The organism is Nocardioides hungaricus, assembly GCF_054782915.1.
Genome location: NZ_BAAGRO010000016.1, coordinates 338,350 through 451,482, shown reverse-complemented (window position 1 = coordinate 451,482; position 113,133 = coordinate 338,350). Strand labels below are relative to the sequence as shown.

The 113,133-nt window shown below is 73.2% G+C and carries 103 protein-coding genes and 2 pseudogenes (2 of these 105 cut by a window edge); 32 read left to right on the top strand and 73 right to left on the bottom strand.

Annotated features, from left to right (window positions below):
* From ACYVKX_RS07170 to ACYVKX_RS07130, 9 genes are all read right to left on the bottom strand, one after another.
* Window positions 1-936, bottom strand: the 5' portion of a protein-coding gene (locus tag ACYVKX_RS07170) for a TIGR04190 family B12-binding domain/radical SAM domain protein (protein ID WP_460830054.1). It extends 987 nt beyond the left edge of the window; the window shows 936 of its 1,923 coding nt (coding positions 1-936); it begins with the start codon at window positions 934-936; its stop codon lies beyond the left edge, outside the window.
* A 117-nt stretch (window positions 937-1,053) separates the two neighbouring features.
* Window positions 1,054-2,139, bottom strand: coding sequence for a hydrogenase expression/formation protein HypE (hypE, locus tag ACYVKX_RS07165; RefSeq protein ID WP_460830053.1), 1,086 nt, complete (start codon window positions 2,137-2,139; stop codon window positions 1,054-1,056).
* Window positions 2,132-3,241, bottom strand: a complete 1,110-nt coding sequence (hypD, locus tag ACYVKX_RS07160; protein WP_460830052.1) for a hydrogenase formation protein HypD — start codon at window positions 3,239-3,241, stop codon at window positions 2,132-2,134. Before hypD ends, hypE begins: the two co-directional genes overlap by 8 nt.
* On the bottom strand, window positions 3,238-3,549 hold the full coding sequence (locus tag ACYVKX_RS07155) for a HypC/HybG/HupF family hydrogenase formation chaperone (RefSeq protein ID WP_460830051.1): 312 nt from the start codon (window positions 3,547-3,549) through the stop codon (window positions 3,238-3,240). Before ACYVKX_RS07155 ends, hypD begins: the two co-directional genes overlap by 4 nt.
* Window positions 3,540-5,894 carry a carbamoyltransferase HypF gene (gene hypF, locus ACYVKX_RS07150; RefSeq protein ID WP_460830050.1) on the bottom strand — a complete coding sequence of 785 codons (2,355 nt, stop codon included), beginning with the start codon at window positions 5,892-5,894 and terminating at the stop codon, window positions 3,540-3,542. Before hypF ends, ACYVKX_RS07155 begins: the two co-directional genes overlap by 10 nt.
* Window positions 5,891-6,658, bottom strand: a complete 768-nt coding sequence (gene hypB / locus ACYVKX_RS07145) for a hydrogenase nickel incorporation protein HypB (RefSeq protein ID WP_460830049.1) — start codon at window positions 6,656-6,658, stop codon at window positions 5,891-5,893. The genes hypF and hypB overlap by 4 nt, the downstream gene beginning before the upstream one ends.
* Window position 6,659: 1 nt before the next feature.
* Entirely contained in the window at window positions 6,660-6,893 is a 234-nt protein-coding gene (locus ACYVKX_RS07140; protein ID WP_460830048.1) for a hydrogenase maturation nickel metallochaperone HypA/HybF, read from the bottom strand.
* Entirely contained in the window at window positions 6,875-7,135 is a 261-nt protein-coding gene (locus ACYVKX_RS07135; RefSeq protein ID WP_460830047.1) for a HypC/HybG/HupF family hydrogenase formation chaperone, read from the bottom strand. The genes ACYVKX_RS07140 and ACYVKX_RS07135 overlap by 19 nt, the downstream gene beginning before the upstream one ends.
* A gap of 15 nt (window positions 7,136-7,150) precedes the next feature.
* Window positions 7,151-8,461 (bottom strand): nickel-dependent hydrogenase large subunit, encoded by a 1,311-nt coding sequence (locus tag ACYVKX_RS07130; protein ID WP_460830046.1) that lies wholly within the window; start codon window positions 8,459-8,461, stop codon window positions 7,151-7,153.
* Between the two features lie 56 nt (window positions 8,462-8,517).
* Between ACYVKX_RS07130 and ACYVKX_RS07125 the strand changes: the two genes are divergently transcribed.
* On the top strand, window positions 8,518-8,877 hold the full coding sequence (locus ACYVKX_RS07125; RefSeq protein WP_460830045.1) for a hydrogenase maturation nickel metallochaperone HypA/HybF: 360 nt from the start codon (window positions 8,518-8,520) through the stop codon (window positions 8,875-8,877).
* Here the strand turns inward: ACYVKX_RS07125 and ACYVKX_RS07120 are convergent.
* The 5 genes from ACYVKX_RS07120 to ACYVKX_RS07100 form a co-directional block, all read right to left on the bottom strand.
* A complete protein-coding gene (locus ACYVKX_RS07120; protein ID WP_460830044.1) occupies window positions 8,868-9,383 on the bottom strand; it encodes a hydrogenase maturation protease in 516 nt (171 codons plus the stop codon). The two genes, ACYVKX_RS07125 and ACYVKX_RS07120, sit on opposite strands and share 10 nt — an antisense overlap.
* A gap of 13 nt (window positions 9,384-9,396) precedes the next feature.
* A complete protein-coding gene (cybH, locus tag ACYVKX_RS07115; protein WP_460830043.1) occupies window positions 9,397-10,656 on the bottom strand; it encodes a Ni/Fe-hydrogenase, b-type cytochrome subunit in 1,260 nt (419 codons plus the stop codon).
* A complete protein-coding gene (locus ACYVKX_RS07110; RefSeq protein WP_460830042.1) occupies window positions 10,656-12,404 on the bottom strand; it encodes a nickel-dependent hydrogenase large subunit in 1,749 nt (582 codons plus the stop codon). The genes cybH and ACYVKX_RS07110 overlap by 1 nt, the downstream gene beginning before the upstream one ends.
* Window positions 12,404-13,672: a hydrogenase small subunit gene (locus ACYVKX_RS07105; protein ID WP_460830041.1), complete on the bottom strand. Its 1,269-nt coding sequence runs from the start codon at window positions 13,670-13,672 to the stop codon at window positions 12,404-12,406. Before ACYVKX_RS07105 ends, ACYVKX_RS07110 begins: the two co-directional genes overlap by 1 nt.
* A gap of 167 nt (window positions 13,673-13,839) precedes the next feature.
* Window positions 13,840-15,138 (bottom strand): adenylosuccinate synthase, encoded by a 1,299-nt coding sequence (locus tag ACYVKX_RS07100; protein WP_460830040.1) that lies wholly within the window; start codon window positions 15,136-15,138, stop codon window positions 13,840-13,842.
* 127 nt (window positions 15,139-15,265) lie between these two features.
* Here ACYVKX_RS07100 and ACYVKX_RS07095 point away from each other — a divergent pair, with 127 nt between their 5' ends.
* Window positions 15,266-16,147: a diacylglycerol/lipid kinase family protein gene (locus tag ACYVKX_RS07095; RefSeq protein WP_460830039.1), complete on the top strand. Its 882-nt coding sequence runs from the start codon at window positions 15,266-15,268 to the stop codon at window positions 16,145-16,147.
* 39 nt (window positions 16,148-16,186) lie between these two features.
* On the top strand, window positions 16,187-16,426 hold the full coding sequence (locus tag ACYVKX_RS07090; RefSeq protein ID WP_460830038.1) for a hypothetical protein: 240 nt from the start codon (window positions 16,187-16,189) through the stop codon (window positions 16,424-16,426).
* Here ACYVKX_RS07090 and ACYVKX_RS07085 read toward each other — a convergent pair.
* The 4 genes from ACYVKX_RS07085 to ACYVKX_RS07070 all read right to left on the bottom strand — a co-directional run bounded on the left by ACYVKX_RS07085 (window position 16,423) and on the right by ACYVKX_RS07070 (window position 19,147).
* Window positions 16,423-16,752: a HepT-like ribonuclease domain-containing protein gene (locus ACYVKX_RS07085; RefSeq protein WP_460830037.1), complete on the bottom strand. Its 330-nt coding sequence runs from the start codon at window positions 16,750-16,752 to the stop codon at window positions 16,423-16,425. The two genes, ACYVKX_RS07090 and ACYVKX_RS07085, sit on opposite strands and share 4 nt — an antisense overlap.
* Window positions 16,749-17,069 carry a nucleotidyltransferase family protein gene (locus ACYVKX_RS07080; RefSeq protein WP_460830036.1) on the bottom strand — a complete coding sequence of 107 codons (321 nt, stop codon included), beginning with the start codon at window positions 17,067-17,069 and terminating at the stop codon, window positions 16,749-16,751. The genes ACYVKX_RS07085 and ACYVKX_RS07080 overlap by 4 nt, the downstream gene beginning before the upstream one ends.
* Before the next feature lie 107 nt (window positions 17,070-17,176).
* Window positions 17,177-18,688, bottom strand: a complete 1,512-nt coding sequence (gene lysS, locus ACYVKX_RS07075; protein WP_460830035.1) for a lysine--tRNA ligase — start codon at window positions 18,686-18,688, stop codon at window positions 17,177-17,179.
* A 21-nt stretch (window positions 18,689-18,709) separates the two neighbouring features.
* Window positions 18,710-19,147, bottom strand: coding sequence for a DUF3151 domain-containing protein (locus ACYVKX_RS07070; protein ID WP_460830034.1), 438 nt, complete (start codon window positions 19,145-19,147; stop codon window positions 18,710-18,712).
* A gap of 36 nt (window positions 19,148-19,183) precedes the next feature.
* Here ACYVKX_RS07070 and ACYVKX_RS07065 point away from each other — a divergent pair, with 36 nt between their 5' ends.
* Entirely contained in the window at window positions 19,184-20,683 is a 1,500-nt protein-coding gene (locus ACYVKX_RS07065) for a DHA2 family efflux MFS transporter permease subunit (RefSeq protein ID WP_460830033.1), read from the top strand.
* 112 nt (window positions 20,684-20,795) lie between these two features.
* Here ACYVKX_RS07065 and fbaA read toward each other — a convergent pair whose 3' ends face one another.
* On the bottom strand, window positions 20,796-21,827 hold the full coding sequence (gene fbaA / locus ACYVKX_RS07060; protein ID WP_460830032.1) for a class II fructose-bisphosphate aldolase: 1,032 nt from the start codon (window positions 21,825-21,827) through the stop codon (window positions 20,796-20,798).
* A 442-nt stretch (window positions 21,828-22,269) separates the two neighbouring features.
* Here fbaA and ACYVKX_RS07055 point away from each other — a divergent pair, with 442 nt between their 5' ends.
* Together ACYVKX_RS07055 and ACYVKX_RS07050 are read left to right on the top strand one after the other, a co-directional pair.
* The gene (locus ACYVKX_RS07055; protein WP_460830031.1) at window positions 22,270-24,012 is read left to right on the top strand and encodes an ABC transporter ATP-binding protein; all 1,743 of its coding nucleotides are present in this window, start codon (window positions 22,270-22,272) and stop codon (window positions 24,010-24,012) included.
* Complete coding sequence (locus ACYVKX_RS07050; protein ID WP_460830030.1) at window positions 24,009-24,812, top strand: serine/threonine-protein kinase; 804 nt, start codon at window positions 24,009-24,011, stop codon at window positions 24,810-24,812. Before ACYVKX_RS07055 ends, ACYVKX_RS07050 begins: the two co-directional genes overlap by 4 nt.
* Here the strand turns inward: ACYVKX_RS07050 and ACYVKX_RS07045 are convergent.
* Entirely contained in the window at window positions 24,784-25,431 is a 648-nt protein-coding gene (locus ACYVKX_RS07045; RefSeq protein WP_460830125.1) for a TrmH family RNA methyltransferase, read from the bottom strand. The two genes, ACYVKX_RS07050 and ACYVKX_RS07045, sit on opposite strands and share 29 nt — an antisense overlap.
* A gap of 53 nt (window positions 25,432-25,484) precedes the next feature.
* On the opposite strand from ACYVKX_RS07045, the gene ACYVKX_RS07040 reads away from it, so the two are divergent.
* Complete coding sequence (locus tag ACYVKX_RS07040; protein WP_460830029.1) at window positions 25,485-26,294, top strand: DedA family protein; 810 nt, start codon at window positions 25,485-25,487, stop codon at window positions 26,292-26,294.
* Here ACYVKX_RS07040 and ACYVKX_RS07035 read toward each other — a convergent pair.
* A complete protein-coding gene (locus ACYVKX_RS07035; protein ID WP_460830028.1) occupies window positions 26,257-26,916 on the bottom strand; it encodes a DedA family protein in 660 nt (219 codons plus the stop codon). The two genes, ACYVKX_RS07040 and ACYVKX_RS07035, sit on opposite strands and share 38 nt — an antisense overlap.
* A gap of 5 nt (window positions 26,917-26,921) precedes the next feature.
* On the bottom strand, window positions 26,922-27,488 hold the full coding sequence (pyrE, locus tag ACYVKX_RS07030) for an orotate phosphoribosyltransferase (protein ID WP_460830027.1): 567 nt from the start codon (window positions 27,486-27,488) through the stop codon (window positions 26,922-26,924).
* Window positions 27,489-27,521: 33 nt separating this feature from the next.
* Here pyrE and ACYVKX_RS07025 point away from each other — a divergent pair, with 33 nt between their 5' ends.
* From ACYVKX_RS07025 to ACYVKX_RS07015, 3 genes are all read left to right on the top strand, one after another.
* On the top strand, window positions 27,522-28,694 hold the full coding sequence (locus tag ACYVKX_RS07025; RefSeq protein ID WP_460830026.1) for a pyridoxal phosphate-dependent aminotransferase: 1,173 nt from the start codon (window positions 27,522-27,524) through the stop codon (window positions 28,692-28,694).
* 166 nt (window positions 28,695-28,860) lie between these two features.
* Window positions 28,861-29,349, top strand: a complete 489-nt coding sequence (locus ACYVKX_RS07020) for a hypothetical protein (RefSeq protein WP_460830025.1) — start codon at window positions 28,861-28,863, stop codon at window positions 29,347-29,349.
* A complete protein-coding gene (locus tag ACYVKX_RS07015) occupies window positions 29,346-29,561 on the top strand; it encodes a hypothetical protein (RefSeq protein WP_460830024.1) in 216 nt (71 codons plus the stop codon). Before ACYVKX_RS07020 ends, ACYVKX_RS07015 begins: the two co-directional genes overlap by 4 nt.
* On the opposite strand, the gene ACYVKX_RS07010 is transcribed toward ACYVKX_RS07015, so the two are convergent.
* The 9 genes from ACYVKX_RS07010 to ACYVKX_RS06970 all read right to left on the bottom strand — a co-directional run bounded on the left by ACYVKX_RS07010 (window position 29,548) and on the right by ACYVKX_RS06970 (window position 42,792).
* Window positions 29,548-33,429: a lamin tail domain-containing protein gene (locus ACYVKX_RS07010; protein ID WP_460830023.1), complete on the bottom strand. Its 3,882-nt coding sequence runs from the start codon at window positions 33,427-33,429 to the stop codon at window positions 29,548-29,550. The genes ACYVKX_RS07015 and ACYVKX_RS07010 overlap by 14 nt on opposite strands.
* Before the next feature lie 109 nt (window positions 33,430-33,538).
* Window positions 33,539-34,513, bottom strand: coding sequence for a hypothetical protein (locus tag ACYVKX_RS07005; RefSeq protein WP_460830022.1), 975 nt, complete (start codon window positions 34,511-34,513; stop codon window positions 33,539-33,541).
* Window positions 34,514-34,526: 13 nt separating this feature from the next.
* Complete coding sequence (clpB, locus tag ACYVKX_RS07000; protein WP_460830021.1) at window positions 34,527-37,118, bottom strand: ATP-dependent chaperone ClpB; 2,592 nt, start codon at window positions 37,116-37,118, stop codon at window positions 34,527-34,529.
* Between the two features lie 150 nt (window positions 37,119-37,268).
* A complete protein-coding gene (locus tag ACYVKX_RS06995; protein ID WP_460830020.1) occupies window positions 37,269-37,703 on the bottom strand; it encodes a heat shock protein transcriptional repressor HspR in 435 nt (144 codons plus the stop codon).
* On the bottom strand, window positions 37,703-38,878 hold the full coding sequence (dnaJ, locus tag ACYVKX_RS06990) for a molecular chaperone DnaJ (protein WP_460830019.1): 1,176 nt from the start codon (window positions 38,876-38,878) through the stop codon (window positions 37,703-37,705). Before dnaJ ends, ACYVKX_RS06995 begins: the two co-directional genes overlap by 1 nt.
* 21 nt (window positions 38,879-38,899) lie before the next feature.
* Window positions 38,900-39,463, bottom strand: coding sequence for a nucleotide exchange factor GrpE (gene grpE / locus ACYVKX_RS06985; protein WP_460830018.1), 564 nt, complete (start codon window positions 39,461-39,463; stop codon window positions 38,900-38,902).
* Entirely contained in the window at window positions 39,460-41,328 is a 1,869-nt protein-coding gene (gene dnaK / locus ACYVKX_RS06980) for a molecular chaperone DnaK (protein ID WP_460830017.1), read from the bottom strand. The genes grpE and dnaK overlap by 4 nt, the downstream gene beginning before the upstream one ends.
* Before the next feature lie 390 nt (window positions 41,329-41,718).
* The gene (locus ACYVKX_RS06975) at window positions 41,719-42,303 is read right to left on the bottom strand and encodes a hypothetical protein (protein WP_460830016.1); all 585 of its coding nucleotides are present in this window, start codon (window positions 42,301-42,303) and stop codon (window positions 41,719-41,721) included.
* A gap of 42 nt (window positions 42,304-42,345) precedes the next feature.
* Window positions 42,346-42,792 carry a nuclear transport factor 2 family protein gene (locus ACYVKX_RS06970; protein ID WP_460830015.1) on the bottom strand — a complete coding sequence of 149 codons (447 nt, stop codon included), beginning with the start codon at window positions 42,790-42,792 and terminating at the stop codon, window positions 42,346-42,348.
* A gap of 46 nt (window positions 42,793-42,838) precedes the next feature.
* On the opposite strand from ACYVKX_RS06970, the gene ACYVKX_RS06965 reads away from it, so the two are divergent.
* From ACYVKX_RS06965 to ACYVKX_RS06945, 5 genes are all read left to right on the top strand, one after another.
* Window positions 42,839-43,723: a TIGR03619 family F420-dependent LLM class oxidoreductase gene (locus tag ACYVKX_RS06965; RefSeq protein WP_460830014.1), complete on the top strand. Its 885-nt coding sequence runs from the start codon at window positions 42,839-42,841 to the stop codon at window positions 43,721-43,723.
* On the top strand, window positions 43,723-44,868 hold the full coding sequence (locus tag ACYVKX_RS06960; protein WP_460830013.1) for a hypothetical protein: 1,146 nt from the start codon (window positions 43,723-43,725) through the stop codon (window positions 44,866-44,868). Before ACYVKX_RS06965 ends, ACYVKX_RS06960 begins: the two co-directional genes overlap by 1 nt.
* A 13-nt stretch (window positions 44,869-44,881) precedes the next feature.
* Complete coding sequence (locus ACYVKX_RS06955; protein ID WP_460830012.1) at window positions 44,882-45,724, top strand: SDR family oxidoreductase; 843 nt, start codon at window positions 44,882-44,884, stop codon at window positions 45,722-45,724.
* Window positions 45,725-45,854: 130 nt separating this feature from the next.
* A complete protein-coding gene (locus tag ACYVKX_RS06950; RefSeq protein WP_460830011.1) occupies window positions 45,855-47,027 on the top strand; it encodes a sulfotransferase family protein in 1,173 nt (390 codons plus the stop codon).
* 136 nt (window positions 47,028-47,163) lie between these two features.
* Window positions 47,164-47,925, top strand: coding sequence for a tyrosine-protein phosphatase (locus tag ACYVKX_RS06945; protein ID WP_460830010.1), 762 nt, complete (start codon window positions 47,164-47,166; stop codon window positions 47,923-47,925).
* Between the two features lie 4 nt (window positions 47,926-47,929).
* On the opposite strand, the gene ACYVKX_RS06940 is transcribed toward ACYVKX_RS06945, so the two are convergent.
* The gene (locus tag ACYVKX_RS06940; RefSeq protein WP_460830009.1) at window positions 47,930-49,921 is read right to left on the bottom strand and encodes an ATP-binding cassette domain-containing protein; all 1,992 of its coding nucleotides are present in this window, start codon (window positions 49,919-49,921) and stop codon (window positions 47,930-47,932) included.
* A gap of 112 nt (window positions 49,922-50,033) precedes the next feature.
* Between ACYVKX_RS06940 and ACYVKX_RS06935 the strand changes: the two genes are divergently transcribed.
* Complete coding sequence (locus ACYVKX_RS06935) at window positions 50,034-51,494, top strand: ArnT family glycosyltransferase (RefSeq protein WP_460830008.1); 1,461 nt, start codon at window positions 50,034-50,036, stop codon at window positions 51,492-51,494.
* 430 nt (window positions 51,495-51,924) lie between these two features.
* Here the strand turns inward: ACYVKX_RS06935 and ACYVKX_RS06930 are convergent, their stop codons facing one another.
* The 15 genes and pseudogenes from ACYVKX_RS06930 to ACYVKX_RS06860 form a co-directional block, all read right to left on the bottom strand.
* Window positions 51,925-52,944, bottom strand: coding sequence for a YihY/virulence factor BrkB family protein (locus ACYVKX_RS06930; protein ID WP_460830007.1), 1,020 nt, complete (start codon window positions 52,942-52,944; stop codon window positions 51,925-51,927).
* Window positions 52,945-53,084: 140 nt separating this feature from the next.
* The gene (locus ACYVKX_RS06925; RefSeq protein WP_460830006.1) at window positions 53,085-54,260 is read right to left on the bottom strand and encodes an acyl-CoA dehydrogenase family protein; all 1,176 of its coding nucleotides are present in this window, start codon (window positions 54,258-54,260) and stop codon (window positions 53,085-53,087) included.
* Window positions 54,257-56,143, bottom strand: coding sequence for an acetyl/propionyl/methylcrotonyl-CoA carboxylase subunit alpha (locus tag ACYVKX_RS06920; RefSeq protein ID WP_460830005.1), 1,887 nt, complete (start codon window positions 56,141-56,143; stop codon window positions 54,257-54,259). The genes ACYVKX_RS06925 and ACYVKX_RS06920 overlap by 4 nt, the downstream gene beginning before the upstream one ends.
* The gene (locus ACYVKX_RS06915) at window positions 56,140-57,690 is read right to left on the bottom strand and encodes an acyl-CoA carboxylase subunit beta (protein WP_460830121.1); all 1,551 of its coding nucleotides are present in this window, start codon (window positions 57,688-57,690) and stop codon (window positions 56,140-56,142) included. The genes ACYVKX_RS06920 and ACYVKX_RS06915 overlap by 4 nt, the downstream gene beginning before the upstream one ends.
* Window positions 57,691-57,703: 13 nt before the next feature.
* A complete protein-coding gene (locus ACYVKX_RS06910) occupies window positions 57,704-58,159 on the bottom strand; it encodes an SRPBCC family protein (protein WP_460830004.1) in 456 nt (151 codons plus the stop codon).
* Between the two features lie 8 nt (window positions 58,160-58,167).
* The gene (locus ACYVKX_RS06905; RefSeq protein WP_460830003.1) at window positions 58,168-59,325 is read right to left on the bottom strand and encodes an acyl-CoA dehydrogenase family protein; all 1,158 of its coding nucleotides are present in this window, start codon (window positions 59,323-59,325) and stop codon (window positions 58,168-58,170) included.
* The gene (locus ACYVKX_RS06900) at window positions 59,322-61,028 is read right to left on the bottom strand and encodes an acyclic terpene utilization AtuA family protein (RefSeq protein WP_460830002.1); all 1,707 of its coding nucleotides are present in this window, start codon (window positions 61,026-61,028) and stop codon (window positions 59,322-59,324) included. Before ACYVKX_RS06900 ends, ACYVKX_RS06905 begins: the two co-directional genes overlap by 4 nt.
* A complete protein-coding gene (locus ACYVKX_RS06895; protein WP_460830001.1) occupies window positions 61,025-61,819 on the bottom strand; it encodes a TIGR03084 family metal-binding protein in 795 nt (264 codons plus the stop codon). Before ACYVKX_RS06895 ends, ACYVKX_RS06900 begins: the two co-directional genes overlap by 4 nt.
* On the bottom strand, window positions 61,816-62,415 hold the full coding sequence (locus ACYVKX_RS06890; RefSeq protein WP_460830000.1) for a TetR/AcrR family transcriptional regulator: 600 nt from the start codon (window positions 62,413-62,415) through the stop codon (window positions 61,816-61,818). The genes ACYVKX_RS06895 and ACYVKX_RS06890 overlap by 4 nt, the downstream gene beginning before the upstream one ends.
* A 61-nt stretch (window positions 62,416-62,476) precedes the next feature.
* Window positions 62,477-62,743 carry a type II toxin-antitoxin system RelE family toxin gene (locus tag ACYVKX_RS06885; protein WP_460829999.1) on the bottom strand — a complete coding sequence of 89 codons (267 nt, stop codon included), beginning with the start codon at window positions 62,741-62,743 and terminating at the stop codon, window positions 62,477-62,479.
* 55 nt (window positions 62,744-62,798) lie between these two features.
* Window positions 62,799-63,065 carry a type II toxin-antitoxin system Phd/YefM family antitoxin gene (locus ACYVKX_RS06880; RefSeq protein ID WP_460829998.1) on the bottom strand — a complete coding sequence of 89 codons (267 nt, stop codon included), beginning with the start codon at window positions 63,063-63,065 and terminating at the stop codon, window positions 62,799-62,801.
* 142 nt (window positions 63,066-63,207) lie between these two features.
* Complete coding sequence (locus ACYVKX_RS06875) at window positions 63,208-64,149, bottom strand: FtsX-like permease family protein (protein WP_460829997.1); 942 nt, start codon at window positions 64,147-64,149, stop codon at window positions 63,208-63,210.
* Window positions 64,150-64,562: 413 nt separating this feature from the next.
* Window positions 64,563-64,703: pseudogene (locus ACYVKX_RS06870) on the bottom strand (ATP-binding cassette domain-containing protein); the annotation flags it as partial.
* Between the two features lie 98 nt (window positions 64,704-64,801).
* A complete protein-coding gene (locus ACYVKX_RS06865) occupies window positions 64,802-67,051 on the bottom strand; it encodes a 3-hydroxyacyl-CoA dehydrogenase NAD-binding domain-containing protein (RefSeq protein ID WP_460829996.1) in 2,250 nt (749 codons plus the stop codon).
* 15 nt (window positions 67,052-67,066) lie between these two features.
* Window positions 67,067-68,278 carry an acetyl-CoA C-acetyltransferase gene (locus tag ACYVKX_RS06860; protein ID WP_460829995.1) on the bottom strand — a complete coding sequence of 404 codons (1,212 nt, stop codon included), beginning with the start codon at window positions 68,276-68,278 and terminating at the stop codon, window positions 67,067-67,069.
* A 70-nt stretch (window positions 68,279-68,348) separates the two neighbouring features.
* On the opposite strand from ACYVKX_RS06860, the gene ACYVKX_RS06855 reads away from it, so the two are divergent.
* A complete protein-coding gene (locus tag ACYVKX_RS06855; protein ID WP_460829994.1) occupies window positions 68,349-69,023 on the top strand; it encodes a MerR family transcriptional regulator in 675 nt (224 codons plus the stop codon).
* Window positions 69,024-69,052: 29 nt separating this feature from the next.
* A complete protein-coding gene (locus ACYVKX_RS06850) occupies window positions 69,053-69,958 on the top strand; it encodes an NAD(P)H-binding protein (RefSeq protein ID WP_460829993.1) in 906 nt (301 codons plus the stop codon).
* Here ACYVKX_RS06850 and ACYVKX_RS06845 read toward each other — a convergent pair.
* The 8 genes and pseudogenes from ACYVKX_RS06845 to ACYVKX_RS06810 form a co-directional block, all read right to left on the bottom strand.
* Window positions 69,920-70,513 carry a lysostaphin resistance A-like protein gene (locus ACYVKX_RS06845; RefSeq protein ID WP_460829992.1) on the bottom strand — a complete coding sequence of 198 codons (594 nt, stop codon included), beginning with the start codon at window positions 70,511-70,513 and terminating at the stop codon, window positions 69,920-69,922. The two genes, ACYVKX_RS06850 and ACYVKX_RS06845, sit on opposite strands and share 39 nt — an antisense overlap.
* A 70-nt stretch (window positions 70,514-70,583) precedes the next feature.
* Complete coding sequence (locus ACYVKX_RS06840; protein WP_460829991.1) at window positions 70,584-70,778, bottom strand: CsbD family protein; 195 nt, start codon at window positions 70,776-70,778, stop codon at window positions 70,584-70,586.
* Window positions 70,779-71,043: 265 nt separating this feature from the next.
* Window positions 71,044-72,003 (bottom strand): annotated as a pseudogene (locus ACYVKX_RS06835) (DEAD/DEAH box helicase); the annotation flags it as partial.
* A 139-nt stretch (window positions 72,004-72,142) separates the two neighbouring features.
* On the bottom strand, window positions 72,143-73,582 hold the full coding sequence (locus ACYVKX_RS06830) for a flavin-containing monooxygenase (RefSeq protein WP_460829990.1): 1,440 nt from the start codon (window positions 73,580-73,582) through the stop codon (window positions 72,143-72,145).
* 32 nt (window positions 73,583-73,614) lie between these two features.
* Window positions 73,615-74,772 (bottom strand): CaiB/BaiF CoA transferase family protein, encoded by a 1,158-nt coding sequence (locus tag ACYVKX_RS06825; RefSeq protein ID WP_460829989.1) that lies wholly within the window; start codon window positions 74,770-74,772, stop codon window positions 73,615-73,617.
* A gap of 99 nt (window positions 74,773-74,871) precedes the next feature.
* Window positions 74,872-75,600 (bottom strand): amino acid ABC transporter ATP-binding protein, encoded by a 729-nt coding sequence (locus ACYVKX_RS06820; RefSeq protein WP_460829988.1) that lies wholly within the window; start codon window positions 75,598-75,600, stop codon window positions 74,872-74,874.
* Window positions 75,597-76,460, bottom strand: coding sequence for an amino acid ABC transporter permease (locus tag ACYVKX_RS06815; RefSeq protein ID WP_460829987.1), 864 nt, complete (start codon window positions 76,458-76,460; stop codon window positions 75,597-75,599). The genes ACYVKX_RS06820 and ACYVKX_RS06815 overlap by 4 nt, the downstream gene beginning before the upstream one ends.
* Window positions 76,457-77,347, bottom strand: coding sequence for an ABC transporter substrate-binding protein (locus tag ACYVKX_RS06810; RefSeq protein WP_460829986.1), 891 nt, complete (start codon window positions 77,345-77,347; stop codon window positions 76,457-76,459). The genes ACYVKX_RS06815 and ACYVKX_RS06810 overlap by 4 nt, the downstream gene beginning before the upstream one ends.
* Window positions 77,348-77,391: 44 nt before the next feature.
* On the opposite strand from ACYVKX_RS06810, the gene ACYVKX_RS06805 reads away from it, so the two are divergent.
* Window positions 77,392-78,351 (top strand): M28 family metallopeptidase, encoded by a 960-nt coding sequence (locus ACYVKX_RS06805; protein WP_460829985.1) that lies wholly within the window; start codon window positions 77,392-77,394, stop codon window positions 78,349-78,351.
* Here the strand turns inward: ACYVKX_RS06805 and ACYVKX_RS06800 are convergent.
* Window positions 78,326-79,456, bottom strand: a complete 1,131-nt coding sequence (locus ACYVKX_RS06800) for a CapA family protein (RefSeq protein WP_460829984.1) — start codon at window positions 79,454-79,456, stop codon at window positions 78,326-78,328. The two genes, ACYVKX_RS06805 and ACYVKX_RS06800, sit on opposite strands and share 26 nt — an antisense overlap.
* A gap of 46 nt (window positions 79,457-79,502) precedes the next feature.
* On the opposite strand from ACYVKX_RS06800, the gene ACYVKX_RS06795 reads away from it, so the two are divergent.
* A complete protein-coding gene (locus tag ACYVKX_RS06795; protein WP_460829983.1) occupies window positions 79,503-80,645 on the top strand; it encodes a MalY/PatB family protein in 1,143 nt (380 codons plus the stop codon).
* Window positions 80,646-80,655: 10 nt separating this feature from the next.
* Window positions 80,656-81,951, top strand: coding sequence for a UDP-glucose dehydrogenase family protein (locus ACYVKX_RS06790; protein WP_460829982.1), 1,296 nt, complete (start codon window positions 80,656-80,658; stop codon window positions 81,949-81,951).
* A gap of 37 nt (window positions 81,952-81,988) precedes the next feature.
* On the opposite strand, the gene ACYVKX_RS06785 is transcribed toward ACYVKX_RS06790, so the two are convergent.
* From ACYVKX_RS06785 to ACYVKX_RS06760, 6 genes are read right to left on the bottom strand one after another with little or no spacing between them, the layout of a single operon-like run.
* On the bottom strand, window positions 81,989-83,263 hold the full coding sequence (locus tag ACYVKX_RS06785) for a glycosyltransferase family 2 protein (protein WP_460829981.1): 1,275 nt from the start codon (window positions 83,261-83,263) through the stop codon (window positions 81,989-81,991).
* Entirely contained in the window at window positions 83,256-84,152 is an 897-nt protein-coding gene (locus ACYVKX_RS06780; RefSeq protein ID WP_460829980.1) for a glycosyltransferase family protein, read from the bottom strand. Before ACYVKX_RS06780 ends, ACYVKX_RS06785 begins: the two co-directional genes overlap by 8 nt.
* Window positions 84,149-84,934, bottom strand: coding sequence for a hypothetical protein (locus tag ACYVKX_RS06775; protein WP_460829979.1), 786 nt, complete (start codon window positions 84,932-84,934; stop codon window positions 84,149-84,151). Before ACYVKX_RS06775 ends, ACYVKX_RS06780 begins: the two co-directional genes overlap by 4 nt.
* 10 nt (window positions 84,935-84,944) lie before the next feature.
* Window positions 84,945-86,480 (bottom strand): glycosyltransferase family 2 protein, encoded by a 1,536-nt coding sequence (locus tag ACYVKX_RS06770; protein WP_460829978.1) that lies wholly within the window; start codon window positions 86,478-86,480, stop codon window positions 84,945-84,947.
* A complete protein-coding gene (locus ACYVKX_RS06765; protein ID WP_460829977.1) occupies window positions 86,477-88,039 on the bottom strand; it encodes a hypothetical protein in 1,563 nt (520 codons plus the stop codon). Before ACYVKX_RS06765 ends, ACYVKX_RS06770 begins: the two co-directional genes overlap by 4 nt.
* Window positions 88,039-88,962, bottom strand: a complete 924-nt coding sequence (locus ACYVKX_RS06760; protein ID WP_460829976.1) for a class I SAM-dependent methyltransferase — start codon at window positions 88,960-88,962, stop codon at window positions 88,039-88,041. The genes ACYVKX_RS06765 and ACYVKX_RS06760 overlap by 1 nt, the downstream gene beginning before the upstream one ends.
* Before the next feature lie 24 nt (window positions 88,963-88,986).
* On the opposite strand from ACYVKX_RS06760, the gene ACYVKX_RS06755 reads away from it, so the two are divergent.
* Window positions 88,987-89,640 carry a sulfotransferase gene (locus ACYVKX_RS06755; protein WP_460829975.1) on the top strand — a complete coding sequence of 218 codons (654 nt, stop codon included), beginning with the start codon at window positions 88,987-88,989 and terminating at the stop codon, window positions 89,638-89,640.
* A gap of 44 nt (window positions 89,641-89,684) precedes the next feature.
* Here the strand turns inward: ACYVKX_RS06755 and ACYVKX_RS06750 are convergent, their stop codons facing one another.
* Window positions 89,685-91,037 carry a GH1 family beta-glucosidase gene (locus ACYVKX_RS06750; RefSeq protein WP_460829974.1) on the bottom strand — a complete coding sequence of 451 codons (1,353 nt, stop codon included), beginning with the start codon at window positions 91,035-91,037 and terminating at the stop codon, window positions 89,685-89,687.
* 4 nt (window positions 91,038-91,041) lie between these two features.
* Between ACYVKX_RS06750 and ACYVKX_RS06745 the strand changes: the two genes are divergently transcribed.
* Together ACYVKX_RS06745 and ACYVKX_RS06740 are read left to right on the top strand one after the other, a co-directional pair.
* Window positions 91,042-91,731, top strand: a complete 690-nt coding sequence (locus ACYVKX_RS06745; RefSeq protein WP_460829973.1) for a pirin family protein — start codon at window positions 91,042-91,044, stop codon at window positions 91,729-91,731.
* Complete coding sequence (locus ACYVKX_RS06740) at window positions 91,728-92,231, top strand: hypothetical protein (protein ID WP_460829972.1); 504 nt, start codon at window positions 91,728-91,730, stop codon at window positions 92,229-92,231. Before ACYVKX_RS06745 ends, ACYVKX_RS06740 begins: the two co-directional genes overlap by 4 nt.
* Window positions 92,232-92,293: 62 nt before the next feature.
* Here ACYVKX_RS06740 and ACYVKX_RS06735 read toward each other — a convergent pair whose 3' ends face one another.
* Window positions 92,294-93,265: a diacylglycerol/lipid kinase family protein gene (locus ACYVKX_RS06735; protein ID WP_460829971.1), complete on the bottom strand. Its 972-nt coding sequence runs from the start codon at window positions 93,263-93,265 to the stop codon at window positions 92,294-92,296.
* The gene (locus ACYVKX_RS06730; RefSeq protein WP_460829970.1) at window positions 93,262-94,857 is read right to left on the bottom strand and encodes an FAD-binding oxidoreductase; all 1,596 of its coding nucleotides are present in this window, start codon (window positions 94,855-94,857) and stop codon (window positions 93,262-93,264) included. Before ACYVKX_RS06730 ends, ACYVKX_RS06735 begins: the two co-directional genes overlap by 4 nt.
* A gap of 17 nt (window positions 94,858-94,874) precedes the next feature.
* Here ACYVKX_RS06730 and ACYVKX_RS06725 point away from each other — a divergent pair, with 17 nt between their 5' ends.
* The 4 genes from ACYVKX_RS06725 (at window position 94,875) to ACYVKX_RS06710 (ending at window position 99,104) form a co-directional block, all read left to right on the top strand.
* Window positions 94,875-95,477: a TetR/AcrR family transcriptional regulator gene (locus ACYVKX_RS06725; protein WP_460829969.1), complete on the top strand. Its 603-nt coding sequence runs from the start codon at window positions 94,875-94,877 to the stop codon at window positions 95,475-95,477.
* Window positions 95,474-97,045, top strand: coding sequence for a glycerol-3-phosphate dehydrogenase/oxidase (locus ACYVKX_RS06720; protein WP_460829968.1), 1,572 nt, complete (start codon window positions 95,474-95,476; stop codon window positions 97,043-97,045). Before ACYVKX_RS06725 ends, ACYVKX_RS06720 begins: the two co-directional genes overlap by 4 nt.
* Window positions 97,042-98,022, top strand: coding sequence for a sigma-70 family RNA polymerase sigma factor (locus tag ACYVKX_RS06715; RefSeq protein WP_460829967.1), 981 nt, complete (start codon window positions 97,042-97,044; stop codon window positions 98,020-98,022). The genes ACYVKX_RS06720 and ACYVKX_RS06715 overlap by 4 nt, the downstream gene beginning before the upstream one ends.
* Window positions 98,023-98,090: 68 nt before the next feature.
* Window positions 98,091-99,104, top strand: coding sequence for a helix-turn-helix transcriptional regulator (locus ACYVKX_RS06710; protein WP_460829966.1), 1,014 nt, complete (start codon window positions 98,091-98,093; stop codon window positions 99,102-99,104).
* Between the two features lie 116 nt (window positions 99,105-99,220).
* Here the strand turns inward: ACYVKX_RS06710 and ACYVKX_RS06705 are convergent, their stop codons facing one another.
* Both ACYVKX_RS06705 and ACYVKX_RS06700 read right to left on the bottom strand, forming a co-directional pair.
* The gene (locus tag ACYVKX_RS06705; RefSeq protein ID WP_460829965.1) at window positions 99,221-100,489 is read right to left on the bottom strand and encodes an MFS transporter; all 1,269 of its coding nucleotides are present in this window, start codon (window positions 100,487-100,489) and stop codon (window positions 99,221-99,223) included.
* 298 nt (window positions 100,490-100,787) lie between these two features.
* The gene (locus tag ACYVKX_RS06700; protein ID WP_460829964.1) at window positions 100,788-101,750 is read right to left on the bottom strand and encodes a DUF2332 domain-containing protein; all 963 of its coding nucleotides are present in this window, start codon (window positions 101,748-101,750) and stop codon (window positions 100,788-100,790) included.
* Between the two features lie 57 nt (window positions 101,751-101,807).
* On the opposite strand from ACYVKX_RS06700, the gene ACYVKX_RS06695 reads away from it, so the two are divergent.
* On the top strand, window positions 101,808-102,779 hold the full coding sequence (locus ACYVKX_RS06695) for a hypothetical protein (protein ID WP_460829963.1): 972 nt from the start codon (window positions 101,808-101,810) through the stop codon (window positions 102,777-102,779).
* Between the two features lie 6 nt (window positions 102,780-102,785).
* Here ACYVKX_RS06695 and ACYVKX_RS06690 read toward each other — a convergent pair whose 3' ends face one another.
* The gene (locus tag ACYVKX_RS06690) at window positions 102,786-104,243 is read right to left on the bottom strand and encodes an NAD-dependent succinate-semialdehyde dehydrogenase (protein ID WP_460829962.1); all 1,458 of its coding nucleotides are present in this window, start codon (window positions 104,241-104,243) and stop codon (window positions 102,786-102,788) included.
* Window positions 104,244-104,566: 323 nt separating this feature from the next.
* Between ACYVKX_RS06690 and ACYVKX_RS06685 the strand changes: the two genes are divergently transcribed.
* The gene (locus ACYVKX_RS06685) at window positions 104,567-106,672 is read left to right on the top strand and encodes an elongation factor G-like protein EF-G2 (protein WP_460829961.1); all 2,106 of its coding nucleotides are present in this window, start codon (window positions 104,567-104,569) and stop codon (window positions 106,670-106,672) included.
* Window positions 106,673-106,698: 26 nt separating this feature from the next.
* On the opposite strand, the gene ACYVKX_RS06680 is transcribed toward ACYVKX_RS06685, so the two are convergent.
* The 3 genes from ACYVKX_RS06680 to ACYVKX_RS06670 form a co-directional block, all read right to left on the bottom strand.
* Complete coding sequence (locus ACYVKX_RS06680) at window positions 106,699-108,573, bottom strand: penicillin-binding transpeptidase domain-containing protein (protein ID WP_460829960.1); 1,875 nt, start codon at window positions 108,571-108,573, stop codon at window positions 106,699-106,701.
* Between the two features lie 120 nt (window positions 108,574-108,693).
* Complete coding sequence (locus tag ACYVKX_RS06675) at window positions 108,694-110,394, bottom strand: DEAD/DEAH box helicase (protein ID WP_460829959.1); 1,701 nt, start codon at window positions 110,392-110,394, stop codon at window positions 108,694-108,696.
* 58 nt (window positions 110,395-110,452) lie between these two features.
* Window positions 110,453-110,599 carry a hypothetical protein gene (locus ACYVKX_RS06670; protein WP_460829958.1) on the bottom strand — a complete coding sequence of 49 codons (147 nt, stop codon included), beginning with the start codon at window positions 110,597-110,599 and terminating at the stop codon, window positions 110,453-110,455.
* Window positions 110,600-110,764: 165 nt separating this feature from the next.
* Here ACYVKX_RS06670 and ACYVKX_RS06665 point away from each other — a divergent pair, with 165 nt between their 5' ends.
* Both ACYVKX_RS06665 and ACYVKX_RS06660 read left to right on the top strand, forming a co-directional pair.
* Window positions 110,765-110,908: a hypothetical protein gene (locus ACYVKX_RS06665; RefSeq protein WP_460829957.1), complete on the top strand. Its 144-nt coding sequence runs from the start codon at window positions 110,765-110,767 to the stop codon at window positions 110,906-110,908.
* 153 nt (window positions 110,909-111,061) lie between these two features.
* Window positions 111,062-111,652 (top strand): YceI family protein, encoded by a 591-nt coding sequence (locus ACYVKX_RS06660; protein ID WP_460829956.1) that lies wholly within the window; start codon window positions 111,062-111,064, stop codon window positions 111,650-111,652.
* Window positions 111,653-111,702: 50 nt separating this feature from the next.
* On the opposite strand, the gene ACYVKX_RS06655 is transcribed toward ACYVKX_RS06660, so the two are convergent.
* On the bottom strand, window positions 111,703-112,914 hold the full coding sequence (locus ACYVKX_RS06655) for an acyl-CoA dehydrogenase family protein (RefSeq protein ID WP_460829955.1): 1,212 nt from the start codon (window positions 112,912-112,914) through the stop codon (window positions 111,703-111,705).
* Window positions 112,915-113,074: 160 nt separating this feature from the next.
* Window positions 113,075-113,133, bottom strand: partial view of a monocarboxylate uptake permease MctP gene (gene mctP / locus ACYVKX_RS06650; protein ID WP_460829954.1) — the final stretch only. 1,573 nt of this gene lie beyond the right edge of the window; only the last 59 of its 1,632 coding nucleotides appear in the window; its start codon lies beyond the right edge, outside the window — the gene reads right to left on this strand; the stop codon is at window positions 113,075-113,077.

The following is a 113,133-nucleotide window of genomic DNA, read 5'->3' as shown; positions in this document are numbered from 1 at the left end:
CCGGGCCAGCCCGCCCACACGCGGGTCGTGGACCATGAAGATCGGCGCCCGGGAGAACGACGCGATCCGCCGCGCGTCCTCCACCAGCTTCTCCGGCGAGCGCATCGCCGGCGCGCAGCGCTCGACGACCCGGGCGTAGCCCGAGCCGGACCCGCCGCACAGCGTGCACTCCATCGGGCAGCCACGGGAGTTCAGCAGCATGGTCGAGGGGTAGCGCAGCCACTCCAGGTAGGGCAGGAAGTCGGCGAAGCTGCCGTACTTGAACACCGCGTGCAGCAGGTAGTCGTAGGCCGGCACGTCGGTCCAGTCGAGGTCGGCCGGGACGAAGGTCAGCGGGTTGTGCACGACCGTCCCGTCCGGGCGCCGCCAGGAGAGGTTCTCGACCCGCTCCAGGGGCGTGCCGTCGCGCAGCGCCGCGAGCAGCTGGCGGCAGGGCTCCTCGGCCGAGTCGCCGCGGAGCACGAAGTCGACCGCCGGGTGCTCGGCGAGGATCTCGGCGGAGAAGTAGCTGGCCGACAGGCCGCCGAGCACCACCTTCGCGTCCGGGTGCACCTGCTTGACCAGCGCGGCCAGGCCGAGCGCCCCGTGGGCGTGCGGCAGCCAGTGCAGGTCGATCCCGAACACCGGGGCGCGCAGGGCCGCGATCCGGCGTACCGCGTCGAAGCCGGGCTGACGCAGCATCCGGTAGGCGAGGTTGACCAGGCGGACGTTGTAGTTGTTGGCCTCCAGGTACGCCGCGATGCTGGTCAGGCCGACGGGGTACATCTCGAACACGGTGGTCGACGGGATCACGTCGGCCAGCGGGCCGTGCAGGATGACCTCCTCCCGGAAGTCCCACACCGACGGCGCGTGCAGCAGCGCGAGGTCGAGCCCGAACATCCGGCCGAGTCCGCCTCTCGCGGTCCGACCGCCCGCCGTGCCTGCGTCCACGTCCACGTCCGCCTCCTCCAGCTCCGGCTCCAGCTCCCACGCTAGGCACGGCGGGCGCCGCGCGCCGCGGCCAGAGGTAACCGCCGGCAGGGCCGGGAGTCACCAGTTCCGCCCGGGCCGGGGTCAGCAGATCCGCGGCAGCTGCTCCCCGATCGGCAGGTCGACCACCCGCCGGCTGCCGAGCGCGGTGCGGGCGACCACCAGGCCGCGGTGGTCCTCGACGCAGCGGCCGATCACCCGGGCGCCGCGCCCGTGCTCGTGCTCGCGCATCGCGGCCAGCACGGTCTCGGCGTCGGCCGCCGGCACGAACGCCAGCAGCTTGCCCTCGTTGGCGACGTAGAGCGGGTCGAGGCCCAGCAGGCCGCACGCGTCGCGCACCCCGGCGGGGATGGGCAGGTCGGGCTCGGCGAGCTCGATGCCCATGTCGGCGGCCCGGGCGATCTCGTTGAGCGAGGCGGCGACCCCGCCGCGCGTGGGGTCGCGCAGCGTGTGCACCGCGGCGCCCGAGGCGAGCATCGCGGCGACGAGGCCGTGCAGGGGCGCGCTGTCGGTGGCCACCTCGGTGCCGAACTCCAGCCCCTCGCGGCAGCTCATCACCGCGATCCCGTGGACGCCGATGTCGCCGCTGACGATGACCGCGTCGCCCGCGGCGGCCCGCTCGGGGCGGATGTCGACGCCCGGGTCGAGCAGCCCCACCCCGGCGGTGTTGACGTAGACGCCGTCACCGCTGCCCTGGTCGACCACCTTCGTGTCGCCGGTGACCAGGGCGACGCCGGCGGCTCGGGCGGCCTCCCCGACCGCCTGCGCGACCAGGCCGACCTCGGCCAGCGAGGTGCCCTCCTCGAGGATGAACGCGGTCGAGAGCACCAGCGGCCGGGCGCCCATCATCGCGAGGTCGTTCACGGTGCCGTTGACGGCCAGGTCGCCGATCGAGCCGCCGGGGAAGAACATCGGGCGGACGACGTAGGAGTCGGTCGAGAACGCGATCCGCGACCCGCCCAGGTCGACGACCGCGGCGTCGGCGAGGCCGGCCCGTGCGGCGTCCCCGAACGCCGGGAGGAAGAGGTGCTCGATCAGCTCCGCCGACATCGCGCCGCCGCCCCCGTGGCCCATCACCACGACCGGCGAGTCGCGCAGCGGGGCCGGGCACACCCAGGCGTCCAGGTCGATGCTCGCGCCGCTCGCCGGCACCCGGTCGCGCTCAGCCACGAGCCGCTCCCGTCGCCTCGAGCCGGCGGTAGAGGTAGTACGCCGCGCAGGCGCCCTCGGAGGAGACCATGGTCGCCCCCAGCGGCGTACGCGGCGTGCACTCGCGGCCGAACGCGGCGCACTCGTGCGGCTTGAGCTGGCCCTGGAGCACCTCGCCGGCGCGACACAGCGACGACTCGGCGACCCGGATCCCCCCGACGGAGAAGCGCTCCTCGGCGTCGAACTCGGCGTAGCGGGCCGACAGCCGCCAGCCGCTGCCCGGGATCGTGCCGATCCCGCGCCAAGTGCGGTCGGTGACCTCGAAGACGTCCGCGAGCATCGCCATCGCCGGCCGGTTGCCCGCCGCGGCCACGGCCCGCTCGTAGGCGTTCTCCACCTCGTGGCGGCCCTGCTCGAGCTGGACGACGGTACGCCGGATGCCCTCGAGGATGTCGAGCGGCTCGAAGCCGGTGACCACGATCGGCACCCGGTAGCGCTCGGCGAGGGCGGGGTACTCGCCGGTGCCCATCACGCTGCACACGTGGCCGGCCGCGAGGAAGCCCTGGACCCGGCAGGTCGGCGACTCCATGATCGCGGCGATCGCCGGCGGCACCAGCACGTGGGAGACGAGCAGGGAGAAGTTGCCGATGCCCAGGCGGCGGGCCTGGAAGACCGTCATCGCGTTCGCCGGCGCGGTGGTCTCGAAGCCGATCCCGAAGAACACCACCTCGCGGTCCGGGTTCTCCCGGGCGATCCGCAGCGCGTCCATGGGCGAGTAGACGACGCGCACGTCGCCGCCCTCACCCTTGACCCGGAACAGGTCCCGCTCGCTGCCGGGCACGCGCAGCATGTCGCCGAACGAGCAGAAGATCACGCCCGGGCGCGCGGCGATCTCCAGAGCCTTGTCGATGATCTCCAGGGGGGTGACGCAGACCGGGCAGCCGGGGCCGTGGATCATCTCGACCTGGTCGGCGAGCAGCTGGTCGATGCCGTGCCGCACGATCGAGTGGGTCTGGCCGCCGCAGACCTCCATGATCGACCAGCGTCGCGTCGCGACCGCCTTGACCTGGTCGACCAGGCGCAGCGCCAGCGCCGGGTCGGCGAACTCGTCGAGGTACTTCATCGGGGGTCTCCTCCACTCGCGTGCGGATCGGGGTCCTCGAGCTGGCGCGCCGCCAGCTCGAACCCGTCGCCGAACTCCTCCTCCAGCACGCCGAGCCGCTCGAACTCCCGGAGGGTGTCGAGCGCGGACTGCTCGTCGAGCCGCTGGATCGCGAAGCCGACGTGGACGATGACGTACTCCCCCACCTCGGCCTCCGGGACGTAGGCGAGGCAGACCTCCTTGGTCACCCCGCCGAAGTCGACCTGGGCCATCGGCATCTGGTCGGCCTGGTCGATGCGGACGACCCGGCCGGGCACGGCTAGACACATGCGGCTCCTCCTCCGTGTGCTGCGATCATCGCCTGTCCGAGGGCGAGTCCGCCGTCGTTCGCGGGCAGTCGCTCGGCGGCCAGCACCTCGAACCCGGCGGCGTCGAGCAGCCGGCGGGCGGCGCGGAGCAGGACGACGTTCTGGAACACGCCGCCGCCGAGGGCGACCGTCTCGATCCCGGACGCGGCGCGCTCGGCCACGCAGACGTCGCGCACCAGCTCGGCGACCCCCCGGTGGAAGCGGGCGGCGATCTCGACGAGCTCCGCTCCGTCGCGCAGGTCGGCCACCACCGCGCGGATCACCGGCGCCGCGTCGACCGGGCCCGGCCCGGCCTCGAACCGGTAGCCGGCGGAGGCGTCGTGGCCGCGAGCGAGCGCCTCCAGCTCGACGGCGGCCTGCCCCTCGTACTCGACGAGCTGGCAGGCGCCGAGGAGCGAGGACACGGCGTCGAACAGCCGCCCCATGCTGGAGGTCGGCGTGGTGCCCAGCCCGGTGCGGAGCTGATGGCGGAGCACCCCGCGCTCGGCCTCCGGGCAGGCGGCCACGCAGGGCAGGTCGGCCGCCCACTCGACGCCCGCGGCGGCGAGGTGGGCCAGCGCCATCCGGTAGGGGCGCGCGACGCTGGCGTCGCCACCGGGCTGCCCGACCTCCGCGAGATGGGCGATCCGCCGGAAGCCGCCGTAGTCGGCGACCAGGAACTCCCCGCCCCAGCTCGCCGCGTGGCCGTCGGGCCCGGGCGCGCCGTACCCGGTGCCGTCGAAGGCGACGCCGATCACCTGCCGGGCGGCGTCGACGCCGTGCTCGGCCAGCACCGCGGCGACATGCGCGTGGTGGTGCTGGACGGCGACCACCGGGAGGCCGGCGGCCCGGGCGTGCCGGTGCGCCCAGCCGGTCGAGCGGTAGCCCGGATGGGCGTCGACCACCAGGCTCCACGGCCGGACGCCGGTCAGCAGCCGCAGCCGCTCCTGCGCGCGGTCGAAGGCGGCGAGGGTGGCCAGGTCGTCCATGTCGCCGACGTGCTGGCTGAGCCAGGCGTAGCGGCCCTCGGCGACGCAGCAGGTGCTCTTGAGGTCGGCGCCCACCGCGAGCACCGGCTCTACCGAGCGCGGCAGCGCCACCGGCAGCGGCGCCCAGCCGCGCGAGCGCCGGATCGCCGTCTCGACGCCGTCGACCACGCGGACCACCGAGTCGTCGCAGGGCTGCTCGATGCGGCGGTCGTGGCGCAGCCACAGGTCGGCCAGGCCGGAGAGTACGTCGAGGGCGGCGTCGTCGTCGGTCACGATCGGCTCGCCGCCGAGGTTGCCCGAGGTCATCACGAGCAGCCGAGGGCCCGGTTCGTCCCCGGGCAGGCCGAGCAGCAGGGTGTGCACCGGCGTGTAGGGCAGCATCACGCCGAGGTCGGGGCTGCCGGGGGCGACCGACGGCGCCACCGGCGCGTCGCGGCGCCGGTCGAGCAGCACGATCGGGCGCTGCGGGCCGGTGAGCGCCGCGGCGGTGGCGGCGTCGACGTGGCCGAGGGTCCGGGCGGTCGCGAGGTCGGGAACCATCAGCGCGAAGGGCTTGGGCCCGCGCGCCTTGCGGCGGCGCAGCCGCGCGACGGCGGCTTCGTCCGCGGCGTCGCAGACCAGGTGGTAGCCGCCGAGGCCCTTGACCGCGACGATCCGCCCGGCGGCGAGCGCGGCGCGGGCCGCGCGTACGGCGTCCTCCCCTCGCGCTGGTCCGGCCTCCGGCCCGACCAGCTCGAGCACCGGACCGCAGTCGTGGCACCCGATCGGCTGGGCGTGGAACCGGCGGTCGGCCGGGTCGTCGTACTCCCGGCGGCAGGCCGGGCACATCTCGAAGTCGGCCATGGTCGTGCGCGCCCGGTCGTAGGGCAGCCCGGTGACGATCGTGAACCGCGGCCCGCAGTTGGTGCAGGTGACGAACGGGTGCCGGTGGCGGCGGTCGCCGGGGTCGGCCAGCTCGCGCAGGCAGTCGGCGCAGGTGGCGACGTCGGGCGAGGCGAGCGTGCGCGCCCGGCCCGCCGAGGAGGATGCCGCGATGGTGAAGCCGGTCCCGCCCCGCAGCGGCAGGTCCTCGGCCTCGACGGCGGCCACGGCGGCGAGCGGCGGCGCGGCGTCGGACAGCCGCCGGCCCAGCTCCTCGACCGCCGCGGCCGGCCCCTCGACCTCGACGGTCACGCCGTCGCTGCCGTTGGCGACCGTGCCGGTGAGGCCGAGGTCGGTGGCGGCGACGTAGACGAACGGGCGGAACCCGACGCCCTGGACGACGCCGCGCACGACGTACCGACGGCGGATCCGCGCCGCGCCCGGCTCGCGGGCCGGGGCGGCGACCCGGTGGCTCATGTCCGTGCCCCCTGCCGGCGGCGCAGCCAGCCGGTCCACTCCGCGATCCCGGCGCCGGTGGTGGCCGAGACGCTGAGCGCCTCGAGGCCGGGGTTGACCTCGCGGGCGCGGCGTACGCAGTCGTCGACGTCGAAGTCGACGTAGGGCAGCAGGTCGACCTTGTTGATGACGAGGAGGTCGGCCGCGGCGAACATGGCGGGGTACTTGGTGGGCTTGTCGGCGCCCTCGGTCACCGAGATCACCACGATCCGGGCGTCCTCGCCGAGGTCGAAGAGCGCCGGGCAGACCAGGTTGCCGACGTTCTCGACGAAGACCAGGGCGCCGGGCCCGGGGTCGAGCCGGCCGAGCGCGTCGGCCAGCATCGCCGCGTCGAGGTGGCAGCCGGCTCCGGTGTTGACCTGGACGACCGGGACGCCGGTGGCGTGGATCCGCTCGGCGTCGAGGCGGGTCTCCTGGTCCCCCTCCACGACGGCCAGGGGCAGCTCGCCGGCCAGCTCGCGCAGGGTGCGCACGAGCAGGGTGGTCTTGCCCGATCCGGGCGAGCTCATCAGGTTGAGCACGGTGCGGCCCTGCTCGGCCGCGCGGCGGCGGTTGGCCGCCGCGAGCGCGTCGTTCTTGGCGAGCACGTCGATCTCGAGCCGCTCCAGCGTCGGCGCGGGGTGCTCGTGGGTGTGGTCATGGTCGTGGTGATGGTCGTGCTCGGCGCCGAGCACTCCCGAGACGCGCACGCCGGCGCCGTCGGCGCAGCCGCAGGTGGCACACATGTCAGATCACCTCGATCGAGTCGATCAGCAGCTGGCGCCCGGGGCGGGCGTCCAGCACCAGCTCGGCCCCCGCCAGCGGGGTGTCCGCGCAGGCCAGGTCGAAGCAGAACTCCAGGGCGTGCGGCAGCACCCCGGACCGCTCGCCGACGACGAGCCGGATCCGGGTGACCCGCCGGCCGGCGGCGTGCTCGGCGACGGTCTCGACGACGCTGCGCATCACGGCGAGCTCGTGCACGGCCCGCTCCCGTCCGCCTCGGCTCGCCCGAGGACGCCGAGCTCGGCGAACGCCGCCAGCGACTCCCGCGCGGACTCCTCGTCGAGCAGGGTGACCGCGAACCCCGCCTGCACGAGGACCCAGTCGCCGACCCGGGCCTCGGGCAGGTAGGCGAGGTGGCACTCGCGGGTGGCGCCCTGCGCGTCCAGCGTCGCGCGGGCGAGCACCCCGTGACCGGCGACGGCCACGATCCGGCTGGGCACCCCGAGGCACATCGCTCAGCCCTCCCCGCTGCCGGAGCCCGCGCCGTCGGTCCCGGCCCCGCCCAGTCGCCAGCTCGCCAGCGGCCGCCGGTCGGCGTCGACGACGTCGAGCGTGACGGCGAGCGAGCCGGGCGGCAGCGCGGTGCAGGGCAGGCACGGGTCGGCCGCGCGGATGGCGGCCTCGATCGCGGACCCGGTCTCCGGCGGGGGCTGCCGGCGCACGTCGACCGGCCCCAGGATCCGGGTGAGCAGGGCGGACAGCCAGCGCTCGTTCTGCGAGGTGGGCGTGGTGATCCGCGCCTGCGCGAGCAGGCCGTCGGCGCCGGCGACGTAGTGGTGGACCAGCAGCCCGCGGGCACCGTCGACCCACCCGGTCCCGGCGCCCTCCGCGAGGGCGCCGGGCGCGACGGCACTCGCCCCCGCGACCAGCTCGGGGCGGTCGAGGAGGTCGCCGACCGCCTCGACCGCGTGCAGCGCGGCGACGGCGCGGGCGCCCCCGGGGGTCGCGCCGGAGGCGAGCCAGCGCAGCCGGGCGGCCTCCGCGTCCGGCGCCGGCAGCCCGTCGGGGGCGCGCAGCTGCGCCACGGGCCCGACCCGGTAGCCGCCCCGGGCGGGCCGGGTCTCGGCGACCGCGTCCGCCCACTCCGGCGCCGTCCGGTCCGAGACGTCCACGGCACCGGAGGCGGCCCGCGCCCGCAGCCGCTCGCCGCACAGGTCGAGCAGGCCCTCGGCGTCCACGAGCGCGACGTCGTGCCCGTCGTACCCGTCGTCGGTGGCGGGGCCGGGCCGGCGCAGCGCCAGCTCGACCAGCTCGCTCGCGGCGGCGCGCGCGGCGTCGAGCCCGAGCACCAACGCGTCGCGCGTGCCGGCGTCGACCGGTGCGACCACGCCGCCGGGGACGGCGCACCGCGGGAAGTGCCCGGAGCCCCCGGCCGCGGCGAGCACCCGCGTGCCGAAGCCGCGCAGGGCGACCGCCCGGTCGGCGTCGACCTCGACCAGCCGCTCCGCGTGGGCCTGCAGTACGGCGCCGTGGTGCAGCAGCCGCCGGACGGCGTCGGCGGTGGCCGGCATGCCGGACACCCCGAGCAGCGCCTCGAGCGCGCGGATGCCGGCGAGGTGGTGGGCGGCGGGGCAGATGCCGCACACCCGCTCGACCAGGCGGGGCACGTCGGCGACCGGACGGCCACGCAGGAGGGGCTCCACGCGGGGCAGCGCCCCGAGGTCGAAGACGACCTCGGCGAGCCGGCCGGCCGGGTCCAGCCGGGCCTCGACCCGGGTCGCGGCGGGGTCGACGACCTGGCCGAGGCGCAGCGTGCGGGCGCTCACCGGCCGGTTCCCGTCGGTGCCGGCGTCCGGGCAGGCGTCGATGTCAGGATGGCCGGGTGCACGAGCTGTCCCTGCTCACCGGCGTCGTCGACGCCGTCGAGCGAGCGCGCGCCGCGGCCGGGGCCGACCGGGTGCTGACGGTCGCGCTGCAGGTGGGGACGCTCAGCGGCGCGGTGCCGGAGGCGCTGCTCGCGGCGTGGCCGCTGGCCGTCGCCGGCTCCGGCGTCGAGGGGGCCGAGCTGTCCCTGGAGGAGGTGCGCGCCGCCGTGTGGTGCCCGGCGTGCGCCGGCGAGGTGGAGATCGACGAGTTCTACGCGCTGCGCTGCCCCGCGTGCGACACCCCCACCGGGACGCTGGCGCGCGGCCGGGAGCTGACGGTCGCCTATGTCGACCTGGACGTGCCCGGTCATCGGTGACCAGTCTCCACGGGCCGCGGGTCCTCTGCGCGCCAGTCGGCCAGCACCCGCCGGGCCAGCGCCTCGGCCGCGGGCAGGGCGCCCGCCACGACCGGGCTGAGGCCGAGCCCGAAGTCGACCACCTCCGGCACCACCCCCACCACGGTCAGCCGGCGCGGCTCCGAGCCCAGCAGCCGGCAGCCGGCGAGCACGTCGAGCAGGTCGACCTGATGGGGCGAGAGCTTGCCGGTGAGCAGTCGCGGGAGCTGGTCGCCGTCGAGGTGCACGACGGTGCCCGGCGCTACCGGGTCGGGTGCCGTCGAGCCGGCGACCGCGTCGAGCACCAGCAGCGAGTGGGCGTCGCTGACCAGGGGCAGCAGCGACATCCCCGCCGTACCGCCGTCGACGAACTCCACGTCCAGGTCGCCCGGCGCCATCAGCCGCTCCAGGAGCGCGAGGCCGACGCCGTCGTCGCGCATGATCGGGTTGCCGACGCCGAGGACGGTGATCGAGGGGGTCGAGGTCATCGCACCGCCCACCTCACAGGTTCGGGTCGTCGACGGGATGGGAGCCCTTCCGCAGCCAGACCCCGCCGCTGATGATCGAGGACAGGCCGCCGTGCCGCTCGAGGGTGTCGGCGCGGACGGCGAGGTAGATGTGCAGGACCACGAAGATCCAGAACACCAGCATGATCACGTAGTGCAGCTGGCGCACCAGCGGCTCGCCGAGCAGGCCGACCGGCCACTGCAGGAGGCTCCACAGCCAGAAGTCGGTGTGGTAGAGCCCGTACAGGCCGAACCCGGTCACCACCTCGACCAGCGCCAGGACGTAGATGCCGGTGTAGGTGAGCTGCTGCAGCGGGTTGTGCGCGATGTAGGTGGGCGCGTTCTCGGGGTGCACCAGCAGGTACGCCGAGATCGTCCGGCCCATGTTGCGCACGTCCTGCCGGCTCTTGAGCGGCCACAGCGCCGGCCAGCGCACGAACCGGTTCCGCGAGAAGAGCAGCAGGTAGAGCCGCCACAGGCCGAGGGTCACCCAGCCGTAGGCGACCGCGAAGTGCACGAACCGCACCCAGCCCATGAAGAAGCCCGCGCCGCCGCGACTGCCGTCGAAGAACGGGTTGGCGATGTAGTAGCCGGTGACCGTCAGCAGGGTGATCGCCACGACGTTGAGCCAGTGCAGCCAGCGCAGCGTCGCCGGCCAGACGGGCACCCGGACCCACTCGGCCGGACGGCTCGAGACGTCGGCGCGGAACCCCTTGGCGCGCGCGGTCCGCACCGGCACGAACCCGTGCACCTCGAACCTCCCGGCGCCGGCCGCGGACACCGGGGCCGTGGCCACCGCGAGCGGGCGGTAGCCGCGCCGGCCGACGTACGACGCGTTGTTCATCAGCAGCAGCCGCCGGTCCGGGCTCAGCCGGGCGGCGCCGGCCACCGCGCGCAGGTCGCCGCGCATCACGTCGAGCTCCTCGACGTCGGTGCCGTCGGGGAGGCGGAGACCGCGCACCCGGGTCACGCTGTAGCGCCGCTCCGGCGTGGCCGGCTCGAACGAGACCGTCTCCACCGGCGGCATCGGCCGCTCGTCGTAGAACGCCCGGGTCTCCTGGAGCAGCGCGAGGTCGACCGGGTCGGCGGAGTCCGCCGGCGCGGCCGCCGCCGCGAGCGCGACGAGCCGGGCCGAGCTGGTCGGGCCCAGCGAGGCCGGGGTGCCGATCTGGATGCGGCCCAGCCGGATCCGGCCCGGCCCGCGCGAGTGCGGCGGCTCGGCGAGCGCGCCGACGGCGCCCTCCCCCGGCTCCATCAGGGGGTCACCACCCTCTGCAGCTCGGCGCCGGAGGGGTCCAGGACGTGCACGGCGCAGGACATGCAGGGGTCGAAGGAGTGGATGGTGCGCAGCGGCTCCAGTGGCTGGTCGGGCCGCACCAGCGGGTGGGCGCCCTCGGCCAGGGAGTACTCGTAGGGCCCGGGCCGGCCGGCCGCGTCGCGTCCGCCGCCGAGCCAGGTCGTGGGCACCACCGCCTGGTAGCGCGCGACCTTGCCGTCCTCGACGGTGCACCAGTGGGTGAGGTTGCCGCGGGCGACCTCGAGCACGGAGTAGCCGGAGACGGCCTCGTCGGGCCAGCTGTCCGGCTCCCACTTGTCCGGGTTGAACACGTCGGTCCGCCCGCGCGCGATGTTGGCGGTGAACGTCGCGTAGGTGCTGTCGACCATCAGCTCGCTCGCGGTCACCGCCTCGATGGCGCGGCACAGGATCCGGCCGGCGGTGGAGTTGAGCTGGGCGCGCCGGATCCGGAGCCTGCCGAGCGCCTCGTCGACCAGCTCCACGGTGCGCTCGTGCCCCTGGGCGTAGGCGAGCAGGACGCGCGCGACGGGGCCGACCTGCACGGCGCGGCCGTCGTAGCGCGGCGCCTTGGACCAGGTGTACCTGTCCTGGTCGCCGAGCCAGGTCCACGGCAGCTCGGGTCCGGTGTAGTCGACGGTGGTCTCCCCCCGCGCCGGCGGCAGGCCGGCGTCGTCGCCGTCCTGGTAGGTGTACCAGGCCGAGGCGACGTACTCCTCGATCAGCCCCGGGTCGAAGGGGCGCACGGTGTCGTAGTCGCCGTCGAGCAGCACGCCCGCCGCGATCGGGCTCATGGAGGGCCGGGTGCGGGCGGCGGCCGGGTCTCCGGCGTACGTCGCGCCGACCATCCCGGCGGCCAGGAAGTCCGGCTGGCCGGCGCCGATGTCGAACCACTCCCGGTAGGCGCCCATGATCGCGAGGACGTCCGGGTAGTAGCAGTCGCGCACGAAGGTGCGGGTCTCCTCCAGCCAGGCGGCGACCTGGTCGAGCGTGACCTGGTTGATCGTGGCCTGGTTGTCGAGGTTGATCGAGCAGGCCATGCCCCCGACCAGGAAGTTGGGGTGCGGGTTCTTGCCGCCGAAGACGGTGCCGATCCGGATCATCGAGCGCTGGAACTCCAGGGCGTCGAGGTAGTGGGCGACCGCCATCAGGTTGGCCGCCGGCGGGAGCTTGTAGCCGGGGTGGTCCCAGTAGCCGTTGGTGAAGATGCTGAGCTGCCCGCTGGCGAGCACGCCCTCGACGGTCTGCTTGACCTCGCGCATCCGGTCCACCGAGTTGCCCGACCAGCGCGAGCCGACGCCGCTGGCGAAGGCGACCGCGGCGTTCGGGTCCGCGGTCGCGGCCGAGGGGACATTGACCCAGTCCAGCGCCTGCAGGTGGTAGAAGTGGATCACGTGGTCCTGCACCGTCTGGCTGCCCAGCACCAGGTCGCGGATCAGCTCGGCCTGGACCGGCGGGCGGTAGTCGAGGGCGTCCTCGACGGCCACGATCGAGGCCACGGCGTGCACGGCGGTGCAGACGCCGCAGATGCGTTGGGCGAAGGCCCAGGCGTCGCGCGGGTCGCGGCCCTGCAGGATGATCTCGATCCCGCGGAACTGGGTGACCTCGGACCAGGCGTCGGAGATGACGCCGTCCGCGACCTCCATCTCCATGCGCAGATGGCCCTCGATCCGGGTCAACGGGTCGATCACGACACGCTCGGTGGCCATCAGCGCTCGTCCTCCTCGGTGCGGGTGTCGGTGCGGGTGTCGGTGCGGGCGTCGGCGTCCGGCTCGGCGTCCTCGCGCAGGGCCGGCGTCGGCAGCCAGACCCGGTCGGTGTCGCCGAACGCCGCCAGCGGCTCCTCCTGCCGCTCGGCCCGGCGCTGGACCCAGCGCTGTCCGGCGGTGGCCGCGGCGTGCACCGCCACCCCGCCGACCGTGGCCCCGAGCAGGGCCAGGCCGATCTTGTTGGCCGTGGTCTCGACCCCGATGCCCGGGATCTTCACGTCGGGGAGCGCCTGGTAGAACGGCGTGAACCGGTCGAAGAAGTCGCGCTCGGTGCACCCGATGCAGGGGTGGCCGGCGCCGATGGGCCAGCTGGTGCCGAGGTTCCACTGCATGATCGGGCAGGGGCTGAAGGTCGCGGGGCCCTTGCAGCCGACGTCCCACAGGCACCAGCCCTCGCGGGCCGCGTCGTCGTCGAAGGAGCGCACGAACTGGCCGGCGTCGAAGCGCGCGCGGCGGGGACAGGCGTCGTGGATCCGGGTGCCGTAGGCGAACAGCGGGCGACCCTCGCCGTCGGTGTCCGGCAGCGAGTCGTGGGTCAGCAGGTAGGTGATGGCGGCGGTGATCACCTCGCCGATCGGCGGGCAGCCGGCGACGTTGAGCACCGGCTTGTCGGTGATGATCTCCTCCACCCCGACCGCATCGGTCGGATTCGGGTTCGAGGCCTGCACGGATCCCCAGACGGCGCACGCCCCCACGGCCAGGATCGCGGTGGCGTTCTCCGCCGAGTCGCGCAGCACCTTCTCGGCCGACTCGCCGCCGATGACGGTGAAGGCGCCGCCGGCGCCCCGGGGGATCGAGCCGTTCACGACGAGCACGTGCGGCTGCTCGTTGACCGTCTCGAGCGCCTGGTTCGCCGCGTCGCCCGAGGGCGCCATCAGCAGCTCGACGTAGTCGACGGAGAGCAGGCTGAGCACGATGTCCTCGACGGTGGTCCCGCCCGAGCGCAGCGCGCTCTCGAGGCAGCCGGTGCACTCCTGGAGCTGCAGCCAGGCGACCTTCGGCTTGGTGATCGCCAGCAGCCTCTCGGCGATCTGCTCCGCGCTCGGAGCCGCCGACGCCGGGTCGGCGACCACGCCCAGCACCGGGCTGCCGACGGCGAAGATCGCCGCCATCTTGCTGCAGAACCCCAGGAAGTCGCGGCGGCTGACGCCGACGCGGGCCAGGTTGTCGGCCAGGGTGCCGTCCTGCCAGACCGGGGAACCGGGCATCTGCTCACCGCCTTCGCGCGACGGTCCGAAAGCTCCGGGCACCGCGCCCGGTCCGTCACGATCTCAACGTATCGAGCCTGGCGCCGCACGCACCGGGCTCCGGTCCCGGGAGACCGGGCCGAAGGTCCCTTCCCGGACCGGTCGGATCAGGTCGGATCAGGCCGTGGTCAGATCAGGTCGTGTCGGACGACGGTCGCCGCGCGGGAGGGGCCGACACCGACCGCGGAGATGCGGGCGCCGGACATGGCCTCGACCGCCTCGACGTACCGCCGCGCGTTGGCCGGCAGCTCCTCGAACGTGCGGGCATCGGAGATGTCCTCCCACCAGCCGTCGAGGTACTCGTAGATCGGTACGGCGTGGTGGAAGTCGCTCTGGTTGACCGGCATCTCGTCGTGGCGGGTGCCGTCGACGTCGTAGGCGACGCAGACCGGCACCCGCTCCAGGCCGGTGAGCACGTCGAGCTTGGTGAGCACGAAGTCGGTGACGCCGTTGACCCGGGCGGCGTAGCGGGCGATGACGGCGTCGTACCAGCCGCAGCGGCGCGGGCGCCCGGTCGTGGTGCCGTACTCGGCGCCGACCTTGCGCAGGTGCTCTCCGGCATCGTCGTGCAGCTCGGTCGGGAACGGGCCCTCGCCGACGCGGGTGGTGTAGGCCTTGACGATGCCGATGATCCGGTCGAGCCGGGTCGGCGGGATGCCGGAGCCGGTGCAGGCGCCGCCGGAGGTCGCCGACGACGAGGTCACGAACGGGTACGTCCCGTGGTCGACGTCGAGCAGGGTGGCCTGGCCGGCCTCGAGCAGCACGGTCTCGCCGCGGTCGAGCGCCTGGTTGAGCAGCAGGCCGGTGTCGCAGACCATCGGGCGCAGCCGGTCGGCGTAGGCGCGCAGCTCCTCGACGGTCTCGTCGACGGTGGCCGGACGGCGGTTGTAGACCTTGGTGAGCACCTGGCCCTTGAGCTCGAGGACGCCCTCCACCTTCTGGGTCAGGATCTTCTCGTCGAAGATGTCCTGGATCCGGATGCCGACGCGGTTCATCTTGTCGGCGTACGTCGGACCGATGCCGCGTCCGGTGGTCCCGATCCGCCGCGAGCCCAGGAAACGCTCGGTGACCTTGTCGAGGGTGCGGTTGTAGTCCGCGATCACGTGCGCATTCGCGCTGATCCGCAGGCGGCTGACGTCGACGCCGCGCGCGACCAGGCCGTCGAGCTCCTCGACGAGCACCGCGAGGTCGACGACCACGCCGTTGCCGATGACCGGGGTGCAGCCGGGGGTGAGGATGCCGCTGGGCAGCAGGTGCAGCGCGTACTTCTCGCTGGCCCCGTCCGGTCCGTCGATGACGACCGTGTGGCCGGCATTGTTGCCGCCGTTGAACTTCACGACGTAGTCGACGCGCGAGCCGAGGACGTCGGTCGCCTTGCCCTTGCCCTCGTCGCCCCACTGGGCGCCGATGATGGCGATGGCTGGCATGGGCGGGCCTCCTGCAAAAGGGAGAAGCCCCGGCACAACAGCACCGGAGCTCTTGCGGCGTCACGCTACCAAAGGGCGCCCTTCGGGGTGGGTTTCGGGCCGGGCGCGCTCGGATAGTGTCCGCGAGGTGGACCCCCTCCTCGTGATCACGAACGCCGAGGCCGGCACCGCGGACGAGGAGGGCCTGGCGGCCGCGCTCGCCGTGCTCCGGGAGCGGGCGTCGGTCGAGGTCGCGTCGACCTCGCGTCCGGGCGAGCTGGACGGCGTACTGCACCGCGCGGGCTCGCGGCGGATCGTGGTCGCCGGGGGCGACGGCAGCCTGCACGCGGTGATCTCCGCGCTGCACCGCCGCCAGGAGCTCGAGAGCGCCGTGCTCGGGCTGCTGCCGCTCGGCACCGGCAACGACTTCGCCCGCGGTGTCGACATCCCGCTCGACATCGAGGAGGCCGCACGCGTCGTGCGCGACGGCGTACCGACGCCGATGGACCTGGTCGTCGACGAGGTCGGCGAGGTGGTCGTCAACGGCGTGCACGTCGGCGTCGGCGCGGAGGCGAGCCGGCGCGCGGCCGGCCTGAAGAGGCGGGTCGGCAGGCTCGGCTACCCGGTCGGCGCGCTGCTGACCGCAGTCGACCCGCCGACGGTGCGGCTGCGCGTCGAGATCGACGGGGAGGTCGTCTGCGACCTCGACGACCCGGTGCTCCAGGTCGCGGTCGGCAACGGCCCGTCGGTCGGCGGCGGCACCCGCCTCACCCCCGAGGCCGACCCGCGCGACGGCCGGGTCGACGTGCTGATCTCGCGATCGACCGGCCCGATCGCGCGGCTGCTCTACGCCGTGCGGCTCGGGTTCGCGACCCACCACCGCCGCGAGGACGTCACCTACCGCCGCGGCCGCACCGTGTCGGTGTCCGGCGGCCCGTTCTGGTGCAGCGCGGACGGCGAGGTCTACGGGCCCGAGCGGCGCCGCACCTGGCGCGTGGAGCCGGCGGCCTACCGGATGGTGCTGCCCTGACGAGGGCGTCCCGCCGCTGCCAGGCTTTCGGTACACGGGATGCAACGGCTGCTGGCCACCGCGGACTGGGACGTCGACGCGGTCCGCGACGACGTCCGCGACTACGTGGTCGAGCATCTCGCGCTGGTCTCTACTGAGCCCAATCTGGCGCGGAGCTACGAGTCACGCGCTGCCCACGTCGTCACCGTCCGATGTCGGGTTTCCCTCGAGGCACTCCCGCCGTGGCACAAGGACGCGGATGTCTTCAGCGAGTTTGTCGACTATCCCGTGCGTGCCTAACCGTCTGCACGCTCATCGAGTGCCGCCTGAAGCGTGGTCAGATGCTCGTTGATGATGTCGCGGACCAGATCGGGGTTGACTCGGAAGTACTCGTGGATCACCACGTTGCGGAGTCCCACGATCGAGGGCCACGGGACCTCGGAGTGCATCGCCTTCAGTTCGGCAGGCAGTGCTCTCACCGCCTCCCCGATCACAGCGAGGTTGCGAAGCACCGCGTCGTACGCCATCGAGCCGAACTCAGGTGAGTCGAGATGATCGCGGTAGATCAGGCAACGTGCGATCGCGGCCCGGACGTCTTCGACACGCTCGTCGTCGGATCGACTCACACAGCCACCGCATCGGACAATGCGCCGAGCGACACCTCGCGCCGCAGCAGACTCTCCGCCACGACGTCGACCCTGACACCAAGAAGGGCAGACAACTCCTCCGAGAGCCCGGCCACGCGGAGGAGCTCGTTGCCGGCACCAGGAGCGAGATCGACGATCAGGTCGAGGTCACTGTCCAGCCGAGCCTCGCCGCGAGCAACAGACCCGAACAGCCGGGCGTTCGTCGCGCCGTACCTGGCCAGGATCTCCGACACATCACGACTCCGCGCAGCAAGCGCGGCACGGAGTCTCAGCGAGGCCGGAGTCGGCGTGTTCATGGGTCCAGAGTAACGATACGGTCGACCGAACGACGAAGGTCGACTTCCGAACCGGAAGTCGACCTTGTCTACAGACTCACTTTGGTGGAACCAGCTGCGACGGGCTACTATGCCTCCGGCTTGAGGTGCGGGAAGAGGATCGTCTCCCGGATGCCCGCCCCGGTGAACAGCATGATCAGCCGGTCGATGCCCAGGCCCAGGCCGCCCATCGGCGGGGCGCCGTACTCCAGCGCCCGCAGGAAGTCCTCGTCGAGCTGCATCGCCTCGGGGTCGCCGCCGGCGGCCTGCCGCGACTGCTCGGTGAGCACGTCGCGCTGGACGACCGGGTCGACCAGCTCGCTGAACGCGGTGCCGCGCTCGACGCCGCCGACGATCAGGTCCCACGCCTCGATCAGGCGCGGGTCGTCGCGGTGCGGGCGGGCCAGCGGCTGCGCGGACGGCGGGTAGTCGCAGACGAACGTCGGCTGCAGCAGCCGCGGCTCGACCAGCTCGCCGAGCAGCTCGAGCACGAGCTTCTCGGCGTCCCAGGAGTCGTCGTACTCCAGGTCGTGCTCGGCCATGAGCGCGCGGAGGGTGGCCGCGTCGGTGTCCGGCGTGACCTCGCGGCCGACCGCCTCGCTGACGCCGGTGTAGACGGGCAGCCAGCGCCACTCGCCGTCCAGGTCGACGGTGCCGGCCGGCGTCTCCAGCTGCCGGCCTCCGGTGGCGTCGGCCGCCGCGAGGACCATGTCCCTCATCAGGTCGGCCATCGTGTGCTGGTCGCCGTAGGCCTGGTAGACCTCGAGCATCGTGAACTCCGGGCTGTGCGTGGAGTCGGCGCCCTCGTTGCGGAAGATCCGGCCGATCTCGAAGACCCGGTCGACGCCGCCGACGACGGCCTTCTTCAGGTTCAGCTCCAGCGCGATGCGGAGCACCATCTCCTGGTCGAAGGCGTTGATGTGCGTGCGGAACGGCCGCGCCCTCGCGCCGCCGTGGACGAGCTGGAGCACCGGCGTCTCGATCTCCAGGTAGCCCTGGTCCTCGAGCGTCCGGCGTACGGCGCGCACGATGGCGGCGCGGGCGCGGACCATGTCGCGGGCCTCCTGACGCACGATCAGGTCGGCGTACCGCTGGCGGACCCGCGACTCCTCGGAGAGCTCCTTGTGCAGCACCGGCATCGGGCGCAGCGCCTTGCTCGCCATCTCCCAGCGGGTGGCCATGACCGAGAGCTCGCCGCGCTTGGACGCGATCACCCGGCCCTCGACGAAGACGTGGTCGCCCAGGTCGACGGTGTGCTTCCAGTCGGCCAGCGACTCCTCGCCGACCTCGGCCAGGCTGAGCATCACCTGGAGGCGGGTGCCGCTCTGCCCATGTGTCTGGCCATCCTGGAGCGTGGCGAAGCAGAGCTTGCCGGTGTTGCGGACGAACACCACGCGGCCGGCGACCCCGACGACGTCGCCGGTCTCCTCGCCGGCCTCGAGGTGGCCCCACGTCTCGCGGACCTCGGCCAGCGTGTGGGTGCGCGGCACCGTGACCGGGTAGGCCTGGCGGCCCTGCTCCAGCAGCCGCGCCCGCTTCTCCCGGCGGACCAGCATCTGGTCGTTCAGGTCGAGGTCCGGCTGATCGGGCGTGTCGGTCACCGGGCAAGGCTACCGACGGGCTCAGCCCTCGCCGTCGTCGCCCAGCAGCTCGGTCCAACCGGTCGGGCTGGAGTCGCGGAGGAACGCCGAGCACCGCTCCCACTCGGCGTCCTCGCCGATCGCGCGGGCCGCGAGGGCGAGCAGCGCCAGGCAGGTGAGGAAGCCGCGGTTGGGCTCGTGCTCCCACGGCACCGGGCCGTGGCCCTTCCAGCCGCTGCGGCGCAGCAGGTCGAGGCTGCGGTGGTAGCCGACCCGCGCGTAGGCGTAGATCGTGACCGGGTCCTCGTCGGCGTCGGCAGCCAGTGTCGCGAGGGTGGCCCAGGCCAGCGGCGACTCGGGGTGGCGGCGTACGACGTCGAGCGCGTCGGCGTCCGGCACCAGGTCGGCCGCGGCCGGGTCCTCGGGGAGGTGGGTGGGCGGGGGTCCCGCCATCAGGTCCTGACCGGTGAGGGAGCTCATGGCGCAATTGTCCACGCCCGGGTGTTAGGTGGGGACGTGACCCAGCGAGCGTCCGTCCCCGCGACCGACCCGACCGGCGGCAGGGAGCCGTGGCCGGCGCTCTTCGCGCTGTGCATCGGCTTCTTCATGATCCTGGTCGACACGACCATCGTGTCGGTCGCGACGCCGGCGATCATCGAGGACCTCCGGGCCGACGTGAACGACGTGGTCTGGGTGACCAGCGCCTACCTGCTCGCCTACGCCGTGCCGGTGCTCATCACCGGCCGCCTCGGCGACCGGTTCGGGCCCAAGAACGTCTATCTGATCGGCCTCACCGTCTTCACGCTCGCGTCGCTGTGGTGCGGCCTGACCGGCAGCATCGAGGGGCTGATCGCGGCGCGGGTCGTGCAGGGCCTCGGCGCCGCGATGATCACGCCGCAGACGATGGCGATCATCACCCGGATCTTCCCGGCCGACCGCCGCGGCGCGGCGATGTCGCTGTGGGGCGCGACCGCGGGCGTGGCCACGCTGGTCGGCCCGATCCTCGGCGGCGTGCTCGTCGACGGCCTCGGCTGGGAGTGGATCTTCTTCATCAACGTGCCGGTCGGCGTCGTCGGCTTCGCGCTGGCCTGGCGGCTGGTGCCGGCGCTGCCGACGCACTCGCACCGGTTCGACTGGCCGGGCGTCGCGCTCAGCGGGGTCGGCATGTTCCTGCTGGTCTTCGGCATCCAGGAGGGCCACCAGTTCGACTGGAGCACCGGCATCTGGGCGATGATCGTGGCCGGCCTCGCGGTGTCCGCCCTGTTCGTGCTCTGGCAGGCGCGCAACCGCGCCGAGCCGCTGGTGCCGCTCGGCGTCTTCCGCGACCGCAACTTCTCGCTGGCGAACGTCGCGATCTCGGTGATGGGCTTCTCCATCACCGGGCTGTCGATCCCGGTGATGATCTGGGCGCAGGTCGTGCGCGGCCTCAGCCCGACCCGGGCCGCGCTGCTGCTCGTGCCGATGGCGGTCATGACGATCACGCTGGCCAGGCCGGTGGGCCGGCTGACCGACCGGCTGCACCCGCGGCTGCTGACCGCGTCCGGCTTCACCGCGCTGTTCGCCGGGCTGCTCTCGCTGAGCTTCGCGATGACCCCGGACACCTCGATCTGGTGGACCGTGCCGCCGATGGCCGTCTTCGGCGTCGGCAACGCGCTCGTCTGGTCGCCCAACAGCGCCACCGCCACCCGCAACCTGCCGCTCCGGCTGGCCGGCGCCGGGGCGGGCGTCTACAACGCCACCCGCCAGGTCGGCGCCGTGCTCGGCTCCGCCGCGATCGCGGTGCTCATCGACGCCCGCCTCGCCGCCGAGGGGCTGCCGGCGTTCCAGGGCGAGGGCGGTTCCGGGTCCGTGTCACTGCCCCCGGACGTGGCCCGGTCCTTCAGCGACGCCATGTCCACCGCCGTACTCCTGCCGGTGGGGGCGTTCGTCATCGGCTTCGTCGCCGTGCTGTTCTTCGAACGGCCCCGGCATGCTGGGTTCTCGGGTGTCGCTGCTCCTGCGGCGGGGGCGGACTGACGCGGTGGCGGAATCCCCGGCTGACCGGGGAAGCCTGACGTTGTCAGGGGTTGCAACGCCTGACAACGTCAGGGATCCCCGGCTGACCGGGGATCCATCCCGGGGAGCCGGATCAGCCGATCGACCGCCCAGCAGACCGCAGGTTCTCGCAGGCCTCGACGACGCGGGCGGCCATGCCGGCCTCGGCGGCCTTGCCCCAGGCGCGGGGGTCGTAGGCCTTCTTGTTGCCGACCTCGCCGTCGACCTTGAGGACGCCGTCGTAGTTGGTGAACATGTGCGCGGCGACCGGGCGGGTGAAGGCGTACTGGGTGTCGGTGTCGACGTTCATCTTCACCACGCCGTAGTCGACGGCCGCGCCGATCTCCTCGGGCGTGGAGCCGGAGCCGCCGTGGAAGACCAGGTGGAACGGCTTCGCGCCGGCCTCGAGGCCGAACTCGGCGACCACCGCGGCCTGCGCCTCCTGCAGCACCTCCGGGCGGAGCTTGACGTTGCCCGGCTTGTACACGCCGTGCACGTTGCCGAAGGTCAGCGCGGTCATGTAGTAGCCGCGGTCGCCGTAGCCGAGCGCCCGCGCGGTCGCGACGGCGTCCTCGGGGGTGGAGTAGAGCTTCTCGTTGATGGCGTTCTCGACGCCGTCCTCCTCGCCGCCGACCACGCCGACCTCGATCTCGAGGATGACCTTGGCCCTGAGGCAGCGGTCGAGCAGCTCCTCGGCGATGGCCAGGTTCTCGTCGAGGGGTACGGCGGAGCCGTCCCACATGTGCGACTGGAACAGCGGCGCCTCGCCGCGCGCGACCCGCTCCTCCGAGAGCGCCAGCAGCGGCCGGACGAAGCCGTCGAGCCTGTCCTGGGGGCAGTGGTCGGTGTGCAGCGCGATGTTGACCGGGTAGCTCCTGGCGACCTCGGCGGCGTACGCCGCGAAGGCGACCGAGCCGGACACCATGTCCTTGACCGAGGGGCCGGAGAGGTACTCGGCGCCGCCGGTGGACACCTGGACGATGCCGTCCGAGCCGGCGTCCGCGAAGCCCTTGAGCGCCGCATTGAGGGTCTGCGAGGACGACACGTTGATGGCCGGGAACGCGAACTGGCCCGCCTTCGCGGTGTCCAGCATCTCGGCGTACTTCTCGGGGGTCACGATGGGCATGTCAGGACTCCTCGGCTGCGCGGGGCGATAGCGGGGCGATACGGGCGGGCGGCTGACTCCGACCCTAGCGAGTGCCCCCGAGCATGACGACGCGACGGCGCCTCGACCCGGATGAAAGCTTCCTCATCCGCGCTTCATGGACACCTCACGCACGCGGGACAGCCTCGTGGGCACACGGCCCCCCGACAAGGCGGGGGCCACGACAACCGGAGGTAATCATGGCCCGCTCCAAGATCTTCTCGTCCCTCGAGCCCGCCGCGGCCCGGCGTCGCCGGCGCCACTCACGTGGCCACCGCCCCAACCACGGGCGCACCCGGACGCGCACGCGCACGCGCGACTGACCCGCGGCGGGCGGCGGCGAGGGCCACGGCCCTCGCCGCCGCCCGCGCCGTCGCCCACCCCAGCACCCGGCCCCAACACCGGTCCAGCACCGAGGAGCCCGATGTCCCGCCTGATCGCGCTGCTGCGCCCCCCGCCCGACGACTCCGGGCTGGTCGAGGCCGCGCCCCCGATGACGATCGTCGGCGTCCTGCGCCGCTTCGGCCCGCGGCTGCGCGGGCTGCGCCGCTGGCTGGCGTTCGGCCTGCTGCTCCTGGCCGCGGCGCCGCTGATCGAGGTCGCCGAGGTGATGCTCTTCCAGCGGCTGGTCGACGACGTGCTCGTGCCCGCCGACCTCGGCCCGCTGCTCACGATCGCGCTGCTCTACATCGGGCTCAACCTGGCCGGCGCCCTCGTCTCCGGCGCGGACGACTACCTCACCACCTGGATCTCGCAGCGCTTCCTCTTCGACCTGCGCTCCGACGTCTTCGGGCACACGCTCTCGCTGCCGCTGCCCTCGCTGGACCGGCGCCGCCTGGGCGACGTGATGTCGCGGCTCACCTCCGACGTGGCCGCGGTCGAGTCGTTCATGATCGGCAACCTCGCCTCGGGCATCGGCAACCTCGTGCGCCTGATCGTGTACGTCGGCGCACTGGTGTGGCTGGACTGGCTGCTCGCCCTCGCGGCGCTGGCGGTGGTGCCGCTGCTCGGCTGGGTGACCAGCCGGTTCGCCCGGTTCGTCCGCGCGGTGTCGCGCGAGCGGCGCCGCCGATCGGGCTCGCTCAGCGCGGTGGCCGAGGAGAACCTCGCCAACGCCGCGCTGGTGCAGGCCTACGGCCGGGAGGGGGACGCGCTCGCGAAGTACCAGCGTGAGAACCGGGCCATCGTCGGCGCCGAGCTCGCCGGCAGCCGGATCCGCGCGGTGTTCCTGCCCGCCGTCGACCTCGCCGAGCTCGTCGGCGTCCTGGCCGTGGTCGGCCTCGGCACCTGGGCGCTCTCGCAGGACCGGCTCACCGTCGGGGGCCTGCTCGCCTTCCTCGCGCTGCTCGCGCAGTGCTACGGACCCCTGCGCTCGCTGGCCGACCTGGTCCCCGCGCTCTTCTCCGCCTCGGCCGGCGTCGAGCGGATCGTCGACCTGCTCGACCAGGAGCGGCCGACCGACCGTCCCGGCGCCCGGCCGCTGGCGCCGACCGCCGGCGCCGTCGAGCTGCGCGGCGTCTCGGTGCGCTACCCCGACGCCGCCCGCGACGCGCTCACCGACGTCGACCTGCGCGTGGCGCCCGGGGAGTGCGTCGCGCTGCTCGGCCCCAGCGGCGCCGGCAAGACGACCGTCGCGCGCCTGCTCACCCGCCACCTCGACCCCGACCACGGCCGGGTCGCCATCGACGGCGTCGACCTGCGCGACGCGACGCTCGCCTCGGTGCGCGAGGCCGTCACCGTCGTGCTCCAGGAGCAGTTGCTCCTCGACGAGACCGTGCACGACAACATCGCCTTCGCCCGGCCGGACGCCGACCGGGCGGACGTCGTGGCAGCGGCCCGGGCGGCCGACGCCGACGAGTTCGTACGCCGCCTCCCCGACGGCTACGACACCCGGATCGGCCAGCGCGGCCGGTCCCTCTCCGGAGGCCAGCGGCAGCGGCTCGCGATGGCCCGCGCGCTGCTGCGCGACGCCCCGGTGCTGGTGCTCGACGAGCCGACCACGGGCCTGGACCCCGACACCGCCCGCCGGGTGATGTCGGCCCTCGTCGCGGCCGCCGGGCGACGTACCGTCCTGGTGATCACGCACGACCCCGCGGTGCTCGACGTCATCGACCGGGTCGTGCGCCTCGACCACGGTCGGATCGTCGGAGAGCCGGTGCCGGCGTGAGCGCGCCGGCCGTGGTCGCTCCCGGCCGCGAGCTGCTGCCCGGGTACGTCGCCGTGCGGCTGCTCAGCCGCGGCCACCGGCTGGACACCTACGACGCCTGGAGCGAGGAGCGGGGGTGCCGCTGCGTCGTGAAGACGGTCCGCCCCGACCGCCTCGGCGAGGAGCGGATCCGCGCGGCCGCGCTCACCGAGGGCCGGATCCTCCTCGGCATCGCCCACCCCCACCTGGTCCGCTGCTACGAGGTCGTCGAGGACCCGGTGCCCGCGGTCGTGCTCGAGACCCTCACCGGTCAGACGCTGGACGCGCTCGTCGACCGGCGCCCCCTGCACCCCGACGACGCCGCCGAGCTCGGGCTGCAGCTCTCCTCCGCGCTGGCGCATGTGCACTCCCACGGCTGGCTGCACCTCGACGTGAAGCCGGAGAACGTCGTCGTGCAGGCCGGCCGCGCGGTGCTGCTCGACCTGAGCCTGGCCCAGCGGCCCGGGCCGGGCGCGCCGGGCGCGGGGACCGAGGAGTACCTCGCGCCCGAGCAGCACGACGCCCTCGACCTCGGGCCGGCGACCGACGTCTGGGGCCTGGGCCAGACCCTGGTCGAGAGCCTGACCCGTGAGATCGCGCAGCCGGGCTGGCCGGACGGATCGCCGGCACTGCCCCGGGTCGCGCCCGCCTTCCGCCGGCGCCGCCTCGACCCGGCGTACCGCTCGCTGCTGGAGGCGTGCCTGGCCCCCGACCCCGCCCTGCGGCCGACGCTCGCCGAGGTGGGCGACGTGCTCAGCCGCGCCAGGCGTCCTCGCCGCTGAGGTCGGCGTGCTGCCGCACCCAGGCGTGCATCGCGATCGCGGCGGCCGCCGACGCGTTGATCGAGCGGGTCGACCCGAACTGCGCGATCGAGAACGTCGCGTCGCACGCCTCCCTCGCGGCCTCCGACAGGCCGGGGCCCTCCTGCCCGAAGAGGAGGCAGGCCCGGCGCGGCAGCGACGCGGTCTCCAGGTGCAGCGAGCCGGGCAGGTTGTCGACGCCGAGCAGGACGACGTCGCCTCCAGGAAGCGAGTGCAGGTACGCCGCCAGGTCGGCGACGCTCGGATGGTGCCGGACGTGCTGGTAGCGGTCGGTGACCATCGCGCCGCGGCGGTTCCACCGGCGGTTGCCGACGATGTGCACCTCGGCGGCGAGGAACGCGTTCGCGGTCCGCACGATCGTGCCGATGTTGAAGTCGTGCTGCCAGTTCTCGATGGCGACGTGGAAGCAGTGGCGGCGGGCGTCCAGGTCGGCGACGATCGCCTCGACGGTCCAGTACCGGTACCGGTCGACGACGTTGCGTCGGTCGCCCTCGGCGAGCAGCGCGGCGTCGTACTGCTCGCCGTCGGGCCACGGCCCCTCCCACGGCCCGACGCCCACCTCGGGCGGGCCGTGCGGCATCGGGTCGTACGGCGCCCGGTCCTCCTGCCTGTCCACGGGCGAAACGGTAGGCGATGCGTCACGTGCGGTTCACCGCCGGCGGGTACCGTGATCGGGTGATCGCCGGCCTCACCCAGCCCCTCCTGCTCGGCATGGACTGGATGGACCCCAACTGGCTGCTCGACCAGTTCGGCGGCGCCTTCTACTGGGTGAGCCTGCTGATCATCTTCATCGAGTGCGGCCTGCTCTTCCCGTTCCTGCCGGGCGACACCCTGCTCTTCGCCCTCGGGCTGTTCCTGAACTCCGGGCGGATCGACGTGTTCGGCACCGCGCCGGTGGTCGAGCTGCTGATCGCGTTCGTGCTGCTCACGGCCGCGGCGTTCCTCGGCAACGTGGTCGGCTACGAGATCGGCCGCGCGATCGGGCCACGGCTCTACGAGCGCGACGGCCGGCTGTTCAAGAAGAAGTACTTCGACCAGACCCACGCGTTCTTCGACAAGCACGGCAACAAGGCGCTGGTCGTCGGCCGGTTCGTGCCGTTCGTGCGCACCTTCATCACGGTCGTCGCCGGCGTCACCCGGATGGACCGGCGCCGGTACCTCACCTGGAGCCTCGTCGGCGCCGTGCTCTGGGTCGGCAGCATCCTGCTGCTCGGCTTCACCCTGGGCCAGGCGTTCCCGGGCCTCGGCGAGAACATCGACAAGGCGATCCTGGTCATCCTCGCGTTCACCGTGGTGCCGATCGCGTGGGAGCTGTGGCAGCGCCGCCGGCACAAGGCGCAGCGTCGCGCGGCCGAGCGGCAGCGCCACGCGGCGGCCGAGGCGACCGGGCCGGCCGAGCGCGACGTCACCGTGATGACGACGCAGCCCTCCGACGGCGCCTGACCCGGAGGACCAGCCAGCGCCCCACGAAGAGCACCACCGCGGCGATGACGACCCACTGGAACCAGCCGACGACGCCCTCGACCCGGTACCACTGCTCGCCGAGCTGGTAGCCCGCCAGGACGAAGACGGTGTTCCAGATGGCGCTGCCGAGCGTGGTGAGGACGAGGAACTGCCCCAGCGGCATGGCCGCGACGCCGGCCGGCACCGAGATCAGGCTGCGGAAGAGCGGGACCATCCGGCCGAAGAAGACCGCCTTGCGGCCGTGCCGGGCGAACCACTCCTCGGTGCGGACGAAGTCGACGTCCTCGACCAACGGCAGCCGCTGCCAGATCGCGAAGACCCGGTCCCGGCCGAGCAGCCGGCCCAGCGCGTAGAGCACCAGAGCGCCGACGACCGAGCCGACCGTGGTCCACACCAGGGCGGAGGCGAGGGAGAGGTCGCCGCGGCTGGCGGTGAAGCCCGCCAGGGGGAGGATGACCTCGCTCGGCAGCGGCGGGAAGAGGTTCTCCAGGGCGATGAGCAGCCCGGCGCCGACGCCGCCGAGCCGCTCCATGACGTCGACGGACCAGCCGGCGACCCCGGTCAGCTCGCTGGGATCTCCGGCCGTCGCGGCGCTGAACACCGGCCTCAGCCCCGCGCCACGTCGAGCCGGGCCACGTCGAGCCGGGCCACGTCGAGCCGGGCCTTGGTCAGCACCGGCCGCACCTCGAGCCCGACGTCCTCGAGCGGGTTCCCGCCCGCCGGGCTGCGGTCGATCGCGCACACGACGACCTCGACGGTCGCGCCCGCCTCGCGCAGCGCCCGCGTCGCGTCGCGGACCGCCCCGCCGGTGGTGATCACGTCCTCGATCAGCGTCACCCGCCGGCCGGCGACGTCCGGGCCCTCGGCGAGCTTGCAGGTGCCGTACTCCTTGGCCTGCTTGCGCACGAACAGCGCGGGGCGGCCGGTCAGGCTGCTCACCATCGTCGCGATGGGTACGCCGCCCAGCTCGAGCCCGCCGAGCAGGTCGGTGTCCTCGGGGAGGAGCGCCACCATCTCGCGCGCGACGCGCAGCAGCAGGGCCGGGTCGGCCTCGAAGAGGTACTTGTCGAAGTACTCGGTGGCCTGCTGGCCTGAGCGGAGGGTGAACTCCCCGGTCAGTCGGCAGATCGCGTCCACGTCACGGGCAAGGTCGGCTGCGAGCGTCTCGTCCACGCGGTCGAGCGTACCGACGCTACCCTCGGCCCCATGCTGGCCCACCGTCTCGACGGCATCGCGCCGACGATCTTCTCGGAGATGTCCGCGCTCGCCGTGCGGACGCAGTCGGTCAACTTCGGCCAGGGGTTCCCGGACGTGGACGGGCCACCCGCGGTGATCGCCCGCGCGGTCCACGCGCTGGAGACCGGGCTCAACCAGTACGCCCCCGGGCTCGGCGTACCCGCACTCCGCCGGGCGGTCGCCGCCCACCAGCTGCGCCACTACGGCATCGAGCTCGACCCGGACTCCCAGGTGGTCGTGACGACCGGCTGCACTGAGGGCATCGCGGCCGCGCTGCTCGGCCTGGTCGACCCGGGCGACGAAGTGGTGGTGCTCGAGCCCTACTACGACTCCTACGCCGCGATGATCCAGATGGCCGGCGGCGTACGCTGTCCGGTGACCCTGCGGGGGCCGGCCCCCGGAGTCGGGCTCGGCCGTCTCGACGCCACCGAGCTCCGGGCGGCGGTGACACCGCGGACCCGGTTCGTCCTGCTGAACTCGCCGCACAACCCGACCGGCACCGTGCTCACCCGCGCCGAGCTCCAGGCGGTCGCCGACGTCGCGGTCGGGCACGACCTGGTGGTGATCACCGACGAGGTCTACGAGCACCTGGTCTTCGACGACCACGAGCACGTCCCGCTGGCGACCCTGCCGGGGATGTTCGAGCGGACGCTCTCGCTCTCGAGCGCCGGCAAGTCGTACTCGTTCACCGGCTGGAAGGTCGGCTGGGCCACCGGCCCGGCGGCCCTGGTCGGCGCGGTGCTGGCCGCGAAGCAGTGGCTGACGTTCACCTCCGGCTCGCCGCTCCAGCCCGCGGTCGCGCACGCCCTCGACGAGGAGCCGGCCTTCCCGGCGCGGCTGGCCGCCGACCTGCAGGACCGCCGCGACCTGCTCTGCGACGGGCTCGCCGCGATCGGGCTCGACGTGCGGGTGCCCGAGGGCACCTACTTCGCCACCACCGACGTCTCCGCCCTCGGCTGGGCGGACGGCGACGCGTTCTGCCGCGCGCTCCCGGACCGCGCCGGCGTCGTCGCCATCCCGCTGCAGGGCTTCCACGACTCCGACGCCGGCCGGCACCTGGTGCGCTGGGCCTTCTGCAAGGAGCGCGACGTCATCGAGGAGGGGCTGCGCCGGCTGGCGGCTGCGGACCTCAGCGCCTCCTGAGCAGGACCGTGACTCGCAGCCCGAGCGGCGACGTGCCGACGTGGACCGCCTGTCGTCGTCCGCGAGTCGGTGCTCTGACGTCGTCCGTGGGGACATCGGTGGGGGATTCTGCGAAAGTGGGAACCGAGAAGACCCACCGAGTGCGGCGAAGGAGGAGGATGCCGTGGTGTTCCGGGGCGAGGTACTGCCCATCGGGACGCTGCTGGCGCGTGCCCGGGCCGCACCAGTCGGCGAGCCCGCCGTGGGCGTGGGGGTGCGCCACACGGCCGCCTCGAACGCGCAGCTCTGCGCCGACCTGCTCGCCGCAGGTGGGTCGCTGGATGCCTGCTGGCGCTTCGGCATCCTGCAGACACTCGACGACTACACCTCCACCCTGCGCCGCGGCGGGGTGACGCTCGCGGCTGAGGTGTTCACCGAGGACCCGCCCCGGACCGGAGCGGTGCAGATCGACGCCGCCTTCGCCGCCCTGGCCGACCACCTCGCCGAGCGCGACGGCTGGCCGACGCCGGCCTGGACCGCGGACCCCGCCCGCCGCACCAGCGACTGGTACCCGGCCGTTCCCGCGATCTTGCGCGCCGCAGCCGAACGGGAGAGCCCGCGGGCCTTCGTCGAGCGTGGGATCCTCATCACCGCAAGGTCGCTGGCTCGGGCGTGAGTCCCCACGGCGCCGTACTCGACGCGCAGCGGGTCCGCGCGCTGTTCCAGGAGCTCTCCGACCGTTTGCGGGCGCGTGGAGTGGCGGCACAGCTGTTCGTGGTGGGTGGGGCGGCGATGGCGCTCGCCGCGCGCTGGGCGTTCTGCAGGGAGCGCGACGTCATCGGGGAGGGGCTGCGCCGGCTGGCCGCGGCCGACCTCAGCGCCTCCTGATCCGGTAGACGATCCGGTCGGTCGCCACGTTGCCCGCCCGGTCGACGGCGGTCGCGACGACCACCACCTTCCGGCCCCGCCGGATCCCGGCCGTCGACCGGTCGAGCTCGCAGGAGGCCAGTCCGGAGAGGGCGTCGCGGGCCTGGCACCGCACCTTCGGCGCCTTGCCCGGCCGGTAGGTCGCGCCGTCGCGGGGACCGCGCACCCGCACCGTCGGCCCGGTGCCGTCGATGTCGATGCCGGCCACGGTCACCTCGGCGGCGCCGCCGTCGGTCGCGGTGATCGTCCGCGTCACCGCCCCATCGGCGCCCTCGTCGGAGAGCGTCACCGGCGCCGGGCACGGGGCCGTGAGCGGCGCACCGCCCGGCGTGCACGTGAAGGTCACCGTGACCGGGCCGGTCCACCAGCCCGAGGGCGGCCGGGCCGGCGAGAGGGCGGCGGTGATCCGCGGCTGGCTGCGCGTCGCCGTGCCGGTCGACCCGGCGAAGTCCTCGTCGCCGGCGTACGTCGCCGTCAGGCCGGTCGCGCCCGCGGGAAGGTCGCGGCCCAGCGTCGCCACGCCGTTCGCGAGGGTCGCGGTGCCGAGCACGGTGCCGCCGGCCGCGAACGTGACCGTGCCGTTCGGGGCGCCGGCGCCCGGCGCGACCGGCGCAACCGTCGCTTGCTGCCGGCCCGCGCCGATCGCGACCGTCGTGGTCGTCTCCGCCCTCGCGACCGTGATCGTCCGGTCGGTGGAGCCCGGCGCGTACGACCCGTCGCCGGCCTGCTGCGCCCGGACCGTGCACGTGCCCGGGTGGGCGAACGTCACCGTCGACCCGGCGAGGGTGCACACCGTCGGCGTGCTGGTGGAGAGCAGGACCGGCTGCCCCGAGCCGCCACCCTGCGCGGCGATGGTCCACGTCTGCCCCACGACCGGCGTGGCCGGCGGCTCCGGGCTCACCGTGATCGTCTGCGGCACCGGCGCCGCCGGCGGCGCCGGCAGGTCGGTGCAGCTGATCGTGCCCTCGCGGATCGCGTTGCCGCCGGTGTTGCCGTCGTCGGTCCAGAAGGCCGGCTTGACGCCGCCGACGCACCTGCTCTGCGGCGCCACGGCGAAGCCCTCGTTGTTGAGGTTCGCCATGCCGGCCGGGCGCTCGAAGGCCTGGTCGACCGCGAACGCGCCGTCCGCGATCCGCAGGATCGTGGTGCGGCCCTGGCACCCGTCGTCGCAGACCGCCCACAGGCCGACCCGCTCGGGGTCCCAGGAGAGGTCCATGACGGCGGGGAAGCCGCTCGTGAACGACGCGACCCGGGTGAACCCGCCGCCGTCCAGGAGCGCGTACGCGTAGACCATCCCGTTGGCCTCGACCCCGACGAGGAACAGGCCCGACCCGTGGCCCGGATAGGTCGCCGGGTCGTACGGCGCCCGCGTGTTCTCGTCCCGGAAGCCGTTGGCCACCAGGTAGCTGTCGGGCACCCAGGCGATGCCCTCGAGGGCGGAGTTGGCGCCGATCGGCGGCAGGTCGGTGACCAGGTTCCACTCCCGGGTGGCGGTCAGGTCGCCGGAGCCGCCGACGTCGTAGCGGAGCACCGAGGGCCGGCTGGTCCCGCCGGCGGCGCCGCTGCGCTCGGAAGAGACGTAGAGACCACCGGCCGGGCCGGCGTCGGTGAAGGTCAGCCCCTCGGTGTCGGGGGCTCCCTCCTCGGTGCCCGGGTAGCGCAGCGCGTGCCGCTCGGCCACGGCGTAGCCGTCGCCCTCGGCGGTGAGCTCGATCAGCTCGCCGGTGCCGTTCTTGACCGTCCAGAGCCGGTCCTCGGCGTAGGTGATGCCGCTGATGTCGCCGCCGAGGACGCCGGCAGGGTCGACGGTCCGGACCGACTCGCCGCCCGGCCACGGGCCGGTGACCAGGTCGCCGACGCAGGCGTTGCGCGCGCCCCGGGTGGCCTCCCGGGTGGTGGCGAACGCACCGGTGCCGTCCGGGCAGCGGCCCAGCGTGGTGGCGGCGTGGTCGGTCCAGGTGACGCTGTCCACGAGCGTGGCGCCGTCGAAGAGCCGGGCCGAGTCGGGGGCGCCGAGGCCGGTCACGTCGACTGCGAGGTAGCCGCCGGCCGCGATCGTCGTCCCGGACGCGATGGTGACGTCGTTGCCCGTGCCGCTGTCGCGCAGCACCCAGCCGCCCACCGAGACGGCCTCCGGCGAGGGGTTGACCAGCTCGACCCAGTCGCCCGGCGTACCGCCGTTGGACTCGACCTCGTTGATCCGGATCGGGCTCGAGCAGTCGTTGGCCGCGCCCTTGGTCGAGGAGGTGGTCGTGCGCATCGCGCCGGTGCCGTCGGGGCAGCGGCCGTACGTCGTGGTCGCGTGGGTCGTCCACGCGTAGCGGTCGACGACCGTGCTCTCGTCGGCGGCGTAGAGGTTGGCGGCGTCGTCGGGCACGCCGAGGCCGAAGCCGAAGTCGGCCTCCTCGAGCAGGTAGTAGCCGCCGGGAGCGACGACCGTGCCCCGCGGGATCGCGTAGAAGTCGTTGCTCGCCCCGTTGTCCTTGAACCGGAGGCCGGCGATGCTGACCGCGCTCGCGCCGGTGTTCTTCAGCTCCACCCAGTCGCCAGGGGTGCCGCCGTTCGACTCGACCTCGTTGATCACGATCGTCGAGGGGACGTCGAGCGTGCAGTCGTTCGCGGCGCCCTTGGTGGCCGAGAGCGTCGTGGCGAACGGCCCGTAGCCGTCGGGGCAGCGGCCGTAGGTCGTGCCGGCCGCGGACGTCCAGGTGTAGGAGTCGACCAGCGTGGTGCCGTCGGGCGCGAAGAGCCGTGCCGAGTCGCCGCCGCCCAGGCCGAAGCCGAAGTCCGCCTCCTCGAGGGTGCGGTAGCCGCCGGCCGCGATCGTGGTGCCGTCCGGGATGGTGTAGCCCGTCTCGCCGCTGTCCTTGAGCACCAGGCCGCCGAGGTCGACGTCGGTCTCGCCGGTGTTCACCAGCTCGACCCAGTCGCCCGGGACGCCGCCGCTCGACTCGACCTCGTTGATCGCGATGCCCGACAGATCCGGACCGCCGGGGCAGCTGTTGGCCGCGCCCTTGGTCGAGGAGGCGGTCGTGGTGAACGGCCCGGTGCCGTCCGGGCAGCGGCCGTACGTCGTACTCGCGTGCTCGGTCCAGGTGTAGGAGTCGACCAGCGTGGGGCCGTCGAAGAGCCGGGCGGTGTCGCCGGAGCCGAGGCCGGTCACGTCGACGGCGAGGTAGCCGCCGGCCGGGATCGTGGTGCCGCCCGGGACGGTGACGTCGTTGCCGGTGCCGCTGTCGCGCAGCACCAGGCCGCTCGCGTCCACCGCGGCCGCCGACGGGTTCGTCAGCTCCACCCAGTCGGAGGCGCCGCCGTCGGACGACTCGATCTCGTTGATCCTGACCGGGCTCGAGCAGTCGTTGGCCGCGCCCTTGGTCGGGCTGGTGGTCAGCCGGAACGCGCCGGTGCCGTCGGGGCAGCGGCCGTACGTCGTGGCGGCGTGCCCGCCGGTCCACGAGTAGGAGTCGATCAGGGTCGTGCCGTCGGGCAGGTAGACCCGGGCGGAGTCGCTGCTGCCGAGGCCGAACCCGCCGGCGACGTCCACGTCGACCGCCACGAAGCCGCCCGCGGGGACGGTCGTGCCGGACGGGATCGCGAAGGTGCGGGTGTCGTCGTCGTCCTTGATCCGCCAGCCCGACACGTCGACCGGGTCGGCGCCGATGTTGACCAGCTCGACCCAGTCGCCCGGCGTACCGCCGTTGGACTCGACCTCGTTGATCCGGATGTCGGCGGCGGCTGCGGTCGCGGGCGGAGCCACCGCGACCAGGGCGAGGAGTGCGGACGAGACGGAGAGGAGCAGGGCGATCAGGGCACGCCGGTTCTGGGGCACGCGGATGTCTTCCTCGAGGGGCTGCCGAGCCAGCGGGGGACGGGGGCACGCGCAGCCTGCTGGGGTCCGGCGACGCCGCCGTGAACTGCGGAGGATCGACCGCTGAACGTCAGGCCGACGGAGCCCGGAACCAGGCCCGCACCTCGGGCCGGACCAGGAGCACCACGGTCATCACGCTCGTCGCGAGCGCCAGGGCGAGGACGAAGGCACCGACGACGGTCCCGAGGAGGAAGATCGCGGCGGCCGTCGCGGCGCTGACCAGCAGCGTGACCCGCGCCCACTCCTGGCCGCGGAGCACGAAGAGCGCGACGGTCGCGGCGGCGAGGGCCCAGACGACGAAGCCGCCGAGCATCGCGAAGGTGACGCCGATGAGCAGGCCGTCGGAGACGCCCTGCGACTCGAGGTCGGGGTTCTGCCGGCGCACCTCCTCGAGCAGCACGTCGGGCTGCAGGCCGAGGACCACGCCGGACGCGACGACGCCGAGCGCGGTCACGCCGCTGCCGGCCCAGGTGAGGATGCAGGCCCAAGTCACCGCCGGCGGCCGCCGGGCGGGTACGGCGATGGCCGGCTGCTGTATCGGGGCCGGCGTCGTACCCGGGGCCAGCGCCGGCTCCGGCTCGGGTCGGCGGGTCGCCCCGTCGAGCCCCTGGGCTGGCGCGTCCCGGAACCAGTCCCGGGCCGGCCGGAGCCACAGCATCACCGACGAGGCCGCGACCAGCGACGACACGAAGCCGCCGGTGACCATCCCGCTGAGGAACAGCGGCACCGCCAGGATCGTGAGCGCCAGCCGCGCGCTGCGGCTGCGCTTGAGCACGTGGAACCCGAGGATCGCCGCCGCCGCCGCGCAGCCGCCCGCGACCAGGGACAGCGTGCGCACGATCGACAGCACGCCGTCGACGCCGAGGCCGAGGTCGCTGGCGGGCGGCTCGGCGAGGAACCGCTCGACCGACTGCCGGGTCTCGAGGGTGTGCAGTCCGGCGACCCGGTCGAAGACCAGCAGCACCACGAGCGCCGAGCCGACCATGGTCAGCCAGGCGGCCATGGTGACCTGGCGCGGTCGGGCACTCGCGGACGGCTCGCTCACGCGGGCCATTCCATCACGCGGTCCGAAGCGCCAGCCCGTCGCCGTCCTCCGCGCGCTCGACCGTCACCGCCGACCCGTCGGTGACCTCGCCGGCGATGAGCAGCCTGGCCAGCGGGTCGCCGATCGAGGTCTGGATCAGGCGGCGCAGCGGGCGGGCGCCGTACGCCGGGTCGTAGCCGGTCTCGGCGAGCCAGCGCTTCGCGTCGTCGGTCACGGCGATCGTGATCCGGCGGGCGGCCAGCCGCCTCTCGAGCAGCCCGAGCTGCAGGTCGACGATGCGGGCCAGCTCCTCCTGGCTGAGCGCGTCGAAGATCACGATCTCGTCGAGCCGGTTGAGGAACTCCGGCTTGAACGACGACCGCACCACGGCCAGCACCGACTCGCGCTTCTTCTCCGGGTCCAGCGTCGGGTCGACGAGGTAGGTCGAGCCCAGGTTGCTGGTCAGGATCAGCAGCGTGTTGCGGAAGTCGACCGTACGGCCCTGGCCGTCGGTCAGCCGGCCGTCGTCGAGCACCTGCAGCAGGATGTCGAAGACCTCGGGGTGCGCCTTCTCGACCTCGTCGAGCAGGATCACGCTGTACGGGCGGCGACGCACCGCCTCGGTGAGCTGGCCGCCCTCGTCGTACCCGACGTAGCCGGGAGGGGCGCCGACCAGCCGCGACACGGAGTGCTTCTCGGAGTACTCGCTCATGTCGATGCGCACGATCGCCCGCTCGTCGTCGAACAGGAAATCCGCGAGCGCCTTGGCCAGCTCGGTCTTGCCGGTGCCGGTCGGGCCGAGGAAGAGGAACGAGCCGGTCGGGCGGTGCGGGTCGCTGATGCCCGCGCGCGAGCGGCGTACGGCGTCGCTGACGGCGCTCACCGCGGCGCGCTGCCCGATCAGCCGCTCGCCGATGACCTGCTCCATCTCCAGCAGCTTGGCGGTCTCGCCCTGGAGCATCCGGCCGGTGGGGATGCCGGTCCAGGCCTCGACCACCTCGGCGACCTGCTCGGCGCCGACCTCCTCGCCCACCAGCGGCTCGACGGTCGACTTCTCGGCGGCGGTCGCCGCCTCGATCTGCGCCTCGAGCGCCGGGATCCGGCCGTAGAGGATCTCGCTGGCCTGGCCGAGGTCGCCCTCGCGCTGGAGCCGCTCGGCCTCGATGCGCAGCTGGTCGAGCTGACGGCGCAGCTCGCCCTCGCCCTCGAGCGACTGCTTCTCCCGCTCCCAGCGGGCCTCGAGCGCGCGCAGCTCCTCCTCGCGGTCGGCGAGGTCCTGGCGCAGCGCGTCGAGCCGCTCCCGGGACGCCTCGTCACTCTCCTTCTCGAGCGCGAACTCCTCCATCTTCAGCCGCTCGACCTGCCGCCGGAGCTGGTCGATCTCCTCGGGTGAGGACTCGATCTCCATCCGCAGCCGGGACGCCGCCTCGTCGACGAGGTCGATCGCCTTGTCGGGGAGCTGGCGGCCGGTGATGTAGCGGTCGGACAGGGTGGCGGCCGCGACCAGCGCGGCGTCGGTGATCCGGACGCCGTGGTGCGCCTCGTACTTCTCCTGGATGCCGCGCAGGATCTGGATGGTGTCCTCGACCGACGGCTCGCCGACGAAGACCTGCTGGAAGCGGCGCTCCAGCGCCGGGTCCTTCTCGATCCGCTCGCGGTACTCGTCGAGCGTGGTCGCGCCGATAAGGTGCAGCTCGCCGCGGGCCAGCATCGGCTTGAGCATGTTGCCGGCGTCCATGGCGGAGTCGCCGCCGGCGCCCGCGCCGACGACCGTGTGCAGCTCGTCGATGAAGGTGATGACCTGGCCGCCGGCGTCCTTGATCTCCTCGAGCACCGCCTTGAGCCGCTCCTCGAACTCGCCGCGGTACTTCGCGCCGGCCACCATCGCGGCCAGGTCGAGGCTGAGCACCCGCCGCCCCTTGAGGGAGTCGGGTACGTCGCCCGCGACGACGCGCTGGGCGAGCCCCTCGACCACGGCGGTCTTGCCGACCCCGGGCTCGCCGATGAGCACCGGGTTGTTCTTGGTGCGCCGGGAGAGCACCTGCACGACCCGGCGGATCTCGGCGTCGCGGCCGATGACCGGGTCGAGCCGGCCCTCCTCGGCCGACCTGGTCAGGTCGACGCTGTACTTCTCCAGCGCCTCGTAGGTCGACTCGGCCTCCTGGCTGGTGACCCGGCGGTTGCCGCGTACGGCGGTCAGGTTCTCCTCGAGCACCTGCGGCGTGAGGCCGGCCGGACCGAGCACCTTCTGGGTGCTGCCCTCGCGGGCCAGCGTGATGAGCAGGTGCTCGCTCGCGACGTAGTCGTCCTTCATCGACGCGGCGAGGCCGATCGCCTCGCCCAGCACCCAGGCCAGACCCCGGGACGCGCTGGGCTGCTGGACGGTCGCACCGCTCGCGCGCGGCAGCGCGCTCATCGCCTGCTCGGCTTGGGCCAGCAGCGCGGTGGCGTCGACCCCGGCCTTGGCGACCAGGTTGCGCGCCGTACCGTCCTCCTGGCGCAGCAGCGCGACCAGCAGGTGGATCGGCTCGGTGTGGGTGTTGCCCGCGGTGGTCGCGGACAGCTGGGCGGCCTCGATCGCCTCCCGGCTGCGGGTCGTGAACTTCTCGGCGCCGAACTGGCTCATGGCGGCATTCTCCTGCGAACGTGGTGGGTCCGAACACTCTGCTGATTCCAACGCGCCGAAAGTTGAGTCTGTTCCACTCAACTCCGAGCTGCGTGCTGTCGGTGGGAACCACTCGCAGACGACCGGAGCGTCAGGTGCGACGGGCCCCGATCAGCGGCCGCGGCGCCAGACGACGACCGACTGCCCGGGGTCGGGTCCGCGGAGGACCGGGAGCTTGTTGACCACGCCGTCGGAGGTACGCCGGACGGCGAGCGTCTGCCGCAGGGCCTCCCGCGTGGCCTCGAGCTCGGCGACCAGCTCCTCGTTGCGGGCGGCGAGGGCGGCGAGCCGGTTCTCGAGCTCGAGGATGCGGCGCACGCCCTCGATGCCGATGCCCGACGAGGTGAGCTCGGAGATCGAGCGCAGCAGCTCGACGTCGCGCGGGGAGTAGCGGCGCCCGCCACCGCCGGTGCGGCCCGGCGTGATCAGCCCCATCCGCTCGTAGGTGCGCAGCGTCTGCGGGTGCAGGCCGCTGAGCTCGGCGGCCACGCTGATCACGAAGACCGCGGCGTCGGGGCCGGGGGGCTCGAACGGCGGCCGAGGCATCAGGAGCCCTCGAAGAGCTTGGTGCGCAGCGGCTTGCCGGCCATCGCGGCCCGGTAGGCCTCGACCGCGGCCCGCGCGTCGGCCGACAGCGTGGCCGGCACCTGCACGTCGACGGTCGCGAGCAGGTCGCCGCGGGTGCCGTCGGCCTTGGTGGCGCCCTTGCCCCGGACCCGGAAGGTGCGGCCGTTCGGCGTACCGGCCGGGACCTTGAGCGTGACCGGGCCGCCGCCGAGGGTCGGGATCTTGACCTCGGCGCCGAGCGCGGCCTCGTCGAAGGCCACGGGTACGTCGAGCGTCAGGTTGTCGCCCTTGCGGCCGAAGAGCCGGTGCGGGGTGACCTTCACGGTGACGAACAGGTCGCCGGCGGGCCCGCCGTTCTCGCCGGCCCCACCCTTGCCGCGCAGCCGGATCCGCTGTCCGTCCTTCACCCCCGCGGGGATGCGGGCCGAGATCGTGCGGGCGGACGTGCCGCGGCCGCTGCCGTGGCAGGTCGGGCAGGACTCGTCGTAGATCAGCTGGCGGCCGCCGCAGCGCGGGCAGGTCTCGTTGATCGAGAACGCGCCGCCGGCGGAGGCGACCACGAAGCCGGCGCCCTCGCACTCGGGACAGACCCTCGGCTTGGTGCCGGGCTTGCCGCCGGTGCCGCGGCAGTCCGGGCAGGCCGCGTCGGAGGTCAGCCGCAGCGAGATCGTGACGCCCTCGAGCGCGTCGGTGAAGCTGATCGTCGCGGCGGTCTCGGCGTCGGCGCCCCTCTGCGGATGGGCGGCGCGCTGCTGGCGCCGGCCGCCGAAGAGGTCGCCGAACATGTCGCCGAAGCCGCCGCGTTGACCGGCCTGGTCGCGCAGCAGGTCGTCGAGGTTGAACCCGCCGCCCTGCCCACCACCGAAGCCGCCCCGGAACGCGCCGGACCCGTAGAGCTGGCGCATCTCGTCGTACTTCGTGCGCTTGTCGGGGTCGCCCACGACGTCGTAGGCCTCGGCGACCGCCTTGAACTTGTCGTGCTTGGCCCGGCTGTCGGCGGTGTCGCCGGGGTTGGAGTCGGGGTGGTTGGCGCGCGCGAGCTTGCGGTAGGCCTTCTTGATGTCGTCGGCCGACGCGTCCTTCTTGACGCCCAGCTCGGCGTAGAAGTCCTTCTGCGCCCAGTCGGCCCGGAAGCCGTTGTCAGTCGCGCTCACTGCACACCTCCCTTCCCTCGTCTAGCTGCTTGCAGGATCGACCACCAGGACCTGCGCGGCGCGGACGACGCGCTCGCCGATGCGGTAGCCGGCCTTGGCCACCACCTTGCAGGTGGTCACCTCGACCTCGGGGTCCTCGCCGATGTGGCTCAGCGCCTCGTGGATGGTCGGGTCGAACGCGTCGCCCGGCGCGCCGAACTTCGTCAGGCCCACGCCCGCGACGACCCGCTCGAGCTGGTCGACCACCGCCTGGAAGCCGGGGTCCAGGCTCTGCCCACTGGCCGTGGCATGCTCGCGCGCCCGGTCGACGGTGTCGAGGACCTCGACGATCGGGGCGAGCGCGGCGTAGGTCGCGTTCTCCCTGATCAGCTCGCGGTCCCGCTCCACCCGGCGCTTGTAGTTGACGAACTCGGCCTGCAGCCGCTGGAGGTCGCCGGTGCGCTCCTCCAGCTGACGGCGTACGGCGGTCAGCTCGTCCTCCGGCTCGACAGCCTGCTCCTCGGCGGAGTCCTCGGCCTGAGGAGCCGGGGTCTCCTGCTCCTCAGGCATCGGGATGAGCTGCTCGTCCTGGGACGGCTCGGTCACTTGGTCTCGCCCTCGGGCCCGTCGGTGTCCTCGTCCACGATCTCGGCGTCGACGACGTCGTCGTCGGCCTCGCCGGTCGAGCCGCCGGCACCGGCAGCACCGCCGGCGGCGGCCGCGTCGGCCTCGGCCGCGGCGTACATCGCGGCACCCATCTTCTGGCTGGACTCGCCGAGCTTGGCGATGCCGGCCTGGAGCTCCTCGGCCGAGGCGTCGGCGTTCTCCAGGGTGGCCTTGAGGGCGTCGACGTCGGCCCGGACCTCGGTCTGCACGTCCTCGGGCAGCTTCTCGGCGTTGTCGGCGAGGAACTTCTCGGTCGTGTAGACGAGCTGGTCGGCCTGGTTGCGGACCTCGACCGCCTCGCGGCGCTTGGCGTCCTCCTCGGCGTACTGCTCGGCCTCCTTGACCATCCGGTCGATGTCCTCCTTCGACAGCGCGGAGCCGCCGGAGATCGTCATCGACTGCTCCTTGCCGGAGGCCTGGTCCTTCGCGGTCACGTGCACGATGCCGTTGGCGTCGATGTCGAAGGTGACCTCGATCTTCGGCACGCCGCGCGGGGCGGGCGGGAGTCCGGTGAGCTCGAAGTTGCCGAGCGGCTGGTTCTGCGACCACATCTGGCGCTCGCCCTGGGCGACCTTGATCTCGACCGACGGCTGGTTGTCGTCGGCGGTCGTGAAGATCTCGGACCGCTTGGTCGGGATCGTGGTGTTGCGCTCGATCAGGGTGGTCATCACGCCGCCCTTGGTCTCGATGCCGAGGCTCAGCGGGGTGACGTCGAGCAGCAGCACGTCCTTGACCTCGCCCTTGAGGACGCCGGCCTGCAGGGCGGCGCCGACGGCGACGACCTCGTCGGGGTTCACGCCCTTGTTGGGCTCCTTGCCGCCGAGCAGCTCCTTGACCAGCTCGGTCACCGCGGGCATCCGGGTCGAGCCGCCGACGAGCACGACGTGGTCGATCGCGGAGACGGCGACGCCGCCGTCCTTGAGGACACTCTGGAACGGCGCCTTGGTGCGGTCGAGCAGGTCCGCGGTGAGCTTCTGGAACTCAGCTCGGGTCAGCTTCTCCTCGAAGTGCAGCGGGCCGGACTCGCCGTGGGTGATGTAGGGCAGGTGGATCGTGGTCTCGCTCGAGGAGGACAGCTCGATCTTCGCCTTCTCCGCGGCCTCCTGGAGGCGCTGCTTGGCGATCTTGTCCGCGCCGAGGTCGACGCCGTTGTTGTCCTTGAACCTCTTGACCATCCAGTCGACGATCCGTGCGTCCCAGTCGTCGCCGCCGAGGTGGTTGTCGCCGGACGTCGCCTTGACCTCGACCACGCCCTCGCCGATCTCGAGCAGGGACACGTCGAACGTGCCGCCGCCGAGGTCGAAGACCAGGATGGTCTGGTCGTCGCCCTTGTCGAGGCCGTAGGCCAGCGCGGCCGCGGTCGGCTCGTTGACGATGCGCGAGACGTTGAGGCCCGCGATCTCGCCGGCCTCCTTGGTGGCCTGGCGCTGGGCGTCGGAGAAGTACGCCGGGACCGTGATCACCGCGTCGGTGACCGGCTCGCCGAGGTAGGCCTCCGCGTCCCGCTTGAGCTTCTGCAGCACGAACGCGCTGATCTGCTGCGCGGTGAAGGTCTTGTCGTCGATCTGCTGCTTCCAGTCGGTGCCCATGTGGCGCTTGACCGACCGGATGGTCCGGTCGACGTTGGTCACCGCCTGACGCTTGGCGACCTCGCCGACCAGCACCTCGCCGTTCTTGGCGAAGGCGACGACCGACGGGGTGGTGCGGGCGCCTTCCGCGTTCGCGATGACGGTGGGCTCGCCACCCTCCAAGACGGCGACGACGCTGTTCGTCGTGCCGAGGTCGATGCCGACCGCACGTGCCATGTCCGTGTTACCTCCGGTGTCGAGTCCTGTGCTGCAGTCTTCTGGGTGCCATCGTGCCGCGACCCGCGGCCCGGACCCCAAACCAGTTGAGTCCAGTCGACTCAACTTCTATCACCCGGCTCAACGCAGCTCGACCCCGGGGTTGTTCCCGGATGGGCCGACGAATCCGGCGACCACCGGCTGGCCTCTCACCCGACTCGGCGCGTCTTGCCCACGTCAGGGTGCCGACTCGGCGCGTCTTGCCCACGTCAGGGTGCCGACTCGGCGCGTCTTGCCCACCCGGCGTACAAGATGCGCCGACTCGGCGCTCCTGGCGGGCAACTCACGCCGAGTCGCGCCATCTGAGCGGGCAACTTGCGCCGACTCGGCATTCACCGGCGGCGGGCGGCGTCAGCCGATGGTGACCCGGATCTCGTTGGACTCCAGGCCGGTGTCGGAGTCGACGACCCGGAAGCGGTTCACGCCGGCCTGGCTGGTGTAGACCGGGATCTGGAAGGTACCGCCGCTGACCGAGCCGGTCGCGTTGAAGTCGACCCAGGCACCGCCCTCGAACCGCTGCACCTGGAGGATCGCGCCCTCGCCGCTCGGGTAGACGCCGGTGAGGTCGAACTGCTCCATCGGCGCCGACGTCGTGGTCGACGCCGACAGCGTGATCTGCTTGCGCGGCGACTCCGACTCGGTCGGCTCGGAGCTGGACGGCTGCGACGGCGTGCCCGAGGTGCCGTCCACCGGCGGCGCCAGGGTGTACTCCGGCGCGGTCGCGGTCGGCGTCTTCTGCGGCCTGGGCAGGTACATCGACGCCTCGGAGCTCGTGGACCCACCGCCGCCGTCGCTGCCCAGCCCGAGCACGTTGCTGCCCGCGGCCACGACGAGGCCCAGCACCAGGCCGACCACCACCGCGACGCCGGCCAGGGCGATCAGGCCGGCCGCGATCGGGTGCGCCTCGTCGGGACGCTCGGGGAGCTGCTCGGACATGACCCCATTGTCCACGGCGGTGGGGAGCGGCGGCCAGTCGCGTCAGATCCCCCGCTTCCAGACGATCTCCTCGTGCAGTCTCCGGCTGCGCCAGCCATCGGAGGTCCGGACGAGCGTGTGGTGGTACAGCCCGCCGAACTCGACGACCTTCTCCCCGCCGTCACCGTCCGACATCGGCATCGGGTTGTGGAAGTACGCCGTGGCAAGCGCCTCGTCCCCGCCCTGCTCGCCTCCTGGGAACGTGATGTCGACCTGGTGCAGCGAGTGCATCCGCTTCGGGAAGAACGCCGGCAGCACCTCGGCCAGCCACGACTTCACGGCCGGGTAGCTGTCGGCGATGCCGCCGGACTCGGTGTAGTCGATCTCGGCGTCGGGGGTGAACACGTCGTCGAGGGCGCCCCAGTCGCCCGTGTCGATCGCACGCGTGTAGCGGATCAGGACCTCCTCGATGTCGAGGCGGTCCACGTGGTGCTGCGGCAGTTCGGTCACGCCTGAACTCTGGCACAAAACTGGAACACGTTCTAGTGTGTGGCCCATGCGATTCAGCTACGCCGAGGCGATGACGCAGGCGACGTACTACGCGCCCCTGGCCCGGGCGGCCGAGGCGGCGGGGTACACGAGCATGACCGTCGCCGACAGCGTCATCTACCCGAGGGACTCCGACGCGAAGTACCCCTACACCGACACCGGCGACCGGGAGTTCCTGGACGGCAAGGAGTTCATCGAGACGATGGTGCTGTGCGCGCACCTGTTCGCGCACACGACCACGCTGCGGCTGACGCCGTTCGTCCTGAAGCTCCCGATCCGGCCGCCGGTGCTGGTCGCCAAGCAGGCCTCGTCGCTGGCGTTCCTCTCGGACAACCGGCTCGGCCTCGGCGTCGGCATCTCGCCGTGGCCCGAGGACTTCGCCGCCATGGGCGTCGGCTGGGAGAGGCGCGGCAAGCGGATGGACGAGTGCATGGACATCCTGCGCGGCCTGACCACCGCCCAGGATCGACAGGGCTTCTTCGAGTACCACGGCGACTTCTACGACGTCGACGCGCTCAAGCAGTGCCCGACGCCGACCGAGACCGTCCCGCTGCTGGTGGGCGGACACGCGGACGCGGCGCTGCGCCGCGCCGTACGCAAGGGCGACGGCTGGATGCACGCCGGCGGCGACGGCGAGGAGCTGGACCGGCTGCTGACCCGGCTCGCGGAGATCCGTGCGGAGGAGGGCGACACCCGCGACGACTTCGAGGTGCACGTGATCTCCTACGACGCCTACACCCTCGACGGCGTCAAGCGCCTGGAGGACAAGGGCGTCACCGACTGCATCGTCGGGTTCCGCATGCCCTACATCGAGGGCCCGGACACCGAGCCGCTCGAGAAGAAGGTAGAGCACCTCGAGCGGTACGCCGAGCAGATCATCGGAAAGCTCTGATGTCCGATCTCACCCAGCCGCTGCGCGACGCGATCGCCGAGGCCGAGAGGCTGATCGAGGGCGCCCCGTTCATCAAGTCCGAGCAGGACCTGCTCGAGGGCTACGACTACCTCGCCGGGCGGATCCGGATGGCCATGCAGATGGCCTTCGACCACGACCTCGACCGGCCGGTGTTCATCAACCCCACGCACCAGTACTCCCGGCAGGGCCTGGACAATCCCGACGCGATCTACTTCAACGCCTACCTCGCGGAGGGCGCCGAGTACGTCGTGCGGGGAGTCCGCGGCACCACCGCCGACCTGTCCTTCCAGGTGATGGGCGGGACCTACTCCGCCGACTCCGCGGCCACCTCGATGCTCGCCTTCGACGACCGCGAGCTGGACGTGAAGGACGACGGCTCGTTCGAGTTCACCTACGTCGCCGAGCCCGGCGCCAAGACGATGATCGTGCGCGAGGTCTACAACGACTGGGACACCGAGGAGCGCGGCGGGCTCTGGATCGAGCGCACCGACACCGTGGGGTCGCCGGCGGCGCCGTTGAGCAGGGAGCGGCTGGCGAAGAGGTACGAGATCGCCGGCAAGCTGCTCACCGGCTCGATCCAGACGTGGTTCGCCTTCCCGCACTTCTTCCAGTACCAGGAGCCGGCCAACCAGCCGACCGCCCCGCAGTCCACGCCCGGCGGACTCTCCTCGCAGCGCTCCTCCATCGGCCACTACGACCTCGCCGAGGACGAGGCGCTGGTCGTGACCGTGCCCGAGTGCACCGACTGCGCCTACCAGGCGATCCAGATCGGCTCGGACTGGTACGTCTCCACCGACTACGAGACCCACCAGACCTCGCTCACCAAGGCCCAGGCGGTCACCGACCCCGACGGCTCGATGCGGTTCGTGATCTCCGAGACGCCACCCGGCGGTACGCCGATCGCCAACTGGCTCGAGTGCCTGGGGCACCCGACCGGCGCGATCATGCTGCGCTGGCAGCGCCTCGAGCGCGACCTCGGCCCCGAGGACGGGCCCGTGGCCGAGGTGATGCCGCTCGCCGACGTACCCGAGAAGCTGCCGTACTTCGCCCCCATCACCACCGAGGAGTACGCCGCGCGGATCGCCGCCCGGCAGCGCTCCGTTGCCCGAAGGATGCTGAGTTGACAAGGAGAATGGGTTGAGCAACGACCTTGGCTACGCCCGGGCGCACGACACGTCGATCGAGGAGCGGTACGCCGCCGTACCCCTGCTCAAGGGGAAGGTCGTCGTCATCTCCGGCATCGGCCCCGGCCTCGGCCGGGCGCTGGCCGACGAGGCCGCGCGGATGGGCGCCGACCTGGTGATCGCCAGCCGCACCGAGTCGCGCCTCCTCGAGCTCCAGGCCGAGCTGGAAGGACACGGCGGCAAGGTCGTGAACGTGGTCACCGACGTGACCGACGAGGACTCGCGCGCCCACCTGCGCGACCGGACGCTCGAGGCGTTCGGGCGGGTCGACTGCGTCGTCAACAACGCGTTCACGATCCCGCCGATGGACCCGATCACCCAGATCGAGCCGCGCAAGCTCGCCAAGGTCAACGAGACCAACGTGTTCGCGCCGCTGCGGCTCTCCGCGCTCTTCGCCGACGCGCTGTCGGCCAGCAGGGGCTCGATCATCATGCTGAACTCCTGCGTCTCGTTCTCCTCGCAGCCCGAGTACGCCGGCTACAAGCTGTCCAAGGGCGCGCTGGAGCACCTCGCCTCGTCGCTGGCCACCGAGCTCGGCCCGCGCGGCATCCGGGTGAACAGCGTGGCGCCGTCCTACATCTACGAGGACGTCAACCGCGGCTACTTCGACTTCCTCGCGGCCGTCGAGGGCAAGACCCACGAGGAGGTGTACGCCGAGAAGGCGGCCCCCACCGACCTCAAGCGGCTCGCCTCCGCGCAGGAGGTCGCCCGCGCGACGCTCTTCCTCGCCTCCGACCTGGCCTCCGCCGTCACCGGCCAGATGCTCACGGTCGACTGCGGCGAGTTCCACGACTGATGGCCGCGGTCGTGGTGTCCTCCATTTCGGCGCAATTGCGCTGTTATGGCAATGGGGGCTGCCGCGGCGCTGCCATCCCGGCGCAAATGCGCCGCCAGGACACCCACCCGGACGTCCGCCCGGAGACACGATGAGCGACAACATCATGACCCGGGAGCGCCCGGACGTCGGCAGCTACGAGGACATCGTCGCGGCCGCCGTCCGGACCACCGGGCTCTCCGACTTCGGGGGCGGCGAGTTCGGGGACGGGGTCCACGAGGAGGGCCTGCGGGTCCTGACCGAGGACCTGGCGTCGGCGGAGGCCGGGCTCACGCCCAGGGGCAACTACTTCCAGCGCTCGGAGGTGAAGAGCGCGCTGGTCGGCGTACTCCTCACGCAGGCGCAGTTCGCCGCGCACCCCGAGCACCGCGACGTGCCCATCGAGCGGCCGATCTTCGTGATGGGGCTGCCGCGCACCGGCACGACCGCGCTGCACCGGCTGCTGCACGCCGACCCGATGGCGCAGGGGCTGGAGATGTGGCTGACGCAGTACCCGCAGCCGCGGCCGCCCCGCGACACCTGGGCGGACGACCCGATCTTCGCCGCGATGCAGCAGGCGTTCTCCGCGCACCACGTCGAGTCCCCCGAGTTCATGGGGATCCACTACATGGACGCGACCACGGTCGAGGAGTGCTGGCGGCTGCTGCGGCAGACCGGCAAGTCCAACTCCTACGAGTCGCTGGCCCACGTCCCGCGCTACACCGCGTGGCTCCGGCAGCAGGACTGGACCGACGCCTACGCCCGGCACCGGCAGAACCTCCAGCTGGTCGGGCTCAACGACCCGGAGAAGCGCTGGGTCCTCAAGAACCCCTCGCACATGACCGCCCTCGACGCGCTGATGACCGTCTACCCGGACGCGCTGATCGTCTACACGCATCGCGACCCGGTCACCTGCATCGCCTCGTCCTGCTCGCTGTCGGCCGAGACCACGGCGGGCCACTCCACGACGTACGTCGGCGACGTGATCGGCCGGACCCAGCTGGACCTGTGGTCGCGGGCCTTCCACGCCTTCCACGACGCGCGGCCGAGGTACGACCAGTCGCAGTTCGTCGACATCGCGTTCCAGGATCTCGTCACCGACCCGCTCGGCGTGACCCGTCGCGTCTACGACCGGTTCGGGCTGGACTGGACCCCGGAGGTCCGGGCGGCCGTCGAGGAGATCGACCAGGAGTCCAAGCAGGGCAAGGCGAAGCCCTCGCACGCCTACGCGCTCGAGGACTACGGCCTCACCGAGGACCGGGTCCGCGCGGCCTTCGACCGTTGAGTTGGGCCATGTTCGCCGTTGAGTTGGGCATCCTTCGCCGCCTCTGTGTGAACAAGGCCCAACTCGAGTGCGACTACAGCCCAACTCGACGACGGGCTTCACCGGGCGTTTCCCCGGGACCCCTATCCTGCGAACCGTGACCGACGCACCCGCCGAGCTGATCCGGCTCGTGTCCGCCGACAACTTCCGCGACGTCGCCGGGCCGGGGTACCCGACACGCGGCGGCGGCCGGGTGCGCCGCGGCGTCTGCTACCGCTCCAACGAGCTCCAGCTCACCGACACCGACGCCACATCCCTTGCCGCATTGGGGATTCGGGCGATCCACGACCTGCGCAGCCAGCGCGAGATCGACGCCCACCCCGACGTCGAGGTCCCCGGCGCGACCTGGCAGCACGTCGAGATCTCCGGCATCCCGACCGAGCTGGTCGAGGGCATGACCGACAGCGCCGCCGCCCGCCGCGTGATGCGGGCGGTGTACGACGCCTTCGTCCGGTCGCCCGCCTCGCGGGCGTCGTACGCCCGGCTCCTGACCTCGCTCGCCACCGGCGACCTGCCGCAGCTCTTCCACTGCACCGCCGGCAAGGACCGCACCGGCTGGGCCGCCGTACTGCTCCTGGAGATCGCGGGCGTCGACCGCGCCACGATCCTCGCCGACTACCTGCTCACCAACGAGGTCTCGTCGGCCACCCGCGAGAAGTACCTCGCGCTGGTCGCCGAGCACCTCGGCCCCGAGAAGGTCGCGGTCTACGAGCCCACGATGGTCGTCGAGCCCGAGTATCTCCAGGCGGCCTACGACGCGGTCGAGGCCGACCACGGCTCGGTCGAGCGCTACCTGCGCGACGGGCTCGGCCTCGGCGACGACCTGATCGCGCAATTGCGGGAGCGTCTGGTCGACTGACCCGTCACGACGACCGGGCGCTGCGTCGTACGGCGAGGACGGCGAGCGCCGTCGTACCGGCCGCGATCAGGGCCAGCACGCCGACGGCGAACGCCCAGTGGAGGCCGCCGCCGAGCGCGATCCAGTCGAGTGCCCGGCCCTGCTCGCGCAGCGGGCGCTGGAGGTACTCGGTCGCCGCGGTGGCGCCGTAGGCCCACCGCGCGGGCGCGAGCCAGGCCAGCTGTTCGAGGACGGGCCGGCCGGCCACCTGGACCAGCGCTCCGCAGAGCACCAGCTGGACCATGACGATCCCGACCAGCGCCGGCATGGTCTGCTCGCTGCTGGTCAGCAGCGCGGACACGAGCAGGCCGACGACCGCCATCGTGAACGCCAGCCAGCCGATGACGAGCGCGAGCTCGACCCGCCCCAGCCCGAGGGCCCCGCCGAAGTCGGGACCGGGCAGGCCGACGGTCGCCAGGCCGGTGACGACGACGCCCTGGGCGAAGCTGGCCACGCCGAGGACGCCGATCTTCGATGCGAGGTAGACGTCCGGGACCAGGCCGACGGCGTACTCGCGCCGGAGGATCGGCCGCTCCCCGACCAGCTCGCGCACCGTCATCGCGGTCCCGACGAGCGCGGCGGCGATGATCAGCAGCGTGATCCGCTTCGTCGCCTCCTCGGCGTTGAGGTAGCCGCCCGGTCCCGGTGGGGCCTGCAGCAGCGACATGCCGGCGTTCCCGGGGACGACGCGGGACAGGACGCCGAGCACGAGCGGCAGCGCGACGAGCATGGTCAGCAGCAGGCGGTCGCCGGCGATCACCGCCAGGTTGCGGCGCGTGAGCGCGGACAGCTGGGACCTCACGACCCGCCTGGGTGTGCGCGGCCGCGGCGGCGGCCTCGTCTCCCCCGCCGGCGGCGGCGAGGTAGGCACCGGTGCGGCCCGCTCGGCGGCGAGCCGGCTCAGGGTCTCGGGCGAGTCGAGCAGGTCGAACACCTCGGGGTAGCTGGCGCAGCCGAAGTGCGCGAGCACCCCCGCCGGCGGGCCGAAGTACGCGATGCGCCCGCCCGGCGCCAGGATCAGGACGCGGTCGCAGACGTCCAGCGCCAGCACCGAGTGGGTGACGACCAGGACCGTGCGACCGCCGTCGGCGAGGCGGCGCAGCTGGCGCATGATCTCGACGTCCAGGCCCGGGTCCAGGCCGGACGTCGGCTCGTCGAGGAACAGCAGTGGCGGCGCGGTCAGGAGCTCGGTGGCGATGGAGACCCGCTTGCGCTGGCCGCCCGAGAGCTGGCTGCCGATGCGGTTGTCCATCCGCTCGGAGAGCTGGAGCTGGGCCGCGACCTGCTGCACCCGCTCCTCGCGCTCGGCCCGGGCCGTGTCCGGCGGCAGCCGCAGCTCCGCAGCGAACATGAGGGCGTCCCGGACCCGCAGCTGGCCGTGCTGGATGTCCTGCTGCGGGACGAGGCCGACCTGGAACCGCAGCTGCTCGTAGCCGGCGTACAGGTCCTGCCCCCGCCAGCGGACGCGTCCACTGGTCGCCGGCCGCAGCCCCGTGAGCGCGCCGAGCAGCGTCGACTTGCCGGCCCCCGACGGACCGATGACGGCGGTCAGGGTGCCGGCGTCGACGCTGAAGCCGATGCCGTCGATCAGCCGCCGGCCGTTCCTGACCGTGACCGAGAGGCCCTCCGCGACCAGCGACGGCCCGGTCGCCGCGGGAGCCTCGGCCAGGTCCGTGCCGTTCCACTGGAACGCGTGGTTGCCCACCGAGACCACGTCACCGGGCCGGAGCGGCTCCGGCGCGTGGATGGGCGTCCCGTTCAGCGCGGTGCCGCGGAACGAGTCCAGGTCCTCCACCGTCGCGCTCGACCCCGGGGCACCGCGCCTGACCCTGGCGTGCACGAGGGACACGAGCGGGTCCGGTACGACGAGGTGGTTGGAGTCCGCCCGGCCGATGAGGATCTCGGACAGCTCGCGCCGGCCGGGCTCCGCGGGCACGGCCGATGGACCGTTGCTCATCGGGCTCCTCTCCAAGTGTGGGGGGACCGAGCATCACACGTCGGCCCTCGGAGCGGGCTCCGGTCTAGAAGTCCTGCCACCCGGCGCGCCCCGGGTGGTCCACACTGATGGCGTGACCCGCCACCCGTACGCCGTCCGGGAGGTCGGCGTCATCGTCGCGATCCAGGCGATCGCCCTCATCGCGCTGTCGCCGCGCTACGGCCCGCACCGCGACGAGATGTACTTCGTGGCCGCCGGCCAGCATCCGGCGTGGGGCTACCCGGACCAGCCGTCGCTCACGCCGCTGCTGGCCGCGCTCATGGACACCATCGCGCCGTCGAGCCTGGTGGTGCTGAGGCTCCCCAGCGTCCTCGCCGTCGCGGCCGTCGTGCTGCTCGCGGTCCAGGCGGCGCGGCTGCTCGGCGCCGCCCGGGCCGGTCAGGTGCTGACCGCGGTGGCCGTGGCGTTCTCCGCCCTCGTCCTCGGCTTCGGGCACCTGATGTCGACCTCGACGTACGACCTGCTCTTCTGGACCGCGATCCTCGTCGTGGTCGCCCAGGCGCTGGTGGACGACCGGCCGCGGCTGTGGCTGCTCGCCGGCGTGCTCGCCGGGATCGGCCTCAACAACAAGCACGCCGTCGCGTTCTGCCTGCTCGGCGTGCTCGTCGGCGTCGCGCTCACGCGCGAGACGCGGCCGGTGCTCCGCACCCGCTGGCCCTGGCTCGGCGGGCTGATCGCGGCCGCGATGTGGGCACCGAACCTGGTCTGGCAGGCCCGGCACGACTGGCCGGTCCTCGACCTCTCCGCCGACATCGCGGACGAGTACGGCGGCGTCGGCGGCCGCGTCTCGATGGTGCTCGAGGCGTTCGTGATGTTCAGCCCGGTCATCGGCGCCGTCTACGTCCTCGGCATCGTGCAGCTGCTCCGTCGCCCGGAGTGGGCCCGCGCCCGGGTACTGGCCTGGGCGTTCCTCGTCGTGCTCGCTGCGTTCCTCGTCACCGGCGGCAAGGGCTACTACTTCGGCGGCCTCATCCCGCCCCTCGTCGCCGCCGGCTGCACCCTCCTCGCCGCCCGCTGGTCGACCCGGGCGCTCGCCCTCACCGGCGCCGCCGTCGTCGCCTCCTCGGCGTTCGCCTACCCCGCCGTCGTACCCGTGCTGCCCCCGTCGTCCTTCTCCGGCTCCTTCTGGGCCGACATCAACGACGTCCAGCTCGACACCGTCGGCTGGCCCGAGTACGCCGGCCAGGTCCGTGCCGTCGTCGACTCGCTGTCGCCGGAGGAGCGCGAGCGCGCCGTCATCTTCACGAGCAACTACGGCGAGGCCGGCGCGATGCGCTGGTACGACGTCGGCCTCCCGACGTACAGCGGCCACAACGGCTACCGCGAGTGGGGCCCGCCACCTCCCGACGCGTCCCCGGTGATCGTGGTCCTCCAGGGCACCCCCGACGGCTTCGAGGACTGCTCGCTGCGAGACCGGCTGCAGAACTCCTCCGGCACCGAGAACGAGGAGGTCGGCGCCGGCATCTGGGTCTGCTCCGGCCCGGTCGGCTCGTGGTCGTCGGCGTGGGAGGGGCTCGCGCACTACGACGCGTGATGCGTCGCGAGCGACCCGGCGGTCAGCGCACGTCGGGCAGGTCGGGCACGAGGGGCCGGCCGTCCCTCGGATCGCGGTCGGGTGCCTGGACACGCGGCATGGGCACAGGCCCCGGTGTCGCCGGCTCGATCGTGGGCATCGGCACGGGCGGTGGGTCGGCCGGCGCGACCTCGGGCATCGGGACCGGGCCGGTGCCGGCTCGGATCCCTCCTCGGGGCCGGACGGGTGGAGCCTCAACGGTGGTCGAGGACGACACGCCCTGCGGGTGGTCCGCCCGGGAGGCGTCACCCACCGCGAGGCTCCCCGGCCCTCCCACCGCGGCGAGCACGAGAGCGGCCGGGAGCGTCCTGACGACGACGGCATGGTTCCACATGGCGGTCGGACGCGAGACGCAGGCCCGCGGTTCCGCCCGCCGGCGCTGGGCCGCTTCCTACGGGGCGTGGTCGGCGCCGTCGTCCTCCTCGGCGGGCAGCGCGATCCGCTGGTCCTCGAAGAGGATCTCGATCGTCTCGAATCCCTTGTGGCGTGCGGCTCTCGCATATCCGGCGTACGCGCGGCGGTCGGCCTCGGTCAGGGTGACGCGATCGGTGAAGGGCGTGAGGAGGGCGCGGGGCCAGAGGCGGCGCTCGAGGACGACGTTGACCTCGATGCCGAGGACGCCGATGACCGCGGTGAGCCAGAGGATGCCGATGAGGCCGAGGACCAGGCCGAAGGTCTGGTTCATCGCGCTGGTCTCGGTGAGGACGTTGGTGACGTAGGCGGTGCCGAGACGCTGCAGCCCGATCCACAGCAGCGAGGCGACGACCGCGCCGGGGACGGCGCCGGTCCAGATGCCGTGGCTGCGGGCGGCGCCGACCCGGAAGAGCGCGGTCAGGACCAGGGTGTTGACGACGACCGTGAGCAGAGTGATCGGCCAGCGGTACGACGACACCGTCTCGCCCAGCACCTCGGTGTTCGCGGCGAGGGTCGAGAGCACCGAGATGGCCAGGACGGCGACGCCGGCGGTCATCAGCAGCAACAGGCTCTTGAGCCGCAGCAGGAACGGGTTGGGCCGACTGTTGCGCGGGACCGACCACGCGACGTTCAGCGCGTTCTGCAGGGCCTGGCCGAGGCCCAGCGCACCGTAGAGGGCGACCAGGCCACCGATGACGATCGCGGCCGTCGAGCCGGTGAGGCCCTCGGGCCGGCCGATCTGGTCGCCGATGACCGGGAACTGCGCGAGCGCCGACTCGAGGATCTGCTGCTGGAGCCCGGGGTCGTCCTGCAGGAGGAAGCCGAGGATCGAGGAGCCGAGCAGCAGCAGCGGGAAGATCGCGATGAACGCGTAGTAGGTGATGATCGAGGCGAGGTAGTTGCCCTGGTCGTCGAAGTACTTGTAGATCACCGCGAGCGGGTAGCCGAGCACCGACCAGCGCTGCTGCGCGCGATCGGCGCCGTCGATGACTCCCACGGCGACACGCTACCCAGGCGGACGCCGTCGGCGCTGCGCGACATGTAACGCCGGGTTATCCCTTCCTCCCACCAGGTTGCAACGTGGTGGGAACAAGCAGTAACCCGGCGTTACATGCGAGCGGCGAGGTCCGGGCCGACTCAGTACGACTTCGGCAGCCCCAGGGAGTGCATCGCGACGAAGTTGAGGATCATCTCGCGGCTGACCGGCGCGATCCGGCCGGCGCGGGTGGCGACGAGCAGGCCGGCGACGCCGTACTCCTGGGTGATGCCGTTGCCGCCGTGGGTCTGCACGGCCGCGTCCGCGGCGTGGCAGGCGGCCTCGGCGGCGGCGTACTTGGCCATGTTGGCGGCCTCGCCCGCGCCCAGGTCGTCGCCCGCGTCGTAGAGCGCGGCCGCCTTCTGGGTCATCAGCCGGGCCATCTCGGTCTCGATGTGCGCCTGCGCGAGCGGGTGCGCGATGGCCTGGTGGCTGCCGATGGCATGCTGGAAGACCGTGCGCTCCTTGGCGTACGACGCCGCCTTGTCGATCGCGTACCGCGCCAGTCCGGTGCTGAACGACGCCGCCATGATCCGCTCCGGGTTCAGCCCGGCGAACAGCTGCGCGAGGCCGCCGTCCTCGTCGCCGACGATCGCGTCGGCCGGGAGCCGGACGTCGTCGAGGAACACCTGGAACTGCAGCTCGGGGCTGACGATCTCCATCGGGATGGCCTGGAACTCGAAGCCGGGGCTGTCGGTCGGCACCACGAACAGCACCGGCTTCACCTTGCCCGTCCTCTGCCCATCCGGTGACAGAGCCTCGGCGCGCGCGACCACGAGCACGTGGTCGGCCTCGTCGACGCCGGAGATGTAGACCTTGCGGCCGCCCAGCACCCACTCGTCGCCGTCACGGCGCGCGGTCGTGGTGATGTTGTGGGTGTTGGTGCCGGCGTCCGGCTCGGTGATCGCGAACGCCATCGTGCCGGTGCCGTCGCAGATGCCGGGCAGCCAGCGCTGCTTCTGCGCGGGCGTCCCGTAGCGGCTGATGATCGTGCCGCAGATCGCCGGGCTCACCACCATGAGCAGCAGCGGGCAGCCCTGCGCCGCGAGCTCCTCGCACACGGCCGCGATGTCGCCGATGCCGCCACCCCCACCGCCGTACTCCTCGGGGATGTTGATGCCGAGATAGCCGTTGCGTCCGATCTCGAGCCACAGCTCGGTGGTCTTCTCGCCGGCGCGGGCCCGCTCGGTGAACCACTCGCGGCCGTACTTCCCGGCCAGCCGGGCCACGGCCTGGCGCAGCTCCCGGCGCTCCTCGGACTCGCTGAACGTGCTCATGCTGACTCCTCCACCACGGCCAGGACCTCACCGGCAGCGACCTGCTGGCCGGGCCTCACGTCGATCTCGGTCACCGTGCCGGCGTGCGGCGCGACCACCTGGTGCTGCATCTTCATCGCCTCGAGCACCAGCACCCGTTGGCCGGCCTCGACCTGCTGCCCCGCCTCGACCGCGACGCCGACGACCGTGCCGGGCATCGGCGCGAGCAGGCTGCCGCTCACGACCTGCTCGGCCGGATCGACGAACCGCGGCACCCGCGTCAGGCGCACGTGCCCACGACTGCTGTCGACGTTCACATCCGGGCCGTTGACAGCGATCCGGTACGTCGTGCACACCCCGTCGGTCTCCAGTGTCACGGTCTCCGTGCCCGCCTCGACCACCGTGTGCCCGTCCACGTGGTAGGCGCCGAACCACTCGACGGTCGCCTCTTGGAACACCGTGCGCTGCGGCTGCGACACCACGTTGCGCCAGGCGACCGGGATGCCGCGCTGGACGGTCCGCGCCGCCTTCGCCTGCTCGGCCAGCGCGATCGCCGCCGCGACCGCTGCCTCCCCGGTGGTCGAGGAAGGACGAAGTCCCGTCTCGAAGCCACCCAGGAGGTCGGTGCTCACGTCGCCGGCGAGGAAGGTCTCGTCGCGCAGGATCGCCACCAGCAGGTCCCGGTTGGTGACGACGCCGTGGATCCGCGCCCGGCTCAGCACGGACGCGAGCTTGCGGGCCGCCGCCTCGCGGGTCGGCGCGTGCGCGATCACCTTGGCCAGCATGGCGTCGTAGTGCGTCGACACCTCGCTGCCGGACTCGAAGCCGGTGTCCACGCGGATCCCGTCCTCGAGCGGGACCTCGAAGGTGGTCAGCATGCCGCTCTGTGGCCGGTAGTCGGCGCTCGGGTCCTCGGCGTAGAGCCGCACCTCGATCGCGTGCCCCACCGGAACGGGGTTTCGAGGCGGTTGCTGCGCAACCTCCTCGACCGCCGTTCCCTCCGCCACCGAGAGCTGCGCCGCGACCAGGTCGATGCCGTGCACCAGCTCGGTCACCGGGTGCTCGACCTGGAGGCGGGTGTTCATCTCCAGGAAGAAGAACCGCTCGGTGGCCGGGTCGTAGAGGAACTCGACCGTGCCGGCGCCGCGGTAGCCGACCGCCTCGGCCGCCTTGCGGGCGGCGTCGTGCAGCGCGGCGCGGACCTCGTCGCGCAGACCGGGTGCCGGGGCCTCCTCGACCACCTTCTGGTGCCGGCGCTGCAGGGAGCAGTCGCGCTCGCCGTACACGCTCGTGCCGACGACCTGGACCTCGACGTGCCGGCCGCGCTCGACGTACGGCTCGACGAAGACGGTGCCGTCGCCGAACGCCGAGGCCGCCTCGGCCTCCGCGGCCGCGATCTCGCCGGGCAGGTCCGCGAGCGACCGGACGATGCGCATGCCGCGGCCACCGCCGCCGGCGGACGCCTTGACCAGCAGGGGCAGGTCGGCCTCGGTCGGGCTCGCCGGTGCCTCGAGCACCGGGACGCCGGCGTCGCGCATGATCTCCTTCGCCCGGATCTTCGAGCCCATCGCCTCGATCGACTCCGGCGTCGGGCCGACCCAGATCAGGCCGGCGTCGAGCACGGCGCGGGCGAAGTCGGCGTTCTCGGAGAGGAAGCCGTAGCCGGGGTGTATGGCATCAGCGGCAGCGGCGCGCGCGGCGTCGAGCACCAGGTCGATGCGCAGGTAGGTCTCGGACGGCGCGTTCCCCGGGAGGCGTACGGCGGTGTCCGCCTCGCGTACGTAGGGCAGGCCGGCATCGGCGTCGGAGTGGACGGCCACCGTCTCGATGCCCAGGGCGCGACAGGTGCGGAACACCCGGGACGCGATCTCGGCCCGGTTGGCGACCAGGAGGCGGGTGATCACGGCCGGAACACCCCGAACCGGTCGGTGCCGACGATCGGCCTGTTCTCGATGACCGACAGGCAGATGCCCAGGATGGTGCGGGTGTCGCGCGGGTCGATCACGCCGTCGTCGTAGAGCATCCCGGAGAGGAAGAAGGGCAGGGACTGCTCCTCGATCTGGGCCTCGACGACCTCCTTGATGCCCTTGAACCCCTCGGCGTCGAACTCCTGGCCCTTCGCCTCGGCCGACTGCCGGGCGACGATCTCGAGCACGCCCGCGAGCTGCTTGGGCCCCATCACCGCGGACTTCGCGGAGGGCCAGGTGAAGAGGAAGCGCGGGTCGTAGGCGCGGCCGTTCATGCCGTAGTTGCCGGCGCCGTACGACGCGCCCATGATCACCGAGAGGTGCGGGACCCGGGAGTTGCTGACCGCGTTGATCATCATCGCGCCGTGCTTGATGATGCCGCCCTGCTCGTACTCCTGGCCGACCATGTAGCCGGTCGTGTTGTGCAGGAAGAGCAGCGGGGTGTCGACCTGGTTGGCGAGCTGGATGAACTGCGTGGCCTTCTGCGCCTCCTCGGAGAACAACACGCCCTGCGCGTTCGCGAGGATGCCGACCGGGCGGCCGTGCAGCCTCGCCCAGCCGGTGACCAGCGAGGTGCCGTAGAGCGGCTTGAACTCGTCGAAGACGGCGCCATTGGTCTCGCTCACCCCGTCGCAGATGCGCCGGATCACCTCGCGCGGGTCGAACGGCTCCTTGAGGTCGGTCGGGATCAGGTCGAGCAGGCCGTCGGGGTCCTCGTCCGGCTCGGCGTAGGAGGCGGGCGGCGGCGTGGCCTTGCGCCAGTTCAGCCGGGCGACGATGCGGCGGCCGATGCGGATCGCGTCGAGCTCGTCCTCGGCGAGGTAGTCGGCCAGGCCGGAGACGCGGGCGTGCATCTCGGCGCCGCCGAGCGACTCGTCGTCGGACTCCTCGCCGGTCGCCATCTTCACCAGCGGCGGGCCGCCGAGGAAGACCTTGGCCTGCTCCTTGACCATCACCGTGTAGTCGGACATGCCGGGCACGTAGGCGCCGCCGGCGGTGGAGTTGCCGAAGACCAGCGCGATCGTCGGCTCCTTGCGCGCGCTGGCGCGGGTGATGTCGCGGAACAGCTTGCCGCCCGGGATGAAGATCTCCTTCTGGGTCGGCAGGTCCGCGCCGCCGGACTCGACCAGCGAGACCGTGGGCAGCCCGTTCTCCTCGGCGATCTGCGCGGCCCGGAAGATCTTCTTGACCGTCCACGGGTTCGACGCGCCGCCCTTCACCGTCGGGTCGTTGGCGGTGATCATGCACTCGACGCCCTCGATCACCCCGATGCCGGTGACCACGCTCGCGCCCACGGTGAAGTCCGAGCCCCAGCCGGCCAGCGGCGAGAGCTCGAGGAACGCCGAGCCCTCGTCGACGAGCAGCTCGATCCGCTCGCGCGGCAGCAGCCGGCCGCGGGCATGGTGGCGGTCGACGTACTTCTGCCCGCCGCCCGCGACCGCCTTGGCGTGCTCGGCGTCGAGGTCGGCGAGCTTCTCCAGCATCGCCGTCCGGTTGTCAGTCACCCTCGACGACCGCCTTCATCCGCTCGAGCGTGGTGCGCATGCCCCGCTCGTTGGTGCGGCCGCGGAGCCGTCCCATCACCAGCCAGTAGGCGCGCAGGTAGAAGGCGGGCTCGAGCCGGAAGTACTCCGTCACCAGGGTCCCGTCGCCGTCCGGCTCGAGCCGGTAGCCCCAGTTGTTGACGGTCACCTCGTCGGTGCCGACCGAGAACTCGAAGACCTCGTTCGGCTCGCACTTCGTGACCCGGCAGGGCGACCAGTACGTCGGGCCGACGCCGTTGCGCCGCACATGGCCCTTGAAGTGGGCGCCCACCTCGGGACCGGTCGAGCCGCGGGTCCACCGCGCCTCGAAGGTCTCCGGCGAGAACTCGCCGACGCGGGTCACGTCGGACACCAGCGCCCACACCCTCCCCGGCGGCGCGTCCATCCGGACCGTCACCTGGCCCGACATGGCGCTCGTCATGAATAGCCCAGCAGCTTGGCTGCGAGATCGGTCAGCACGTCGCTGGCCCCTCCTCCGATCGGCAGGATCCGGGCGTCGCGGTAGTGGCGCTCCACCTCGGTCCCGTGCATGTATCCCGTCCCGCCGTGCAGCTGGACGGCCTGGTCGCAGACGTAGGTCGCACAGTCGACCGCGGTCTGTTTCGCCAAGCAGGCTTGGGCGATCACGCTGGGCTTGTCTTCCGGGCGACCCGCGACGTGACGCCGCGCGACGTCGCGGGTGTAGGTGCGCGCGACCTCGACCTGCCTGCGCATCTCGACGAGCCTGTGCCGCACCACCTGCCGGTCGATGAGCGGCCTGCCGAACGTCTCGCGGTCGCGGCAGTACGCCGCCGTCAGGTCCAGCGAGCGTCCGGCGATGCCGTAGGCGTGGACCGCCAGCGCCAGCCGCTCGACCACGAACTGCTCGGCGATCTGGGCGAACCCGGTGTTCTCCGCGCCGACCAGGTGGGCCGCCGGCACCCGCACGTCGGCGTACGACAGCTCGGCGGTGTCGGAGCAGTGCCAGCCCATCTTGCGCAGCGACCGGTCGACGGTGAAGCCGGGCGTGCCCTTCTCGACCACGAGCAGGCTGATGCCACCCGCGCTTCCCGAAGATCCTGGGGAGCCTCCGGTCCGCACCGCGGTCGTCACGAAGTCCGCGCGGACGCCGCTGGTGATGAAGGTCTTCGAGCCGTTGACGACGTACTCGTCGCCGTCGCGGACGGCCATGGTCCGGATGCCGCCCACGTCGGACCCGCCCCCGGGTTCGGTGATCGCGAGCGCACCGATCGCCTCGCCGGCCAGCGTCGGGCGGACGAACCGGTCGACCAGGTCGGTGCTGCCGGAGGCGGCCCAGTCGGCGACGAGGTGCGGGAGCGCGATGCCGCCGGTGAACAGCGCGGCCATCAGCCCGCTGCTCGCCCCCGCCTCGAACATCCCCTCCTGCAGGTCGATCGTGTCGAGCAGGTCGCCGCCCTGGCCGCCGACGGACTCCGGGAACGAGACGCCGAGCAGGCCCTGCTTGGCGGCCGCGACGTGCAGCTCGCGCGGGACCTCGCCGGCGTCCTCCCACTCCTGGAGGTGCTCGACGACCTCGCGGCGCACGAACTCGGCGCCGATCTCGCGGATGTTCATACGAGGTCCTCCTGCACGTGCACGAGCCGCGAGCGCACCCACTCGCCCAGGCCCTTGGCCTGCGGGTCGAAGCGGGTCGACGCCGCGACGCCGTCGCCGAGCAGCCCGCGGATCAGCACGTTCACGGCACCCAGGTTCGGCAGCAGGTAGACCTCGACGTCGAGGTCGGTGGCCTCCGGCACCAGCTCGCGCACCTTGCGCGGGGTGATCAGCTTGGCCAGCCAGGTCACCCGATCGGCGTACTTGTCGGACCCGTCGTTGACCACCCACAGCCCGAGGTTGGCGTCGCCGCCCTTGTCGCCGGAGCGAGCGTGCACGAACGTGCCGAGCGGCATCCGGCGGGTCAGCGAGTCGGTCGGCGCCGGGTAGGGCGACGGCCGGCGGCCTGCGGCCGGGTCGACGTCGGAGAACGCCGTCGGGTCGGCGATCGCCTCGCGCCGGCCGTCCGCGTGCACGACGGTGTGGGTGACGGCCGAGCGCTCGACGTACTCCGCGCGGTAGACGCCGTACGGCGAGGGCCGCGCCGGCGGGCCGGTCATCGTGAAGCCGGGGTACGACGCCAGCGCGAGCTCGACGGCCGGGCCGGTGAACGCGCGGCCGACCGGGCCGGGCTCGGGGTCCTTGACCGTGCAGCGCAGCAGCGCGGAGGCGCCCTCCTCGGTGTCCGCGTCGGGCGCGGGCAGCGCCGTGAGGGTCCAGGTGACGTCGGCGGCGGCGAGCGACCCGGTGAGCTGCTCGCGGACCCAGTCGGCCTTGGCCTCGATGTCGAGTCCGGTGAGCACGAACTCCGCGGTGTTGCGCCAACCCCCGAGCTCGTTGACGCCGACCTTCAGCTGCTCCGGAGGCGCCGAGCCGCGGACGCCGCCGATCTCGACCCGGTCGGGTCCGACCTCGCGGAGGGTGATCGAGTCGAGATGAGTGGTCACGTCGGGGTTGAGGTAGCGCGTCGTCTGGATCTCGTAGAGCAGCTGGGCCGTGACCGTGTCGACGGTGACCGCGCCGCCGGTGCCGTCGTGCTTGGTGATCACGCTGCTGCCGTCGGCGGCGATCTCGGCGAGCGGGAAGCCGAGCGGCAGCGTGTGGCCGGGCAGCGACCGGAAGCCCGAGAAGTTGCCGCCGGTGGCCTGGGTGCCGCACTCCAGGACGTGCCCGGCGACCACGGCACCGGCCAGCTCGTCGTACTGCTCCGGCGTCCAGCCGTGGTGCGCGACCGCCGGGCCGACCACCAGGCTGGCGTCGGTGACGCGGCCGGTGACGACGACGTCCGCTCCGCCGCGCAGGGCCGCGGCGATGCCGAAGCCGCCGAGGTAGGCGTTGGCGGTGAGGGCACCCTCGCTGATCCCGATCTCCTTGGCCAACGAGCGGACGTCGTCGCCCTCGACGTGCGCGACGTCGACGTCGAGACCGAGGCCGGCCGCCACCTCGCGGACCCGGTCGGCGAGCCCGGCGGGGTTGAGGCCGCCGGCGTTGCTGACGATCCGCACTCCGCGCTCGAGCGCGAGCCCGAGGCAGTCCTCGAGCTGGCGCAGATGCGTCTTCGCGTAGCCCAGCGACGGGTCCTTGATGGCGTCCTTGCCGAGGATGAGCATGGTCAGCTCGGCGAGGTAGTCACCGGTGAGGTAGTCGAGCCGGCCGCCCTCCAGCATCTCCCGCATCGCCGAGAGCCGGTCGCCGTAGAACCCCGAGCAGTTGCCGATCCTCATCGCCTGGCACGCCCCTCACCGGCCGGGCCGGCGAACGCCTGCGCGATGGTGAGCCACGTCTCGGCGTCGGCGCCGGTCGCGACCAGGTCGGTGTCGTCGCGGTGCACGCGCTGGGTGACCAGCAGGCAGAAGTCGTACGAGGACCCGAACACCTTCTGGTCCGCTACGTCCGTTCCCCAGGTCCACTTCTCACCTGACGGAGAGGTCAGTTCGACGTAGAAGTCTTCCTGCGGCGGCTCGAAGCCGTGCGCCGAGAACGCGAAGTCCCGAGTGCGTACGCCGAGGTGCGCGACGTGCCGGATCCGGTCGGTCACCTCGGGGGCGACCTCGAGCGCGTCGTACACGTCGAGGGCGTGCGCCCAGGTCTCCATGAACCGCGCCGTCGCCATCGACGCCGGCGACATCGGCGGGCCGAACCACGGCATCCGCCGGCCCTCGGGGTACGCCCGCAGCGCACGCGGCAGCGCCTCCCGCGCCGCGCCCCAGCGGGCGAGCAGCGCCTCGGGCGCGAGCCGCGCGACCTCGTGGGCCTGCTGGTCGACGATGCCCAGCGGGTCCGCGAGCGCCTGGCGGACGAGCGCCTCCCACTGCTCCCTGCCCTCTGGGGAGTCCGTGGCGGCGACGACCGCGACCTCGTCGGTCCAGAGCAGGTGCGCGACCTGGGTGGCCACGGTCCAGCCGGTCGCCGGCGTGGGCGTGGCCCAGCCGTCGGCGTCGAGTCCGGAGACGGCGTTCCAGAGCCGGTCGCCCTCGGTCTTGAGGTCAGCGAGCAGATCGTCGAGGAGGGTCACGAGAGCTCCTTCTCCACGACGTCCGCCCAGCGGTCCAGGATCCGGCCGCGGCGGCGGGCGTCGTCGGTGACGGTGTTGGCGAGGCCGAGGCCGCGCACCAGGTCGAGGGTCGCCTGCACCAGCTCGCGGTTGCCCGGTGCCGACTCGTCGACGCCGAGCAGCTCGACGGTGAGCCGGTGGGTCTCCCGGCCGATCCGCTGCTCCAGCGGCGCGACGGCCGCCAGCAGCGACTCGTCGGTGCGGGCGGCGACCCACAGCTCCAGCGCGGCGGCGAACACCGCCCCGGTGAAGTGGTCGGCGAGCATCCCCAGCACGGCCCGGGCGCGCCGGCTGCCCTCCGGCAGCTTCGCGGCGGCCGCCGCGAGCTCCTGCCCGCGCTTCTCCGTCAGGTGCTCGACCGCCGCGACGACCAGGGCGTTCTTGGTCGGGAAGTGGTGCAGCTGCGCGCCCCGGCTCACGCCCGCGCGCTCGGAGACCAGGGTCGTCGACGTACCCGCGAAGCCGCGCTCGACCAGGCAGTCGATCGTCGCCTCGAGCAGCCGGGCCCGCATCAGCCGGGTGCGCTCCTCCTGCGGGACGCGCGTCGCCGTGGTCACGCCGCCAGCATGGCCCGGGCCCAACAAACAGTCAACTCTGATTGTTTCTGTCGCCGGTTCGTCAGCGGCGCCGGTAGACCTCGCGCCGGTGCCCGACCGCCAGAACGAGCACGAGGAGGACCTGGTCGCGGATCTCGTAGACGATCCGATAGTCGCCGGTGCGGACCCGCCATTCACCATCGCCGCCGACGAGCTTCTTCGCGCCGGCCGGGCGTGGCTCCTGAGCCAGGAGCTCGACTGCGGCCTGGACGCGCCGCCGGGCCTGCGGATCCGGCTTGCGCAGCTGACGGAGGGCCGCCGGGGCGACCTCGATGCGGTAGGTGGTCATGTCGCGACGCCGAAGGAGACGAATGGACCTGCGGTGCCGGCCGGGCCGGTGCTGGTCAGGACATGCCCAGGTCGGCCTTGACCTGGTCCCACGGGATCGGCGCCTGACCGGTCTCGACGATCTCGGCGCGGGCGGCGGCTGCCGCCTGCAGGTCAGCGAGGTCTTCGGCGGCTTCGATGAGCGACTCGAGGCGGCCGACGTCGACCACCGCGGCAACTCGGCGGCCGCGGCGGGTCAGATAGACCGGGTCGCGGTCGATGCGGGCCTGGTCGACGACGTCGGCCAGCCGGGCGCGCGCATCGCTCAGGCTCATCTCGCTCATGCCAACCAGCGTACGGCGAACCAAGCGCAGATGTACAAGAAAGCGAGAATGTACAGGAAGGCCGAAGCTGCGGTGCTCTCCGTCGTCGCGTCGGGACGTGCGGTCGACCCTCAGAAGTCCGACCCGACGTCTCAGTACGTGCTCAGTCGAGGCGGGCGACCAGAGGCAGGCGGGAGCGGGTGCACAGCGCCACGATCGCCGCCGTGATCAGCGGCAGCGCGACGACCACGCCACCGACCAGCAGCCACGGGATGTCGAGGAACGGCCCGGTGTCGGCGTACGACGGCGACGTCAGCGGATAGGAGATCGCGATGCCGGGGACGAAGCCCACGGCGGCGCCGAGCAGCGCGCCGACGAACCCCACGACGAGCGCGTACGCCGCCGCGATGCCCCGCCGCCGGCGCGGCGAGGCGCCGACCGCGGCCAGGGTGGCGAGGTCGGGGCGCGCGTCGGAGAGCGCGAGGAACGTCGCGGTGAGCGTGCCGCCGAGCATCAGCACCGCGCCGAGCCCGCCGAGCACCAGTTGGACCAGCCGGGTCTGGTCGTCCTCCTGGTAGCCGCGCTCGACCTGGACCCAGGCCCGCGGCGAGACGGCGGAGACCGCCTCGCCGAGATCCTGCTCCTGCCGGGCGCTGATGTCGGCGTCGGTGAGGAGCAGCCCGCTGATCGACGTCGCGACCCCGGCACGCTCGACGACGGTCGGCGGCAGCACCGCCCGCGGTCCGGTCCCGTCGTCGAGCCCGACGAGCAGCGCCCGCACCGACATCGTCGCGAGCGGCTGCCGGCGCCCGCGCCGGTCGACGGACGTGAGGACCATCCGCAGGTCGGCGGGGCGCACCGCCGTGCTCCCGGTGAAGACGACGACCCGGCCGGCGCGGACGGCGCGGGCGACCGCCTCGCCCGCGTCGTCCGGCACCCCGGGCAGCCGCCCGGCGAGAGCGCCGTCGTCGATGAGCACGTCGCCGCCGGGCGAGGCGATCGTCTCCGGGCTGCCCACGGCTTCGCCGTCCTCGCGGAACCTTGTGTCGACGTAGGTCGTGCGGTCGCCGAGGCTCCGGACCGTCGTCACCGTCGCGTCGGGCACGGTGCTCTCCGCGGCGGCCCGCAGCCGGTCCCAGTCGGCCGCCCGGCGTCGCCGACGGCGTACCCCCGGTCCAGCAGGGCCTGGTTCACGACCACCTCGTCGGCCGCCGCGGGCCAGCGGCCGTCGACGAGCCGGAAGAGGCCCCGCGCGAGCGGGTCGCCGAGGTCGACCTCGGTCGCCTCGACGGAGGTCACGCCCTCCTCGGTGGCCGCCCGGATCCCGCCGGTGCGCTGGCCGATCATCGGCGGACCGCCGAGCACCTCGGCGACGTCGGCGGCCGTCGGCGGCGTCGCGGGCCTGCGGCCGGCGACGGTGTTGCCGTCGGCGGGATCGGCGGCCTGGAGCACGGGCCGGCCGCCGGCCGGGACGACGACCTGCGCCTCGGCCGATCCGAGCCGTCGGTCGAGCGACTCGACCGAGACGGTGCCGGCGGTCGGGGCGTCGAGCCCGCCGGCGAGGGTGAGCAGCGTCGACTTGCCGGAGCCGGAGGGCCCCATCACCGCGACCAGCTCACCCGCGGCGACCCGGAACGACGCGTCCGCGAGCGCGCGCACCTCGGTGGCGCCCTCGCCGTGGACCCGGGTCGGACCACCCGGCCAGGCCGCGCCCGTCCCGGACGACGGGCCTGGCTCGGGTCGCCGTAGGCGTGTCCTCAGGCCGGGAACGACCCGTTGGAGGCGGCCAGGTCGCGGAGGTACGCCGAGGGGCGGAACCGGTCGCCGTAGGTCTCGGCCAGCTCGTCGGCGCGGGCGACGAACGCACCCAGGCCGACCTGCCCCGGAGCCCCCGACGGCGGCCGAGCCTCGTAGCCCTGCATGAACTGCGCGGCGCCGCCGGTCATCGCGGGGAAGCCGATGCCCATGATCGAGCCGATGTTGGCCGCGGCCGCGGACTCGATGACACCCTCCTCGAAGCACTTCGCGGTCTCGAGCGCCTCGATGAAGAGCATCCGCTCGCGCATGTCCTCGATCGGGATCGCCTCGGCGGCGACCGGGAAGGTCTCGGCCAGGCCGGGCCAGATCCCGGCGCGCTTGCCGGACTCGTCGTACTCGTAGAAGCCCGCGCCCTTGAGCCGCGAGGGGCGGCCGAGCTCGATCATCCTCGCGACGACGGCCTCACCGGCCGACGGCACCCACGAGAGCCCCTCGCGGGCGGCGGCGTCGGCGGACGCCTGCTGGATCTTGGCCATCAGCTCCATGTTCAGCTCGTCGCTGAGCTGGAGCGGCCCGACCGGGTAGCCGGCCTGGGTCGCGGCCCGCTCGATCGACACCGGGTGGCAGCCCTCGGCGAGCATCGCCAGGCCCTCCATCACCTGGGTGCCGATCACGCGCGAGGTGTAGAAGCCGCGGCTGTCGTTGACGACGATCGGCGTCTTGCGGATCTGCTGCACCACGTCGTACGCCTTCGCCAGTGCGACGTCGGAGGTCTCCCGCCCGCGGATGATCTCGACGAGCGGCATCTTGTCCACGGGGCTGAAGAAGTGCAGGCCGATGAAGTCGGCGGGGCGGTCGACGCCCGCGGCGAGCTCGGTGATCGGCAGCGTCGAGGTGTTCGAGCAGAGCAGCGCGTCGCCCCTGCCGTGTCCAGTGACGTACGGCGCGACCTCCGCGAACACCTGCTGCTTGAGCGAGGGGTCCTCGAAGACGGCCTCGATCACCAGGTCGCAGCCGGCCAGGTCGGCCGGGTCGGCGGTGGGCGTGATGCGGTCGAGCAGCTCCCGCGACCTCTCCTCCGTGAGCCGGCCGCGCGAGATCGCCTTGGCGTTGAGCCTCTCCGAGTACGCCTTGCCCCTCTCGGCGGCGTCCTGCGCGACGTCCTTGAGCACGACCTGCATGCCCGCGCGGGCGCAGGAGTAGGCGATGCCGGCGCCCATCATGCCGGCGCCGAGGACGCCGACCTTGGTGGCCTTGAACGGCGGCACGCCCTCCGGGCGGAGCCGGCCGGCGTTGATCGCCTGGAGGTCGAAGAAGAACGCCTGGATCATGTTCTTCGAGCCCTGGTTGACGATCAGGTTGGTCAGGTAGCGCGACTCGATCCGCGACGCGGTGTCGAAGTCGAGCCCCGCGCCCTCGACCGCGGCGGACAGGATCGCGCGCGGCGCCGGGTAGACCGCGCCCTTGGTCTGCTTGCGCAGCAGGGCCGGGAACGCCGGCAGGAAGCCGGCCAGCGCGGGCGAGGTCGGCGAGCCGCCGGGCATCTGGTAGCCGGGCTTGTCCCAGGGGTTCTGGCTCTCCTCGGGATTGGCCCTGATCCACGCCTTCGCGGCCGGGACCAGCTCCTCGCGGGTCGCGACCAGCTCGTCGACCAGCCCCTTCTCCTTCGCCGTACTCGGCTTGAACTGCGTGCCCGGGAGCAGCACGTCCATCAGGCCGGCCTGCAGGCCGAGGAGGCGTACGACGCGGGTCACGCCGCCCCCGCCCGGCAGCAGGCCGAGGGTCGACTCCGGCAGCCCGATCTTGACGCTGTCGTCGTCGACCGCGATCCGGTGGTTGCAGGCCAGGCAGATCTCGAAGCCGCCGCCGAGGGCGGCGCCGTTGATCGCCGCGACCACCGGCCTCGGGAACAGCTCGAGCCTGCGCAGGCCGGCCTTGACCGCCTCGCCCATCGCGAACACCGCGGCGGCGTCCTCCCTGGTCGCCTGCACCATGCTCTTGAGGTTGCCGCCGGCGAAGAAGGTCTTCTTCGCGCTGGCGATCACGACACCGGTCACGCTGTCCGGGTCGGCGGCCAGCTCGTCGTACAGCCGCTGCACGGCGGCGGCCATCGACTCCTGGTAGAGCTCGTTCATGGTGTTCGCGCTCGCGGTCGGGTCGTCGAGCGTGAGGGTGACGATGCCGTCGGCGTCCTTGTCGTAGCGGACGGCGCTGTGTCGGTCAGTGAGGGGCTGCTGGGTCTCGGTCATGACTCCCTCTCGAACTCAGACGATCTCGACGATGGTGGCGATCCCCATGCCGCCGCCGACGCAGAGCGTGGCGAGGCCGCGGCGCAGGTCCCGGCGCTGGAGCTCGTCGACGAGCGTGCCGAGGATCATCGCGCCGGTGGCGCCGAGCGGGTGGCCCATCGCGATCGCGCCGCCGTTGACGTTGGTGATCTCGGGGCTGACGTCGAGGTCGCGCATGAACCGCATCGCGACCGCGGCGAACGCCTCGTTGATCTCGAACAGGTCGATGTCCTCGACCTCGAGGCCGGCCCGGGCCAGCGCCTTGCGGGCGGCCGGGGCGGGGCCGGTGAGCATGATCGTCGGGTCCGCTCCGGACACGGCGGTGGCGAGCACGCGGGCCCGCGGGGTCAGGCCGAGCGACGTACCGACCTCCTCGGTGCCGATCGCCACGAGCGCGGCGCCGTCGACGATGCCGGAGGAGTTGCCGGCGTGGTGGACGTGGTCGATCCGCTCGACCCAGTGGTACTTCTCCAGTGCCACGTCGTCGAAGCCCGCCTGGGCGCCGATGTCGGCGAAGCTCGGCTTGAGGCCGGCCAGGCCCTCGACGCTCGTGTCGGGACGGATCAGCTCGTCGTGGTCGAGGACGGTGAGGCCGTTGATGTCCTCGACGGGTACGACGGAGCGCGCGAAGTAGCCGTTGGCCCACGCCTTCGCGGCGCGGTGGTGGGACTCGGCGGCGTAGGCGTCGACGTCCTCGCGGCTCCAGCCCTCGAGGGTGGCGATCAGGTCGGCGCCGATGCCCTGCGGCACGAAGCCGGTCTGCAGCGCGGTGGCCGGGTCGCTCGCCCAGGCGCCGCCGTCGGAGCCCATCGGCACCCGGCTCATCGACTCCACGCCGCCGGCGAGGATCAGGTCCTCGAAGCCGCCGCGCACGCGAGACGCCGCCTGGTTGACCGCCTCGAGGCCGGAGGCGCAGAAGCGGTTGAGCTGCACGCCCGCCACGGTCTCGGGATAGCCGGCCTTCAGCGCCGCGGTCTTGGCGATGTCGCCGCCCTGCTCGCCGATCGGGGTCACGACGCCGAGGACGACGTCGTCGACGCGCTCGGGGTCCAGGGAGGGGTTGCGCTCCCTGATCTCGTCGAGCAGCCCGACGACGAGGTCGACCGGCTTGACCTCGTGCAGGGAGCCGACCTGCTTGCCCTTGCCGCGCGGCGTGCGAATGTGGTCGTACACGAATGCCTCAGCCATGGACCGATTGTGACACTATTACTGTCACCGTCAACAGGACGGCTGCGTGGGGCAGGTCACGAGGAGTGCGATGGACGAGCTGCTGACGCTGGAGGAGCTGACGACGCGCGTCGGCATGAGCGTGCGCAACGTCCGCTTCTACACCACCAAGGGGCTGGTGCCGCCGCCGATCCGGCGCGGCCGGTCGGGCTACTACAGCGACTCCCACGTCGCCCGCCTCGAGCTGGTCCGCGAGCTCCAGAGCCACGGCTTCACGCTGACCGCGATCGAGCGGTACGTCGCCGACATCCCCGACGACGCCTCCCCCGAGGACATCGCGCTGCGGCGCACCATGCTCGCGCCCTGGCAGGCCGACCTCCCGGTCGCGATGTCGCGCACCGAGCTGTCCCGCCGGGCCGGGCGCACCCTCAGCGAGGAGGACCTCGACACCCTCGTCGCGCTGGGCGTCGTGCGGCGGCGCCACCACCAGCTCGCGGTCGCGGTCTCCCAGCTCTCCAACGGCATGCGGCTGCTCGACCTCGGCTTCCCGGCCGAGATCGCCGAGGCCGCCAAGCAGGTCTTCGTGGCCCACGGGCGCCAGATGGCCGACGAGCTCGAGGACGTCATCCGCACCCGGCTGGCGCCCGCGTACGGCGGCATGGACGACGCCCGCCTCCGCGAGGTGCTCGAGCGGCTCAAGCCGCTGTCGGTCGGCGGCCTGGTGACGGCGTACGAGAACGGCGTCGCGAAGGCCGCGCGGCGGTGAGGTAGCGCGCGGATGGGTACGACCCCTGCGTGACCACCGTCCTCGTCGCCGGCGCGACCGGCTTCATCGGCCGTCGGCTGGTGCCTGCCCTGATCGAGAGCGGCCACGAGGTGCGCGCGATGACCCGTCGCCCGGAGGAGTACGACGGACCCGGCGAGCCGGTCGCGGGCGACGTGGCCGACCCGGGCAGCCTCGCGGAGCCGATGACCGGCGTCGACGTCGCGGTCTACCTCGTCCACTCGCTCGACGACGACGACTTCGAGCGCAAGGACGCCGACGCGGCGCGTTCGTTCGGGCTGGCCGCGGCCGCGAGTGGACTTCGGCAGATCGTCTACCTCGGCGGGCTCGGCAGGGACGCCGACGACCTCTCGCCGCATCTGCGCTCGCGCCGCGAGGTGGAGCGGCTGCTCGGCGAGGCCCGCGTGCCGGTGACCGTGCTCCGCGCCGCGATCGTGGTCGGCGCCGGCGGCATCTCCTGGGAGATGACCCGCCAGCTGGTGAAGAACCTGCCCGCGATGGTGGTGCCGTCCTGGGCGACCACCCTGACCCAGCCGATCGCCCTCGACGACGTGGTCTGCTACCTCGTCGGCGTGGTCGGCAACGAGGAGGCGTTCGCGACGACCTACGAGATCGGCGGCCCGGAGCAGCTGACCTACGTCGACATGCTCCAGCGGGCCGCCGAGGTCATCGACGGACGCCGGGTCCCGATCGTGACCGTGCCGGTGCTGACGCCCCGGCTGTCGTCGTACTGGATCTCGCTCGTGACGAACGTCGACGCCACCACCGGCCGCAACCTGATCGACTCGATGAGCACCGAGGTGATCGTCACCGACCACGCGATCCGGGACGTGGTGACCGGCGAGCCGATCCCCTACGCCGAGGCGGTGCGGCGGGCGCTAGTAGACGGCCGGGAGCGCGAAGAGCATCGTGAGTGACCAGGCCAGGTGCGCGAGGATCGGCGCGACCAGGCCGTCGTAGCGCTGCCGCATCAGGCCGACCACGGCGCCGAGCACGACCGCCGAGAAGGCGAGCAGGACGTTGCCGGTGCCCAGCGTCGCGAGGCCGTACGCCGCCGTGGAGATCAGCACCGGACGCTGGGGGAACGCCGCGTAGACCGAGCCGCGGAAGAACAGCTCCTCCGCGATCCCCGTGATCGCGGTGCAGATCGCGAGGAGGGCGAGCGAGCCCTGGTCGGCGTGCTCGCCGAGGGCGTCGAGCTGGCCCTCGAGCAGACCCAGCTCGCGGAACGCGACGGTGCCGAGCACGAAGACGCCCGCCAGGGCGAGACCGGCCGCGACCGGCAGCACCAGTGGGCGGGGCGGTCCGAGGCGAACCGGGCCGGCCACAAGGGCGCCGGCCACCCAGACCGCGGCCACGGCGAGGACGGCGGGGTAGAACCAGGCGCTGCCGGCGTCGATGCGGAGAGAGAGCCCGAGGACCACTCCTCCGAGCGCGACGAAGGCAGCCGTCAGCAACTGGCGTTCGCGCACGGCCGACCGACCCCCTCCCGAGGGGGCTCTGCCCACTGCGCCGAGGAGCTACACCTGTGGTCTGGTCCGGCTACTTGGTGAGCCCGTCCTTGACGTCCTTCGCGGCGTCCCTGACGTGCTCACCGGCGTTCTTGACCTTGCCGGACGCCTGGTCCGCCCTGCCCTCGGCCTGCAGATCGCGATCGCCGGTGGCGTCGCCGACCGACTCCTTGCCGCGACCCTTGAGCTCCTCGACCTTGTTCTCTGCCTTGTCCTTGAGTCCCATGACCCGCAGGTGACCGATCGGGCGGTGCCTGAAACGTGAGGCCGCCGGGCACCGTCACGCGTTCGCCGGGGGCGAGCTGGGCGAGGACCGGGTGCGTGGTGTCGTGGACCCGGGTCGTGGTCGGCTTGATGCCGGCCGCGCGGGTGAGCTGGCGCACGTCGCGCACCTGGTCGTCGGTCATCAGGGTGATGACGGTGCCCCGAGCGCCGGCGCGCGCCGTACGCCCCGAGCGGTGGAGGTACGCCTTGTGCTCGGTCGGCGGATCCGCGTGCACGACCAGCGCGACGTCGTCGACGTGGATGCCGCGGGCCGCGATGTCGGTGGCGACCAGCGTGGTGGCGCGGCCGCTGTGGAAGGCGTCCATGTTGCGGGTCCGCGCACCCTGGCTGAGGTTGCCGTGCAACTCGACCGACGGGACGCCGAGCTTGTTGAGCTGGCGGGCCAGCGCCTTGGCGCCGTGCTTGGTGCGGGTGAAGACCACCGTGCGGCCCGGCGCGCTGGCGAGATCCGCGACCACCGGCACGCGATGCTCGCGGGCTAGGTGCAGGACGTGGTGGTCCATGGTCACGACCGGGGACTGCGCGGAGTCGGCCTGGTGGGTCACCGGGTCGGACAGGAACCGCCTCACCAGCACGTCGATCGCCTTGTCCAGCGTGGCCGAGAACAGCAGCCGCTGACCGGCCTTCGGGGTCTGGTCGAGCAGGCGGCGTACGGCGGGCAGGAAGCCCAGGTCGGCCATGTGGTCGGCCTCGTCGAGGACGGTGACCTCGACGTCGCCGAGGTCGCAGTGGCCCTGGCCGATGAGGTCCTCGAGCCGGCCGGGGCAGGCGAGGACGATGTCGGCGCCGCGGCGCAGGCCCTGGACCTGCGGGCCCTGGCCGACGCCGCCGAAGACGGTCTGGGTGGTGAGGCCGGCGGCCGTCGCCAGCGGGGCGAGGGACTCCTGGATCTGGCCGACCAGCTCACGGGTCGGCGCGAGGACCAGGGCGCGCGGCCTGCGCGGCCGGGCCGTGCGGCCCGAGGCGGTCAGCCGGGCGACGAGCGGGACGAGGAAGGCGTAGGTCTTGCCGGAGCCGGTGCGGCCCCGGCCCAGGACGTCGCGGCCGGCGAGCGAGTCGGGCAGCGTCGCGGCCTGGATGGGTGTCGGAGTGGTGATGCCGCGGGTCGCGAGGACCGCGGCGAGGTCGGCGGGCACACCGAGATCGGTGAAGCCCGCAGGGGACATGGAGGACAAGAGGAAGTCGCTAACTGCTGGGGTGTCTCGCCAGCAATGGATCCGAGATGGCGCAGGAGCGGAGCTCGCGCGAGGCCCGAGGCAAGACAGGACGGGCAACTGCGTCGAGTGTACGGGCAGGGTGCCCGGATCACCCAAACGTCAGGACCCCGTCGTCGATGGGGTCGCGGTTGATCGCGCGGACGTCGGCCAGGAAGTTCTGCCGCAGCCTCCACGGCTCGCGGTCGCCCTGCTTGGGCAGCTCGTCGAGCGCCCGCAGGATGTAGCCGGAGCTGAAGTCGATCAGCAGCTCCTCGCCGACGCTCGGGTCGCGCGGCGCCACCGCCCGGCGTACCCCGTGCTCGTCCATGTGGGCGAGCAGCCGGCACACGAAGTCCGCGACCAGGTCGGCCTTGAGCGTCCAGGACGCGTTGGTGTAGCCGATCGTGAACGCGAAGTTGGGGACGTCGCTGAGCATCAGCGCCTTGTAGGTCAGCGTGTCGTGCAGCTTGACCTCGGCGCCGTCGACGGTGAGCCGCATGCCGCCCATCGCCTTGAGGGTCAGGCCCGTCGCGGTCACGATGACGTCGGCCTCCAGCTCCTCGCCCGAGCGCAGCCGGATGCCGGTCTCGGTGAACCTCTCGATGTGGTCGGTGACGACGGAGGCCGTGCCCGCGCGGAACGCCCGGAACAGGTCGCCGTCGGGGACGAAGCAGAGCCGCTGGTCCCACGGGTCGTACGCCGGCTTGAAGTGCGTGTCGACGTCGATGCCGGGCGGCAGCTGCCTGGCGACCGTCGCGCGGATCGCCCGCTTGGCCAGCTCCGGGCGGCGCCGGGCGAGCTGGAAGGTGAGGACCGCGAGCAGGATGGCCTTGGCGCGCACGATCCGGTAGCGGATCGCGCTCGGCAGCCAGCGCAGCCGGGCGGCGATCGGGTCGCGGCCGGGCAGGGAGAGGACGTAGGTCGGCGACCGCTGCAGCATCGTCACGTGGCCGGCCCCGCCATTGGCCAGCGCGGGCACCAGCGTCACCGCGGTCGCGCCGGAGCCGATCACCACGACTCGCTTGCCGGTGCAGTCGAGGTCCTCGGGCCAGTGCTGCGGGTGCACGACCTCGCCGCGGAAGTCGGCCCGGCCGGGGAACTCCGGCGAGTACCCCTGGTCGTAGTCGTAGTAGCCGCCACAGGCCCATAGGAAGCCGGTCGTGAACGTGAGCGGCTCGCCGTCGTGGTCGACCTCGACGGTCCAGAGGTCGGTCGCGGAGTCCCAGCTCGCGCTGGTCACCCGATGCCGGTAGCGGATGAGCCGGTCGACGCCGTACTCGCTCGCGACGGTGCGGAGGTAGGCGAGGATCGACGGGCCGTCGGCCAGTGCGACATCGCCCTCCCAGTGCCGCCACCTGAAGCCGAAGGTGAACATGTCGGAGTCGGAGCGGATGCCGGGGTAGCGGAACAGGTCCCAGGTGCCGCCGCTGACCGCGCGCGCCTCGAGCACGGCGACGGTGCGGCCGGGGTGCTCCGTGCGCAGCCGCGCGGCGGCGCCGATGCCCGAGAGCCCGGCACCGACGATGAGGACGTCGACGTGCTCGGCCATGCCGACACCCTACTGAATATCTGTCAACAGGACTAGCCCTGGACCGCTGCCCCGGACTCGATCAGCGCGTCGGCGTCCGCGATGCCCCAGGCGGCGAGCGCCTCGCGGGTGCTGTCGCCGGCACTCTCGGCCGGGCGGCCGATGGTCGCCCCGGTGCGGGAGAAGCGCGGCGCCGGTGCCGGCTGGAGGAGGCCGTCGTGGCGGACGATCGTGCCGCGCGCCTCGAGGTGCGGGTGCTCGGCCGCCTCGGTGAACGGGATGATGCCCGCGACGCAGGCGTCGGTGCCCTCGAAGATCTCGACCCACTCGGCCTGGGTGCGCTGCCTGAATGTGGTCGCGATCAGCTCCCGGAGGGCGTCGGCCCGGCCGGCGTCGTACCGGTCCGGCGCGGTCTCCCCGATGCCGAGCAACTCGACGAAGACGTCGTAGAACTGCGGCTCCAGAGGGGCCACCGACAGGTGCCTGCCGTCGGCGGTCTCGTAGACGTCGTAGTAGGGCACGCCGCCGTCGAGCAGGTTGGCGGCGCGCTCCTCGGTGTAGCCGCCGGAGGCGAGGAACGCCGCGGTCATCGCGTTGAGGTGGGCGGTGCCGTCGACGATCGCGGCGTCGACGACCTGGCCCCGGTTGCTCGTCCTGGCCTCGAGGAGGGCGGCGAGGATGCCGATGACCAGGTACGTCGAGCCGCCGCCGAAGTCGCCGAGGAGGTTCATCGGGAAGTGCGGGCGGCTCTTGTCCTGGCCGAGGCCGTGCAGCGCGCCGGTGATCGCGATGTAGTTCATGTCGTGGCCGGCCGCCTGGGCGAGCGGGCCGTTCTGACCCCAGCCGGTCATCCGGCCGTAGACGAGCCTCTCGTTGCGCGCGTGGCACTCGTCGGGACCGAAGCCGAGGCGCTCGGCGACACCGGGCCGCATGCCCTCGACGAGGACGTCGGCGGTCTCGACCAGTTGGAGGACGGTCTCGACGGCTGCCTCGTTCTTCAGGTCCAGCACCACGCTCGGCCGGCCGCGGTTGAGCAGCATCTGCGGCCCACCGCCCGCCAGTGCCTGCCCGCCCGGCCGCTCGATGCGGATCACGTCGGCCCCGAGGTCGGCCAGGATCATGCACGCGTGCGGCCCCGGCCCGATCCCGGCGATCTCCACGACCTTCACCCCTCGCAGCGGTCCCGTGCCCCGGCCGAGTTCGATGCCCATGGCCCGATCATGACAGAGGTGCTGTCAAGGTTGATGCCGAGTCGGCGCAGACTCAGCTGAGACTGCGCCGACTCGGCGTTGAGTTTGCGCCGACTCGGCCTACAGGACGCGGCGGAGGAACTGGCGGGTCCGGTCCTCGCGAGGGGAGGTGAAGATCTCGGACGGGGGGCTCTGCTCGAGGATCCGGCCCTCGTCGAGGAAGCAGACGGAGGTGGCGACGTCGCGGGCGAAGGCCATCTCGTGGGTGGCGATCACCATCGTCATCCCGGCCGCGGCCTCGGCCCGGACGATCGAGAGCACCTCGCCGACCAGCTCGGGGTCGAGGGCGGCGGTGATCTCGTCGAGCAGGAGCACCGAGGGGTGCGTGCAGAGCGCGCGGACCACGGCGGCACGCTGCTGCTGCCCGCCGGAGAGCCGGTCCGGGTGCTTCCGAGCGTGCTCGGAGAGACCGAAGCGCTCCAGCAGCGAGAGCGCCCGGGCCAACGCCTCCGCGCGCGAGACACCGTGCACCTTCCGCGGCGCGAGCGTGCAGTTGTCGAGCACGGTCAGGTGCGGGAACAGGTTGTAGGCCTGGAAGACCATGCCCATCCGCGACCGCACCTCGCGCGGGTCGACCCGCGGGTCGGAGATCTCCCGCCCCTCGAACGAGATGACCCCGTCGTCGATGTCCTCGAGCAGGTTGAGGCAGCGCAGCAGGGTGGACTTCCCGGAGCCGGACGAGCCGATCAGGCAGACCACGTCGTGCTGCTCGAGCGACAGCGAGACGTCGTCGAGGACCAGCCGATCGCCGTAGGACTTGCGCAGGCCGGAGACGGACAGGAGGCTCACATCGACCCCGCCAGCTCGCGCCGCCGCATCCGCGCGGTCAGCCAGTCGCACAGCCGCGCGAGCGGCACGGTCATCGCGATGAAGAAGACGGCAACGACGAGGTACGGCGTGAAGTTGAAGTTGTAGAGCGCGTAGTCACGCGCGTTCGCCACCGTCTCGAAGACGCCGGCCGCGGAGGCGAGCGCGGTGTCCTTCTGGAGCGAGACGAAGTCGTTGAGCAGCGGGGGTACGACGCGGCGTACCGCCTGCGGGATGATCACGTGCCGCAGCGCCTGGGCACGGGAGAGGCCGAGCGCCTCGGCACTCGCCCACTGGGACGGATGGACCGAGAGGATGCCCGAGCGGAACACCTCGGCGACGTAGGCGCTGTAGGAGACGACCAGCGCCGTGGTCGCCCAGAAGAACGGGCTGACCGGCAGCCCCTGGAGCTCGAGCGCCGGCATGCCGAACGCGAAGACGTAGACCAGCAGGATGGTCGGGATGCCCCGGACGACGTCGGTGTAGGCGACTGCGACGATGCGCAGCGGCATCAGCCACGGCGACCGGCTCACCCGGGCCGTCGCGATCAGCATCGCGACGACGAGGATGAACACCTCGGCGACGAGGAACATCTTGACGTTCAGCCACAGGGCGTCCCAGACCGCCGGCAGCGAGGCCCTCGCGTCGGGCCAGCTGAGGAAGTACTCGCGGAACCGCGGCCAGCCCGGCGAGCTGCCCACGACCACGACGACCAGGGCGAAGACCGCGACGGTCATCACCGTCGCGATCGCCGCGGACCGCGCGCGGGTCCGGCTCCGGACCCGGCGCCGGTCGAGCTCGTGCCGGCTCGGCGACCAGTCGCTCACCCGGTGGGCGGTCATTGGAGCTCGGGCACGTCCACGACGTCGGAGAGCCACTGCTGCTCGAGCTGGTCGAGCGTGCCGTCCGCACGCAGCGCCGCGAGCGCCTGGTTGACGCACGACACGAGCGCGCTGCCCTTCTCGAAGAGCATGCCGAACTCCTCCTGCTGGCCGCCCTCGACCTGGAACTGCCCCACGACGACGCTGTTCGGGATCTCGGCCGCGCTGATGTAGAACGCTGTCGGGAGGTCGGCCAGGATCGCGTCGACCTGGCCGTTCTGCAGCGCGGCCTTGGCGACGTTGGTGTCCTCGAACACCATCGCCTCGGTGTCCGGCGCGATGACGTCGCGGATCGCGGTGAGCGAGGTGGTGCCGGTCTGGGCGCCCAGCCGCAGGCCCTGGAGGTCGGCGAGGCTGGTCGCGTCGGCGCCGGGAGTGCCCTTGAGCGCGATGACCGCCTGCGACGCCTGGTAGTAGCCGTCGGAGAAGTCGACCGCCTCGGCCCGCTTGGCGTTGATCGAGATCTGGTTGATGTCGAAGTCGAAGTCCTTCGGGCCGGGCGCGTAGGACTTGTTGAACGGCACCTTGACCCACTGGACCTGGTCCTGGCTGAAGCCGAGCTGCTCGGCGACCGCGTAGGCGACCGCGGACTCGTAGCCCTGGCCGTTGGTCGGGTCGTTCTTGCGGAACCAGGGGTCGTACGCCGGCGAGTCGGTGCCGACGGTCAGCTGGCCGGCCGTGCGCAGCGCGAGGGAGTCGGCGGCGCAGGAACCCGAGGACTCGGTGGCGGAGGGGGTCGAGGTGTCCTCCGCCGTCGGCGACGAGGAGTCCTCGGCCGGGGCACAGGCCGAGACGACGAGGATCACGGGGAGGACGGCGGAGGCCGCCAGGGTTCGACGCAGGCGCATGACGAAAGGGTAGGGCTCGGAGACCGGCCGCGTACGGTCATCCCATGAGGAGAGCGGTCGTGGGCTCGCTCACGGCGGTCGCGCTGGCGACCGCCGGCTGCTCCGGCGACCGCGACACCGACCCAGGCAGCGACCCCGGCAGCGACCCCGGCCGGCCCACGTCCACGGCGGCTGTCCCGACCACTCCGACACCCACGCCGGACCCGGAGCCGCCGCGCCGGTTCGAGGCAGCCCGCGCGCTGGCCACGGTCCGCGACCTCGCGGGCGGCATCGGCCCGCGGCTGGCCACGGGCCCCGCGCTCGACGAGGCGGCGGCGTACGTCGCGAGGCGCCTCCGGCGCGAGGGGTACGCCGTGCGGCGCGAGTCGTTCCCGGTCCCGGCCGGCGACTCGTGGGGCGTGCCGGTGGACGCGGGCCGCTCGCAGAACGTGGTGGCCGAGCCGCCGGACTTCCAGCCCCGCAAGGGATATGTGCTCCTCGGCGCGCACCTGGACAGCATCGCGGTCGCCCCGGGCGCCGAGGACAACGCGTCCGGCGTCGCGGTGCTGCTCGAGCTCGCCCGGGTGCTGCAGGGCGAGAGTCAGGTCGTGCTGGTGGCGTTCGGCGGCGAGGAGCCGGTCGGCGAGGTGGAGATGCACCACTACGGCTCGAAGCATCGCGTCGCGGCGATGTCGCCGGCCGAGCGCCGCGGGCTGACCGCGATGGTCTCCCTGGACCGGGTCGGCGTCGGGGACCGGGTGCCGGTCTCGTCCGTGCCGGGGACGCCCGCGCGCACGGCCGAGGGCCTCGCCGCGGCCGGGCGGCGGGCCGGCGTCCCGGTGACGCTCGGCCTCAACACGACCAGCGACCACGAGTCGTTCGCGGACGCCGGGCTGCCGGCGGCGCGGATCGGCAGCACCGACTACGCGGCGTACCACTCCGCCGACGACCTGCCCCGAGTGGTCGATCCCGCTCAGCTGAGCCGGATCGGGCGCCTGCTCACGGCGTGGCTCCGGGCGAGCTGAACTCCCGGAACCCGTCGAGCATCCGCCGCGCCTGCGACACCGGCACCACCCGCGGGGCGAAGTCGGCGCCGATCCGGTAGGGCACGAGCTCCGCGGCCACCAGCCGGTCGCCCCAGAACGTCGCCTCCAGCGCCAGCCCCTCCATGGTCTCGGGCGAGAAGTCCATGTCGAAGACGAAGTTGCCCAGCGACTGCACCACGAGCGAGTCGCCGACCAGCTCCGCGCCCTGCACCCAGTGCGGGTGGCCACCGACGACCAGGTCCGCGCCGGCGCGGGCCAGCGCCCGGGCGACCCGGCGCTGCACCGGCCACGGCTCGTAGGTGTACTGCTCGCCCCAGTGCGGCATGACCACGACGACGTCCACGCGCCGGGCGAGGCGGCGTACGTCGCCGACGAGCCGGTCGAGCTCGGCGGTGTCGAGCGGACCCGTGCGCGGCGGCATGCTCAGCGACAGCGCACCCGGCTGCCCGGGCGCGGCCTCCGGGGTCTCGCCGATCGCGTTGAAGCCGAGGAAGCCGAAGCTGACGCCGTCCCGGCGTACCACCGCCGGCTCGCGCGCGGCGGCGAGGTCCGCCCCGGCGCCGAACGTCGCGAACCCGCCCTCGCGCAGCAGCGACACGGTCGAGACGAGGCCGGCGTCGCCGTAGTCGCCGGTGTGGTTGTTGGCGAGGCTCAGCGCGTCGAACCCGGCCCGCCTCAGGTCGGCGCGCACCGACGGCGGGGCGTCGAAGAGGTCGGTCTGCACCGGGTTCGGCGGCCCGGCGGTCGAGAGGGTGCTCTCCAGGTTGCCGACGGTGATGTCGGCGCCGGCGAGCCGGTCGGCCATCGGGTCGAGCGCGGGCGAGCCGGCGACGCGCCGGCCGAGCATGACGTCGCCGACGACGGTCAGCGTGGTGACCGGCCCGGTCGGCGGGCCGAGGCCGACCGTCCCCGGGCGGGTGTTGGCGTCGACGACGGGCGGGCGCGGCGCTGGATCGGGGGACGGAGTCCGGGTGGGAGTCGGCGTCGAGGGAGGGGCCGACGACGGCGCCGACCGCGGCGGCTCGGCGTCCGAGGTGCAGGCGGTCAGCAGCCCGGCGACGACCAGGCCGGCGACCCACCTCATCCCGTCACGGTAGCCGGGCCGCTTCAACCCCCGGTTCAATGGACCGGTGATCCGCGACCTCACCGACGACCAGGCCCGCGCCGCGCTCCCGTTCAAGTGGGACGTCGCCCCCGGCGTACTCCCGGCGTGGGTCGCCGAGATGGACTTCCGGCTCGCCGAGCCGATCGAGGAGGCGCTGGTCCGCAGCGTCCGCTCCGGCGCGGTCGGCTACCCGCCGCCCGACGACGGCGGCCTGGGTACGGCGTTCGCCGGGTTCGCCGCGCGGCACTGGTCGTGGGAGGTGCCGGCCGCCGCGGTCGTCCCGACCGGCTCGGTGATCGGCGGGATGCGGATCGCGCTCGAGGCGCTCTGCCCGCCGGGGCCGGTCGTGGTGCCGCTGCCGTGCTACCCGCCGTTCCGCGACGTGGTCGCCGTGACCGGCCGCGAGCTGGTGCCGGTGCCGCTCGACCCGGACGCGGCCGAGGCGACGCTCGACCTCGATGCGGTCGAGCGGGCGTTCGCCGGCGGCGCTCGCACGCTCCTGCTCTGCAACCCGCACAACCCGCTCGGCCGGGCCTGGACCCGCGCGGAGCTGGCCGGCCTCGCCGACCTGGCGCGGCGCCACGACGTGCGCGTGGTCGCCGACGAGATGCACGCGCCGCTGACGCTGCCGGGCGCGACGTTCACGCCGTACCTCACCCTCGACGAGCGCGCGGTCGGGGTCATCAGCGCCTCGAAGTCGTTCAACATGCCGGGCACCCACAACGCCCACCTGGTGCTGCTCGACGAGGCCGACCGGGCGACCGCGCGGGCGCTGCCGGAGCCGGCGCAGAACACCTGGTCCTCGCTCGGCATCGTCGCCGGCACCACCGCCTGGACCGAGGGCGACGCGTGGCTGGCCGCGCTGATCGAGCGGCTGGACGCCAACCGCGCGCTGTTCGCACGGCTGCTCGCCGAGCGGCTGCCGGAGGCGCGGATGCGGCCGCTGGAAGCGACGTACCTCGCCTGGCTCGACCTGCGCGCCTACCGCGTCGAACCGGCGGCCGCCGCGCTGCGGCACGGGCTGCGGGTCAGCCCCGGGTCGGACTACCAGCCCGGGCTGGCCGGCCACGCGCGGCTCAACCTGGCGACCAGCCCGGAGCGGATCGACCTGATGGTTCACCGGCTGGCCACCGCGCTGACGCCCGCCGGCTCCCGGGCCCGGCCCTAGACTCGCCGGTGTGAAGGTCACGGTCATCGGGTGCGGCTACCTCGGCGCGACCCACGCGGCGTGCATGGCGGAGCTGGGGTACGACGTGCTCGGCGTGGAGATCGACGACGCGAAGCGGGAGGCCCTCGCGTCGGGCAAGGTCCCCTTCTACGAGCCGGAGCTCGAGGACCTGCTCGCGCAGCACGTCGCCTCCGGCCGGCTGCGCTTCACCGACTCCTTCGCCGACGCGGGCGCGTTCGGCGACCTCCATTTCGTCTGCGTCGGCACCCCGCAGCGCGGCGACGGGCTCGGTGCCGACGTGTCGTACGTCGACGGCGCGGTCGAGTCGCTGGCGCCGTACCTCTCCGAGGATGCGCTGGTCGTCGGCAAGTCCACCGTCCCCGTCGGCACCGCCGAGCGGCTGGCCGGCCTGCTGGGCGGCGGTGCCGAGCTCGCGTGGAACCCGGAGTTCCTGCGCGAGGGCTTCGCCGTGCGGGACACGCTCGAGCCGGACCGGCTGGTCTTCGGCGTCGCGTCGGAGCGCGCCGAGGGCGTGCTGCGCGAGTTCTACGCGCCGGTGATCGCGGCCGGGACGCCCGTGGTCGTCACCGACTTCGCGACCGCCGAGCTGGTGAAGGTGTCGGCGAACGCCTTCCTGGCCACGAAGATCTCGTTCATCAACGCGGTCGCCGAGGTGTGCGAGGCCGCCGGCGGCGACGTCGTCGACCTCGCCGACGCGATCGGCCACGACGACCGGATCGGCCGCAAGTTCCTCAACGCCGGCGTCGGGTTCGGTGGCGGCTGCCTGCCCAAGGACATCCGCGCGTTCCTCTCGCGCGCCGGCGAGCTCGGCGTCGAGGACGCGATGTCGTTCCTGCGCCAGGTCGACGACATCAACCTGCGCCAGCGCAGCCGGGTCGTCGGGATCGCCACCGCGATGCTCGGCGGCAGCGTCGCCCGCACCCGGATCGCGGTGTGGGGCGCGGCGTTCAAGCCGCACAGCGACGACGTCCGCGACTCCCCCGCGCTCGCCATCGCGGGCCAGCTGCACCTGCGCGGCGCCGCCGTCTCCGTCTACGACCCCAAGGCCAACGACACCGCCCGCGCGATGTTCCCCACCCTCGACTACGCCGAGTCCGCGCTCGCCGCCGCCCGCGACGCCGACCTGCTGCTGCACCTCACCGAGTGGCCGGAGTTCCGCGACGTCTCGCCGGTCGAGCTGGGTGACGTCGTACGCCGCAAGCAGGTCGTCGACGGCCGCAACCGCCTCGACCTGGACACCTGGCGCGCCGCCGGCTGGACCGCCCGCGCCCTCGGCCGCCGCTGAGCGGGTCGTCCGCCTCTCGCGGGTGAATACGCCGCCCTCAGGCGGACGACCCGAGCTCGAGGAGGCGGGACGGCGACAACCCGTCCCATCGTCGCTGCACGCGGGAGGGGTCGAGCAGGTGGTCCAGGTCGACCTGCCAGGTGTGGCCGGACTCGTTGCGGCGCAGCACGTAGCCGAAGCCGTGGGTGCGGTAGATCGCGCCGCCGGCGGCCGCGATCGCGGTCAACAGCTGGCGATCGACGTACTTGTGCACGCTGCGGAAGCCGCCGACCTCGCGCAGCGCGTCGCGGTCGACGAGCATGGTGCCCCCGGCGACGACGTTGGCGTAGAGCTCGGTCGGGTGGCCGCGCTTGACGGTCACATCGGGCGGCGCGAGGTAGTGGAACTCCGGCGGCATCCCGGTCAGCTGCGCGCCGGAGTAGGCACGCGCACGGAGCAGGTCGGCGACCACGTCGGGGGCGTACCAGTCGTCGTCGTCCATCTTCAGCAGTACGTCGCCGTCGGCGGCCGTCGCCGCCGCCTGGAGTACGTCGCCGAACAGCACGTCCGGGGACATCGGGACGACCTTCGCCGGCAGGCCGGTGGCGTTGCGGACCCGGTCCGGATCGACCGAGAACCCGTGCGGCGCCAGCACCAGCTCCAGCGAGTCGACGCCGCGCTGCCGCGCGACCTGGGCGAGGGCGAAGTCGAGCTGCTCGGGGCGCCGGGTCGCGAGCAGCACCGACACCGGCCGCTGCCAGGAGACGGAGCCGTGCGAGTCGATCGCCGCGCGGCGCAGCTCGATGCTGTGCTCCTCGCGGGCGATCGGGTCGTCGAGGTCGACCGCGGCGAAGCCCGGCCCGACCAAGGGGATGCCCGCCATCGCCAGGCCGGCGACCGTCTCCGCGTCGGCACCCGCAGGGACCAGCACCCCCTGGGCGTCTCGCAGCGACGCGACGAGCGCCGCGGACACCGGACCGGACGGCAGGTCGACCACGCCTCGGTCCCACGAGGGCCGGAAGCCGATCGGGTTCAGGACCCGGAGGTCGAGGCCGGGACGCGTGGCCACGACCGCGGGCCACACCGCCTGCCGGCCGACCTCCGCGACGACCTCGGCCACCGGCGCCGGTCGCGCGAACCGCGCCACCAGGACCCAGCCGTCGCCGTCACGGCGCGAGCGCACGGCGGTCGGCCGCGGCCACTCGGGTCGCGGGACGAGGGAGAGCGCGCCGGGGGCGGCGTCGAGGTGGATGGCGATCGCGGCCGCGCGCTCGTCCGGCGATCCGGCGTACGCCCGCAGCGAGAGGAGGTCGGCGAAGGTCAGCTCATGCACGCAGCGGCCTCCCCAGAGATGGACGCTGCACCAGCGGGCGTGGAGCCGCCGGCAGCCAGGTCTGGAGGACATGGTCGACGACGTGCACCCCCGGCGGCGCCTCGATCCGGTGCAGCTCCTCGACCTCGGCGCCGCGCCCGGCGACCAGCGCCCGGTGGACCTCCCACTCGCGCTGCTTGCGCGGCGACCGGGTCGCGTCCTCGAAGGACGACGAGCTCCAGTGCGCGAACTCGTCGACGTCGAGCCACTTCAGCTCGACGCACATCCCGTCGGGCATCACGATCCGCTCGGAGCCGGCCGGGAACTCCCGCACCTCCCACTCGAAGCCCTTCACGTACGTGTAGGCCGGCCCCATCGGGTAGATCCACGGCTCGAGGTAGCGCGTGCGCAGGTCGACCCACGCGACCGACTCGCTCTCGACGGTCACCGGGTGCCGCGGCACCAGCACCACCGCGCCCGAGCGCTCCAGCTGCCACGACAGGTCGCGCAGCGCGAGCACGCCCTCGGGCGTGAGCGCCATGTCGCCGTCCCACTTCATCGAGTACGCCGTGCGCACCTGCGCGAACGACCAGTTGTAGAAGCGCACCAGCGAGTGCACCGAGTCCGGCGGCGTCGCGAGGTGCTCGGCGCCGGCGCGGCTCACCGCGAAGGGGTACGACGCGAGCGTGAACCGGTCCGCGGCCCCGGCCTCCTCCGCCAGCCGCGCGGCCACCTCGGGCGTGCCGTCGTCGGAGCCGTTGTCGACGAGCACGACGTGCTGCACCGCGGCCAGCATCGGCGGCAGCACCCACGGCAGGTTGCGCGCCTCGTTCTTCACGCGGAAGACGCACGTCAGCCCGGGAGCGAGCGGCCCGTCCTGCCACGGCCAGACGACGTCGTACTCGGTCACCGGTGCGACTTCCGCCGGCGGTTGCGCACCGCGACCACCGACGACTGGGCGATGCTCTCGGCCTCCTCGTAGAGGTCGAGGTACGCCGCCCGCAGCTGGTCGAGGGCCGCGTGATCCTCCTCGACCAGGTGGCGTGCGGCGGCGGCGGCGATCTCGCGCAGCCGGGCCGGCACCCGCAGCTCGTCCCAGGGCACGGTCGCGATCGGCGGGTCGGTGGCGAGGAAGTCGTGCACGGCGCGCTGGTCCTGGGCCGTCGCCGACCGGACCACGTCGAGGTCGAGGGCGGCGAGCGGGACCGTCCAGTCGGCGCGCAGCTCGGCGTACCGGACGAGCCGGCGCTCGTGGCCGCGGGTGGACCGCTCGGTGTGGAGCATCGCGTTGACCCGGGCGGCCGTGCGCTCGATGCCGTCGCCGGACTCGGGCTCCGCCCCCACCACGACGACGTGCAGCAGCGAGGCGCCGCAGCGCAGGGCCGCCCAGCGCCAGAGGCCGAGGAGCCAGGGCAGTCCGGGATCCGCCACGACCAGCTCCGGAGCGTCCTCGAGCTGCCGGCGCAGCCAGGTCTCCAGCCGCTCGCGCGGCCCGTCGAGCACGGCGACCTTGCCGGCCTCCAGCCACGCCGCCGGCCGGCCGTCGTCGAGCGCGACGTCGCAGCGGTCGAGCAGGTCCGCGTGCAGGCGGGCGACCCACTCCGGATCGGGCGCGCGCATCCCGAGGGCGTGCAGCGCGCCGGCGACCGTGCCGCTCCCGGCGCCGGTCACCAGGACGATCCGGCGCTCCATGTCCCGCACCCTAGTGCGGCTTCCGGCGCAGGAGCGATCCGAGGCCGCGGCGCCTCTCGGGTGCCGCGGCCCTCCTCTTCGAGGGCTGCTCCGCCGGCTCCCTGCCCAGCGCCCGCCAGGACTCGGCCGGGTCCTGCGCGGCGCCGGCGGTGCCGCGCGGCCGCGGCCGCTCGATCGTCGCGCTGGACTCGAACCCGGCGTCGCCGCCCTCGACCCACCACGACCCGAACAGCTCGTCGACCACGTCGTCGAGGTCCTCGCCCGGCTCGGCGACCCTGCGCGCCCGGGCGTACGCCGCGGTCCGCTCGACCCGCGCCGACGACCCGTCCGGCATCATCACCTGGCGCAGCCCGTGGTGGGTGCGCTCCAGGTGCAGCACCAGCGTGCCGAGCGCCTCGGCGGCCGGCGCCCAGGCCGCGCTGCCGAGCACCAGCCGGAACTGGCCCGCGGGCGCGGGGAGCGACGCCGAGAGCGTCACGCGCGGCTCGCCGGCGTACGACGCACGGAGCAGCCGCGCCGGCAACTGCTGGTCGTCGAGCGGGTGGACGCGCTCCTCCGAGATCGCGGACCAGTCGCCGAGCAGCGTCACGGACAGGTCGGACAGCGACGAGGCGAGCACCGAGTCGACGACGGCCTGGACGGCGCCGTGGTCCTCGCCGCGGGTGTCGAGCACGACCTCGAGGTAGGGCACGGTGTAGAGCCGGCCGCGCCGCCGCTGCGGCTGGAGGTCGGGCACCCGGTCGGTCAGGAACGGCCGGTTGTAGTCGTTGACCTCGTCCTGCCGCTGCTGCTGGTGGGTGCGGCCGAGGTGCCACGCGCGCGCCTCGCGGTCGGCGACGAAGACCGCGCCGCACTCGGCGAGCCGGTAGCCGAGGTCGATGTCCTCGCCGAGCCGCAGCGTGGTGTCCATGCCGCCGCACTCGGCGTAGAGGCTGCGCCGCAGCGATGCGGTCGCGCCGACGTGGGTGCGCAGCGCGCGCGGCCCGGCGGCGCGCAGGTCGTCGGTCTTGTCCCAGACGTCCTCGACCCAGTGCCGCTCCCTCTCGGCGTCGGCGAAGACCTCGTGCATCCGGCCGCTCGCGTCGGGCGGCCGTGCCAGCAGCGGCTCGGGGTCGACGAACCACTTGTGCCCCAGCACCACGGCGTGGTCGATCAGGTGATGCCAGCGCAATTGCGCCGTGACGTCCTCCGGCTCGACCAGCATGTCCGCGTCGAGCCAGTGGATCACCTGCCCATCCGACGCAATTGCGCCGTGATGGCAGGCGTTGGCGCGGCCCCAGCCCTCCTCGACCCGGACGATCCGCGTGTTCTCGGGCCGCACCTCGGGCAGCTCGAGCGGCGAGCGCGGGTCGTCGTCGGCGACGACCACCTCGAGCAGGTGCGCCGGGTACGTCTGGGCCGCCAGCCCGGCGATCACGTAGGGCAGCAGCCGCTGCGCGCCGTACGCCGGGATCACGACCGACACCGACAGCGTCGGCTCCCACGCACCGAGCGCCGGGACGTCGAGCGACCCCCAGTCGTTGCGGCGCACGCGCGGTTGACTCATGGCTCCTCCAGCAGGCGACTGGGGCGGAAGCCGCGCCACTGGCCGGCGAGGCTCGAGCGGGTGAGGAAGTAGCCGAGGCCGCTGTCCCAGGTGTGGCCGCCGGCCGTCCGGCGCAGCACGTAGCCGAGCCCCTGGGTCCGGTAGACCCGGCCGCCCGCCGCGCGCACGTCCTCGAGCAGTCGCGCGTCGACGTGCCGCGGCACCGGCCGGAACCCGCCGACCGCGCGCAGCAGCGCCCGGTCCATCGTCATCGTCCCCCCTGCCACGACGGACCCGAATGCCTCGGTCGGCCCGCGCCGCCGGACGGTCGTGCAGATCGGCTCCAGGTAGACCATCTCGGCGGGCATGCCGACCAGCTCGGCGCCGGAGTAGTGCTTGGCCAGCAGCAGGTCCGCGACGACGTCGGGCCCGTACCAGTCGTCGTCGTCCATCTTCACGACCACGTGCCCCGACGCCGCGTCGGTCGCCGCGCGCAGCACGTCGCCGAAGACCGTCTCCGCGGGCTGCTGCAGCAGCGTCACGGGTACGTCGCCGAGGTGCTCGCGCACGACGCCGGGGTCGGCCTCGAACCCGTGCGTCGCCAGCACCAGCTCCAGCTCCACCCCGCGCTGCCGGCCGACCCGGGCGAGCGCGAACGCGAGCCGTTCGGGCCGCCGGGTCGCGAGCAGCACGCTGACCGAGGGGTACGCCGCCGTACGGATCCCGACGGCGACGCCGGTCCGCTGCCGCCAGCCGAGCGAGGAGTGCTCGCGCAGGGCGGCTCGGCGGAGCCGGACGGAGTGCTCCTCGCGGCGCATCGGGTCGTCGAGGTCGGGGGCGCCGAAGTCGCCGCCGGTCAGGGGGACCCCCGCCATCGCGAGGCCGGCGACCATCCGGGGGTCGGCGCCGACGCCGACCGTCACCGCCTGGGCGTCGCGGAGGCTCGCGACCAGCGCGGGCGTGGGCTCGCCGTCCGGGAGCGGCACCGGGCCGCGGTCCCAGTCGCGGCGGAAGCCGACCGGGTTGAGCAGCGCCTCGTCGAGCGGCCCCAGGCCGGGGTCGACGACCACGGGCGGCCGGCCGAGCACCTCGCTGTGCCCGCCGGTGCCGATCGACGCGGGCACTTCGTCGGTCACGGTGGTCGGGTCCATCGGCACCGCGATGCCGTCGACCACCAGTCCGTGGTTGCCGGTGACGACGGGCGTGCCGGTGTGCCGGGCGAGCTCGACGAGCACCGGCCGGACCGGGGCGGGTCGGCGGAAGGTCATCCGGGTGAACGCGCCGCCGTCGGGCGTCTCGGCGTCGAGGGCCGCCAGGGGCGGCCACTCGGGGCGGAGCACGGTCGTGACCGGGCCGGCCGCGTGCGCCAGGTGGCAGGCGACGTGCTTCGCCCGGCCGAGGTCGGGCAGGGCCGAGGCGGCCAGCCGCAGGGCGCTCTCGTCGGCGACCGACAGCAGCACGGTCGCCCACCTGTGCTCGGGGACCTCGTCGCCGAGCACGGCGTAGGTGACGCCCGCGGGCAGCGCGCCCGGGTCGGCACCCAGCACGAGCGCCGGAGTGGCCAGGTCGCCCAGCATCATCACGTCCGGGTGAGGACCGCGGCGCCCTTGTCGAGCTTGAGCAGCTCGAGTTCGAAGCCCGGCAGCAGCGGCCGCCACCGCTCCACCACGTCCGCGTCGCCGGGGCGGGCGGTGTCGTCGACGAGGATCGTGCAACGCTCGGCGAGCCGGTCGCGCAGCAGCGGGACCATCGGGTACCGCGCCCGCGGCCCGGTGCCCTCGGGCGGACCGTCGACCAGCACCAGGCCGACGTCGGTGAGGTCGGCGATCGCCGACGCGTCGTACCAGGGCGTCTCGTGGCCCGCCAGCGACGTGGGCGCCAGCGGGGCGACCCGGACCTCGGCGTACTCCGCGACGCCGTGGCGCTCCAGCATCCGCCGGGTCTGCTCGGCCCACTCGGGCTGGTGCTCGAGCGCGACGATGCGCGTGGCGATGCCGTGCTCCTTCGCGGCGAGCGCGAGGACCACGGTCGAGACGCCGCTGCCGCCCTCGACCACCGTCGCCGGGCGCAGCTCGACGAACCGGTCGACGAGCTCGACCAGCAGGTCGGCCGACGCGGTCCAGAGGCCGAGCGGCGGGATCCCCGAGCGGATCGGCACCATCGCGAACAGGTTGACCAGGTCCTGCACTCGCTTGGCGACGTGGTCGCGCTCCCGGCGCAATTGCGCCGTTGTGGCAACGCCCCGGGGAAGCCGCGCCTCCCGCGACGGCTGCCGCGGCTGCTCGCGCTGGCGCTGCCTGGCCAGCTTGCGCTCGAGCTGGTCGAAGCGCCGGTTCACCGTCTCGACCAGCACGTAGAGCGCGGCCGCGACCACGACGACGAGCCCGGAGAACGCGAGGCCGATCAGGACGCCGGTCGCGCCGTCGATCAGCCCGGCGACGACCGGCACCGCGACCAGGACGAGGGCGAGCGCCGGGGCGACGGACCGGACACGCTGGAGCATGGCGGTCAGCCTAGACTCCCGGCCATGGCGCCACGGGACCTGGACTACCTGTTCGTGGTCACCTACGGCCGGTCCGGATCCACGCTCCTCATGGGGCTGCTGAACACGCTGCCCGGCTACCTCATCCGCGGCGAGAACCGCGACGCGCTGCACCACCTCTTCCGCTTCGACCAGACCATGCGGACCGAGAGCGGCCGCGGCCCGAAGCGCCGGCTCCGCGAGCCCACGCACCCGTTCTTCGGCATCGCCGACTACCCGCGCCAGAAGGCGGTCCGCCAGCTACGCCGGATCGCCACCGACACCGTGCTGCGGCCGCAGCAGGACACCCGGGTCACCGGCTTCAAGGAGATCCGGTGGTACCACCCCGACCTCGAGGAGTACGTCGCCTGGCTGCGTGAGGTCTTCCCGGGCGCCCGGTTCCTCGTCAACACCCGCAACCACGCGGACGTGCTCAGGAGCAAGTGGTGGGCCGAGGGCGAGGACAAGTCCACGCATCTCGCCGACATCGAGCGCCGGATCCTCGCGCTCGCAGACTCACTTGCCGACGCGGCGTACCGCGTCCACTACGACGAGTACGTCGCCGACCCGACGGTCCTGCGCGGCATGTTCGCCTGGCTGGGCGAGGAGTTCGACGAGGCCGCCGTCCGGGCCACGATGGCCGTCCGGCACAGCATCTGACGTCGAGTCGGCGCAGTCTCAGCTGAGACTGCGCCGACTCGGCGTCAACCGATGGACCGGGTCTGGGCGGCGATCACGTCGGCGTACCACTGGAAGGACCGCTTCGGCGTGCGCACCAGGGTCTCGTAGTCGACGTGCACCAGGCCGAACCGCTGCGAGTAGCCCTCGGACCACTCGAAGTTGTCCAGGAGCGACCAGACGTAGTAGCCGCGGACGTCGACGCCGCGCTGGACGGCGGTGGCGACCGCGCGCAGGTGGGCGTCGAGGTAGTCGATGCGCGGCTGGTCGTCGACGACGCCGTCCTCGTCCGGGCCTATGTTGTAGGCGCAGCCGGACTCGGTGATGTAGATCGGCGGCAGCGCGGCCCGGTAGCGGGCGCGCAGCGTGATCAGCCACTCGCGCAGCGCGTCCGGCACGACCGGCCAGCCGAAGTCGGTCACCGGGTAGCCGACCAGCTCGCGGAACTCGAACGGCATCTCCGCGTCCTCGCGGGCGGCACCGATCTTGAACGGGTTGTAGTAGTTGACCCCGTAGAAGTCGAGCGGCTGCCGGATCGTGGCCAGGTCGCCGTCGCGGACGATCGGGTCGAGCAGCGGCTGGAGATCCCGGGGGTAGCGGCCGAGCAGCATCGGCTCGGTGAACATGCCGTTCCAGAGCGCGTCGAACAGCTTGGTCGCGCCGACGTCGGCCTCGTGGTCGGAGGCCGGCCACATCGGGGCGTGGTTGTTCGCGCAGCCGACCGACGTCGCCCCCGCGGCGCGCAGCGCGACGGCGGCCCGGCCATGGCCGAGAAGCAGGTGGTGGGCGACCGGCATCGCGTCGAACATCAGCGCCTTCCCCGGCGCGTGCATGCCGATCGCGTAGCCCATCATCATCACCACGTTGGGCTCGTTGACCGGGATCCAGTGCTCGACCCGGTCCGCGAACCGCTCGCCGAGGATCGCGGCGTAGTCGGCGAACCGCTCCACGGTGTCGCGGTTCAGCCAGCCGCCGTCGTCCTCGAGCGCCTGCGGCAGGTCCCAGTGGTAGAGCGTCACCATCGGCTGCACGCCGCTCGCGAGCAGTTCGTCGATCAGCCGGTCGTAGAACGCGAGACCCGCGGCGTTCGCCGGGCCCGAGCCGGTCGGCTGGATCCGCGGCCACGACACCGACAGCCGGTACCCACCGACGCCGAGCCGCCGCATCAGCGCCACGTCCTCGGCGTACCGGTGGTAGTGGTCGCACGCCACCTCGCCGGTGTCGCCGTCGTGGATCGTGCCGGGCCGGGCGGTGAAGGTGTCCCAGATGCTGGGGCCCTTGCCGTCCTCGGTGGCCGCGCCCTCGATCTGGTACGACGCCGTGCTGGTGCCGAAGCGGAAGCCGGGCGGGAGCTGGGGAGGGAGCACGGGCACAATCATGCAGATGAGCGTGGAGATCCGCCGGGGAACCGAGCGTTACCTCACCCGCGGGCAGGGATATTTCACCCGGCACTCGTTCTCCTTCGGCGCCCACTACGACCCGGGCAACGTCGCGTTCGGCCCGCTGGTCTGCCACGACGACCACCGGCTCACGGCCGGCGCCGGCTTCCCGGACCACGAGCACCGCGATGTCGACATCGTCACCTGGGTGCTGTCCGGCTCGCTCCTCCACAGCCACATCTCAGGGGACTCGGCCGGCCACGACGGCGTCGTGCGGCCGGGCGAGGTGCAGGTGCTGTCGACCGGCTCCGGCGTCACGCACGCCGAGATCGCCGGGCCGGAGGGGCAGGTGCGGTTCGTGCAGGCGTGGCTGCGCCCCGAGGAGAGCGGTACGCCGCCGGCGTACTCGGTCACGCCGGTCCCACTCGTCCCCGGCGAGCTGTCGCCGGTCGTGGCCGTGGGCACCGCGGAGCTGCTGGTCGCCGGGCTCGGCGCCGGCGACACCGTCACCCTGCCCGACGCGCCGCTCCTCCACGCGTTCGTCGCGGGCGGCGCGCTCACCCGGTCGTCGCTGGCCGAGCCGCTCGCCGACGGCGACGCGTTCCGGATCGCCCGCCCCCGGAGTCAGCCGAGCCCCCGGCTGTCCGTGACCGCCGCGGTGCCCACCGAGCTGATGGTGTGGACGTTCGGATGACCGGCCGCGCGCTGCTGCTCCCCGGACGGCTCTACACCGTCGACCTGCCACTGCTCGCGTCCACTGGCGAGGCGCTGTCGCGGCACGGGTTCGCGGTGCGCCCGGTCAGCTGGACCGCGCCCGACCCGGTGCCGACCGACGGCGCGTGGGTCGGCGAGCGCGCCGCCGAGGCGATCGGCGACGACCCCGGCCCGTGGCTGTTCGCCGGCAAGTCGCTCGGCACCCGGGTCGTCCAGTCTTCGGTCCGAGCCGACGCCTACGTGCTGCTCACCCCGATCCTGTCCGACCCCGCCCACGCGGCCGCCATCGCGCAGCGGGTCACGGACGGCGTCCCGGTCCTCCTCGTCGGCGGCACCGGCGACCCGTTCTGGTCCTCGGCCGCCTCCCGCTCGACCGGTGCCGAGGTGTTCGAGGTCCCCGGCGCCGACCACGCGATGCTCGGCTCCCACGACGAGGTCGCCCGGGCCGTCGCCGCGTTCGTGGCCGGCCTGCGCTTGTAACGCCGGGTTACCGCTTGTTCCCACGGTGTTGCAACCTGGTGGGAACAAGAAGTAACCCGGCGTTACATGGGGGAGCAGAGGACCGCCAGCGCCCCGGGGACGACCTCGACGACCGCAGGCGCGGCGCCGAGCTGGGGCAGCGGGCCGAGCGGCTCGCCGTCGGCGCCCATCGGGATGGCCGAGCGGGAGGTGCCGCGGACCTCCACCTGCCTGCCGGAGAGCACCGTCACCTCGGCCAGCGAGACGTGGGCGCCGTCGTAGACCTGCGGCAGCGAGCGCATCAGGGCCAGCCGCGAGGCGGCCTCGATCACGACGACGTCGAGCACGCCGTCCTCGACCGAGGCGGACGGCGCGATCTTCATGCCCTTGCCGTAGTACGCCGAGTTCGCGACGACGACCGTCGCCGCGGCGTACTCGTGCTCGATGCCGTCGACCGCGACCCGGTAGCGGCCGGGCTGGTAGGTCGCGAGCGAGCGGAGCGCGGCATAGGGGTACTGCAGCCGGCGCGGCAACCAGGTCGCGCGGTCCACGATCTCGGCGGCGCGGGCGTCGACGCCGGCGTACACCGAGCCGGCCACCACGCGGCGCGAGCCCGCGACGGACACCGCGAGCAGGTCGACTCGCCGCACCTGACCGCCCAGCAGCAGCTGCGCCTGGTCGGCGGGCGAGTCCGGCAGCCCCAGCATCCGGGCGAAGTCGTTGCCGCGGCCGGCAGGGAGTACGCCGAGCGTCCCGCCGCGCGCGGAGACCAGCCCGGCGAGCGAGGAGAGCATGCCGTCGCCGCCGACGGAGACGACCACGTCGCCGCGGCCGACCGCCTCGTCGACGAGCGCGACCATCGCGTGCGGGCCGGGCGAGTAGGTGACGTCGACGGTCGCGCCGGCCTCGCGCAGCAGCCGGGCGACCGGCACGACGGCACCGGGTGCGGCGCCGCCGCCCGAGGCGGGGTTGACCAGGAAGGTGAAGGAGCGACGCCTTTCCGGGGTCCCCGCGGAAAGGGGAGCGAAGCGAGGCTTTTCGTGGGGTGATTTCACGGGATCAGCACCCCCGGGTTGAGGATGCCGGTGGGGTCGAGGTCGGCCTTCACCGCGCGCAGCACCGAGACGCCGAGCGGCCCGACCTCCCGCGCGAACCACGGCTTGTGGTCGGTGCCGACCGCGTGGTGGTGGGTGATGGTCGCGCCGGCCGCGATCATCGCGTCGCTCGCCGCGGCCTTCGCCCGCCCCCACTGCGCCAGCGGGTCGGCGGCCTCCTTCGCGGCGACGGTGAAGTAGAGCGAGCAGCCGGTCTCGTAGACGTGCGAGATGTGGCACAGCACGATCGACGGGTCGCCCGGAGAAGGACTCAGCGCGCTCGTCAGCGCGGCCCGCACGTCGGCGTACAGCCGATCGAGGTTCGACCAGAAGGTCGCCGTCTCCAGGGTCTCCACGAGGACGCCGGCGTCGAGCATCGAGTCCCGGAGGTACGGCGCGTCGAACCGCCCCTGCGCCCACCTCTCCCCCGGCGCGGTGCCGGCGCCCTCGCCGCCGCGGCCGGCCAGCACGGCGGTGACCGCGGCCCGCTTGGCCTCGACCGCGGCCGGGTCGCCCTCGTAGCCGGTGACCATCAGGCAGCCCGCGGATCCGGACCCCCCGATGGCCCCCGGGTCGGCGAGGTTGATCGCGGTCTCGGACTCGTCGGAGAGGCGGATCGTCGTCGGCAGCAGGCCGGACTGCGCGAGCGTGCGCATCGCGGCGGCGCCGTCGGCGAAGGACGGCCAGCGCCAGCCCTCGTAGACCTTCGTCTCGGGGAGCCTGCGCACCCGGACGGTCACGGCGGTGATCACGCCGAAGGTGCCCTCGGAGCCGAGGAAGAGCTGGCGCAGGTCGGGTCCGGCGGCGTTGGCCGGCGCGCTGCCGAGGTCGATCCGGCCCCGCGGCGTGGCCACGGTGAGGCCGACGACCAGGGAGTCGAAGCGGCCGTACCCGGCGCTGGACTGGCCGCTGGAGCGGGTGGCGGCGAAGCCGCCGATCGAGGCGTACTCCCACGACTGCGGGTAGTGCCCGAGCGTCAGCCCCTCGGCCGCCAGCAGCGCCTCCGCCTCGGGCCCGCGCAGCCCGGGCTCGAGCACGGCGGTCATCGAGACGTGGTCGACCGAGACCAGCCGCCTCATCCGCACGAGGTCGAGGCTGAGCACCCCGGCGTACCCCTCGCGAGCGGCGACCAGGCCGCCGGTGACCGAGGTGCCGCCGCCGAACGGGACGACGGCGAGGTGGTGCTCGACGGCGATGGCGAGCACGGCCGCGACCTCGTCGTGCGAGCCCGGGCGGACGACGGCGTCAGGTGCGTCGGCGAGGTCGCCGGCACGGGCGCGCAGCAGGTCCGGCGTCGACTTGCCGCGGGTGCGCAGCCGGCGGGTCTCGTCGTCGGTGCGGACGTGCTCCGCGCCGACGGCGGCGGCGAGCGCCGCCAGCACCGCCGTGTCGATCACCGGCGCGGCGAGCGGCGGCGCCTCGACCGCGGGGCGGTCGTCGACCCCGAAGACCAGCTCGACCAGGCCGCGGGTGGCCTCGGGGAGGGCGGCGGCGCGGGCCGGGTCGCCCCAGCGGGAGGGATGCATCTCGACGCTCTGCTGATTCGACGACATGCGTTACACTGTGACATATGACGTCACTTCGTCACAACACCGAGGACAGACCCGAGCCCCGCGACGCGTATCTCGACGCGGCGCGCGACTGCATCCTCGACGTGGGCTGGCGGCGTACGACGCTCACCGAGGTCGCCCGCCGCGCCGGCGTCTCGCGGATGACGATCTACCGCACCTGGGCGGACATGCCGCAGCTGCTCGGCGACCTGATGACCCGCGAATGGGGGGCGGTCGTCGCCGCGAGCCTGGCCGAGCGGGACCCGGACACCCCGACCGTCGAGCGCCTCGTCGGCGACATCGTCGGCACCGTGCAGCGGCTGCGCGAGAACGAGCTGTTCGTGCGCATCGTGGACCTCGACCCCGAGCTGATCCTCCCCTACCTCTTCTCCCGTCGCGGCCGCTCGCAGGACGGCATCCTCGAGCTCACCGTCGCCGCGCTCCGCGAGGCCCAGGCCGAGGGCGCCGTCCGCGACGGCAGCCCGGACGCGATGGCGCGCGCGATGCTGCTCGCCGCCCACGGGTTCGTGCTCTCGGCGCACACCATGGTCGACGACCAGGTCTCCGCCGAGGAGCTGGACGCCGAGCTGGCGCTCGCGCTGACGAGGAGCCTCGAGCGATGAGCGAGCGCATCACCCCCGGCCTGGCCGGGGCGCCCACCGACGTCGACCTCGTCGTGATCGGGCTCGGCATCACCGGCGCCGGCGTCGCGCTCGACGCGGTCACCCGCGGCCTCTCGGTGCTGGCGGTCGACGCGCACGACCTCGCCTTCGGCACCTCGCGCTGGTCCTCGAAGATGGTGCACGGCGGCCTGCGCTACCTCGCCCGGGGCCAGGTCGGCGTCGCCCACGAGAGCGCGGTCGAGCGCGGCATCCTGATGGAGGTCACCGCTCCCCACCTGACCCGGCCGATGCCGATGCTGGTGCCGCTCTCCTCGAGCGCCAGCCGCGTCCAGACGCTCCTCACCCGCAGCGGCCTGGTCGCCGGCGACCTGCTCCGCCGCGGCGCCGGCACCGCCGCCAGGACCCTGCCGAAGCCGCGCCACCTCACCGCCACCGAGGCGCTCCGCCTCGTGCCCGCGCTCCGGCCCGCCGGACTGCGCGGCGCGATGCTCGGCTGGGACGGCCAGCTCGAGGACGACGCCCGGCTGGTCACGACGGTCGCCCGGACGGCGGCGGCGTACGGCGCCCACGTGCGCACGCACGCCCGAGTGCTGTCCACCACCGCGACGAGCGTCGTCCTGCGCGACGAGCTCACCGAAGAGACGCACACGGTCACCGCCCGCGCGGTCGTCAACGCCACCGGCGTCTGGGCGGACACCCTCGTCGAGGGCATCGCCCTGCGACCCAGCCGCGGCACCCACCTGGTGCTGCGACAGGACTCGCTGCCCGGCCTCACCGTCTCGGTGTTCTGTCCGGTCCCGGGCGAGACCAACCGATACGTGCTGGTCCTCCCCCAGCCCGACGGCACCGTCTACGCCGGCCTCACCGACGAGCCGGTCGAGGGCGAGGTGCCCGACGTGCCCGAGCCGTCGGAGCCCGAGATCGGGTTCCTGCTCGACGTCGTCTCGGCGGCGTTCTCCCACCAGCTGCACCGCGGCGACGTCGTCGGGGCGTACGCCGGGCTGCGACCGCTCCTGCACTCCGACGACGGCTCCACGGCCGACCTCTCCCGCAGGCACGCGGTCCTCACCAGCTCCTCGGGCGTGATCACGGTCGTCGGCGGCAAGCTCACGACCTACCGCAAGATGGCCGAGGACGCGGTCGACGCCGCCGTCGAGCACGTCCGCCTCGAAGCCGGCCCGTGCCGCACCCGCAGCCTGCCGCTGCTCGGCGCCGCCTCCCGGGAGGAGCTGGCCGCGCTGGAGCTGCCGCCGCGGCTGGTCCGCCGCTTCGGCACCGACGCCGCGCTCGTGCTCGACGACGCCCGCGAGCTGACCGGGCTCGCCGACGAGGAGCTGCTCGCGCCGATCGCCGAGGGCGTCCCGGTCACCCTCGCCGAGCTGGTCTTCGGCGTCACCCACGAGGGCGCGGCCGACGTCGACGACCTGCTCGATCGCCGCACCCGGGTCGGGCTGGTCCCGGCCGACCGGGCGCTCGCCGTACCCGCTGCCGAGAGGGCGCTGCGGCTCGCCGCGGCGGGGAGGCGGATCGACGCCGGTCCTCTTCTGCACGAGGATGGAGCCCCATGACGACGACCGAGCTCGACGACTTCCCCACGCTGACCCAGCGCTACCAGCGCGAGCTGCTCGCGCACTGCTACCGGATGTCCGGCAGCGTGCACGAGGCCGAGGACCTGGTGCAGGAGACGTTCCTGCGCGCCTGGAAGGCCGCCGGTGCGTTCGAGGGCCGCTCGTCGGTCCGCACCTGGCTGTACCGGATCGCGACCAACGTGTGCCTGACCAGCCTCGAGGGCCGGCCGCGCCGGCCGCTGCCGGCCGGCATCGGGACGCCCGAGGCGATCGCCGGCGACGCGCTCGAGACCGACCACGAGATCGCGTGGCTGGAGCCGGTGCCCGACGCGGCCGTCGTCGTCGCCGAGCGCGACTCGATCCGGCTCGCGTTCGTCGCGGCGCTCCAGCACCTGCCGGCCCGGCAGCGCGCGGTGCTGATCCTGCGCGACGTGCTGCGCTGGTCGGCCGCCGAGGTCGCCGAGGCGCTCGACACCTCGACCGCGGCCGTGAACTCCGCCCTCCAGCGCGCACACGCGCAGCTCGCCGAGCGCGGCCTCACCGAGGACACCGTCCGCGACGAGCTCACGCCCGCGCAGGAGCGGCTCCTGGAGAGGTACGTCGACGCGTTCTGGCGCAAGGACATCGACTCGATCGTCGGCCTGCTCACCGCCGAGGCGACGTGGGACATGCCTCCGTTCACGAGCTGGTTCAAGGGCGCGGAGGACATCGGCTGGCTGATCGGCAGCGAGTGCCCCGGCGGCGCCCACGACATGCCGATGCTGCCGACCCGGGCCAACGGCCAGCCGGCGTACGGCCTCTACATGCGCACGCCCGAGGGCGACTTCGCCCCGTTCCAGCTCCAGGTGCTGGAGCTCGACGGCGACCGGGTCAGGCATGTGTCGGCGTTCTTCGACCACACCCTGTTCGAGAGGTTCGGGCTGCCGGCGCGGCTGCCCGCCGACCACGAGCCGGCGTCGCTCCCAGACCGGACCTGACTGGACCGCTGGCCCCGGTTCGCCGCGTTCCGGCACGCCGCCCTGCCGGCGTTCCTAGGGTGGCACCCATGCTGACGCCCCAGGCGGATCTCGCCGAGGCCTCGGCTCGGGACGACCGCCGCCTCTCGCACGACCTGCTCACCCGCGCGTTCGCGCGCGCCCGCGCCGGCGAGGTCACCGCCGCGCTCGCCGACCTCGAGGACGCGCGCCGGCGCCACTGGACCGAGCTCGACGACCTGCACCGGGCGGCCCTGCTGACGACCGCGCTCGACTGCCGGCTCGCGCGCGGCGAGCTGGACGAGGCGTACGCCGTCGGCGAGTCGATCCGCCCGATGCTGGACCGGCGCGGTCTGATCGGCGCAATTGCGCACTTCGGCCGCGGCGAGCTCGCGGCGGCGGCCGGCGACCCCGAGACCGCGTGCGGACACTACGCCCGCGTCGGCGCGCTGACCGCGCTCGACGACGACCCCTACCTGCTGCCCTGGCGCGCGGCCGCCGCCCTGGCCTCGGTCCGGATGGGCCGCCGCGCCGAGGCCGTCGTGCTGGCGCGCGAGCACCTGACGCTCGCGCGAGGGGCGTGCTCGCCGTACGCGATCGCCCAGGGGCTGCGCACCCTCGCGACCGTCGACGTGCACACCGACCGCACGGACGCACTGGGCGAGGCCCGGGCCGCCCTGGCCGCCACGCCGGCCGCGCGACTGGCCGCGCAGATCGACACCGACCTGGCCGGGCTGCTGCTCCTGTCCGGTCGCGACGACGAGGCCCGCGAGGCGCTGGCGCTGCTCCGCGCCGCCGAGGACTACGCCGGGCGCGAGGAGCTGTGGCCGCTGCAGGGACGGGTACGCCGGCTGCTCGACCGGATGGGCGAGCCCGCCCGCCCCGTGCTGGGCGAGGCGCTCGCCGCGCTGACCACCGCCGAGCGCCGGGTCGCCCGGCTGGCCGCGACCGGGCTGACCAACCGCGAGATCGCCGGCGAGCTGATCGTCACCGTCAAGGCGGTCGAGTGGCACCTCTCGCACGTCTACCGCAAGCTCGGCATCCGCTCCCGGTCCGCGCTGGCCGGCAGCCTCGGCGTGGCCTGACCCGGGTGAGTGGCTGTCGGGATCCCCGGTCAGCCGGGGAAACCTGACGTTGTCGGCCGTTGCAACCCCTGACAACGTCAGGGATCCCCGGTCAGCCGGGGATCCCGACACACACCTCACAGCGGATGCGCAACCTCGTCCCGCGGCAGCCGGGCGGCCAGGATCGCCACGATCGCGGCGACCGCCGGGACGACGCCGGCGATGAGGAACGTGGTGCGCAGGCCGAGGGCCTCCGAGACCGGGCCGGCGATGGCCATCGAGATCGGCATCAGGCTGATCGAGACGAAGAAGTCGAGCGAGGCGACCCGGCCGAGCAGGTGCGGCGGCACCCGGCGCTGGAGCAGCGTCCCCCAGATCACCATCGGCGCGGCGAAGACCAGGCCGAGCACGAACGCCGCGGCCACGACCTGCCAGATCTGGGTCGCGACGCCCATCACCACCATCGGGAGGCAGCCGAGGCCCCACATCAGGTTCATCGAGGTGAGATAGCGGCGCGGCAGCCGCAGCGAGGCCATCACGAGGGAGCCGACGGCGCCGCCGATGCCGAACGCCGCCAGCACCTGGGCGTGGTTGCCCGGGCCGCCGCCGAGGCGGTCCTTGATCAGGAACGGCACCAGCACCTCGAGCGGGCCCATCGTCACGAAGACCATCACCGAGGCGAACAGCAGCGTCGCGAGCAGCCACGGCGTGCGCCACATGTAGGCGAAGCCCTCCCGCAGGTCATGCCACACCGTCGACGGGCCGGCGTCGGCCTCGCGGCGGACCGGGGTCAACGGCACCGTCGTCAGCGCGAGCAGCCCGGCGAGCGCGGACAGCGCCGCGACCGTGAGCGCGGCGCCCGGCGAGGCGGCGCCGACCACGGCGCCGGCGACCGCCGGGCCGACCGCCTGGCCGATCGTGGGGCGGATCATGCCCTCGAAGCCGTTGACCTGGAGCAGGTCCTCCTCGGGCACCAGCGCCGGCAGCCACGCGGAGTACGCCGGGTAGTAGAACGCCATCGCCGCGCCGATGACGAAGCCGACCAGTCCCAGCTGCCAGATCGCGGTGACGCCGGCGACCGACAGCAGCGCGACCGTGCCCATGCAGAGGAGCTCGATCGCCGCGACGCCGAGCAGGATCGCCTTCTGGGGCACCCGGTCGGCGACCACGCCCCCGAGCAGCGCCGGCAGGATCACGCCCACCGCGCTCGCGGTCGCGACGACCGAGAGCTGCGCCGGCCCGCCGCCGATCCGGATGACCTCCCACACGAGCCCGACCGTCCACACGCCGCCGGCGAACGTGGCGAGCACGAGCGCCACGGCCAGCCGCCGGTACGCCGCATGGCGGAACGGGTGCAGGGCGCGCGGCAGCCTCCGGCTCGTGGCAGGCTCGCGAACGTCGGTCATCACTCCTCCTCGCAGCCAGTCTGGACGCAACGACCGACAACGCCCACCGATTTCATCGCGGGGTCAGCACGCGTCGGGTTTCACCGGCTGACCGGAGAAACCCGACCGACACGCCGACGAGGCACGGCGTGTCGGTCGGGTTTCGGCGGACAACCTCGGGGCGGAGCAGCTCGCGCGCCCGGTCGGAGGCGACCGGGGGACTCCAGCTCGAGCTCGAGGACGAGGCGCTCGGGGGACCGAACTCGTGCAGTCGCACGGCGCGCACGTGACCATCCGACAAGCTCCCGTCGACTCCAGGTCAAGCGAGCCAGCGGATCCAGCTCCCGTGGCCGTGCGCCAGCGCAACCGCCCGCCCGTCGATGCCGAGCACGAACCCGCGCGCGTCGTCCGGCACGGCGGCCGTCGCGGTGACGGCCGGCAGCACCTGCGGCGCCTCGTTGCTGACCCAGTGGCACCGCCCGTCGGCGACGAGCCCGGCCATCAGCTCCTGGAGCCGGTCCCGCTCCGCGGCCGAGAGGTACGCCGCCACGGCACTGTGGAACACCACGACCGTCCCGTGGCGGCCGGCCTCGGCCACCAGCGCGGGCAGCTCGTCGAGCAGGTCGCCGCGGACCAGCCGGGGCGGGTCGGCACGGGCGACCTCGATCGCCCGGACCAGGCGCGCGCGGCGTTCGTCGTGCTCGGGCCAGACCAGGTTCGTCAGCCAGCGCATCTGGTCGGCGTCGGTGACGTCGAGCGGGTTGAGGTCGACGCCGCCACGCCAGGAGATCGCCGGCACGGACGAGGGCAGCGGCGCCGGCCCGGAGACGGCAGCGGCGAGCAGCGGGCCGACCCCGATCTCAGAGCCGCCCCACGAGTAGGAGTAGCGGTCGGGGAACAGGTTGAGTCCGGCGCTGGCGCCGACCTCGATCAGCGCCAGCGGCCCGTCGAACCGGGCGAAGGCCGGCACCAGCGTCGCCAGCCGGCCGACCTCGTTGGTCTGGGTCGACCGCGTCAGGATCGTGTCGACGACGACACCGTCGTCGCCGAGCAGGACGTCGCGCAGCCCGGCGTACGGCCCCGGCGCGGGCACACCGTGCCAGCGGGCGGCCGCGAAGACGAGGTTCGGCTGCTGCTTCGACAGCGGCAGCCGCTCGATCCAGGCGAGCACCTCGGCATCCTCGGCGACCCGGGTCGCCCAGTCGTCGAAGCAGGGCGAGTAGCCCCGCGCGTCGAGGGCGAAGGCGCGGTACTGCTCCGCGGCGGAGGCGGTGAGGTCCATGACGTTCATTGTCGATTCCCGCCCGCGGACCCGCCCCGATGGGTCACCATTCTCCGCATGGGAACCTTCGGGGGGCGAAGGGCGGTCGTGCGCGCACCCGCCCTGGTCGTGGCTGCGGTGCTGCCGCTCGCGCTCCTCGGCGCCTGCTCCGGCGCGCTCGACCAGGCGAACACGGTGCAGACCCGCCTCAACCGGATCGACCAGGTGACCTCGTCGAAGGTCGCCACGCCGTCGGCGGACACCGGCGCCGCGATCACGGTGACCTACAACGACGCGAGCTCGGTGCGCGAGCTGAGCCGGCTGATCGCCGCGATCGACCGGGTCGCCGACGAGCAGGACTACCCGTCGTACCGCCTCGACCTGGTGCCGGCCGAGAACGACGCGGACCGGCTGACGGTCGACGACTCGTTCGCGGGGAGCTCCGACGAGGCCGAGGTGCTCGGCAACTGGCTCACGACGACCGCGGCCATGCTCGGCAGCGTCCGGTACCGCTTCGAGCCGGGCCTGGAGTCGATCGAGCTCGACTCGGGCGCCGGCATCCTGCCCGACGTCGGCGAGGCCAGCCGGATCGGCTACGGCTTCGACGACACGGTCTGGACCTTCCGCACCGGCGACAGCGCGTTCGTGGTCGCCGGCCGCGTGTCGCCGACCGACGTGACCCTGTTCCAGGGCACCGCGCGCACGGTGGCCTCCGGGGTCCTCCCCGCCCCCGCGTCGACCTGGCGGCTCGAGCGCCGCGACGGGCACGTGCTGCTCGACCTCCGCGTCGCGTTCCCGGGCGGATCCGTGGCGCCCGACCGGCTCACCATCGGGCGGTACGGCGAGGACGTCGAGCGCCTCGCCGGCGCCGCGATGACCGCGGTCGGCGTGGCCGGGCTCCCCGTCACGATGCGCCTGGTCAACCCGGCCCCGGACGGCGACGACGTCTTCGGCTACTGGTCGTCGGACGACCGGCCGGTGCGCGGCCGCGACCCGCTGATGCGCGGCTGGGATGCCTGGCTGGTCCAGCTCGCGCAGCAGCGGACTTGAGCGGGATCAGCCCGCCGGCAGGGCGACGTACGTCGTCTCGAGGTACTCCTCGATGCCCTCGAAGCCGCCCTCGCGGCCGAAGCCGCTCTGCTTCATGCCGCCGAAGGGGGCCGCCGGGTTGGAGATCAGGCCGGAGTTGATGCCGACCATGCCGAAGTCCAGCGACTCGGCGACGCGGATCGTGCGGGCCAGGTCGCGCGTGTAGACGTAGGACGCGAGGCCGTACTCGGTGTCGTTGGCCCGGCGGACCGCCTCCTCCTCGGTCTCGAAGGTGGAGATCGGCGCGACCGGGCCGAAGATCTCCTGCACGTTGATCTCCGCGTCGACCGGTACGTCGAGCAGCACGGTCGGCGGGTAGAAGTAGCCCGGGCCCTCGGGCGCGGTGCCGCCGGTCACCACGCGCGCGCCGCCGTGGATCGCGTCGGTGACCAGCTGGCCGACGCTCTCGACGGCCGACTCGTCGATGAGCGGTCCGACGTCCACGCCCTCGGTCTGGCCGCGGCCGACGGTGAGGCCGCCCATCCGCTTGCCGAGCTTGTCGGCGAACTCCTCGGCGACCGAGGAGTGCACGAGGAACCGGTTGGCGGCGGTGCAGGCCTCGCCCATGTTGCGCATCTTGGCGACCATCGCGCCGTCGACGGCGGCGTCCACGTCGGCGTCCTCGAAGACGAGGAAGGGCGCGTTGCCACCGAGCTCCATGCTCAGCCGCTGGAGCTGGTCGGCGGACTGCCGGACCAGCACCTTGCCGACGCCGGTGGAGCCGGTGAAGCTCACCTTGCGCAGCCGGTCGTCGCCCTGGAGCGCCTGGCTGAACTCGCCGGTGTGGCTGGTCGTGACGACGTTGAGCACGCCGCCGGGCAGGCCGGCCTCGGCGAGCACCGCGGCCAGCGCGAGCATGGTCAGCGGCGTCTGGCTGGCCGGCTTGACGACCATCGTGCAGCCGGCGGCGATGGCCGGCCCGATCTTGCGGGTGCCCATCGCGAGCGGGAAGTTCCACGGGGTGATGAACAGGCACGGGCCGACCGGCTTCTTGATCGTGAGCAGCCGCGAGCCGCCGGCCGGCGCCTGCATCCAGCGGCCGTGGATGCGGACGGCCTCCTCGGCGTACCAGCGGAAGAACTCCGCGCCGTACCCCACCTCGCCCCGGGCCTCGGCGACGGTCTTGCCCATCTCCAGGCTCATCAGGTGCGCGAAGTCGTCGGCGCGCGCGGTGATCGCCTCGAACGCCGTCCGCAGAATCTCGCCGCGCTCGCGCGCCGGCGTCCGCGCCCACGACTCCTGGGCCGCGACGGCGGCGTCGAGGGCGTCGAGCGCGTCGGGGACCGAGGCGTCCGCGACGTCGGTGAGCACCGAACCGTCGGCCGGGTCGATCACGTCGAGGCGCCGGTCGCCCTCGGCCGCGCGCCAGGTGCCGCCGATGTAGAGCCCGCGCTGGTCCGGGCCGAGGAGGTCGAGTCCGTTCATGGGGCCATCTTGGCACCCCGGAACGAGGGAAACGCTGACAGGTCATCCGGGACGTGCCACGCTAGGCAGGTCGACTTCGGAGGGAGCACCTAGTTGTCGGCAAGAACCCCTTGCTGACCCCATGCAGCGAGGGGTTCGTCCCTTCCCGGGCCGCTCCGGCACACCCCCTCGTCGCCGGTCCGGCGCAGGCCGCGAAGGGGCGGGGGCCCCGGCACTGCCGGGGCCCCCGCGTCGTCCACCGCGACCGCGCTCGCACGAGAGGGGCCGAGAGACCCTTGCGCTCCCGGCCGATCGGGGGTTCTCTCGGACCAGGAGGAATCACCATGGCGGACAAGGGCGGCAGCAACCGGAGAGCAACCGGCCAAGATCTGGGGGCGAGCAGCCCGGACCGGATCCGGAACGTCGTGCTGGTGGGCCCCGCGGGCTCCGGCAAGACCACCCTCACCGAGACCCTGCTCGCCGCCTCGGGCGCGATCCCTCGCGCCGGCTCCGTGCGCGACGGCACCACCGTGACCGACTTCGAGGAGGCCGAGCACGCGCACGGGCGCACCATCTCCCTCGCGGTCGCGCCGCTGGTGCACGAGGGCACCAAGGTGAACCTGATCGACACCCCCGGGTACGCCGACTTCGTCGGTGAGCTGCGCGCCGGGCTGCGCGCGGCCGACTGCGCCCTGTTCGTCGTCGCCGCGAACGAGGGCGTCGACGAGGGCACCCGCTCGCTGTGGCGCGAGTGCGCCGCGGTCGGCATGCCGCGCGTCGTCGTGATCACCAAGCTGGACCAGGCGCGTGCCGACTACGACGGGGTGCTCCGCCAGGCCCGGGCGGCCTTCGGCGACGCCACCGGCGGCAAGGTCGTGCCGCTCTACGTGCCGATCCGCTCCGGCAGCGACATCACCGGCCTGACCGGCCTGCTGGCGCCGGCCGAGGAGACCGGGCTGCGCGGCGAGCTGATCGAGGCGGTGATCGAGGAGTCCGAGGACGAGACGCTGATGGAGCGGTACGTCGGCGGCGAGGAGATCGATGAGAAGGTGCTCGTCGACGACCTCGAGCGCGCCGTGGCGCGGGCGACCTTCCACCCCGTCGTACCCGTCTGCTCGGTGACCGGCGTCGGCTGCACCGAGCTGCTCGACCTCGCCGTGCGCGGCTTCCCGTCGCCGGCCGAGCACCCCTCCCCCGACGTGTTCCTGCCCACCGGGGCGGCCGCCGGCCCGATCGCGTGCGACCCGTCGGGCCCGCTGGTCGCCGAGGTCGTGAAGACGACGAGCGACCCGTACGTCGGACGGCTCAGCCTGGTGCGCGTCTTCTCCGGCACCCTCGACCCGGAGCAGCCGGTGCACGTGTCGGGCCACTTCGCGTCGTTCTTCGGCGCGGACGCCGGCCACGAGGACCACGACGAGGACGAGAAGGTCGGCGCGCTGTCCCACCCCTTCGGCAGGCAGCTCGCGCCGGCCGAGCAGGTGGTCGCGGGCGACCTCTGCGCGATCGGCCGGCTCAGCCGCGCCGAGACCGGCGACACCCTCTCCGGCGTCGACGAGCCGCGGGTGCTGCGGCCCTGGAGCATGCCCGAGCCGCTGCTGCCGGTCGCGATCGTCGCGCACACCAAGCAGGACGAGGACAAGCTCTCGCAGGCGCTCGCCCGGCTCGCGGCCGAGGACCCGTCGCTGCGGATCGAGAACAACGCCGAGACCCACCAGCTGGTGCTGTGGTGCATGGGCGAGTCGCACGCGGAGGTCACCGTCGAGCGGCTCACCGAGCGGTACGGCGTGCACGTCGACCAGGTGCCGTTCGTGGTGTCGCTGCGCGAGACCTTCGCCGGGCGGGCGACCGGGCTCGGCCGGCACGTGAAGCAGTCCGGCGGCCACGGTCAGTACGCCGTGTGCAGCATCGAGGTCGAGCCGCTGCCCGAGGGCTCGGGCTTCGAGTTCGTCGACAAGGTGGTCGGCGGCGCCGTGCCGCGGCAGTTCATCCCGAGCGTCGAGAAGGGCGTGCGCGCCCAGATGGAGAAGGGCTGCCGGCTCGGGCACCCGATGGTCGACCTCCGGGTGACGCTGCTCGACGGCAAGGCGCACAGCGTCGACTCCTCCGACCTGGCCTTCCAGACCGCCGGCGCGCTCGCGCTGCGCGAGGCCGCGGCGGCCACGACCGTGACCATGCTCGAGCCCTACGACACCGTCTCGGTCGTCGTACCCGACGACCTGGTCGGCCCGGTGATGAGCGACCTGTCCTCGCGCCGCGGCCGGCTGCTCGGCACCGACAAGGTCGGCGAGGACCGCACGTCGGTGCAGGCCGAGGTGCCCCAGACCGAGCTGGTCCGCTACGCGGTCGACCTACGCTCCTCCACCCACGGCTCGGGCGTCTTCACCCGGTCCTTCGCCCACTACGAGCCGATGCCCGAGGACGTCGCCCGCACCCTGCCCGCGCGCGGCTAATGCGGCCGGCGGGGGTCGCGGCCTGGTCACGCCCCCCGCAGGAACGCCTCCAGGATCGGCCCGGCGGTGCCGGAGCCGGACGAGCCGACGTCGACGAACACCGCCACCGCGAGGTCGCCCTGCGCCGCGATCATCCAGGCGTGCGTGAGCAGCCTGCCGCCGCGCTCGAACTCGGCCGTGCCGGTCTTCGCGATCACCGGCGGCCCGGGTACGTCGAGCAGGCCGGTGCCGCTGCCGGAGGTCACCACCGCGCGCAGCATCGAGCGGAGCTGCCCGGCCTCCTGCCCGGTCAGCGGCTCGGCGTCCTCGGGCACCGACACGTCGACGGATCTCACCAGCCGGGGCACGACGGTCCGGCCGGCCTGGATCGAGGCGATCACGGTCGCCATCGCCATCGGCGACGCCAGCACCGTGCCCTGGCCGATCAGGTCGGCCGCGGCCTCGGTCCCCGAGGCGGGCGGCTCGACGCTGCCGAAGTACGCCGGGAAGCCCAGATCGTGGTCGATCCCGACGCCGAGCGTGGCGGCCGCCGCGGCGAGGTCGCCCTTGCCGAGCCTGCCGCGCTGCGAGATCACCGCGGTGTTGCACGAGTTGGCGATCGCCGTACGCAGCGCGATGTCGCCGAGCGCGCCGCTCGGGTAGCCGTCGTAGTTCTCGAACCGCTTGCCGTTCACCACCACCGACGTCGAGCACGGCACCCTCGAGTCCGGCGTCAGCCCGGCCCGCAGCAGCGCCAGGCTGCTGACGCTCTTGAACGTCGATCCGGGCGCGATCTGCCCGTAGGTGGCGACGTTGTAGCCGTCGGTGCCCGGCCCGTTCGCCGCGGCGAGGATCGCGCCGGTCGACGGGCGGATCGCGACCAGCGCGCTGGCCGGGCCGACGTCGGCGAGCAGGCCCTCGGCGAGCGACTGGAGCCGCGCGTCCATGGTCAGCCGGAGTGCCGGACCGGGCCGGGCGGCGACCCGGAACAGCTCCCTCTCGCTGCCGTCCCTGGCCACCGCGTCGACGACCACGCCGTCGACGCCGCTCAGCTGCTCGTCGTACCGCGCCTGCAGGCCGGAGAGGCCCGCGACGTCGCCGACCTGGTAGCGGTCCGGCTCCTTCTCGACCATCTCCGCGGTCACCGGGCCGACGGTGCCGAGGATCGGCGCGGCGAACCCGCGCGTCGGCGCCAGCGGGATGTCGTCGGGGACCGCGAGCGCGCCCGGGATGGCGTCGTACCCCCGCGCCACCGCCCGCGGCACGTCGTCCTTGCGGAGCACGATCGCCTCGACGAACGCCTGGTCGCCCGCGGCCCTCACCTGTTTGACGTACGGCGCCGCGTCCACGCCGACCAGACGGGCGAGCCGCTCGGCCGACTGCCCCGCCCGGGCCGCCGGGACCTGCGACCGGTCGATCCCGAACCGCACCACCGGCCGCTGGGTCACCAGCGCGACGCCGCCGGCGCCCATGATCGGCCCGCGCGCACCGCCGATCGGGGTGACGTCGAGGACCGCCGCCTTCCCCAGGCGCGGCTGGACGAGCTCGCGCGACCAGGCGACCTGCCACTCTCCGTCGCCCTCGGTGAGCTCGACCTCGGTCGTGTAGGTCCACTCGTCGCCGGCCAGCGGCCAGGTCCAGCGCAGCGCCGCGTTCGCGGTCCCACCGGCCTCCTCGGCGGCGCCCGCCGCGACGACGGGCTCGACGTCGCCCATCCCCTCGACGACCCTGCCGAGCTCGGCGGTCGGGTCCGGCGTACTCCCGGTGAAGGCGACCCCGGACAGGTCGCCGGACTGCAGCCCCGCGGCCAGCGCGTCCACCGCCTCCTGCGGATCGGGTCCGCTCGGCCGGTCCTCGGACGTGCACGCCGTCAGGCTCGTCGTGGCGAGGACGAGGACGGCGACCGGGAGGAGGGAGCGCACCCCTCGGTTCTACCAGCCGCCGCCCCCGACGTTGAGTTGGGCATCAGTCCCACGCGAGTTGGGCGAGAGTTCCGGCCCAGCCGGGAACATCGCCCGACTCGACTGCGAATACGGCCCAACTCAACGGTGCTTGTGGCGGGGCTTCCTCTGACGGGCCTCGGCGCGGGGGGCGCCGGTGTCGCGCTGGAGCTCGATCAGCTTGCCGGAGATCCGGGTCTGGCGCAGGGCGTCCCAGACCTCGCCGGGCAGGTCGGCGGGCAGGTCGACGAGGGAGAAGTCCGGCCGGATCTGGATGTGGCCGAAGTCGGCGCGGCGCAGGCCGCCCTCGTTGGCGATGGCGCCGACGATCTGGCGGGGCTCGACCTTGTGCCGCTTGCCGACGTTGATCCGGTACGTCGCCATGGCGATGTCGCCGCGCGGTCCACGCCGCTCGCGGCTGACGCCGCGCTCGGGGCGGTCGCGCTCCTGACGGGGCGCGCGGACCGGCTTCTCGGCCTCGGGGTCGAGCAGCAGCGGCGTCTCGCCCTGGGCGACGACGGCGAGCGCCGCGGCGACATCGACCTCGGGCACGTCGTGCTCGCGCACGTAGTGCCCGATGATGTCGCGGAACCGCTCGATCCGGCTCGTCTGCGTGAGCGCCTCGGTGATCGCGTCGTCGAACCGCGCGAGCCGGGTGACGTTGACGTCCTCCACCGACGGCAGCTGCATCTGGGTCAGCGGCTGGCGGGTCGCCTTCTCGATGTGCTTGAGCAGGTAGCGCTCGCGCGGGGTCACGAACGAGATCGCGTCGCCGCTGCGACCGGCCCGGCCGGTGCGGCCGATCCGGTGCACGTAGGACTCGGTGTCGGTGGGGATGTCGTAGTTGACGACGTGGCTGATCCGCTCGACGTCGAGGCCGCGGGCGGCGACGTCGGTGGCGACCAGGATGTCGAGCTTGGCCGACTTGAGCTGGTTGACCGTGCGCTCGCGCTGGGCCTGCGCGACGTCGCCGTTGATCGCGGCGGCGGAGAAGCCGCGGGCGCGGAGCCTCTCGGCGAGCGCCTCGGTCTCGTTCTTGGTCCGGACGAAGACGATCATCCCCTCGAAGTTCTCGACCTCCAGGATGCGCGTGAGCGCGTCGACCTTCTGCGGGTAGCTCACCATCAGGTAGCGCTGGGCGATGTTCGAGGCGGTCGCGGTCTGGCTCTTGACCGTGATCTCCTCCGGGTCGCGGAGGTACTTCGAGGAGATCCGTCGGATCTGCGTCGGCATCGTCGCCGAGAACAGCGCGACGTTCTTGTCCTCAGGGGTGTCCGCGAGGATCGTCTCGACGTCCTCGGCGAAGCCCATGTTGAGCATCTCGTCGGCCTCGTCGAGCACCAGGAACCGCAGCTCGGTCAGGTCGAGCGTGCCCCGGTCGAGGTGGTCCATGATCCGGCCCGGGGTGCCGACCACGACGTGCACGCCGCGCCGCAGCGCACTGAGCTGCACGCCGTACCCCTGCCCGCCGTAGACGGGCAGCACGTGCACGCCCCTGACGTGCGCGGCGTAGCGCTCGAACGCCTCGCACACCTGGAGCGCGAGCTCGCGCGTGGGCGCGAGCACCAGCGCCTGCGGGGTCTTCTGCGACAGGTCGAGCCGCGACAGGATCGGCAGCGCGAACGCCGCCGTCTTGCCGGTGCCGGTCTGCGCGAGGCCGACCACGTCGCGCCCGGCCAGCAGCGGCGGGATGGTCGCGGCCTGGATCGGGGAGGGCGTCTCGTAGCCGACGTCGTCGAGCGCCTTCAGCACCTTCGCGTCGAGCCCGAGGTCGGCGAAGGTCACGGTGTCCTCGTTGCTCACCCGACAACGGTAGTGGTTGGGCGACCGGGCGCCACCTTCGTCGTCGCGGTGGGCTGGCTCACTCGGCGGTGGCGGGCCGGGCGCAGTACGCCTGGGGAGCGCCGTCGCAGCACGGCTCGATGTAGCGGCACCGCGGGCAGCGGTTGTGTGCCTGCTCGGCGTACATCTGGGTGCCGCAGCCGGGGCAGGGGAGGTCGAGCGCCACGCCCACATCCTCGCCCGGAACGGCCGAATGGAGCGGCATCCCCACGGCGCGCCGCCCGACGACCCCTGGAGTGGGGGACGCCCAGCCATTTCGGCAGTTCTCTGGCCGTCGAAGTGGGTATGAGGTACTGTAGATGAACAGAAGGTGAACGAAAGGCGTCCAACGATGAACTCCATGACCAACAACGGGGTGAACGACCTGGTGCTGAGCTGGGTCGCGGTGACGGACGTACGCGGACGCAAGCGCCTCGAGGCCCGCTGGGTCGAGGCCCCACGGACCCACGCGCCGCACGCCACCCACGCCGCCTGATCCGGCTCCACATCCACGCGCACGACCCCGCCGGCCCCGGGCCGCGGGGTCGACGCATGTCCGGACACCTTCCGGCTACCGGGAATCAACCGGACCATGGTCCAGTTGAGGTGATCAAAGGTTCAACAACGCCTACCCGACCAGGAGCACCCGATGTCGTTCTTCAACCGCCAGTCCGCCGAGCAGTTCGACGCCCCGACCACCGCCGTCGAGGACATCTCCGGCGACTACACGATCGACCCGACCCATACCCGGATCGGCTTCAGCGCCCGGCACGCGATGGTCACCACCGTCCGCGGCCAGTTCACCGAGTTCGCCGGCACCGCGCACGTCGACGCGGCAAACCCCGAGAACTCGAACGTCGAGCTCACCATCCAGACCGCCAGCATCGACACCGGCGTCGCGGACCGCGACGCCCACCTCCGCTCGGCGGACTTCTTCAGCGCCGACGAGAACAAGGAGATCACCTTCTCCTCCACCAAGGTCGAGCGCGACGGCGAGGACTGGGTCATCACCGGCGACCTGAGCATCAACGGTGTGACCAAGTCCGTCACCGTGCCCTTCGAGTTCGCCGGCTCCGCCAAGGACCCGTTCGGCAACCTGCGGATCGGCTTCGAGGGTGGCACCGCCATCAACCGCAAGGACTACGGCGTGACCTGGAACGCCGCGCTCGAGACCGGCGGCGTGCTGGTCTCCGAGAAGGTCAAGCTCGAGTTCGACGTCTCCGCCATCCGCAACGCCTGATCTCCACCCGTACGACGCACGACGGCCCGGCGCCCGAGGGAGCCGGGCCGTCACCGGATCGGCGCCCCCGACACCGAGCGGGCGATGACCAGCCGCTGGATCTCCGAGGTGCCCTCGAAGATGGTGTAGATCCTGGCGTCGCGGGCCATCCGCTCGACGGGGTACTCGCGGGTGAAGCCGTTGCCGCCGAGGATCTGCATCGCCTCCCCGGTCACCCTGACCGCGGTCTCGCCCGCGAACAGCTTCGACATCGAGCCCTCGGCGTTCTCGAACGCCCTGCCCTGCCGCGCCATCCAGGCCGCGCGCCAGACCAGCAGCCGCGAGGCCTCGATCGAGGTGGCCATGTCGGCCAGCTTGAAGGCGATGCCCTGGTTCTCGATGATCGGCTTGCCGAACTGCTCGCGGGTCTTCGCGTAGTCGAGCGCAACCTCGTACGCCGCCCGCGCGATGCCGATGGCCTGGGCGCCGACCGCGGGCCGGGTGCGCTCGAAGGTCGCCATCGAGGCGTTGCCGCGGGCGCCGTCACCCTCGTGGGCGCGGGCCAGGCGGGCGTCGAGCCGCTCCTTGCCGCCGAGCAGGCAGCGGCCGGGCACACGCACCTGGTCGAGCACGACCTCGGCGGTGTGCGAGGCGCGGATGCCGTGCTTGTGGAACTTCTGTCCCTGGCTGAGCCCCTTGGTGCCGGGCGGGACGACGAAGGACGCCTGGCCGCGGGTGCGCAGCTCCGGGTCGACGACGGCGGTGACGACGTGGACGTCGGCGATGCCGCCGTTCGTGGCCCAGGTCTTGGTGCCGTCGATGACCCACTCGTCGGCCTTCTCGTCGTAGGTCGCCCGGGTGCGCATCGCGCCGACGTCGGAGCCGGCGTCGGGCTCGGAGGAGCAGAACGCGCCGAGCTTGAGGTCGCCCGGGGTGCCGTACATCGCCGGCACCCACTCGGCGACCTGCTCGTCGGTGCCGTTGGCGCGCACGCCCGCCGCCGCGAGGGAGGTGCCGACGATCGAGAGCCCGATGCCGGCGTCGCCCCAGAACAGCTCCTCCATCGTGATCGGGAAGCCGAGCCCCGTCTCGTCGAGGGCCTGGGCGAGGATGAAGTCGACGGAGTAGATGCCCGCCTTCGCGGCCTCCTCGACCACCGGCCAGGGGAACTCCTCCCGCTCGTCCCACTCGGCCGCGGCCGGCCGGACGACGTCGGCGGCGAACCCGCGCAGCCAGTCGCGCAGGTCGAGGTGGTCCTGGTCGAGGTCGAACGAGGGCGTCACGCGACTGAGGCTACCGGCCAGTCGAGATCTCGATGCGTCCCGACCACACCGTTGAGTTGGGCGATCCTCCCCGTTGAGTTGGGCCTCGTTCAAATCCGAGTTGGGCCTTCGTCCCGCCGGCCGTGATCAAGACCCAACTCGACTGCGAATACGGCCCAACTCAACGACGGGATGCCGCCGGGTCGAGCCCGCGCTCGACGCCGGGGTCGCCGGCATCCG

Excerpts from the sequence above, each read along its gene's own strand:
- ACYVKX_RS07025 (WP_460830026.1), top strand. The coding sequence starts at position 27,522 with ATGCTGGCCCACCGTCTCGACGGCATCGCGCCGACGATCTTCTCGGAG.
- ACYVKX_RS06880 (WP_460829998.1), bottom strand. The coding sequence starts at position 63,065 with ATGAGCGAGATGAGCCTGAGCGATGCGCGCGCCCGGCTGGCCGACGTC.
- ACYVKX_RS06855 (WP_460829994.1), top strand. The coding sequence starts at position 68,349 with ATGGACGAGCTGCTGACGCTGGAGGAGCTGACGACGCGCGTCGGCATG.
- ACYVKX_RS06760 (WP_460829976.1), bottom strand. The coding sequence starts at position 88,962 with ATGCTCCAGCGTGTCCGGTCCGTCGCCCCGGCGCTCGCCCTCGTCCTG.
- ACYVKX_RS06830 (WP_460829990.1), bottom strand. The coding sequence starts at position 73,582 with ATGGCCGAGCACGTCGACGTCCTCATCGTCGGTGCCGGGCTCTCGGGC.
- hypB (WP_460830049.1), bottom strand. The coding sequence starts at position 6,658 with ATGTGTGCCACCTGCGGCTGCGCCGACGGCGCCGGCGTGCGCGTCTCG.
- ACYVKX_RS06805 (WP_460829985.1), top strand. The coding sequence starts at position 77,392 with ATGAGGAGAGCGGTCGTGGGCTCGCTCACGGCGGTCGCGCTGGCGACC.
- ACYVKX_RS07080 (WP_460830036.1), bottom strand. The coding sequence starts at position 17,069 with ATGAACACGCCGACTCCGGCCTCGCTGAGACTCCGTGCCGCGCTTGCT.
- hypF (WP_460830050.1), bottom strand. The coding sequence starts at position 5,894 with ATGAGCCACCGGGTCGCCGCCCCGGCCCGCGAGCCGGGCGCGGCGCGG.
- ACYVKX_RS06940 (WP_460830009.1), bottom strand. The coding sequence starts at position 49,921 with ATGAGCAACGGTCCATCGGCCGTGCCCGCGGAGCCCGGCCGGCGCGAG.
- ACYVKX_RS07070 (WP_460830034.1), bottom strand. The coding sequence starts at position 19,147 with ATGAGCTCCCTCACCGGTCAGGACCTGATGGCGGGACCCCCGCCCACC.
- ACYVKX_RS07105 (WP_460830041.1), bottom strand. The coding sequence starts at position 13,672 with ATGCCCGGTTCCCCGGTCTGGCAGGACGGCACCCTGGCCGACAACCTG.
- ACYVKX_RS06800 (WP_460829984.1), bottom strand. The coding sequence starts at position 79,456 with ATGAGGTGGGTCGCCGGCCTGGTCGTCGCCGGGCTGCTGACCGCCTGC.
- ACYVKX_RS06750 (WP_460829974.1), bottom strand. The coding sequence starts at position 91,037 with ATGATTGTGCCCGTGCTCCCTCCCCAGCTCCCGCCCGGCTTCCGCTTC.
- ACYVKX_RS06950 (WP_460830011.1), top strand. The coding sequence starts at position 45,855 with ATGAGCGACAACATCATGACCCGGGAGCGCCCGGACGTCGGCAGCTAC.
- ACYVKX_RS06705 (WP_460829965.1), bottom strand. The coding sequence starts at position 100,489 with ATGACCGACGTTCGCGAGCCTGCCACGAGCCGGAGGCTGCCGCGCGCC.
- ACYVKX_RS06860 (WP_460829995.1), bottom strand. The coding sequence starts at position 68,278 with ATGGCTGAGGCATTCGTGTACGACCACATTCGCACGCCGCGCGGCAAG.
- ACYVKX_RS06685 (WP_460829961.1), top strand. The coding sequence starts at position 104,567 with ATGGCGGACAAGGGCGGCAGCAACCGGAGAGCAACCGGCCAAGATCTG.
- ACYVKX_RS06775 (WP_460829979.1), bottom strand. The coding sequence starts at position 84,934 with ATGGAGCGCCGGATCGTCCTGGTGACCGGCGCCGGGAGCGGCACGGTC.
- ACYVKX_RS07110 (WP_460830042.1), bottom strand. The coding sequence starts at position 12,404 with ATGGCCACCGAGCGTGTCGTGATCGACCCGTTGACCCGGATCGAGGGC.
- ACYVKX_RS06865 (WP_460829996.1), bottom strand. The coding sequence starts at position 67,051 with ATGACCGAGACCCAGCAGCCCCTCACTGACCGACACAGCGCCGTCCGC.
- fbaA (WP_460830032.1), bottom strand. The coding sequence starts at position 21,827 with ATGCCCATCGTGACCCCCGAGAAGTACGCCGAGATGCTGGACACCGCG.
- ACYVKX_RS07090 (WP_460830038.1), top strand. The coding sequence starts at position 16,187 with ATGCAACGGCTGCTGGCCACCGCGGACTGGGACGTCGACGCGGTCCGC.
- ACYVKX_RS06765 (WP_460829977.1), bottom strand. The coding sequence starts at position 88,039 with ATGATGCTGGGCGACCTGGCCACTCCGGCGCTCGTGCTGGGTGCCGAC.
- ACYVKX_RS07045 (WP_460830125.1), bottom strand. The coding sequence starts at position 25,431 with ATGCCGCACGGCCCGCCCGAGGTGGGCGTCGGGCCGTGGGAGGGGCCG.
- ACYVKX_RS06660 (WP_460829956.1), top strand. The coding sequence starts at position 111,062 with ATGTCGTTCTTCAACCGCCAGTCCGCCGAGCAGTTCGACGCCCCGACC.
- ACYVKX_RS06710 (WP_460829966.1), top strand. The coding sequence starts at position 98,091 with ATGCTGACGCCCCAGGCGGATCTCGCCGAGGCCTCGGCTCGGGACGAC.
- ACYVKX_RS06665 (WP_460829957.1), top strand. The coding sequence starts at position 110,765 with ATGAACTCCATGACCAACAACGGGGTGAACGACCTGGTGCTGAGCTGG.
- ACYVKX_RS06960 (WP_460830013.1), top strand. The coding sequence starts at position 43,723 with ATGTCCGATCTCACCCAGCCGCTGCGCGACGCGATCGCCGAGGCCGAG.
- ACYVKX_RS07055 (WP_460830031.1), top strand. The coding sequence starts at position 22,270 with ATGTCCCGCCTGATCGCGCTGCTGCGCCCCCCGCCCGACGACTCCGGG.
- ACYVKX_RS06965 (WP_460830014.1), top strand. The coding sequence starts at position 42,839 with ATGCGATTCAGCTACGCCGAGGCGATGACGCAGGCGACGTACTACGCG.
- ACYVKX_RS06910 (WP_460830004.1), bottom strand. The coding sequence starts at position 58,159 with ATGTCGGGCCAGGTGACGGTCCGGATGGACGCGCCGCCGGGGAGGGTG.
- ACYVKX_RS06700 (WP_460829964.1), bottom strand. The coding sequence starts at position 101,750 with ATGGACCTCACCGCCTCCGCCGCGGAGCAGTACCGCGCCTTCGCCCTC.
- ACYVKX_RS06840 (WP_460829991.1), bottom strand. The coding sequence starts at position 70,778 with ATGGGACTCAAGGACAAGGCAGAGAACAAGGTCGAGGAGCTCAAGGGT.
- ACYVKX_RS06755 (WP_460829975.1), top strand. The coding sequence starts at position 88,987 with ATGGCGCCACGGGACCTGGACTACCTGTTCGTGGTCACCTACGGCCGG.
- ACYVKX_RS06885 (WP_460829999.1), bottom strand. The coding sequence starts at position 62,743 with ATGACCACCTACCGCATCGAGGTCGCCCCGGCGGCCCTCCGTCAGCTG.
- ACYVKX_RS06740 (WP_460829972.1), top strand. The coding sequence starts at position 91,728 with ATGACCGGCCGCGCGCTGCTGCTCCCCGGACGGCTCTACACCGTCGAC.
- ACYVKX_RS07155 (WP_460830051.1), bottom strand. The coding sequence starts at position 3,549 with ATGTGTCTAGCCGTGCCCGGCCGGGTCGTCCGCATCGACCAGGCCGAC.
- clpB (WP_460830021.1), bottom strand. The coding sequence starts at position 37,118 with ATGAGCCAGTTCGGCGCCGAGAAGTTCACGACCCGCAGCCGGGAGGCG.
- cybH (WP_460830043.1), bottom strand. The coding sequence starts at position 10,656 with ATGGAGCCGGGGGAGGGCGCCGTCGGCGCGCTCGCCGAGCCGCCGCAC.
- ACYVKX_RS06690 (WP_460829962.1), bottom strand. The coding sequence starts at position 104,243 with ATGAACGGACTCGACCTCCTCGGCCCGGACCAGCGCGGGCTCTACATC.
- ACYVKX_RS06995 (WP_460830020.1), bottom strand. The coding sequence starts at position 37,703 with ATGCCTCGGCCGCCGTTCGAGCCCCCCGGCCCCGACGCCGCGGTCTTC.
- ACYVKX_RS06770 (WP_460829978.1), bottom strand. The coding sequence starts at position 86,480 with ATGAGTCAACCGCGCGTGCGCCGCAACGACTGGGGGTCGCTCGACGTC.
- ACYVKX_RS06695 (WP_460829963.1), top strand. The coding sequence starts at position 101,808 with ATGGGAACCTTCGGGGGGCGAAGGGCGGTCGTGCGCGCACCCGCCCTG.
- ACYVKX_RS07100 (WP_460830040.1), bottom strand. The coding sequence starts at position 15,138 with ATGCCAGCCATCGCCATCATCGGCGCCCAGTGGGGCGACGAGGGCAAG.
- ACYVKX_RS06730 (WP_460829970.1), bottom strand. The coding sequence starts at position 94,857 with ATGTCGTCGAATCAGCAGAGCGTCGAGATGCATCCCTCCCGCTGGGGC.
- hypD (WP_460830052.1), bottom strand. The coding sequence starts at position 3,241 with ATGAAGTACCTCGACGAGTTCGCCGACCCGGCGCTGGCGCTGCGCCTG.
- ACYVKX_RS06900 (WP_460830002.1), bottom strand. The coding sequence starts at position 61,028 with ATGAGGATCGGCAACTGCTCGGGGTTCTACGGCGACCGGCTCTCGGCG.
- ACYVKX_RS06720 (WP_460829968.1), top strand. The coding sequence starts at position 95,474 with ATGAGCGAGCGCATCACCCCCGGCCTGGCCGGGGCGCCCACCGACGTC.
- ACYVKX_RS06915 (WP_460830121.1), bottom strand. The coding sequence starts at position 57,690 with ATGCTGGAGAAGCTCGCCGACCTCGACGCCGAGCACGCCAAGGCGGTC.
- ACYVKX_RS07120 (WP_460830044.1), bottom strand. The coding sequence starts at position 9,383 with ATGACCTCGACCCCCTCGATCACCGTCCTCGGCGTCGGCAACCCGATC.
- ACYVKX_RS06725 (WP_460829969.1), top strand. The coding sequence starts at position 94,875 with ATGACGTCACTTCGTCACAACACCGAGGACAGACCCGAGCCCCGCGAC.
- ACYVKX_RS06810 (WP_460829986.1), bottom strand. The coding sequence starts at position 77,347 with ATGCGCCTGCGTCGAACCCTGGCGGCCTCCGCCGTCCTCCCCGTGATC.
- ACYVKX_RS07040 (WP_460830029.1), top strand. The coding sequence starts at position 25,485 with ATGCGTCACGTGCGGTTCACCGCCGGCGGGTACCGTGATCGGGTGATC.
- ACYVKX_RS06925 (WP_460830006.1), bottom strand. The coding sequence starts at position 54,260 with ATGAGCACGTTCAGCGAGTCCGAGGAGCGCCGGGAGCTGCGCCAGGCC.
- ACYVKX_RS06715 (WP_460829967.1), top strand. The coding sequence starts at position 97,042 with ATGACGACGACCGAGCTCGACGACTTCCCCACGCTGACCCAGCGCTAC.
- ACYVKX_RS06905 (WP_460830003.1), bottom strand. The coding sequence starts at position 59,325 with ATGAACATCCGCGAGATCGGCGCCGAGTTCGTGCGCCGCGAGGTCGTC.
- ACYVKX_RS06825 (WP_460829989.1), bottom strand. The coding sequence starts at position 74,772 with ATGGGCATCGAACTCGGCCGGGGCACGGGACCGCTGCGAGGGGTGAAG.
- dnaK (WP_460830017.1), bottom strand. The coding sequence starts at position 41,328 with ATGGCACGTGCGGTCGGCATCGACCTCGGCACGACGAACAGCGTCGTC.
- ACYVKX_RS06815 (WP_460829987.1), bottom strand. The coding sequence starts at position 76,460 with ATGACCGCCCACCGGGTGAGCGACTGGTCGCCGAGCCGGCACGAGCTC.
- ACYVKX_RS06745 (WP_460829973.1), top strand. The coding sequence starts at position 91,042 with ATGAGCGTGGAGATCCGCCGGGGAACCGAGCGTTACCTCACCCGCGGG.
- ACYVKX_RS06975 (WP_460830016.1), bottom strand. The coding sequence starts at position 42,303 with ATGTCCGAGCAGCTCCCCGAGCGTCCCGACGAGGCGCACCCGATCGCG.